Below are 112,581 nucleotides of genomic sequence, written 5' to 3' on the forward strand. Positions count from 1 at the left end.
GTCAGTTCTTCCGCAAGCTCGATCATTCGGCGATGGAAAAGCAGGCACGCGCCAAGCTCTCCGAACTCGGCCTGATGACCATCCAGAACATCAATCAGGCGGTGGAAACGCTCTCCGGCGGTCAGCGCCAGGGTGTCGCCGTGGCACGCGCCGCCGCCTTCGGCTCCAAAGTAATCATCCTCGATGAGCCGACGGCAGCCCTCGGCGTCAAGGAAAGCCGCCGCGTTCTGGAGCTCATTCTGGATGTCCGCTCGCGCGGCATCCCGATCGTGCTCATCTCGCACAACATGCCGCATGTCTTTGAAGTGGCCGACCGCATCCACATCCACCGCCTCGGACGCCGCCTGACGGTGATCAATCCGAAGGAATACACGATGTCGGATGCCGTTGCCTTCATGACCGGTGCAAAGGCCGCTCCGCAGGAGACGGTCGCCGCATGAATGTCAGGATAGATGAAATCACCGGCGCGGTTCTCGACCGCGCCGGAAGTGCGAAGCGCTTCCTCGTGGGTATCGCCGGCCCGCCCGGTGCCGGCAAATCGACCATGGCTGACAACCTCGCCAACGGCCTGAAGGCGCGCGGCGAAACCGCCGCTGTCCTGCCGATGGATGGCTTCCACATGGACAATGCCGTGCTTATCGAGCGCGGCCTGCTCGCCCGCAAGGGGATCCCCGAGACCTTCGACGTCCGCGGCTTCCTCGATATCGTCCGCGCCGTGCGTCCGGCCGATCAGGAAGTTCTGGTTCCGGTCTTCGACCGCTCCCGCGAACTGTCGATCGCCTCGGCCCGGCCGATCTCGCCACACGACCGCTTCATCATCATCGAAGGTAACTACCTGCTGTTCACGCAGGGCAAGTGGGCTGCTCTCGACGGCATCTTCGATTACACGATCATGCTGGCACCGCCGATGGAAGTGCTCGAGGAGCGCCTCTGGGAGCGCTGGCGCGGCTACAAGCTCACCGAAGAAGAGGCCGGCGCCAAGGTCTATGGCAACGATCTCCCCAACGGCCGCCTCATCCTGGAGAACCGCCGCCCCTCCGACATGACATTGGAGATCGCGCTTTAGGGCCGCATCGGCGCTCTTGCTGATCGGCAAGAATCGCGACATCCATTAAACCTCTGGCTTCTCTAGCCGGAGGTTTTTCATTTTAAGCTGCAGGCATTTGTTTTTAGGCCTCACGCGCGTTTTCAAGTCTGCCTTTGCCACATGCTCCGATCCTATATTGCCTTCACACGCCGGAACCCCCGGCTCCTCAGTTCCGCGATCATCCTGATGATCCTGTCGAGCGCGGGACAGACCTTCTTCATCTCGCTGTTCTCGGATGCGTTCCGCACCCACTACGCGATCGGTGACGGAAGTCTGGGAGCAGTGTTTGCCATTGCGACTTTCGCGTCGGCGCTCGCGCTGCCTTATCTCGGTCAGAAGATCGATGCGGTAAGCCTTCGCAAATTCACGCTGGGCGCCGGGCTTTTGCTCGGCCTTGCCTGCGCAATGATCGCTCTGTCGCCTGCATCGGTCATCTTCTTCGGCATCTGCCTCTTTCTGCTTCGGCTGGCCGGTCAGGGATTGATGGTCCACACAGCAATGACGGCGATGATCCGGTTCTTCCCGGCGGATAGCGGAAAAGCGATGGCTGTCGTCAGCCTCGTTTATTCGGCGACCCTGGTTTTCATACCGGTCGCTGCGGTTGCCGTCTTAGGTTTGGCCGGATGGCGGGGGACGTGGCTGTTCACAGGCGCAACCATCGTTTTCGGTGTCTGCGCAGCATGCCACTTGCTGCCGCGCGACGATGTAGCCAGCAGCGCGGCGAAGGTCAGTAACCCCTTGTCTCAGCCGGGAGTAGCCCGGCCAAAGCTCGGATTGATGCTGCTTCTGTGCCCCACCATGCTGGCTGTCGCCTTCATTTTGACGGCCATGATCTTCCATCAGGGCGTCCTCGCCACGGAAAAAGGCTGGCCGCTTGAATGGTTGGCGGGCTGCTTCTCCGCCTTCGCGATTTCGCAGGCTGTGACATCGGTACTCGTGGCGCCTCTCATCGACAGAATCCGCGTCATCCGCATTCTGCCTGTCTTTCTTCTGCCGCTGGCAATAGGGCTGGGTATCATCGCACTCTTTGACGGCCTTTGGGCCGCGCCCCTCTACATGGGTCTTCTCGGAATATCCGCAGCGATCGATCTGAAGCTCGGGACTATCCTGTGGGCCGATCTGTTCGGCGCCGTGCAGTTCGGCTATGTCCGCTCGCGCTTCGAAGCGATCCGGATCATCGTCACCGGCAGCGCTCCCCTGATCGCCGGTAAGCTGCTGGATGCCGGCATTCCGCTCACGAACCAGGCCGCCGCCTATGCATGCTACGCAGTTGGTGCCTCCGCTTTGGCAGTTGTCGCCGGCCGGTTTGCGCGCAAGGCTCACAAGTGATTTCGGCGCTGTCTAAACGGTTGTTTCCATCGGCCTGTTGATGCTATCGAAGCGCCACCCGCAGCGTTCCGGAGGCTCCCATGCAATCGATCACCATCCGCCGTCCAGATGACTGGCACCTGCATCTGCGCGATGGCGCCATGCTGGAGGGGGTGATCGGTGACACCAGCCGCGATTTCGCACGCGCCATCATCATGCCGAACCTTGTGCCGCCGGTGGTGACGACGGCGGATGCGCGCGCCTACCGCGAGCGGATCATGAAGGCGCTGCCGCAGGGCGATCGCTTCGAGCCGCTGATGACACTTTATCTCACGGAGCATACGAGTGCCGACGATGTGGAAGAGGGCAAGAAGAGCGGCCTGATCACCGCGGTGAAGCTTTACCCGGCCGGTGCGACCACCAATTCCCACGGCGGCGTGCGAGATATGGACAAGGCGATGCCTGTTCTAGAGCGCATGGCGAAGATCGGCCTGCCGCTCTGCGTCCATGGCGAAGTGACAACGCCGGAGATCGATATCTTCGACCGTGAAGCCGTCTTCATCGAAACCGTGCTTGAGCCGCTGCGCAAGCGTCTGCCGGAACTGAAGGTGACGATGGAACATGTGACGACTGCCGATGGCATCGACTACATCAAGTCGTCGAAGGCCAATCTGGCGGGCTCGATCACAACGCATCACCTGATCATCAACCGCAACGCCATCCTCGTCGGCGGTATCCGTCCGCATTATTACTGCCTGCCGGTCGCCAAGCGCGAGAACCATCGCCTGGCGCTGCGGGCGGCGGCCGTCAGCGGCGATCCGCGCTTCTTCCTCGGCACGGATTCGGCTCCCCATGTCGATCCGCTGAAGGAATGCGCCTGCGGCTGCGCCGGTATCTATACCTCGATCAATACGATGAGCTGCCTGGCGCATGTCTTCGAACAGGAGAATGCGCTCGACAAGCTCGAGGCTTTCACCTCGCTGAATGGCCCGGCCTGGTATGGCCTGCAGCCGAATGACGAGAAGGTCACGCTGGTCAGGCGGGATGAAGCGATCACGTTTCCGTCAAAGATCGAGACGGGCGCAGGCCCTGTGACAGTCTTCGATCCGATGTTCCCGCTGCATTGGGATGTAAAACGCTAAAGAAAACCGGCTTTACCGTCAATTTCGGCGGGTATCAGTGTTGCTGATACTATGGCAGTCTCGCGGTTCGAATATTCGCGTTCGCGGTCCATGATTTTTTAACAGAATGCATAAGACATTCGTCACCAGTGACAGGCTAGTTTCTGGACGAATTGTAGGGCGCGGCAGAAGCCGCGGAGTTTTGAAAGCATGATGCTGGATTATAATTCCCTTTTGCTGGCGCTCGGCGTTTCAGCAACGTGTCTGGCTGTGACCCTGATGGGCAGCTGGTTTGCACGGCGTGCCGAAACCTTTCTGTTGACCTGCACCTGCGGCCTCGTTCTCGTCGTCAGCGGCATTTTCGTTTACAGTGTCTATGTTTCGTCGCCCGGTCTGATCTCTGGCACCGCCAGCTTTGTCCTCTTTCAAGCGGGCTTCGCTGCCATATGGGGTGCCGGCTATCAATTCCGCACTAGCCGTCTGCCGCTCGCGGGCATTCTCTCATATGCGCTGCTTGCGATGCTGGTGCCGGTCGGCAGCATGATTGCTGGCTACGATGGACTTGGTTTCATTGCTGATAACACGTCGATCACCCTGCTGCTGCTCGCCACCGCCTATCAATACTGGCGGGCGCGGGCCGAGGCGCCGGCACCCATCATGGGTATCACCGTCCTTTACACGCTGACGGGCATATCCTTTGCGCTCTGCGCTGCGGTGTTGATCTATGATGGCAAGATGGTGCTTGGCGCTGCGCCCAACAACTGGGCCGAGGACCTGAGCCTTGCCGTCTGCATCGCCAGCATGACCGGTATCGGCGCCCTGTCGCTGGCGCTGCATCAATGGCGTCTGGCTGCCCGCCACAGGCAGGATGCGATTACCGATCCGCTGACCGGCCTGATGAACCGCCGCGCGCTGTTCGATCGTCACGGCGAGCGTCTGATGGGCGCCTCCACGGCCGTCATCATCTTCGATCTCGACCATTTCAAGTCGATCAACGATCGCTATGGCCACGCTGTCGGCGACCGCGTGCTGCGGGTCTTCGCCGGCGAGCTCGGCGCTCATTGCCGCGATGGGGATACAGTCGCTCGTCTCGGCGGCGAGGAGTTTGCCCTCGTCCTCAAGGAGATCATGCCGGGCCGGGCTGAGATGATTGCCGAACGCATCCGCCGCACCTTTGAGGAGCGCGAGATCTATGTCGAAGACGAGACGTTGCGCTGCACCGTCAGCATCGGCGTGGCGCCGGGCCGCGCGACACCGATGGATTTCGACACCATGCTGAGTGAAGCCGACAAGGCGCTCTACGCCGCCAAGCGCGCCGGCCGCAACCGCGTTGAACTTGCCAGCCATCTGCTGGCTGTTCCCGACGCGCCCTCCGTTCGTAGCGCCTCTTGATCATCCAACATTAATCGCTAATGTCGGCGCTGGCCGGATGCAGCCAGCCGTCCCGCGGCGCGGAAGCGCTAAGGTGAATGCATCCAGATGAAATCCTTCACATCCTTGCCAATGGCGAACGATGGCGAACGGGTCAGCAGACGCGGGCACTGATCTTCCTGTTCGCTGCCGATGGAAGGATGAACGATGCGCGATTTTCGCGATGCCAAGACCATGGCAAAAGCACTGCGGCAGGCGCTGGCCAGCCGCGACATTTCCCTGACGCACAGCGAGACGCTGGAGATCGTTGCCAGGCAATTCGGCTTCGATCAATGGAACATCCTCGCCTCCAAGCTCGATGAAACCAAAGGCGGCGAGCCATCGATCGCGATCGAGCCACCGATCCCGATCTTCCGCATTTTCGACGTGGCGAAAGCCATGGAATTCTATTGCGGCTTCCTGGGCTTCACCCTCGATTGGGAGCACCGCTTCGGCGAAAACTTTCCGCTCTATTGCCAGGTGTCGCGCAGCGGCATGATCATGCATCTGAGCGAGCATTCCGGCGATGCCAGCCCCGGGGCCAAGGCTTTCGTCTGGATGAAGGGGGTGTGCGCCTTTCAGGCCGAGCTTGCCGGCAAGGACTATCGCTATATGAAACCCGGTGTCGAGGACGCGCCTTGGGGCTCCGAGATGACTGTAATCGATCCGTTCAGCAACAAGATTGCCTTCTGCGAGCGGACGTAAAGTGATCTACGAGGCGGGAGCTTTATCTCCTGCTTCGCTTTCAGAGCAGCACCAGCGCACGCACGAAGGCAATCGCCGAAGCCAGCGATGCTACGGTGCGGACATGATTCCACCAGGTCCAATCCCTCAGATAGACATTCCACAGATCGGCCGCTGCGCTGCCATTGCCGCTGACTTTCGCCAGCGCATCGTTCATCGGTACGTTGAAGACGATCGTCGAGACGAATGATGCGATTATATAGCAGGCGGCACCGAAAATCATCCAGAGGCTTGCGCTGCCGCGCCAGTCCGTGAAGGCGATGACTGCAATCCCCACGCAGATGATGGCGACCGGGATGAACAGCAGCATGAAGGGCGATCGGACGATGGTGACGTTGATCGAGTTCATTGCCGCGATGCCTTGTTCCGGCGGAATTTTCGAAAAGGCGCTCATGATGAAGGTCGAGAATGCGAAGAATATGCCTGCAATGAGACCGCTACCGATCGCGGCGGCGACGAGAAGAATGGGAAGAGTGGCGGCCATGCGAATTCCTCCGGTTAAAACAAGAGAAAATCTCTCATTTGCAAAATGAGATAAACTCTCTTATTTTTCTTGTCAACTTTCGAGAGGCGCACCATGGATGAGAAAATGCCGTCCCGGCGCAAGCGCGCGGCTGACAATACCGGCCAGCCACGCCGCATTCCAAGCCAGCAGCGCGGCCGCGAGCGCTTCGAAAGGATCCTGGCGGTGGCCGCCGAACTCATTGAGTCGAAGGGTAGCGACGCCCTGAAAATGAGCGAGATCGTCGAAAAGGCAGATCTGTCTTTCGGCGCGCTTTATCAATATTTTCCCGACAAGAGTTCGATCATCCGAACCCTGGCCGAACGTTTCAACGAGCAGGGCAGGCGTTGCGTGGAGGATGAGCTGTCGCGTGTTTCGGATGCCGCATCGCTGCATCGGGCGCTCGCCAATATTACCGACGAATATTACCAGTTTTTCCGCCGCGAACCGGTCATGCGCGATATCTGGCACGCGACACAAGCCGACAGGCTGTTGCGCGCGGTCGATGCCGAAGACATGGAGTTTCACGCGCAGGCCCTGTTTGCAGTCCTCGCAAGGCTCTGGCCTGCGCGGCCGACGGGCGAGCTTCTGCCGCCAGCGCGGTTGCTGATGCAGCTTCTCGCCGCCGCTGTCCGCTATGCGATCTCGCTGGATGAGGACGAGGGGGATAGGGCGATCACGCTCTACAAGAGGATGCTGCCCGCCGATATCGAAGGGCTGATCTCAAGTGCTTCCTGACCAGGAAACACTCAGCTTGCAACGCTTTCTCCGGTAATCGATTTCGCCACCGCCCAGTGAACCGTATTGCGGCCGCTGTTCTTCGCCGAGTAGAGTTTCCGGTCGGCCGCCGTCAGCATGACCTTCAAGCTTTCGTTCGCCGGGTCGCCGCGATAGACGCCGAAGCTTGCCGTCACGCGCCCAGCCGGCAGGACGCCGATCGCTCTCGATGCCAGTTCCTTGCGAAGCCGCTCTGCAATGGCGATGGCCGCGGCCGTCCCGGTCTTCGGCAGGACCAGGCAGAATTCCTCGCCGCCGATGCGGGCAGCGATATCGTAGGGCCGGAGATTGTGCTGGATGGTCGCACCCGTCGCCATCAGCACCTGGTCGCCGACATCGTGACCGAACTCGTCGTTGATCGACTTGAAGTGATCGAGGTCGAAGACGACGACCGATACCGGCGTGCGCTCGCGCATTGCCCGGGTGATTTCCATGGATCCGATCTCTTTCAGCCAGCGGCGATTGCCGAGACCGGTGAGAACGTCGGTTGTTGCCTGACGGCGAAGCTGGGAGAGTGTTGCATCGAGCTCGGTGATCAGCATCGAAATTCCGTTCGTGACGACGCCCACCTCGTCGGTCCGTTTGCTGCGGATCGGTTTGACTGCGCCTGTCGAACGGTACGCTTCGACGGCGACCGAGATTTCATGCAGAGGCTTGATCAGCATCCAGACGGAGGCGAGGCAAAAGCCCGTTCCGATCAGCGTCGCGGCAAGCACCGTACCGAGAACGGGCATCGCTTCGCTGCGGAAGCCGGTAACCAGATAAACGACCAGTGCCAAGAGCGGGATGTGGGTGGATGCAAAGCAGATGGAGAAAATCTTGAACGTCAGGGAAGCGCTGACCTTCTGAGTAATCTCGGATACCGTCAGACTCATTCTGGACTCCTTGCCCGGTTCTCATAACCGCGGCGAAGGTGACCCGTCAGGTCTCATCCAAATGTTAAATGGATCGTTAAAATTCGAGTAATTTCAGGGATCTGGCGTGGCGAAATGGCTGAACGCTCTGGAATGCAATGAATATCATAAATTACTGAAATATTCTCGGCATTGTGGAAAAATCGCGGGCTGTATCAGTTTAGGCGCGCTATGGTTTTGTGGTAAGCGCGCCGTCTCGCGCCCGCGTCGAAAGGTCAAAAAGTTCCGGCACTGGAAAGATTTTTTGGTTGCTGCTATTGCCGCGTAACACCGTGAGCCAAGGAGAGAGCAATGACCCACACGACATTTCCCGATCGCGCCACTATGGCAGAACTCCTTGCGAAGATGCTCTGGGAAATCAAGGCGGTTCATTTCAACGCCGAGCAGCCCTACAAGCTGGCCTCCGGCATGGCGAGCCCGGTCTATATCGATTGCCGCAAGCTGCTCTCCTATCCGCGCGTCCGCTCGGCCGTGATGGATTTTGCGGCCAGCGTCATCACCCGCGACGCCGGCTTCGAGCGCTTCGATTGCATTGCCGGTGGCGAGACCGCGGGCATCCCTTTCGCGGCACTCCTGGCGGATCGTCTCAGCCTGCCGATGATCTACGTGCGCAAGAAGCCGAAGGGTCATGGCCGCAACGCGCAGATCGAGGGGCATATGCCGGAAGGTTCGCGCGTTCTCGTTATCGAGGATCTGACGACGGCCGGTGGCAGCATGTTCACCTTCATCGATGCGATCCGCGCAGCCGGCGGCATCGTCGATCACGGCATGGCGCTGTTCTACTACGGGATCTTCAACGAAGGCGCCTTGCGCTTTGCTGACGGCAAGGTGAAGCTCCATCATATCGCGACTTGGCGCAACGTTTTGGCTGTAGCCAAGGAACAGAAGCTTTTCGACGAAAAGACGCTGAGCGAAGTGGAAGCCTTCCTGGACGCGCCGCTCGCCTGGTCGGGCCGGAACGGTGGCGTCAGTGAGCTTTCGCTCTAGCCTTTTGACAAAAGCTCACTTAATGGATTGAGGCAACACGGCCTTTTTGGGAGGAAATCCGATGATTTTGTGCTGCGGCGAAGCGCTGATCGATATGCTGCCGCGTGAGACGACCCAGGGCGAAAAGGGTTTTGCACCCTATGCCGGTGGCGCGATCTTCAACACCGCGATCGCGCTCGGCCGCCTCGGCGTGCCGACCGCCTTCTTCACCGGCATTGCCGATGACATGATGGGCGAAATCCTGCTCGGCACTCTGAAGGCCAGCAATGTCGACTACAGCCCTTGCGCCATCGCGCCACGGCCCTCGACCATTGCTTTCGTCAAGCTGGTCAACGGCCAGGCCACCTATGCCTTCTACGACGAAGGAACAGCAGGACGCATGATCACCACTGACGACCTTCCTGTTCTTGGTGACGATTGCGAAGCGCTGCACTTTGGCGCCATCAGCCTTATCCCAAGCCCCTGCGGCGAAACCTATGAGGCGCTGCTTGACCGCGAGGCCGGAAAGCGCGTCATCTCGCTCGATCCCAACATCCGTCCGGGCTTCATCAAGAACAAGGAAGCCCACATGGCGCGCATCAAGCGCATGGCGGCCAAGTCGGACATCCTGAAATTCTCCGATGAGGATCTGGAGTGGTTCGGTCTCGAAGGCAGCCATGACGATCTGGCAGCCTACTGGCTGAAGCACGGCGCCAAGCTCGTCGTTATCACCAAGGGCGCCGAGGGCGCATCGGGCTACACGAACGAGCGCAAGGTCACGGTGCCGAGCGAGCGCGTGACCGTGGTCGATACCGTCGGTGCCGGTGACACGTTCGATGCCGGCGTTCTCGCGTCGCTGAAGATGGACAACCTGCTGACCAAGGCGCAGGTCGCCTCGCTCGACGAAAAGGCGCTCGGCAACGCCCTGGCGCTCGGCGCCAAGGCTGCGGCTGTCACCGTCTCCCGTGCCGGCGCAAACCCGCCATGGGCGCGCGAAATCGGCCTCTGAGATCAGGTCCTGCGCTTGAGAAAGCCCAGGACCTCTTCATTGAAGAGCGCGGGCCGCTGCAGCGGCGCAAAATGGCTGACGCCGGGGATGAGAATGAACTCGGCGTCAGGAATGGTCTTGGCAAGATAATCCATGTGCTCGCGCCGGATGAATTCGTCGCTCTCGCCGATCGCAACCGCGACCGGCACCTTGATCGCTTGTAGCCCGGCCGCGGTATAGTTCGGCTCGCTCTGCATCATCTTCCCGACATCGGCAACGAAAGCTTCGAAGCCGTCGGGTGTTGCGGAGAGCGCCTGATAATCCTTCCGATGGCGGCTGAAGCAGCGGTCGATGACCGGCGTCGGCCGGAATTCGAGCGTGCCCGTTGCATCCATGTTGCAGGCAAAGAAGAAGACGCCCGATACGCGCTCTGGATGCCGGTCGGCAAGGATCAGCGCTGTACAGGCGCCATCGCTCCAGCCGATCACCGCGGCTTTCCCGATCTCCAGATGATCCATGACGGCAAGCACGTCATCGGACATCAGGACATAGCTGAACGGCCGATCGTCGCGCGTGCTGCGTCCATGGCCGCGGCTATCGATGGCGATGACACGATATCCTGCATCGACCAGCGCCGGCACCTGGTAGCCCCAGTTCCCGGCATTCCCGAGCCCGCCATGCAGCAGGATTACTGCCGGACCGGCGCCATAGCTGGCATACCAGATTTGCGCACCATCATTTGAAACCCGGCCTTCCGCACCGGAGGCGGGCAGCGGCTCAGCGCTGCTCTCATCGAATTTGAAAAGCTCGTCGTCGGTGAATTCCATAGGCAATCTCCTCGTGCATTTCCCATAGGACGAATAGATGTTCCGTCATTCGACAGCATCAAACAAAAAAGCCCACCCGCGCTGGCGGATGGGCTTGATAGTTGATTGAGGGGTCGCCTTACTTGGCAAGCTTCGCCAGCGCAGCGACGAGACCCTGCGTCGAGGAGTCGTGGCTCGCGGCGCTTTCCTTGCCTTCGACGACAGGCAGCAGGCCGGTCGCCAGTTCCTTGCCGAGCTCGACGCCCCACTGGTCGAAGGAGTTGATGCGGAACAGCACGCCTTCGACGAAGACGCGATGCTCATAGAGCGCGATCAAGCGGCCGAGCGCATAGGGCGTCAGCTTGTCATAGACGAAGGTGATCGACGGGCGGTTGCCGGTGAAGACACGGTGCGGCGCGATGAAATCGGCCTTCTTGCCATCCATGCCCTTGTCGGTGAGCTGTTTCTTGGCTTCCTCGAAGGTGCGGCCCTTCATCAGCGCTTCCGACTGGGCGAGAACGTTTGCCATCAGCAGCTGGTGCTGGTGGCGCAGCTCGGGCTCGAAGGCGTTGGCGGCAATCATGAATTCCGCCGGAATGATGCTCGTGCCCTGGTGGATCAGCTGGTAGAAGGCGTGCTGGCCGTTTGTGCCGGGCTCGCCCCAGACAACAGGACCGGAATTGCCCTCGACCGACGTGCCGTCGATCGTCACGCCCTTGCCATTCGATTCCATGTCGAGCTGCTGCAGATAGGCAGGGAACCGCGACAGGCGCTGGTCGTAAGGCAGTACGGCTCGGGTGGCATAACCGAGAACGTTGCGGTGATAGAAGCCGATCAGGCCGAGAAGCATCGGCAGGTTTTCTGCAACAGGCGCCTTGCGGAAATGGTTGTCCACGGCATGGGCGCCATCGAGGAACTTGCCGAAATTGTCCGGGCCGATGGCGATCATGATCGGCAGGCCGATGGCAGACCACAGCGAGTAGCGGCCGCCGACCCAATCCCAGAAGCCAAAGACGCGCGCGCTGTCGATACCGAATGCGGCAACCTTGTCGAGCGCGGTGGAAACGGCCGCGAAGTGGTGCTGAACGGCGGCATCGCCGAGAGCCTTGGCGATGAACTGGCGCGCCGTCTGCGCGTTGGTCATCGTCTCGACAGTGGTGAAGGTCTTCGATGCGATGATGAAGAGCGTCGTTTCCGGCTGAACCAGCTTCAGCGTATCGGCAATATGCGCGCCATCGATGTTGGACACGAAATGCGCCCGCGGGCCGTCATGAAATGGCACCAGCGCCAGTGTTGCCATGACCGGGCCAAGGTCTGAGCCGCCGATGCCGATATTGACGACGTCGGTGATCTTCTTGCCGGTGGCACCCTTCAGCGCGCCCGAGCGGATACCGTCGGCAAACTTGCCCATCGCCGCAAGCACGCCGTTGACGTCAGGCATGACATCCTTGCCATCAACGAGAACAGGTGTGTTGGACCGGTTGCGCAGCGCGGTGTGCAGCACGGCACGGTCTTCCGTGAAGTTGATTGCCACGCCGGAGAACATTTCGTCACGCTTCTTGGCAACGCCGCCTTCTTCGGCGAGCTTGACGAGAAGCGCCAGGATCTCATCGTTTACGGCGGTCTTCGAGTAATCCATCAAGAGATCGTCGAGAGAGGCGGTGAAGCGCGAGAAGCGCTTGGGATCGGCGGCGAAGGCAGCGCGGATATCCGTTGCTTTGGTGGTGGCCGCAGTGCTCTTCAGCTTTTCGACGATGGCATTCATGGGAGGCTCCTTTGGAGGCGGAGAGGGTTGCGGAAACTATTCGCTTTGTAGGGCGCAAATCAAGTTCAGCCACAGGCTGCCTGCAAAAAATGACACGAGTTGTGCCGCGCTTGATGAAAAGGGAGAGTGCAGGTATATTTATGGAGTGGCAGACGGAGTTGGTGCTCCGCCTGCCGTGGCTTATTTTGTAAGAATGGTGACCCGGACGGACACTGACCAGCTCGTCCGGGTTTTCCTTACCATAAGCGTAACGCTTAGCGGTTTATACCACATCGCATTACCTCCGTTTCACAAAGCAAGGCTCTTGCCTGAGCCGGCGCGGCCCATCCTCACCGGTGGGCCGGCTGGTCTCGACCCATGCTGCTTTTGCCCGGAAACAGTGCGATCAAATCACATCTTATGGTTGTTTTCAATTATACGTGAGTTTACCCGCGCAGATCCTTGCGAAGGATTTTCCCGACCGGGCTCTTCGGCAGTTCGGTGCGGAATTCGATGATCCGCGGCCGTTTGTAATTGGTGAGGTTTTCAGCGCAGTGCGCCTTCACCTCGGCTTCGCTCAGGTTGGGATCCTTGCGAACGACGAACAGCTTCACCGTCTCGCCTGAGTGGCCATCCGGAACGCCGATCGCGGCGGCCTCGAGAATGCCGGGGTGCATTGCGGCAACTTCCTCGATCTCGTTTGGATAGACGTTGAAACCCGAAACGAGGATCATGTCCTTCTTGCGATCGACGATCTTCGTATAACCGCGCTCGTCCATAAAGCCCATGTCGCCAGTGCGGAAATAACCGTCCGGGGTCATCACCCGGGCCGTTTCCTCCGGCTTGTTCCAGTAGCCGGCCATGACCTGCGGCCCACGGATGCAGATCTCGCCGATCTCGCCGAGCGGCAGCGAATTGCCGTCTTCGTCCCGGATATCGAGTTCCGTCGAGGGGATCGGCAGACCGATCGAGCCGGTGAATTCAGGAGAGTCGAAGCGGTTGGCAGTCGCGACCGGCGAGGTCTCGGAGAGGCCATAACCTTCAGTGATATGCGAGCCGGTCATCTTCAGCCAGCGCTCGGCGACCGGCCGCTGCACGGCCATGCCGCCACCGAGCGACATGACGAGCGACGAGAAGTCGAGCTTGGCGAACTCGGCATTGTTCATCAGCGCGTTGAAGAGCGTGTTGAGCCCGGGGAAGATATGGACATTGGCCTTGCTGAATTCCTTCACAAAGCCCCGAATATCGCGCGGGTTGGCGATCAGGATGTTATGGGCGCCAAGCGACATGCCCATCAGAGAATTCACCGTCAGCGCGAAGATATGGTAGAGCGGCAGGGCGCAGAGGAAGTTCAGCACCTCCGGCTGCTTCTTCTTGTCGAAGGCCGATTTCAGCCACAGCTGCAGCTGCAGCTTGTTGGCAAGCAGATTGCGGTGGGTCAGCATTGCACCCTTGGCAACGCCGGTCGTGCCACCGGTATATTGCAGGAAGGCGATGTCATCGCCGCTGAGCGCCGGACGCTGCAGCGACCGGCCTGCGCCTTCCGACAAGACCTGCTTGAAGGTCTTGTGCTGCGGGATGGACCATGAGGGCACAAGTTTCTTGACCTTGCGCACCACCAGATTGACGATCAGGCCCTTGGCGCCGAGCATCTCGCCAAGCGAGGTAACGACGACGTGGCGCACGTCGGTCTTGACGAGAACCTGCTCCACCGTGCGGGCAAAATTCTCCAGCACAAAGATCGCCTTCGCACCGGCATCGCGCAACTGATGCTCGAGTTCGCGCGGCGTATAGAGCGGATTGACGTTCACGACCGTCAGCCCGGCGCGCAGAATGCCGTAGACCGCGACAGGGTTCTGCAGCACGTTCGGCATCATGACGGCGACGCGATCACCCTTCTGCAGGCCAAGGCTCTGCAGCCAGGAGGCGACCTTGCGGGTCTGCACTTCCAGCTCGCGATAGGTCAGGGATTTGCCCATGCTGGAGAAGGCGACACGATTGGCATAGCGCTCGCAGGACTTTTCCAGCAGTTCGGCCAGCGAATCATATTCCAGCGGCGGCAGTTCGGGGGGCACGATATCCGGATAGGTGGCAAGCCAGGGCCTTTCCCGCTTGTCGCCGCCAGGATGGACGGAAATGCTGTTCATCGTGTCTCTCTCCCTATCCGGCCACGAATGCCGGTTTGCGGCTGCCGGCGGACAATCCTCCATCATCCTTGCGGGCAGCTTATGCCAATGGCCGAATGGTTCAAGCCGCATTCAGCGTTACACTAACTTTGACGTAAACGTCAATAATATGCAATCGCGCATTTGCGATAAGGCGGGGAACAATGACTCCAGCGTGGCGTTCTCCCATCATCAAAAACAGCAAAGGAGCAGACAATGCTTAATCAGGATACAGACGCCAGCCGCCGTGATCCCAACGTCAAGGACACGCATTCGCTGATTGCCAGCGACCGCGTGGAAGGCACCCGCGTTTATGGTGCAGATGGCAAGCATATCGGCTCGATCGAGCGCTTGATTATCGGCAAGCGCGATGGGCGTGTTGCCTATGCCGTGCTGAGCTTCGGCGGCTTCCTCGGTATCGGTCACGATCATTACCCGCTGCCGTGGGAAAAGCTGAATTACGATACCCAGCTGGACGGCTACCGCATCGATCTGACCAAGGAGCAGATCGAGGGAGCGCCGAGCTACGCAGATGATGACGACACCTGGTACAACGAAAACGGCCGCCGTGTTTACGATTACTATGGCGTGCCGCCCTACTGGATGTAATTCGTTCTTGGGACGAGCCGGAAGAGGCCCCGCTGCTTGCGGGGCCTTTTGGCGTTTTAGGGCAGGAGGTCGTTGGCGCAGCGAAGAACGACGCCCGGAGTGATATCCCGAGCCTTGAATGTCTTCCTAGTCTTGATCGCGAACGTATGGCTTTCGCCCGGCAACAGCGTGATCAGCATGCTATCGACAACAGCAGCCGGGTCCAGCCGATCCGCCATCAGGCAGAGATCCTTGAGAAAAGTACCCGCCGTGACGATGACATCGAAACCATCGGCGGTCGCATTCATCGAAACCGTCATCTCCGGCTTCGGCAATTTCAGATCGATATCCTCGACGAAATAGTGGAACGCCCGCTTGTCGAGCATTTGTACCATCACGACTTCGTTCGCTGCGTTGTCCGGCGTCGCGATGTCATCCGCAAGTTCGAATTCCTTCGCCTCGAACCGGTCGCAGAGCAGCCGCCAGAATTCGAATTCCGCCAGCACGGTGCCGTCTAGGCGCATGCGCTTGCCCGCAATTTTCGATCGCCAGAAGAGCGTCCGCTCATTGACGGCGACCGCTGCCAGCTTGCGGCCGCGCGGCTGGATGGTCAGCAGGCGCGGATCGAAGGCCTGCTGCATCGCATACCAGAGTGGCTTACGGCGGCCGGCGGAATCGAGCGCTGCCCAGGAGGTTACCGGCCAGCAATCGTTGAACTGCCAGACGATGGCGCCCTTACAGATCGCGCGGTGCGAGCGCATGTGCTCGATCGCGAAGCGGATCGCCCGCGCCTGATTGAGCTGTGTCGCGAAATGCCAGTCGTCCATGGTTTGAGGCACTGGCAAGTGGCCCGAGAGGCCGCGGATCAGCTTTTCGTTGCCCTGCGTTGCCTTCTGGTGGTGGAAGACGCCGTACGACTGCGGCGTCAGCGGCGCATCATGCACGCTCTCTTCCAGAGTTGCCCAGTTCGGCGGCGCCTGCCAACCGAATTCGGAGCAGAAGCGCGGAATGTAGTTTCGGTAGACCTCCCAGCCAACATCGTTCCAGACGTCCCAGATATGCTTGCAGCCGTGCCCGTCGTCGTTCGGCTCGATATCCATGCTGCCGGAATAGGGACTGCCGGGATAATAGGGCCTATCAGGATCAAGTGCGGCGCAGAGCCTCGGCAGAACATCGAGATAATAGCCAAGCCCCCAGCTGACGCCGTCCTTGATGATCGGCCGCCAGCCCCACTCGTCGAAGCCCCAGATGTTCTCGTTATTGCCGTTCCAGACCATCAGCGAGGCATGTGGCATCAGCCTGACGACGTTGTCGCGAACCTCGGCTTCAACCTCGCCAAGCAACGGCTCCTCTTCGGGATAGGAGGCGCAGGCAAAGAGGAAATCCTGCCAGACCATCATGCCGGCGCGGTCGCAGGCTTCGTAGAATTCGTCGCGTTCGAAGATGCCGCCGCCCCAGACGCGCAGCATGTTGATATTCGCCGCCTTCGCCTCATCGATCCGCGCGGCGTAGCGTTCGGCAGTCACACGCGACGGAAAACAATCGTCGGGAATCCAATTGGCACCGCAGGCAAAGAGCGGCACGTCATTGACGATGAAGGTGAAGGCCGAGCCATGCTCGTCCGGCGCGGTGTCGAGGCGGATGGATCGGAAGCCGATCTCCTTCGCATAGCTGTCCAGAACATGGCCGCCGGCATCGCGCAATTCGATGGAGAGCGGATAAAGCGGTTGGCCGCCCAGATGATGCGGCCACCAGATCTGCGGTGAGGGCACGGTCACCTGAAAGCTTGCCTCGCCGGAAGCACTGACCTCGATAGCATGCGAAACGCCGCCGATCAGTGCCACGATCGAGCAGCCCTGACAGTCCTGTTGGGCCGTCATCCTGGCGTTGATCGTTACCACGCCATCACCACCGGCAAGCGTCGCTGAAACACGCGTCTCCGCCAGCCGCGCCCGGTCCCAGCTTTCCAGCCGCACCGGTTTCCAGATGCCTGCCGTCACCAGCGTTGGACCCCAGTCCCAGCCGAAGTTGCAGGCCATCTTGCGCATCAGGTTGCCGGGGCCTGGATAGTTGTTCGGCCGGTAGCCGTATTGCTTCTCCATCTCCGCGCCATAGGCATAAGCGGAGTGGAAGGTGACAGAGAGCTCGTTCGAGCCGGCCTTCAGGCGGCCAGAAACATCGAAGCGATAGGTCCTGTGCTGGTTGAACGTCCGGCCGATCTCTTCGCCGTTCAACCGGATCGTCGCGATCGTATCCAGTCCATCGAAGACCAGTTCCTGGACCTTGGCTTCATCGGGCACAGCGTCGAAACTCAGCCGGTAAACCCATTCGCAACGGCCGATCCAGTCATTGGTGATCTCGTTGACGTCGAGATAAGGATCGGGGATGAGCCGTGCCGCAAGCAGGTCGGTATGGACGCAGCCGGGCACGGTGGCCGGAATGCTCTCGGGCAGTCCTGGCCGACCTGTATCGTTGCAGGAAAGGGTCCAGCCTGTATGCAGTTCTGTCTTCTCGATCATTGAATGCTCTTACTGAAAACGGCCGTGGCGCTGCAGGACTTCGATCTTGTAGCCGTCAGGATCGGTGATGAAGAAGAACAAGGCGAAAAGCTTGCCGTCGCGATTGAGCTCGACCAGCTTGCCGGGATTGAGCCCGGCCTTCTCCAGCCGCGCATGCTCGACGGCGACTTCATCCACTGAGATGGCGAGATGCCCGTAGCCATCGCCGAGATTGTAGGGCGCGGTGCGGCCCTTGTTGACTGTCAGCTCCAGCTCGAAGCCGGTCTCCGGATTGCTCATGTAAACAAGCGTGAAGGTCTCGAAATCGACGCGATCGGCAACCGTGAGGCCGAACACCTTGCCGTAGAACTCGACGGACCGCGCCTCTTCGACAACGCGGATCATGGAGTGAATCATCTTTGCCAAGGCAGCCTCCTCATGCCGTATCACGGCAGCCTTGGTAGCCGCCGGATCAGGCGGGGCGCAAGCCAATTCTGCGGGTGATCGCGCTTTCGACGAGACCCATCGCATCATAGATCAGCACCGCCATCAGGCCGACGATCAGGCCGCCCTGCAGGATGAAGGCGGTATTGTCGGAGATCAGGCCGGCGATAATGACCTCGCCGAGCCCCTTGGCCGCCACCGTGGAACCGATCGTCGCCGTGCCGATATTGATGACGGTCGCGACCTTCAAACCCTCGAGGATCAAGGGCAAGGCGAGCGGCAGTTCCACCTTGAACAGCCGCTGCGTCGCGTTCATCCCCATGCCATCTGCGGCATCGAGAATGGCGGGATTGACCTGCCGGATGCCAGAGACGGTGTTTTCGAAGATCGGCAGCAGGCCATAGAGGAAGAGCGCAATCAGCGTCGGCGCAGCCCCGAAGCCGGTGGCTGGGACCGCAAGTGCCAGAACCGCGACAGGCGGAAAGGTCTGCCCGGCATTGGCGATTGCGCGCGACAGCGGCAGAAAATCCTCCCCACTTTTGCGGGTCACGAACACGCCGGCAAGGATCGCCAGAATGGCGGTGAAGACGATCGAGCCGATCACCAGCTCCAGATGCGCCAACGCCAGGGAGGGCAGGCTGTTCTGCGTGTAAACGGGCGGCGCGTTGTTATTGGTCAGCGGCACGAGCATGAAGGAAAGCCACTCCGTCCTGAACAGCAGGATCAGGAGCAGCGCGAATGCCGCCACACGGAAGATATTGGCGACGATGAACTTCATGCCTTGCGGCCCAGCTCGAGCAGCTTGGTCATCGATATCGATCCGACCGGTGTCTTTGCGCCGTCCGTGACCGCCGCTTCCTCGGAGCCCTGCCAGATCATCTCGGCCAGCGCATCGCGCAGGCTGAGCGATTGTGGCAGCGAAAAGCCGAGGCCGCTCTTGGCAGGCGCCATGCTTTCCTTCAGCGGCGAGAGTGACATCAGCTTAAGCGCACGATCCGATGTGCCTGTCAGTTGCTGCACGAAGGGATCGGCAGGTTCGGTCAGGATCTTTTCCGGCGTCGAGCACTGCAGCAGCTTGCCGCCGCTCATTACGGCGATCTGGTTTCCGAGATGAAAAGCCTCGTCCATGTCGTGGGTGACGAGGATGACGGTGGTGCCGAATTGCTTCTGGATCGCCAGCAGGTCGTCCTGCGCCTTGCCGCGGATCACGGGGTCGAGCGCGCCGAAGGGCTCGTCCATCAGCAGCACTTCGGGTTCTGCCGCCAAGGCGCGTGCAACGCCGACGCGCTGCTGCTGGCCACCGGAAAGCTGGTGCGGATATTTCTCGGCAAAGGTCGCCGGATCGAGATTGAAGAGGCCGAGCAGTTCTTCGACGCGCTTGGCGATGCGGGTGCCATCCCAGCCGAGAAGCTGAGGCACTGTTGCTATATTCTGCGCCACGGTGCGGTGGGGGAAGAGGCCGTGGCCCTGGATCGCATAGCCGATCTTGCGGCGAAGTTCTGTCACCGGCACGTCCATGACGTTTTGCCCGGCGACGAAAATCTCTCCCTCGGTGATCGGCACCAGCCGGTTGATCATCCGCATCAGCGTCGATTTGCCGGAGCCCGAGGTGCCGACGATCACGGTGACCGATCCCTTCTCGACGCGCATCGAGACATTGTCGACGACGGTGGCGGCGCCATAGCGCTTGGTGACGTTCCTGATCTCGATCATGGTCATGCGGCGGATCCCCGTATGCTGTCGATGACCGCATCCAGGATGACGGCCGATGAGAAGGCGAAGAAGACGGTTGGCACGGCGCCAAGCATGACGAGGTCCATCGCCGTCTGGCCGATGCCCTGGAAGATGAAGATGCCGAAGCCGCCGCCGCCGATGAGTGCCGCGATGGTGACGAGGCCGATTGCCTGCACGAGCACGATGCGGATGCCTGTGACGATGACGGGCAGTGCCAAAGGCAGATCGATCCCGGTCAGGATCTGGCGGCGCGTCAGCCCCATGCCCGCTGCCGCATCGCGTACCGAGGGATCGACGCCTTCGAGGCCGACCACGGTATTGGCGACGATCGGTAGCAGTGAATAGAGCACCAGTGCGATCAGCGCCGGCGCTGTGCCGATACCGCGGATGCCGAGCTCGGCAGCCAGCGGCACATGCGTTGCGATATAGCCGAGCGGCAGCATCAGGATGCCGAACAGCGCCAGGCTCGGGATGGTCTGGATGAGGCTCAGTCCCTGCAGAACCGCAGCGCGCAGCTTCGGCACCCAGAAGCAGAAGATACCGAGCGGCAACCCGATGACGATGGCAATCGCCAGCGACCCGAAGGCCAGCAGCAGATGCGACCAAGCCTCGGACCAGAACTGCGCCGAACGTGTCGAGAATTCCTTCATGATCGACAGGCTGTCGAGCAGACCGGACGTGAGGCAGACCGCCAGCAACGCGCTGTAGGCGGCAAGTGCTGCCACCCGCATCCAGGGTGTCAGCCGGATTTTCACCAGCGCATCCGAGACGATCAGGCCGACGACGCCGAGCAGGATCCAGAAGCTGCCGCCGGGCGTCATGCGCGCCGCATTGCTGTTGGCGGGGGTGAAGGTTGTCGCGGCAAAGCCGATTGCGGCGATCAGTGCCGCCAGCGCCAGCGTGCTGATGGCAAGCCGCAGCACGGCATTTTGCAGGAAGAGCGCGGCAAAGGCGGTGGCGATGAGCAGGAGGGTGAGAATGATGGTGGCGGGCTGGTCGAGAAGCTGCGTGAGAAGCATCGGCTTGCCGGAGGCAATGCGGTTCGCCTTCACATAGATGAAGGGCAGAAGGGCAGCGGCAACAACGCCCGCAATCACCAACACCACGCCGAGCCGGTCCAGTTTGCGGACCGCTAAGGTTTCTTCCATCGATCCATCCCTGTCCGCAAAGAAGGTAGCTCCGCCCCGAAGGGCGGAGCCATGTGAATTACTTCAGGAAGCCTTTTTCCTTCAGATAGCCTTCGGCGACAGACTTTGCCGGCTCGCCGTCGACCTGGATCTTTGCGTTGAGCTTGCGCAGTTCGTCAGCGGTCAGGCTCTTGAAGATCGGAGCGAGCACTTCCTCGATCTTCGGATTGGCCTTCAGCACCTCTTCGCGGATGATCGGGGTCGGGGCGTAGACCTGCTGCACGCTCTTGTCGTCTTCGAGAACGACGAGCTCGGCAGCCTGGATCGCGCCGTCGGTGCCGTAGACCATGGCAGTGTTGACGCCGTTGGTCTGGTCGGCAGCGGCCTTGATGGTCGCAGCCGTGTCACCGCCAGACAGCACCACTTCCTGATCGGCCGTCAGCTTGAAGCCGTAGGTCGTCTGGAAGGCGGGCAGGGCGCCAGCCGAGTTGACGAATTCAGCAGAAGCCGCGAGTTTCGCAGCGCCGCCGCCGGCAACCCATTTGCCGAAGTCCGACATGGTCTTGAGGTTGTTCGGACCGGCGACATCGCTGCGAACGGCGAGCGCCCAGGTGTTGTTGGCAGGCGAGGGTGTCAGCCAGACGATCTTGTTGGCGTCATAGTCGAGCTTCTTGGCCAGCGCATAACCCTGGTCGATATTCTTCCAGGCGGCGTCATCGGCCTTGTTGAAGAAGAAGCCGGCATTGCCGGTGTATTCGGGATAGATGTCGATTTCGCCGGCGGTGATCGCCTTGCGCACGACAGGCGTTGCGCCAAGCGCGATGCGGTCCTTGGTCTTGATGCCGTTGGCTTCCAGAGCGAGCGCGATGACGTTGCCGAGCAGCGTGCCTTCGGTATCGATCTTCGACGAAACGATGACGTCTGCAGCATGGGCCGCACCCGCCGCAAAGGCGGAAATAGAAACGGCAAGTGCGAGTTTCTTCAGCATGGAGTGTCCCCTTGGTTTGCACCGTTTACAAGCGCTAGAGCCCTGGCGGAGCCCTTCACGTGTTAAGTCCCCCGGCTCGGGCGAAAGCCGCCGTCATGCCGGACCTGCGAGCATCATGGAAATAGTGTGCGTTCTCGAAAAATCGATGCAACCCCTCTCCAGTATTTGCGATCGCGGCGCGATTATCGCCGTGAAAGCAGTCCCGCGCGCGCAATTGCATTCCTTTATGCAATGCTGGCGGGATTTGTTTTTGTTCCCTTGCGTGTTTCCACGATCATCGAGTGCTCAACGGCTTCATCAGCCATCGCCCCGCTTTTCTTGTCCGGTGACGATAGCCTGCGAATTCCGAAATGGGATATCTTTTTTCGTGAACACACAATAGTGTCCGATTTTCAGTGACTTCCGGAGACCCGCGCATTGCATCTGGGTGCCCTTTTCATCGCCAGCCATGTCCTGTCATCGGGGTCCGTCAGAGAGACCGCGCGGCGCTTCACGCTGGCCGCATCGACGGTGTCGGCGGCTGTCTCCAATCTCGAAAGCGAATTGGCGCTGAAACTGACGGAACGCAGTTCCGGCGAGCTGGTGACGCTGATCGCCAGCAGCAAGGTGGGCGAGGGATTGGTGCCCGTTCTGGAGGCGATCGACCAACTTGCCGATTTCTCGGGTGAGGCACCGGAAGACTTCGAAGGCTGGGCTGCCCGCATCCCGGTGAAGGTCGCGACCATAGAGCGTTTTCTCGAGGTCGCCGATCAGGGCAGCATCAACCGTGCTGCCCGCCGTCTCGGCCTCGGTCAGCCGCAGCTTTCGCTGCAGATCGCCAATCTCGAGAAATTCACCGGCCACAAGCTGTTCGAACGGCAGGCGCAGGGCTCGGCCCTGACCGAGGAGGGCAGGCGCGCCTACGCGATCTTCTCGGCGATCAGCCAGGCATGGAACGACCTGAAATCGGCCGCCGACGAGCGCTATCAGCGCACAGCCCGGTCGCTGAGGATCGGCTCGATCATCCCGACCGGCGCAGAAAGCTGGGTGGCCCGCTGCCTCGGCGCGCTGGTGGCCGATTGGAACACTGGCCGCAACAAGAATGCCATCTCGCTGATCTCGATGACCGCCGATGACCTGCGCGAGGCGCTAAAATCCGGCCGTATCGATGTCGCCATTCTCGATTCCGTCTTCGGTCTCGAGAGCTTCCAGAACCGCGAACTGCTGCGCACCGATCTTGTCGCCATCGCCCCGCCGGAGAGCACGGAGACAGATGTCGCCGCACTGGTCGCCGCCCATCCGATCTGCACCCCAAGCGAGCGCACGGGTCTCGGCGATGCTGCGACGGCGCTCAGCCGCGCCGGCATGGTGAACCGCCGCTTCCGCAATCAGGATATCCGTGCGGCGGATTCGCTGCCCGTGATCGTCGATCTCGTCGCCAATCACGGCTATGTCTCGTTCCTCGGCCGCGTCAGCGCGCTGCCGATTGCCGATCGGGTGCGGATCGTCGATCTGGCCGAGCAGATCCCGATTTCCTATCATGTGGCCTTCAATCACCGGAAAGCTTCCGCCGATGCCTGCACGATGATCGTCGGCGCCGTGCGCAAAATCGTCGGCCAACCCATCGCAAAATCGCCGGTCATGGCGTAGAGCGTTCGGCGCGTCAATTCGGGAGATGAGAAATGCCGGTTTTGCTTGAAGTATGCGTCGATAGCGCCAAGGGGCTTGCTGCCGCGATCGAAGGCGGCGCCAACCGCATCGAACTCTGCTCCGCTCTCGAACTCGGCGGGTTGACGCCTGTTGCAGGCATGATGAAAGCCGCGGCGGCAGCGCCGATCCCTGTTTACGCGATGATCCGCCCGCATGCCGGCCCGTTCATCTTCGATGCGGCCGACGAGGCATCGATGATGGCGGATATCGACGCCGTCAGAGCTTTCGGCCTCGCCGGTGTCGTCATCGGCGCCAACCGGCCGGATGGCACGCTTGACATGCCGCTCATCCACCGCCTCAAGGCCCATTCCGCAGGTCTTGGCTCCACGCTGCACCGCGCCTTCGATCTGGTTCCGGATGCTGATGAGGCGCTTGAACAGGCCGTCGAACTCGGTTGCGAGCGCATCCTGACATCAGGCTGTGTGCCCAAGGCGATGGACGGTCTCGAAACCCTCAAGCGGCTTTCGGCCAAGGCTGCCGGCCGTATTTCGATCATGCCGGGCAGCGGCGTGCGCCCGTCCAATGCTGCCGAGATCCTGCGTGCTACCGGCGCCCGGGAAATTCACGGCTCCTGCAGCTCGGCGGTGGCCAGCATGGACCCGCGCGCGGTTGCCTTCGGTTTCGAAGCGCCCAGCTCGAACCAGACGGATACAGGCATCGTCCGCCAGATGCGTCAGGTCATCGACGCGGTCTGATCAACCGGCGACCTTGATCACGGCCTTGATCAGGCCGCTCTTCTCATGCGCCCAGCGGGCGAGATCGCGCGGCGCGTCCGCGAGTGTCGTGCGGTGGGTGATCAGCTTGTCGACTGGCACGAGGCCTTTGGCGATCGAATCCGCCACATGTTCGAAATCGATCTGCGTCGCGTTACGGCTGCCGATCACCATCATTTCGCGCTTGTGGAACTCAGGATCGGAGAAGCGGATATCGTCCTTGACGACGCTGACCAGCACCAGCGCACCGCCATGGGCAACAAAGGAGAAGGCCTTTTCCATCGACGGACCGTAGCCGGTGGCATCGAAGACCACATCGAAACCATCGCCATCTGTCGCCGCCTTCACTGCATCAGCGGTTGCCTCGTTCGCGACGATGCCCGACTGGAAGCCGAAACGATCAGCGGCCATCTGCAGCCGCTCGGCGCTGGTATCGAGCAGGGTCACCTGATGACCGGCGATGCGCGAGAAGATGGCCGCTCCGAGCCCGATCGGCCCGGCACCGATGACGAGCGAGCGCGAACCGGCGGCTGCCATCGACCGGCGAACCGCATGCGCGCCGATTGCAAGAAACTCGACGGTCGCCGCGGCTTCGAGGCTGAGGCCCTTGGCGGCATAGAGATTGCCCGCGGGTACCGTGATCTCTTCGCAGAAGGCGCCATCGGTATGGACGCCGAGAACCTTGATGTTGGTGCAGCAGTTCGGCTTGTCCTTCCGGCAGGCAACGCAGGTGCCGCAGGAAAGGTAGGGATTGACGATCACAGGCGTTCCAACTGCCATCGCCACACCGTCGCCGGTCTCGACGACGGTGGCCGATATCTCATGCCCCATCACGCGCGGATATTCGAGGAAAGGATGCTTGCCTTCGAAGATGTGGTAGTCCGTGCCGCAGATGCCGACATGGCTGACCGCCAGCCGCACCCAGCCGGGAGCGGGCGTGCCGGGGGAAGGGCGCTCGACGATTTTGAGCACACCGGGCTTCTGGCAAAGCACTGCTTTCATCTTGTTTCTCGCATTCAGAAGTGAAGAAGCCGGTCGATGACCGGCTTCGCTTTTCGTCTCAGACGCTCCGGCGGCGGCGCAACTGGTCGAAGTAGACGATCACGATGATCAGAAGACCGGTGATGATGCGCTGCCAGAAGGAGTTGACGTTGAGCAGGTTCGCGCCGTTGTTGATGGTCGCCAGAATGAACGCGCCGATCAGCGGGCCGTGGACGGAGCCGACCGCACCGAAGAGCGACGTGCCGCCGATGACCGAGGAAGCAATCGCCTGCAGCTCCCAGCCGTCCGCCTGTGTCGCGTTGCCGATGGCGATGCGCGAGGCCAGCAGCACGCCGACGAAGGCGGCAAAGGTGGCAGACAGAATATAGGCGAGGAAGATCATCCGGTTGACGTTGACGCCGGAAAGGCGCGCGGCTTCGGCATTCGAGCCGACCGCGAAGAGATAGCGGCCCCAGCGGCTGAGATGCAGGAACACGAAACTCGGCACCGCGACCAGGATCACCATCCAGAACAGGCTCGGAATACCGAGGAAGTCGGCGCGGGCGAAGTTCGAGAAGTCCTCGTTGACGATATTGATCGACGAGCCGTTGGTGATCAAAAGGCCGATACCACGCAGCGATGTCAGCGTTGCCAGTGTGATGATGAAGGGCGGCAGGCCCATCTTGACGATGCCGAAGCCGTGAAAGGTGCCGATCAGCACGCCGAACAGCAGGGTGAGCAGGATAGCCGCCCAGACCGGGACGCCTGCCTGCAAAAGCCAGGCGATGATGACACCGGCAAAGCCGACGATGGCGCCCACCGAGAGGTCGATACCCGCCGTGATGATCACGAAGGTCTGCCCGAGAGCCAGGATTGCCGTCATCGATCCCTGCCGCAGCAGGTTGCTGATATTCAGGGGCGTCCAGAAGCTGGCGGTGAAAATTCCGAGCATCAGCCAGAGGAAGAGCAGCAGACCGATCAGCGTCAGGCCGAACAGAATGTTGACCTTGCGGCGTGGCGGCGGAGGCGCAATTTCGGTGGGGGTTGCAGTCACTGTTCTCTCTCCCTCTTATTCTTCTTGCTCAGACGCCGATCGCTTCGCCAAGCACTTCTTCATGCGACGCTGCGTGGAAATCATGGCTGGCAACAAGCTTGCCGCCGCGGAACACATGCAGCCGGTCGGCAAGCTCATAGACTTCAGGCAGGTAGGAGGAGATCAGGATGATGCCCGCGCCTTCCTTCAATAGCTTGGCAAAGAGCCGGTAGATTTCCGCCTTGGTACCGACATCGACGCCGACCGTCGGCTCGTCGAAGATGAACAGCCGCGCGCCGTGGCTCAGCCACTTGCCGATGACGATCTTCTGCTGGTTGCCGCCGGACATGCTGGATGCATTCACGCGGCGGCTTGGCGTCTTGATGCTGAGATCGCGGATCTGCTTGTCGGCGTTCGCTGTCTCGACGGTATGATTGATGACGGGGCCGCTGCTCAGCCGCTTGAAGACAGGCAGGTTGATATTGAGGCCGATCGGCAGGTTGAGGCAGAGCCCCTGGTCGCGGCGGCTTTCCGGCGCCAGTGCGATGCCGAGATCCATGGCTGCGCGCTCGTTCTTGATGTCGACCTTCTTGCCCATCCAGTGAATTTCACCCGATGTGGTCTTTTCCCGGCCGTAGAGCCCGAGTGCGAATTCGCTGCGGCCGGCGCCGATGAGGCCATAGAGGCCTACGATCTGTCCCGCCTTGACGCTGAGCGATATGTCCTCGAAACCCGGGCCTGATAGGCCGCGGACTTCGACGATCGTCTCGCCGATCGCGATTTCTTCCTTGTGATAGATCTGCTCGATCGAGCGGTTGATCATCAGCGCGATCAACTCGTTCTCGTTGGTCTCGCCGATCAGGCGTGTGCCAACATGGGTTCCGTCGCGCAGCACCGAAACGCGGTCTGCGAGCTCGAACACTTCTTCCATGCGGTGGCTGATATAGACGATCGTCACGCCTTCAGCCTGCAGCCTTCGGATCAGCTTGAAGAGCTGCGCCGATTCCTGGCGTGTCAGATAGGCCGTCGGTTCGTCGAAGATCAGGAACTGCGTGCCGCGCATCGCGGCCCGCGCGGTCGCCACAAGCTGCTGCTGGCCGATGGTCAGATCGCTGAGAAGGGCATTGGCGGGCAGTCCGAAGCCGAGATCGTCGAGCACGGTCTGGGCCATGTTGACCATCTGCTTCTTGCGCATCAGGCCGAATTGGTTGACCTCGTCGCCGAGGAAGAGGTTGGCGGCAACAGTCAGGTGCGGGCAGAGCACCACTTCCTGGTGAACGGCGTTGATGCCGCGGGCAATCGCCTCGTTCGGCGACGACAGGCCGACCGGGTGGCCACACCAGAGAATTTCACCTGCCGTGCGGGTGATGACCCCAGTCAGAAGCTTGATGAGGGTGGATTTTCCGGCGCCGTTTTCGCCGACGATCGCGTGAATTTCACCGGCCAGGAATGTCACCGTCGCTGGTTTCAGCGCCTGGACGTAGCCGTAATTCTTCTGCAATCCCTTGAGTTCCAGGATGGGCGAACCTGCCGGAATACGGCTTGCCTCTTTCAGCGTGGCACTGTCATCGTGGCGATGACTGACCTCTTCCAGTCCGTCCATGGACCTCTCCTCCCATACGAATTCCTGTTTCTCCACCCAGGTTCCGCGCTCCCACGCGGACGATAACACAGGTGAAGAAAAGGCCGCGCGGAATTTCTTACGCGCGGCCCCGGCTGAAGATTACTTGATCTTCGGGTTCAGAAGAGCGTCGATCTTCGGCTCTGCCATGTTGGCCTTGGTGACCAGGTTGGCGCCGGTGTCGACGTTCTGTTCGACCTTCTCACCCTTGGAGACGGCGAGTGCGGTCTTGATGCCGTCGTAACCCATGCGATAGGGGTCCTGCACCACGAGACCGGCCAGTGCGCCGTCCTTCAGGAAGCCGACGGTCTTGTCGTCGCTGTCGAAGCCGATGACCTTGACCTTGTCGCCGAGCTTGTTTTCAGCAATCGCCTGGCCGACGCCCTGTGCCATGATCAGGTTGGACGCGAAAACGCCAACGATGTTCGGGTTGGCAGTGATGAGGTCGGTCATCATGTTGAGGCCGGTGGTTGCCTGTCCGTCAGCATACTTGTCGGCGATCACCTTCAGGCCCGGATACTTGGTCTTGACCTGATCGAGGAAGCCTTCGCGGCGCTGTTCGAGCGAACCTGCACCTGCAATGCTGGTGATGATGGCGATTTCGCCTTCTTCCTTGCCGGTGGCGCCCTTGATGGCAGCGGCAAGACCGTCAGCAGCGATGCGGCCGCCCTGGGTGTTGTCGGTGGTCAGGAACGACTTGAAGGCCTTGGAGTCAGCGCCGGAGTCGATACCGATGATCGGAACGGACTTGGCAGCTTCGTCGATCGGCTTGCCGAGCGCCTTGAATTCGGTCGGCGAGATGACGACAGCGGCCGGCTTGCCGGCAACAGCGTTTTCGAGAATGCTGATCTGGCCGTTGACGTCGGATTCAGACTGCGCGCCGAGTTCCGGCACCTTGACGCCGAGATCGGTACCGGCCTTGCGGGCGCCGGCCAGAACGATCTGCCAGTAGAAGGACGTGGTGTCCTTGACGATGATCGGGATCGTCACTTCGGCAGCGAAGGACGGCATCGGCATTGCCGTTGCGATAAAGGCTGCACCTGCGAGAGCGCTAAACGCCCGGCGGGAAAGGATGGACTTCATGCTCATTGTGGGTTCTCCTCCCAAGTTGCGTTCTCCTCCAGAAAACCAGACCGCTGAACGCCGGCGGACGATTTTTATCGATAAAAAACATTTGCCGGATGAAGCTAGCTGAGGCTTTTTGAAATTGCAAGTGGGGCAATTTCGCCTTTTTCGCTTCCTTCAATCCTCCTTAAGCTTATGTTTTTCCATCAATTCAAAGATACTCTAAAATTGCCGTCAGCCGCGATAGACCTCTTCGGGAAGGACGACGCCCTTCTTCAGGATCAGATTGCCATAGAGCCGGAATTCGGTTGTCGCGACAATATAGGCGGCCTTGCGCGACCGTTCGTAGAAGGCGAAGCGCTCCAGCGTGGCGATGCGGAAGCTGTCACCCGCCTTGCGATCGACGATCGCCTGGAACTCGGCGCAGACCTCGGGCACCGCTGCCGCGTCACCGACGACTTCCATGCGCCATGCGCTTTCCGGCACGAAAGTGTCGAGCGGGAAATGAGTCAGGATCGCCTCGGCCATATCGGTGGCGCTCACGCCGTCGGCGCGGATCATCTCCGGGCCCATGCTGGCGGACGGGAAGTTGGCGTCGGCAATGACGATCTCGTCGCCATGTCCCATTCTGGCGATCGCCAGAAGCAGGTCGGGGCTGAGGACGGGGTGGATACCCTTAAGCATGCGTGGCTCCTACATACGAACGGCATCGCTGCCCAATGGCTTGGCAACGAGTGTCTGGCTTTCGAATTCCGGGAAGATGCTGTCGGGCAGGCGCGGCTCGAAGAGCTGCATGTTACGCTTGAGGCTGGATGCCCTGGCCGTGCCGATCAGCACCGATGAGACGAATGAATCGCGAAGCGGAAATTGCAGCGCGGGCGCGGCAAGCGGAACACCATGGCGCTTGGCGATATCTTCCATCGCGGTCACCTTGGCAACAACATCAGGCGTCGGCGCCATATAGTCGAAATGCGCGCCAGGGACTGGCCCGGTCGCAAGGATCCCCGAATTGAAGACGCCGCCGACCACAAGGCTCGTGCCCTTCTGCTGGCAGAGCGGAATGAGCTCGGCCACAGCGGAACGGTCGAGCAGCGTATAGCGCCCGGCCATCAGGATCACATCGATATCGGCATTGCGCATCACGTCGAGGCAAACCGGCACTTCGTTGACACCAAGGCCGAAAGCTTTGATGGCGCCGCTCGATTTCAGCCGCTCCAGCGCCTTGATGCCGCTGTCGAGGAACTGCTTCAGGTGGACGGCATTCTTCGCGGCGCCATGCGTATAGCCGCCGATATCGTGCACATAGAGAATGTCGATGCGATTGAGACCAAGCCGCGCATAGCTGAAATCGACCGAGCGCATGATGCCGTCATAGGAATAGTCATAGTCCGCATCGAAGGAGAGCGGATCGACATAACTGTAATCGGGCACGGTGCCGGTCGGCACTGGCCGCAGCAGGCGGCCGACCTTGGTCGACAGCACGTACTCGGCTTCCGGCTTCGCCCGCAGGAAATCGCCGACAGTGCGCTCGGCGAGCCCGAGACCATACCAGGGCGCCACGTCGAAATAGCGGATACCGGCACTCCAGGCCGCATCCAGCGTGTCCATTGCCTGCTCGCGCGGGCAGGCGCGGTAGAGGCCGCCGAGAGCTGCAGCACCGAAGCTGATTTCGGTCACCTGCAGATCCGTCTTGCCGATCCTCCTCGTCTTCATCATTCCTCCTCTGAAGACTTGTCTGTCTGTATATTAGAGCGTTGCTCCAAGATGCCACGGCACGAATTCGTTATCGCCGTAGCCGAACTCTTCGCTCTTGGTCTTCTTGCCCGATGCGGTGTTAATGATGAGCTCGAAGATCTCGCGGCCCTTGCCCGAGATCGTCGCGTCACCTGATGCGATCGTGCCGCAGTCGATGTCCATGTCCTCTTCCATCGCCGCATAGAGCGCCGAATTGCTCGACAGCTTCAGCGATGGAGCGGGACGACAGCCGAAGCAGCTGCCGCGTCCCGTCGTGAAGGCGATCATGTTGGCGCCGCCGGCGACTTGGCCGGTTGCCGAAACCGGGTCGTAGCCGGGCGTATCCATGAAGACGAGACCTGGCGCCGTGACGCGCTCGGCGTAGCCGTAGACAGCTGTCAACGGTGAGCGCCCGCCCTTGGCGACGGCGCCGAGCGACTTTTCGAGAATGGTTGTCAGGCCGCCGCGCTTGTTGCCGGGCGAGGGATTGTTGTCGAGCGATGCGCCATGCAGGCCGACATATTTCTCCCACCAGACGATTTTCTCGTCGAGCTTCCTTGCTACTTCGTCGCTGACGGCACGGCTTCGTAGCAGATGTTCGGCACCGTAGATTTCCGAGGTTTCCGAAAGAATGGGCGTGCCGCCGGCTGCCGCCAGCAGATCAGCCGCGACGCCGAGCGCCGGATTGGCGGTGATCCCGGAGAAGCCGTCCGAGCCGCCACACTGCAGGCCGATGATGATGTCGCTGATCGGCAGTGCCACGCGGCGTTCCCTACCGACATCGGCGGCGATCTCGCGCAGCATGCCCATGGCGCGCTCGACGGCGCGGCGCGAGCCACCGGCATCCTGAATATTGAAGTGTCGCTTGGTGTCACCGGCACCGCTCTGGCCGTAAAGCGTCAGCTGGTTGACCTCGCAGCCGAGGCCGATCATCAGTACGCCGCCGAAATTGACGTGGCGCGTATAGCCGGCAAGCGTGCGGTGCAAAACGGCCATGCCGTCGCCGGTCGAACTCATGCCGCAGCCCTGGTCGTGAACGATCGGCACGAAGCCGTCGATGCCTTCGTAATGCGGCAGGATCGTCCGGTTTGCCTCGTCTGCAATGGCGCGGCAGACGGTGGTGGAACAGTTCACGCTGGCAATAATGCCGATGTAATTGCGGGTCGCGGAGCGGCCATCGGCACGCTTGTAACCCATGAAGGTGCGGGCCTTGTCTTCCGCTGTCGCCGCTTCCGGCGCGGAATTGGCGGTCGCTGCCAGACGGTCGTTTTCGAAATGCAGATTGTGGCTATGGACGTGGTCGCCCGCCTTTACCTCCGCGGTCGTGCGTCCGATCGCCTGGCCATACTTGACAACGGGCGTGCCAAGCGGGATGTCGGCGATCGCAACCTTGTGGCCCGGGTCGATTTTCTGCCGTGCGGCAACGCCGGCAACAATGGCTCCGGGCTCGATGGCCGACGTGGCGACGGCGACATTATCTCCGGCCGAAAGGATGAGCCAAGGAAGTTTGTCCAATTGTCTTCTCCCTGAGGAAAACGCTCGCTGCATTGGCGAAATGCGCATTGATTTTGTTTTTTATCTACAATAAACATTTTGAAGTCAACGGGAATATTGTTCCTGTGGACGAGGGAGGCAAACAGCCGCAAGCAATCCAGAATAATATAAGGATTGCAATGGATAAGCCCCCGGCGCACTGGCCGCACGATCGCGTGCAGGGTCTCGGCGCACGGGAAGGAGCGGGGTGGCATGGCAAGACAGAATACCGTCTTCAAGGAAGCGTACAACAGGTATGCGGCCGCACTGCGTCCGGATGCCGCGCTGCCGTCGGAGCCCGAAATTGCCGCCCAGCTGGGCATCAGCCGCAGCACCGCGCGGGCGATCCTGACCCGCCTGAGCGACGAGGGGATCATCCGCTGGAACAAGCGCCAGAAGATCGTGCTCAGGGCGCCGACCGCCAAGGATCTTTTCCCGTCCGAGGAAACGGACTCGCTGCATGACATCATCGAGCGCAGCTTCATGCAGCGCATCCTCTCGGATGACGCCGCACCCGGCATGCAGATCAACGAGCTGGAGCTCGCCCGCGAGATCGGTACCGGGACGACAAGCGTTCGGGAATTCCTGATCCGCTTCTCCCGTTTCGGGCTGATCGAGAAGCGTCCGAACAGCCATTGGATATTGAAGGGCTTCACCCGCGAATTCGCGCTGGAGCTCGCCGATGTGCGCGAGATGTTCGAGCTGCACTCGGCTGCCGATTTCGGCCGTCTTCCGAAGGACCATGCCGCTTGGCAGCATCTGGCCGTCATCAAGCAGGACCATCTCGATGTGCTTGCCGACATGGATCGCCGCTATAAGGAGTTCTCGGCACTCGACGAGCGCTTCCACCTGCTGATCCACCGCGCTTCGAAGAACCGCTTCATCGCCGATTTCTACGATGCCATCGCCATCGTCTTCCACTATCACTACCAGTGGAACAAGGCGGCGGCCCGCCAGCGCAACGAGCGCGCCATTCACGAACATCTCGATTACATCGCCGCGCTGGAATCCGGCGATCAGGCGCAGATCGATTTCTCGGCCCGCCTGCACCTGCGCTCTGCCCGTCAGACCCTGCTGCAATCACTGCCGCAGAATCCGGCCGAAGTCTGACCTTTTACTTTTAGTGCGATGCCGCTTCGCTGGCGGAAACACTCGTCGTCTTGCGGCGATGATCGCCGACCGGGATGAGCCAGGTCGAAACCAGCGTCATCACCGCCACCACGACGATACCCCAGAAGCTCCAGTGCAGAGACGCATCGAAGATGCCGCGCACAACGGGATCGCCTGCGAGTTCGGTTAGACCGGTCGGCTGGTTCAGGACGTTGTGCAGGTTTTCGGCGGTGTCGCCGCTGGCATAGTGATTGATACCGGCATTGAGGATCGCCCCGAGCACGGTGGCGCCCAGCGTGTTGCCGAGGCTGCGGGCGAAGATGATCGAGGCCGTGGCGCTGCCGCGCATCGACCATTCGACGCTGTCCTGAACCAGCGCAATGCTGGTGAGGTTGATGAGGCCCATGCCGAAGCCCATGAAGAACGAGCCGGCACCGGCAACGATCGGTGAGCTGTCCGGCGTCAGGAACAGCAGGAAAAGCGCACCGAACGGAAACAGTAGGCTGCCGAAGCGCAGTGTGTTGCGAATGCCGAAGGCCTTGAAAAGCTTGCTCGACATCATCACCGACAGCGGCCACCCGACAACCAGCATGGTCAGCGTGAAACCGGCCACGATCGGCGAGCGGCCAAGCACGCCCTGAATATAGACAGGGAGAATGGTGGAAAGCCCGATCAGCGCCATCCCGGCCAGCAGCATGCAGATATTGCTCGTCGCGACGAGACGCCGGCTCCACAGCGCGATCGAGATGATCGGCTCGGGCGTCCGCTTCTCCTGCCAGAAGAACAGGGCGCCTGAAATGACGAAGACGGCGGCGAGCGAGAGCAGGATCCAGGCGCTGGCATCCGTCTCGGTCAGGATCACCAGCACGGCGATGATGGCGATCGAAAACAGGATCGCGCCGAGATAGTCGATGCTGGCCTCCTTGTGCGCCACGGTTTCCTTCAGGAACAGCGAGAAAGCGATGATCGAGAAGATGCCGATCGGCAGATTGATCCAGAAGATCCAGGCCCAGGATATATTGTCGACGATGACGCCGCCGGCGAGAGGCCCGACCACCGCCGAGGTTGCCCACACCGTTGCCATGATGCCCTGGACACGCCCGCGTTCCTCGAGCTTGAAGAGGTCGCCGATGATCGTCATCGTCACCGGCTGGATGGCGCCTGCGCCGAGGCCTTGCAGCAGGCGGAAGACGATCAGCGAGGTCATCGACCAGGCAAAGCCGCAAAGCAGCGAGCCGATCAGGAACACCACGATGCCGCCGATCAGTACCGGCTTGCGGCCGAAGATGTCGGAGAGCTTGCCGTAGATGACGGTGGTCGTCGATTGCGCCAGCAGGAAGGCCGAAAATACCCAGCTGTAATAGCTGAAACCGCCGAGCTGGCCGACGATGCGCGGCATGGCGGTCGCCACGATCGTGGCTTCGATCGCCACCATGAAGGTGGCAAACATGATGGTCGCGACAACGAGAACGCGGTTCGAGCGCTGGGCCGTATCAGACATGACTTACCTTTCAGGATGCTTCGCTATGCCGTCATCGAAGGCGGCTCGGCAGAAAGGGGCAAGCGCCGGCGCGAAGTGCTGCTTTGGTTTTTAGGCCCTTGCTGCGGGCTCTGTAAAGCCAATTATCCTTCCGGTTACACAACGCAAAACCGCCGCAGCGATGCTTTCGCTGCGGCGGTCATGGTCATCCCGTTTCTGCCTAGAACGACGCTCCGCGCCATATTGGGCCGTTGCTCTCTTCGTCCTTCAGGCTGGTCGAGCCGAAGTGATAGCGCATGCCGACAAGGAAGTTGTTGGAGATGTCGCTGTCGCTTCCGAAGTCGTCGACAGTGAGCTTGGCATGCTCGAAGCGGTAGCCCGCATAGAAGGAGACCGGCGTGCCATCCGGCCGGTAGTTGCCGATCGCGGAGATCTTCCAGATATCGGCCGTCTCGACGTCATCCTGGTAGCGGTCGAATGCAGCTTCGAAATCGGCGCGGATATTGTCTGTGAAGAAGTAGCGCATCCCGACACGGCCGGCATAGTGATCATAGTCGAAGCCGCCGATATCGGTCGTGCCGAGACCGGCCTGACCATAGATGGTCATGTCGGTGCCGAGCCATGCGGCTTCCAGGCCGCCGAGATAGTCGCGTGCGGTCGTATCCGGCAGGAAGCGCGATTCAAATCGCCCGGTCTGGCCGAAGACGCCGAACGCATAGTTGCCGTCGGGCCGGTAATAGACATGCAGCGTGCCGCCGATATTGTCGTTCCAGCCGTAGTCCTGGAGATAGGAATGCGCGTAATCGGCATCGGCCTGCAGGTTGAGCCCGGTGTCGGAGCTCGCATTCATCGATCCGCGCAACCGCCACGAGCGGCTGTCGAGCTCGGTGTCGCGCGATGTGCCGGTCTCGAAGCCCCCTTCGATATATCCGGTAAACCGGCTCGCCGTTGCCGGTACTTTTTCCGGTTCATCGAGCAGAAACTTCGGGATCATCAGATCGTTAGGCGCCAGATCGGCAGCCATCGCCCCGTGAACACCAACGACCGAAAACGCCGACGCCAAAACCGCGGCAGCCAAACCTTTCATGGAAACTATCCCCCAAATCACAACTGGAGGAAACGATATCAATCAAGGGTTAACCATGTATTTCAATCATTGCGCAACTATGAAAAAGCTTAACAAAGCCATAGGCTGTGTTTTTAGCGGTATCGAAACGGTTGGGAAAAGCAAATGGTGCCGCTTGCAGGACTCGAACCTGCGACCCCATCATTACGAATGATGTGCTCTACCACCTGAGCTAAAGCGGCAATCCGTGCGGCCGAACCAGGCGGCCCGCGATTTGCATGGCGCTGATACAGCCATTGTTTGAAGATTTCAAGCGCCGTCTGGCGGCTTTGGCAAAAAAGACCGGCGCTGTGGAAATCGTCCTAGAGGCTGAGGCGGGCGCGGGCGGCACGGTATTCGCTGTCGAGGCGATCGACGAGCTTGGCAACCGGCTCGACAGCCTTGATGGCGCCGATGCCCTGGCCGCTGCCCCAGATATCCTTCCAGGCCTTGGCGCCGCCGACTGCCTGTTCGAAATCCATCTTCGAGGGATCGGCGACGGGCAGGTTGTCGGGGTCGAGGCCTGCGGATTTTACCGATGGCTTCAGATAATTGCCGTGCACGCCGGTAAAATAGTTCGAATAGACGATGTCGTTGGCCGCCCCTTCGACGATTGCCTGCTTGTAGGCCTCGGTCGCCCGGGCCTCCTCGGTGGCGATGAAGGGGGTGCCGATATAAGCCATGTCGGCGCCCATCGCCTGGGCCGCCAGGATCGCCCCGCCATTGGCGATGGCACCGGCCAGCAGCAGCGGCCCGTCGAACCACTCACGGATTTCCTGGATGAGGGCGAAGGGCGAAAGCGTGCCCGCATGGCCGCCGGCGCCGGCAGCGACCGCAATCAGCCCGTCGGCGCCCTTGCGGATCGCCGAGTTGGCGTGGCGGTTGTTGATCACGTCATGCAGCACGATGCCGCCATAGGAATGCACGGCGGCATTCACCTCCGGCACGGCGCCGAGCGAGGAAATGACGACGGGTACCTTGTATTTCACGCAGAGCATCAGGTCGTGCTCCAGCCGCTTGTTCGACATATGGACGATCTGGTTGACCGCAAACGGCGCGGCAGGCCTGTCCGGATTGGCGGCATTGTGGGCGGCAAGATCCTCGGTGATCATCGCCAGCCATTCGTCGAGCTGGCTTTCCGGCCTGGCGTTGAGCGCCGGAAACGCGCCGATGACGCCTGCCTTGCATTGCGCCAGTGTCAGCGCCGGATGCGAGATGATGAACAGCGGCGAGGCCACGACCGGGAGTCGCAGGTTCTTCGTCAGGATTTCGGGCAGGGCCATGAGGTCACCATCAATTGACGTTTACGGAAGCGTCAATTTGATAACAGAGTTCCATTGCGCCGAAAAGGCCACCCAACTGGGCAGGCTACCGATTTTGCGATTTTCGGATATTCTGAAAGGCGGCGTTTTCCCCTGCCGATCGGCCGGGTGGCGCGCCGGAGGCTTGCGGTTTGGCGCTGTTGCCGCTACCGGATTTTGTTAGGCATTTGTAAAGATTTGAGCGGAATGCCGGTTTCAAGAGTGAAGGATCGCACGTGAGCGGATTAGAAACGGCCATCAGAACGGCGCTTGGCAATTCCGATCGCGACAATCCAGAGATCCGCGCCAGAATCTATCAGTCCGCGCGCCAGGCGCTGGAGGCAGGGCTGCGCAAGCAGGACGTCACCGACCGCGATGCTGTCGCGCACCACCGTCACCGGCTTGAGACGACGATCCACATGATCGAGGCCGAAGAGCGCGAGCGTATGCATCCGCGCCAAGGGCCGCCGGAAGTGCCGGTGCCGCCTGTTGTCGAAGTGCCCGAACCCTATCATCATGAAGCTCCGTCGCCTGAGGCGGCCGCGCCGGAACTGGCAGGCGAGACCCGCCATGCCGAAGAGCCACGCAGCGCCTATGACGATGCGAGCCTCGACGGCGTGCATGCCGGTGCTTCCGATCACCTGGGTGCTGCACCCGCTGCTGAGGAAGGCTTTGCCGCCGAACCACGTCCGGCGGCCAAGGCTGCGGCTCCCGGCAATATGGATTTCCGCCCGGAAGGGGCGGCCAAGCGCCGAAAGCCGCGCAAGTTTTTCTCCAGGCTTCTGGTCTGGTGCGTGCTGATCGCCTTTATCGGCATGGGGGCCTGGTGGGCGCATAAGTCAGGCCTGCTGCTGACGGCCGCGGAGCGCGATACCAGCGTTGCCAATCCGCCCGCCAGCACCCAGCCTGAGGATTTCGACGGCAGCCAGAACGAGACGGCAGATAATTCAGGTAGCCACACCGACGAGCCTGTAACCATCGACCCGCAGAACAGCTTCTCGGCCGAATGGATCGAGGTCTTCAAGCCATCCGATGCCAGCAAGATCGCCAATGGTGCGCAGGCGCATACGGAAAACGTCATGGAGAACGATGCGGCTGCCGTCCGGCTGATTTCGCAGAGCAACGGCGCCGACGGCAATATCGGCATCACCGTGCCCGCCGCCGTGCTGCAGCAGCTCGCCGGAAAGTCGTCGACCATCGCCATCACTCTGCAATCGACCACCGACGAGCCGACGCAGATCACCGTCGAATGCGATTTCCAGACGCTTGGGAACTGCGCCCGTCACCGTTTCAGCGTCACGCGGGAAAAGTCGGATGCGCTGCTGCAGGTCAGGTTCGACCGCTCTCTTGCGCCGAGCTCTGATGGCAAGCTGCTGATCAACAGCGATGTCGATGGCAGGGCCCGCGGGATCAATCTCTACGCGGTGCGTATCTTGCCCGGGCAATAAGCGGGCTCGATCAGCTGCCGGCGGGTGCCTGGCTGAGCAGGATCGAGAGGTCCTGCGGCGTATCCTCGACGATACCGTCGAAGCCGCAGCTTTCACGAACGATCTGCGCCGGTGCCCCGCCGGAAAGCCGCAGGCCGACGATCACGTTGGTATAGCCGTCCCAGATCTGCGGCGCCGGTTTGTATTTCCGCTCCCAGCGCGCCTCGATGATATGAGGCTCGACGCTCTTGCCGGTGAGCACCTGCTCGATCTCAAGACGGAAGAGCGCGTCCTTCTGCTCCGGACGGCTCTGGTAGCCGACAACTTTCGCCCTGACGATCGTATCTGAGCGATAGAGCACGCTGTAATCAACATCCTGCAGCAGCACGCAGGCATGTGCCTGTGCGGCGAGCCCAAATACCGTCAAAAATCCGCCGATCGCCGCTGCAGGCCGCATTAACCCATCCTATTTCAGAAAGCCGGGACCCGAGCCGATGATCTTCTCGTCGAGTTCGCCGAGCGCGCTCTTGTCCTTGCCGTCGTAGTCCATCGTCTTCAGCATGTGGCGAAGCAGGTTGATCCGTGCTCTCCGCTTGTCGTTGGCGCGGATGACGGTCCAGGGCGCGAATTCGGTATGCGTCGCTTTCAGCATCCGGTCGCGCTTGTCGCTGTAGTCGGCCCATTTCGTCAGTGCCGCGATATCCATGGACGATAGCTTCCAAACCTTGAGCGGGTCGTGTCTGCGGTCGTGAAAGCGCTTCAGCTGCATTTCGCGGCCGATATCCAGATAGAACTTGAAGAAGTGAATGCCCTCGTGGGCAATCACCTTCTCAAGTTGCGGCGCCTGTTCCAGGAAATCCTCGTACTGCTTCGGCGTGCAGAAACCCATGACCGGTTCGACACCGGCGCGGTTATACCAGGAGCGGTCGAAGAGCACGAATTCGCCGGCCGTGGGAAACTGGCTGATATAGCGCTGGAAATACCATTGTCCGGCTTCGCGTTCCGTCGGTTTCGCCAGCGCGACGACGCGGGCGAGGCGTGGGTTCATGCGGGCAGACGAAGCGGAAATCGCGCCGCCCTTGCCGGCGGCATCGCGGCCCTCGAAGAGCGCCATCACCCGCTTGCCGGTCGCCTGCAGCCAAAACTGCACCTTGACCAGTTCGATCTGCAGCTTCTCAAGGTCTTCGAGGTAGTCCTCTTCCTTGAGCTTCTTCTTGTAGGGAAAGTCGCCGGATTCGAGCGCGTTGTCGCTGATCCAATCGGGCAGGACCGGATCATCGACGTCGAAGACACGCTTCTTGCCCCTGATCTCCAGTTCGACTGCGCGGCTTTCGACATCCTCGCCCATGATTTCCTCCAGCAAAGTCGGCTTTTGAGCAGGCGATCATATTTCGTGTGAAAAATCAAATCTCTCGCTGAACTTGGAAAAAAGCTGTGTGTTTCCACGGCGGCTTTCGCGGCTGGTGGCCGCAGCCGAAAACTTCTGTCATGAATCAGCGCTATCAGGCAGAGTTTGAAGCGATAAACAGGACCCGATGCGGGCGAGGGGCACGTGGAAGAGGAAACGCCGTGGACATCGGGGCTGATGGCCCGCATTAGGCAGGAGCGGCCGGTGCTTCTGGCTGCGCTCGTCATCGGAATGGTAGCGCTGGCGGCAGGCATGAACAAATGGGGCGTGCTGGCCCTTGTTGCCCTTATGCTGCTTGTTGTCGTCATGAATGCCGAGCCTGCCGTGCAGGCGAAGCTCGCCGAGCTGCCCGTTCCTGAACCGGAAGCGCCGAAAAGCCGTCTGCCGGAGGTCTCGGCAACGCTTGCCGGACTGGATATTCCCGTCATGGTCCTCTCGGGTGATGCCTCGGTGCTGTTCCAGAACCGGGCGGCCGAGAAGGCCTTCGGCGAGATGATCATCGGCGCCCATATTTCCGCTCGTCTCCGTTCGCCCGGCATTCTCGACATGGTGCGCGAAACCATCGTCACCAACGCGCCGAACCAGATCGAGCATTCCGAACGGCTTCCCTCCGAGCGGGTCTATATCGTACGCAGCGCGCCGATCGATCTCGGCGGTGGCGAAAATGCCGAGCATTTCTTCATCCTGTCCTTCCGCGATATTTCCGAGGTGCGTCGCATCGACCGCATGCGCTCGGATTTCGTGGCCAATGCCAGCCATGAACTGCGCACGCCGCTCGCCTCCCTGCGCGGTTTCATCGAGACCATTCAGGGGCCGGCAAAGAATGACGCGAAGGCGCAGGAGCGCTTCCTCGGCATCATGTTCGACCAGACGACGCGCATGAGCCGGCTGGTTGATGATCTATTGTCTCTGTCGCGTCTCGAGCTGAAGTCGCATATCGCGCCGGATGAAAAGGTCGATCTTGTCCCCTTGCTCGGCCATGTCCGGGATTCGCTCGCCCCGCTGGCCAAGGATGTCGGCGTCGAGATCAACCTTCATCTGCCGGAAGGCCAGGCGGAGGTGCTCGGAGATCGCGACGAACTGGTGCAGGTCTTCGAGAACCTGATCGAAAACGCCTGCAAATATGGCCAGGAAGGCAAGGCCGTCGATGTGACGGTCAAGAACGGGTCCGGACAGCCGGTTGAAGTTACCGTCGCTGACAAGGGGCCGGGCATTCCGGCAGAGCATGTTCCGCGCCTGACCGAGCGCTTTTACCGCGTCAGCATCGAGGACAGCCGGTCGAAAAAGGGCACCGGCCTGGGGCTTGCGATCGTAAAGCACATCCTCACGCGCCATCGTGCACGGCTGATCGTCAAGTCCGAGGTTGGCAAGGGAACGGCCTTTACGGTGCGGTTTTGACATAAAGCCTCAACACATCCATAATATCGAAAATTTTATTATTACATTTCAATAATTTAACCTGTCACAAATGTTTCACCAAAGTGACATAAAAGCTCTGTGCATCAGGGGCTAAAGAGTGGCTGCCGATGAAAAAAGGCAATGCGAGGGCCCTGGGGGGCCTGCCCACACAAAGCCCAATGCCGGGAGATTTTTTGATGAACACGCTTAAACTTACCGTTGCCGCTCTCGCCGCAACCGTTGCTTTTGCAGGCGCTGCAGCCGCTCGCGACCAGATCCAGGTTGCCGGCTCGTCCACCGTTCTGCCTTACGCAAAGATCGTCGCTGAATCCTTCGGCGAAACCTTCACCAACTTCAAGACGCCGGTCGTTGAATCCGGCGGCACGGGCGCTGGCCTCAAGGAATTCTGCAAGGGCGTCGGCGAAGACACCATCGACGTTGCAAACGCTTCGCGTCCGATCAACAAGAACGAACTGGAAGCCTGCAAGACCGCCGGCGTCACTGACATCCAGGAAGTGAAGATCGGTTATGACGGTATCGTCTTCGCAACCGACTCGTCCAACCCTGACGTCGCTTACGTTCCGGAAGATCTCTACAAGGCTCTGGCCGCTCAGGTCGTCGTTGACGGCAAGCTCGTTGCCAACCCTTACAAGAAGTGGTCGGAAGTCAATCCGAAGCTCCCGGCTGTTGATATCGCTGCCTACATCCCGGGCGAAAAGCACGGCACCCGCGAAGTCTTCGAACTGAACGTTCTGGCCGCCGGCTGCAAGGCTTCGGGCGCACTCGACGTCATCGCCAAGGAAATCACCGACAAGGCCGCTCAGCAGAAGGCTTGCGTCGCAGTCCGTAAGGACGGCGCTGCAGTCGATATCGACGGCGACTATCCGGAAACGCTGGCACGCATCGCTGCCAACAAGACCGGCGTTGGCGTCTTCGGCCTCTCCTTCTACGAAAACAACGCTGACAAGCTCAAGGTTGCTTCGATGAGCGGCATCGTTCCGTCGACAGAAACCATCGCTGACGGCACCTACCCGGTTTCCCGCCCGCTGTTCTTCTACGTCAAGAAGGCACATCTCGGCGCCGTTCCGGGCCTGAAGGAATACGTCAACTTCTTCGTATCCGACCAGATGATCGGCCCTGACAGCCCGCTCGTTGAATACGGCCTCGTTGCTGCTCCGGACGCCGAGCGCGAAGAGATCCGCAAGGCCGTAGAAGCTGAAAAGACGATGTAATCAATGAGCCGGCGCGGTGCCTTGGGGGGTGCCGCGCCGGTCTTTCGACTGAGGTACCCTTGCCCGGTCAGGCGCAAGGTTTCGAGTTTCTCCATGATTGGGAAGCCGGCGGCGATGTCGCAGCCTGTGCTTTTGGGGCCGAGCGCCTGGGGACGTAAAGAATGAGCACATCCATTATACTCTTGTGTCTCGTGGTGCTTGGCGCGCTGGCCTATGTGGCCGCCCGCAGCCGGGCCACGGCACTTGCCGGGGGCAAGTCTTCCGTGCTGCATTCGCGGCCGGGTTATTACGGCGCTTATGCCGCCATCTGGGCCATCCTTCCGGCCCTGATCGTTCTCTGTGTCTGGCTTGCCGCCAGCCCAGGCATCATCGAATCCACCGTCCGCAAATCTTTTCCCGACGATGTGAAGGCGAAGACCACTGCCGAGCAGGATCTGAGCTACAGCATGGTCGCGACCGTCGGCCGCGGCCTGAACCTGCTCACATCCGAAGAAGTCACGGCAGTCGGTTCCGACACCAAGGCGGTTCAGGCAAAGCTCAACGAGAAGGGCGTCCCGCTCGCCGGTGAGCCGCAGCCCTACATGCTCGATGCCGCCAAGCTGCTGAATGCCGAAAGCGCCTCCAGCCGTCTGATCATGAGCGCGATCGTCCTCGTACTTGCTGTCGGCGGCGCGCTTTACGCCCTGCGCGGCGTCAAGCCACGCTTCAGGGCCCGCAACCGCGTCGAGCGCGTCATGCTCTGGGGCCTGTTGCTGTCTTCGTCGATCGCCATTCTGACGACCATCGGCATCGTTCTGTCGATGCTGTCGGAAGCCATTCGCTTCTTCGCCAGCGTCCCCGCCGCGGACTTCTTCTTCGGCACCGTCTGGGATCCGCGCTTCGCGGGTGCCGGCAGCTCGTCCTTCGGTCAGTTCGGCCTGATCCCGCTGTTGCTCGGCACGCTCTATATTGGCGCCGTCGCCATGCTGGTCGCCGTACCGGTCGGCCTCTTCGCAGCCATCTACATGGCCGAATACGCTTCGCCGAAAATTCGTTCGCTTGCCAAGCCGCTGCTCGAAGTTCTGGCCGGTATCCCGACCATCGTCTACGGCTTCTTCGCGCTCGTCACCGTTGGCCCGTTCCTGCGCGATCTGTCGTCGCAGGTCAGCGGTCTTCTGACAGGCGACTACACGAACTTCATACAGGCACAGAGCGTTCTGACCGCCGGTATCGTCATGGGCATCATGCTGATCCCTTACGTGTCCTCGCTGTCCGACGATATCATCACCGCCGTACCGCGTGCGCTGCGTGACGGTTCGCTCGGCCTCGGCGCAACGCGCTCCGAAACCATCAAGAAGGTCGTGCTACCGGCCGCTCTTCCGGGTATCGTCGGTGCGCTGCTGATGACCGCATCGCGCGCCATCGGCGAAACGATGATCGTTGTGCTTGCGGCCGGTGTTGCCGCCCGCATCCAGATCAATCCGTTCGAGCCGATGACGACGGTCACGGTCAAGATCGTCAATCAGCTGACGGGTGACCTCGAGTTCACCTCGCCGCAGACGCTGGTTGCCTTCGCGCTCGGCATTACGCTCTTCTTCATCACGCTTTGCCTCAATATCTACGCGCTCTACATCGTGCGCAAATACCGGGAGCAGTACGAATGACGAATATTGTTTCTCCCGTTGCAGGCATCACTGTCTCCAAGGCTCCGGCACGCCGCGACATCGGCATCAAGCGCCGCTATGCCGCAGAACGCCGCTTCCAGGCCTATGGCATCGCTGCCATATCTTTTGGCCTGATCTTCCTGGCGATCCTGCTCTCGACGGTCATCCGCCAGGGCTATACCGCCTTCCAGCAGACGGCGATCACGCTTCCGGTGGAATTCACCGAAAAGACCATTGACCCGAGCAACAAGCGTGCGACCGATCCGTCGGTCCTCGTCTCTGCCAACTACGGCGCGTTGCTGCGTGACGCCATCGTCAAGCAGCTGAATGTCAACGCCTCGAGCCGTCCTGACGTCCGCGATGCTTCGGCCATGCTCTCCAAGGGCGCTCCGATCCAGCTGCGCGACATGGTTGTTTCCGACCCGTCGATCATCGGCAAGACGGTCAATGTCACGGTGCTTGCCGACGCCAATATCGATAGCGCCAGCAAAGGCCAGATCGATCTCTCTGTCGATGAGAAGAACCGCAAGGTGAACGACAAGCAGGTCGGCTGGATGAACGAGCTTAAGGCGAGCGGTGCTCTCTTCAAGCAGTTCAACACAGGCCTGTTCGTCAATGGCAATTCCAGCCGTCCGGAAGCAGCAGGTCTGGGCGTTGCGCTCATCGGCTCGCTCTACCTGATGCTGATCGTTCTGGTTCTTGCTTTGCCGATCGGTGTCGCCGCCTCGATCTATCTCGAGGAGTTTGCGCCGAAGAACAAGCTGACCGATCTCATCGAGGTCAATATCAACAACCTCGCTGCTGTTCCGTCGATCGTCTATGGTCTGCTCGGCCTCTCCGTCTTCATCAACTTCATGGGCCTGCCGCGTTCTGCTTCGCTGGTCGGTGGCCTGGTGTTGACGTTGATGACCCTGCCGACCATCATCATCGCTACCCGCGCTGCGTTGCGTGCCGTACCGCCGTCGATCCGCTCGGCCGCTCTCGGTCTCGGCGCATCGAAGATGCAGATGGTGTTCCACCACGTGCTGCCGCTTGCCATGCCGGGCATCCTGACCGGCACCATCATCGGCCTGGCGCATGCTCTCGGCGAAACCGCGCCTCTGCTGCTGATCGGCATGGTCGCCTTCGTCGCCAATGCGCCGACCACGCCGCTCGATCCGTCCACGGCACTTCCGGTCCAGGTTTACATGTGGGCCAACGAAGCCGAACGCGCCTTCGTGGAGCGTACCTCGGGTGCCATCATCGTCCTGCTCCTGTTCCTGATCGTCATGAACATCGGAGCCATCCTCTTGCGCCGTCGCTTTGAGCGCCGCTGGTAAACGGAGTAGAAACCCATGAACATGTTGACAGAAGCAGCAGTTGAGAAGGCTCTGGACCAGAAGATGAACAGCATCCCTTACAAGATGATCGGCCAGGACGTTTCGGTCTATTATGGCGAGAAACGTGCTCTTTTCGACGTCAAGCTGAACATCCGCGAAAACACTGTGACTGCGCTCATCGGTCCGTCCGGCTGCGGCAAGTCCACCTTCCTGCGCAGCCTGAACCGTATGAACGACACGATCGATAATTGCCGCGTCACCGGCAAGATCACGCTCGATGGCGATGATATCTACGATCCGGATATCGACGTCGTCGAACTTCGCGCCCGCGTCGGCATGGTGTTCCAGAAGCCGAACCCGTTCCCGAAGACGATCTATGAAAACGTCGCCTACGGCCCGCGCATCCACGGTCTCGCCAAGTCGAAAGCCGACATGGACCAGATCGTCGAGACCAGCCTGCAGCGTGCCGGCCTCTGGAACGAGGTCAAGGACCGTGTGCATGAATCCGGCACCGGCCTCTCCGGCGGTCAGCAGCAGCGTCTCTGCATCGCCCGTGCCGTCGCGGTCTCGCCTGAGGTCATCCTCATGGACGAACCCTGCTCTGCGCTCGACCCGATCGCTACAGCAAAGGTCGAGGAGTTGATCCACGAGCTGCGCGAAAGCTACACGATCGTCATCGTGACGCACTCCATGCAGCAGGCGGCCCGCGTCTCTCAGCGCACCGCCATGTTCCACCTCGGCAACCTCGTCGAGGAGAACGATACCGACAAGATGTTCACCAATCCGGACGATCCGCGCACCCAGGACTACATCATGGGCCGCTTCGGCTGATCTTTGGCGTCACGACTTCCGATAGAGACACTCAAGGACATTTCCCATGGCATCGACACATATCTTTTCTGCATATGACGAAGATCTGAAGTTCCTGACCCGCCGCATCTCCGAAATGGGCGGTCTGGCGGAACAGATGGTCTCCGACGCTGTGCGCGCGCTGGTCAACGGCGATGGCGCCCTGGCGCAGAAGGTCATCTCCGACGACGTGATCCTTGATCACGCCGAGCGCGAGATCAACGACAAGGCGATCGTCACCATCGCCCGCCGCCAGCCGATGGCGTCGGACCTGCGCGAGATCATGGGGTCGATCCGCATCGCCGCCGACCTCGAGCGCGTCGGCGATCTTGGCAAGAACACCGCCAAGCGCGTTATCGCCGTGCAGAGCACCGGCGTTCCGCGCAAGCTCGGCCGCGGCCTGGAGCATCTCTCCGAACTGGCGCTCGTCCAGCTCAAGGAAGTGCTCGACGTCTACACGACGCGCGCTGCCGACAAGGCGAAGTCGATCCGTGAGCGCGACGAGGAAATCGACGCGATGTACACCTCGCTGTTCCGCGAGCTCCTGACCTACATGATGGAAGATCCGCGCAACATCACCAGCTGCACGCATCTCTTGTTCTGTGCCAAGAACATCGAACGCATCGGCGACCACGCCACCAACATCGCAGAAACCATCTACTACATGGCGACCGGCGCCCAGCCGGAGGGCGAGCGTCCGAAGGACGACACCGCCAACACCGTCGGCGCGGTCACGGAATAATATCCGGACCGGGCCTCAGGAGACAGAACAGAATGATCCCGAGAGTTGCAGTCGTTGAAGACGAAGAAGCACTGAGCGTGCTTCTTCGTTACAATCTCGAAGCCGAAGGTTTCGAGGTCGACACCATCCTGCGCGGCGATGAGGCGGAAATCCGCCTTCAGGAGCGGACGCCGGACCTTCTTATCCTTGATTGGATGCTGCCTGGCGTATCAGGCATCGAGCTTTGCCGTCGGCTGCGCATGCGCCCGGAGACCGAGCGCCTGCCGATCATCATGCTGACGGCGCGCGGCGAGGAAAGCGAACGCGTTCGTGGCCTCTCGACCGGTGCCGACGACTATGTCGTCAAGCCGTTCTCGACGCCCGAGCTCGTCGCTCGCGTCAAGGCGATGCTGCGCCGCGCAAAGCCTGAAGTTCTCTCGACCGTGCTGAAATGCGGCGATATCGAACTCGACCGAGAGACGCACCGCGTTCATCGCAAGACCCGCGAAGTCCGTCTCGGACCGACCGAGTTTCGCCTGCTGGAATTCCTGATGGCCTCTCCCGGCCGCGTCTTCTCGCGCTCGCAGCTTCTGGATGGCGTCTGGGGTCACGACATCTATGTCGACGAGCGCACTGTCGACGTCCATGTCGGCCGTCTGCGCAAGGCGCTGAACTTCTCCAATATGCAGGATGTCATCCGCACCGTTCGCGGCGCTGGATATTCGATGGAAGCTTGAAGCTTTCGGAATTGAGACACAAAAAAACGGGCCGTAAGGCCCGTTTTTCGTTTGTGCTTACCCGGCTCAGTTTGCCCGGGCTGCTGCCCTACGGCGCTCGTTGACCGGTTGGTAGGCCAGGCGCTGGTGGTAGGTGCAGTAAGGCGAAGAATCCGGGCTTTCGCAGCCGCAGAAGTGAAAATCGTCCTTCAAGGGATCGCCGACCGGCCACTTGCAGGTGCGCTCGGTGAGTTCCGTCAGGCCGAGGCGGCGGGAGATCGGGACGATCACATTCTTGGCGGGACGGTATTCCATCTCCTCCATGACGTCGATTTCGATCTCTTCCTTCAGCATCGTCGCGCCCTGCTGGCGGGTGACCGTACGGGTCGTCGCCAGACGCGATGCGTAGGTTGGGGCGCGGGGTGCTGCCGCCGTACGCTTGGGAGCGCGGGCAGCCGTGGCGTTGCCGCCGGCCTTCGCACGGCCCGGCAGCGCCAGACGGTGAACCTTGCCGATAACGGCGTTACGGCTGACGCCGCCAAGCTGGGCAGCGATCTGGCTCGCGCTCAGCCCTTCGGACCACAGTTTCTTGAGTTTCTCGACCCGCTCGTCTGTCCAGTTCATGCCCTGTGTCTCCGCCGTTTAAGCGTTGCGAAGGCAGAATCCCTCACTGTTTGCCCCGAACGAATCCGGCACAAGAAACGCTTGACTAATTTTGGTGACTAGTTCCGCCGCATGCAGTCTAGTAATTGAGTTTTAACCTAGTGTGAGGCTGACTCCGTGACAAGAGTCGCAGGAATCCGGATGAATCGAATTCGGGGTTTTCCCCAACTTGCTTCCCCTGAGAGTCATTTCTGCAACATTAGCTGTTGATAAAACGCGACATTGCTTGAGCGTCTCTCAGAAGCCACGAAAGCCGCAGTTTTGTTGACATTGCAGTGCGAAAAGTAAATAGTGCCAGTCGCCGCCGAAAGGCGGCATTTTTAATTTTTCGGACCTGGTTTTTTAGCCGGAGTCCGGTTGCCCGTAACGCTGACAGGAGACCGCGCCATGGCTGAAGCCGCGCCGCTATATGATACCTATTCTCGTGCCCCATTGCGGTTCGAGCGAGGTGAGGGCGTGTGGCTGATTACCGAAACTGGCGAGCGATATCTGGATTTCGGTGCCGGCGTCGCGGTGACCTCGGTCGGCCACAGCAATCCGCATGTCGTGGATACCCTGAAGGCACAGGCCGACAAGGTCTGGCACCTGTCCAACATCTATGAAATCCCCGGGCAGGAAAAGCTCGCCAGGCGGCTGACGGAGGCGACTTTCGCCGACAAGGTGTTCTTCACCAATTCCGGCGCGGAAGCCCTGGAATGCGCGATCAAGACCGCACGCCGCTACCAGTATTCGAAGGGCCATCCCGAGCGCTTCCATATCATCACGTTCGAAGGCGCCTTCCACGGCCGGACGCTGGCAACGATCGCTGCCGGCGGGCAGGAGAAGTATCTGGAAGGCTTCGGCCCCAAGGCGCCGGGTTTCGACCAGGTGCCCTTCGGTGATATCGACGCCGTCCGCGCCGCAATCACTGATGCGACCGCAGGCATTCTTATCGAGCCGGTTCAGGGCGAGGGTGGCATTCGCCCGGTGACCACCGAGTTCATGAAGGCGCTGCGCGCGCTCTGCGACGAGAAGGGCCTGCTGCTCATTCTCGACGAGGTCCAGACCGGCGTCGGCCGTACCGGTAAGTTCTTTGCCTGTGAGTGGTCCGGCGTGACCCCTGATATCATGGCTGTCGCCAAGGGCATCGGTGGCGGCTTCCCGCTCGGCGCCTGCCTGGCAACGGCGGAAGCTGCGTCCGGCATGAAGGCCGGTACCCACGGCTCGACCTATGGCGGCAACCCGCTCGCCATGGCTGTCGGCGGCGCCGTGCTCGACATCGTCCTTGCTGAAGGCTTCCTGCAGCACGTTCGCGACGTCGCTCTGATCTTCCGCCAAGGCCTGGCATCGCTCAAGGACCGCTATCCCGACGTGATCGAGGATATCCGCGGCGAGGGTCTGCTGCTTGGTATCAAGGCCGCCGTTCCCTCGACCGAACTTCTGGCTGCCATCCGCGGTGCGCACCTGCTTGGCGTGCCCGCCGGCGACAACGTTGTGCGCCTGCTGCCGCCTTTGGTCGTCACTGCCGAGGAGGCCCGCGAGGGTCTTGCCCGCATTGAGCAGGCTGCCGAAAGCATTCGCGCATCGAAGGCCAAGAAGACGGCTTGAACGGATAGATGCCTTCCGGGGCAAACAGGTAAGGACGACATGGCTTCCCCCAAACACTTCCTCGATCTTTCGGCGATGAGCTCTGCCGATCTGCGCGTCATCATGGACGACGCGATGCTGCGCAAGCAGGCGTTCAAATCAGGCAAGGGCGACAAGCCGCTGGCCGGCAAAATGCTGGCGATGATCTTCGAAAAGCCCTCCACCCGGACGCGCGTCTCCTTCGATGTCGGCATGCGCCAGCTGGGCGGCGAGACGCTGTTCCTCTCGGGCACCGAAATGCAGCTCGGCCGCGCCGAGACGATCGGCGACACGGCCAAGGTTCTGTCGCGCTATGTCGACGCGATCATGATCCGCACCACCGAGCATCACCGCATGCTGGAGCTTGCCGAACACGCAACGGTACCGGTGATCAATGCGCTGACGGATGATACGCATCCCTGCCAGATCATGGCCGACATCATGACCTTCGAAGAGCATCGCGGCCCGGTCAAGGGCAAGACGATCGCTTGGACCGGCGACGGCAACAACGTGCTGCATTCGCTGGTCGAAGGAGCTGCCCGTTTCGGCTACCGCATGAACATGGCTGTCCCCCTTGGTTCCGAGCCGAAGGATCACTATCTGAACTGGGCCCGCAATGAGGGCGCCGAAATCATGCTCAGCCATGATGCCGACCGTGCGGTCGAAGGCGCCGATTGCGTGGTAACCGATACCTGGGTCTCCATGAATCAGGAACATCGGGCTCGCGGTCACAACGTCTTCCAGCCTTATCAGGTCAATCAGGCTTTGATGGCGAAAGCAGGCAAGGATGCATTGTTCATGCATTGCCTGCCCGCCCATCGTGGTGAGGAAGTGACGGACGATGTGATCGATGGCCCGCAATCCGTGGTCTTCGATGAAGCGGAAAACCGTCTTCATGCGCAGAAGTCGATTCTTGCATGGTGCCTGGGCGCGATCTGAACCATATTGGACGCCACATCCGGCCTGATGGCCTGGTGGCCGCGCGAGCGGGAAGACAGCTTGGTCTGCCGCTCTGACGACTAGGAGTAAGACCATGGCAGACACAGCCGCCGCTCTCAACGAGCTTCATTTCGCCGGCGATGATCACGTCGTCCCCTTTCAGGTCGAAGGCCTGGATGTGCGTGGCCGCGCCGTCCAGCTCGGCCCGATGCTCGACGCCATCCTTGAGCGCCACCACTATCCCGCACCCGTCGCCCGGCTTCTGGCCGAAGTCGTGGTCCTGACGGTTCTGCTCGGCACGTCGCTGAAATTCGAAGGCAAGTTCACGGTACAGACCAAGGGCGATGGCCCTGTCGACCTGCTTGTCGCCGATTTTGCGACACCGGAGAACGTGCGCGCCTATGCGCGTTTCGATCAGGCGCTGCTCGATCAGGCGATCGCCGCCGGGCAGACCGAACCCGAGCAGCTGCTCGGCAAGGGCGTGCTGGCCTTCACCATCGATCAAGGCAAGTTCAGCCAGCCCTATCAGGGCATCGTCGAACTCGACGGTACCTCGCTCGAGGATATCGCCGGTGTCTATTTCCGGCAGTCGGAGCAGATCCCGACGCGCGTCCGTCTGGCGGCTGCCGAACTTCTCGACCGCGACAGCAGCGGCAAGCCGCGGCATCGCTGGCGGGCAGGGGGGCTTGTCGCCCAGTTCCTGCCGGAAGCGCCCGAGCGCATGCGCCAGCCGGACCTGCATGGCGGGGACGGCGACGAACTCGCAATGGGTCTCAAGGAAGACGATGCCTGGGCAGAAGCCCGCGCCATGGTCGAGACCATCGATGCCGATGAGCTGACGGATCCGCTGGTCGGAACCGAGCGGCTGCTCTATCGCCTGTTCCATGAGCGTGGCGTCCGGGTTTTCGAGGCCAAGCAGGTCTACGATCGCTGCAGCTGTTCGCGTGAAAAGATCGGCGGCGTTCTGAAGGGCTTTTCGGCGGAGGAGATCGAGGCCAGCCAGGAGAACGGCGAGATCGCCGTCACCTGTGAATTCTGCTCGACCACCTATCGTTTCGAGCCGGCAGAGCTGCAGCCGGCCGAATGACGGTCAGTTCAGCACTCTGAGAAGGCCGGGTGAATCCAGGGAGAAGGCGGGTATCTCGACATCGAAGAGCTCGCCTTCGTCCGTTTCCATCTGGTAATGGCCGAACATCAGCCCCGATGGCGTATCGAGCGGGCAGCCGGACGAATATTCATAGGTATCGCCGGGCTCCAGCCGTGGCTGCTCGCCGACGACTCCAGGTCCCGTCACCTCGTCGACCACGCCGTTCTGGTCCGTTATGTTCCAGTAACGGTTGACGAGTTTGACCGACAGGCCGGAATTGTTGCTGATGACGATGCGGTATCCCCAGACATAGCGATCGTCGTCCGGATCGGATTGCTCCTCCAGATAAAACGGCTCGACAACAACTTCTATATCGCGTGTGAGGGCCCGGTACATGCCTTACACCTTAGTCGGGATATCTTACTCGTATCTTATACGGCATTGGCTCCGTCAAGAAATGCCACCGTATCATCAGCCAAATACAGGCGATTGCACGCCGTTTTGATTGTTAATCCTAACATTCAAAGTTAATGACTCTAATAAAGCAGAGCTGACTGAAGCTTTAGGTGGGGCGGGCCGCCGGACCGGCAAGTCCGGCGGCTTGCTGCTTAAGCCGGGATCTTCGACAGAGCCTGGGCGAAATCTTCCAGCAGATCGTCGGTATCTTCGATGCCTGCCGAAAGACGCACGGTGCCGGCCGAAATGCCGAGTTCGGCACGCGCCTCATCCGAGAGGTTCTTGTGCGTTGTCGTCGCCGGATGCGTGATCAGGCTGCGCGTATCGCCGAGATTGTTCGAGATCGTTACCACGTCGAGCGCGTTCTGCAGCTTGAAGGCCGCTTCCTTGCCGCCCTTCAGCTCGAAGCAGACCAGCGTCGAGCCGCCGGTCATCTGCTTGGCGATGATATCGGCCTGCGGATGGTCCTTGCGGCCAGGATAAATGACGCGGGCAACCTGCTTCTGCTCGGCCAGGAAATCGGCAATCTTTGCGGCATTCCTGGTCTGCTGAGCCACGCGCAGCGGCAGCGTCTCGATGCCCTTCAGGAGCGTCCATGCATTGAACGGCGACATGGCCGGGCCGGTGTGGCGGAAGTAGTCGTGCAGGTGCTCGTCGATCCACGCCTTGTCGGACAGCACGACGCCGCCGAGGCAGCGGCCCTGGCCGTCGATATGCTTGGTCGCCGAATAGATGACGATGTGAGCGCCGAGCTCCAGAGGCTTCTGGAAGAGCGGCGTCGCAAAGACGTTGTCGACCACGACCTTGGCGCCGACCTGGTTGGCGAGCTTGGCAACGCCGGCGATATCCACGATTTCGAGCGTCGGGTTGGTCGGGCTTTCCAGAAAGAACACCTTGGTCTTCGGCGTGATCGCCTTTTCCCAATTCTCCAGATGGCGCCCATCAACGAGCGTGCATTCGATGCCGTATTTCGGCGCCAGCGTCTCGACCACCCAGCGGCAGGAGCCGAAGAGGGCGCGGGCCGCAACGATATGATCGCCAGCCTTCAGCTGGCAGAGGATTGCAGCTGTGACGGCGGCCATGCCGGAGGCCGTGGCGCGTGCATCTTCCGCACCCTCGAGTGCGCACATGCGCTTCTCGAACATGTCGTTGGTGGGACTGCCGTAGCGGGCGTAGATGAAGCCTTCGGTCTCGCCCTTGAAACGGGCCTCGGCCGCCTCCGACGTGTCGTAGACGAAACCTTGCGTCAGGTAGATTGCCTCCGACATCTCGCCATATTGCGAGCGCAGAGTGCCTCCGTGAACGAGTTGGGTTGCAGGGCGCCAGGACTTGCTCATGCCATCACCTCAAAAACAAAAAAACCGGCCGCAAAAGCAGACCGGTTTCATACCCGGTCTTTTTAGCCACTTATTTAACGTGGCTGCAAGCCGACCGGCCAAATCACCACGGGATAAAGCTGCAATACTGCCGTTAGCTGCTTGCGTCAATTCCCCGTATTTGGTTTTGTCGGCCACGAACTATGGATGGAGCATGATGGCTCGCGAAACTGGAATTCTGGCCGACCGTGCCATTGCTGCGTTGTTTGAGACCGGCCGCCTGATCTCCGAACGGGAACTTGACCGTGACCAGATCCAGCCGGCAAGCCTCGACTTGCGCCTCGGCGCCAAGGCGTTCCGGGTGCGCGCCAGCTTCATGCCTGGCCCTTCGCATCTGGTGTCGGACAAGCTCGATCGCCTGAGCCTGCATGTCATCGACCTCTCCGAAGGGGCTGTTCTCGAAACCGGCTGCGTCTATATCGTTCCCTTGATGGAGCGTGTGGATCTGCCGGCGGGCATGTCGGCCTCCGCCAATCCGAAGAGCTCCACCGGCCGCCTCGATATCTTCACCCGCGTCATCACCGACTACGCGCAGGAATTCGACAAGATTCCGGCCGGTTATTCCGGCCCGCTCTATCTCGAAATCTCGCCGCGCACCTTCCCGATCGTCGTGCGCCGCGGCTCGCGCCTGTCGCAGATCCGCTTCCGCGTCGGCCATTCCATTCTCGGCGAACCGGACCTTCAGGCGCTGCATGACAGCGAGACGCTGGTCGCGAGCGCCAAGCCGAACGTCTCAGGCGGCGGCATCGCGCTGTCGATCGATCTCGCCGGCGACAAGGAAGGCCTGATCGGCTACCGCGGCAAGCACCACACTGCCGTCGTCGACGTCGACAAGAAAGCCCAGCACGACATCTTCGATTTCTGGGAGCCGCTCTATAGCCGCGGCCGCAACGAGCTGATCCTCGACCCGGACGAGTTCTATATCCTCGTCTCGCGCGAAGCCGTGCATGTCCCGCCGCATTACGCCGCCGAGATGACGCCCTTCGATCCCCTGGTCGGCGAATTCCGAGTCCACTATGCCGGCTTCTTCGACCCGGGCTTCGGCCACGCACCGGCGGGCGGTCGCGGCAGCCGCGCCGTTCTCGAAGTCCGCAGCCACGAGGTCCCCTTCATCCTCGAAGACGGCCAGATCGTCGGTCGCCTGATCTACGAGCACATGCTGGAAAAACCCGAAAGCCTCTACGGCTCCGGCCTCGGCTCCAACTACCAGGCCCAAGGCCTCAAGCTCTCGAAACACTTCCGCATCTGACAGCCTTGACACCGCCTCCCATCTGTTGGAAGGCTTCGGGCATGCGGGTGTAGCTCAATGGTAGAGCAGCAGCTTCCCAAGCTGAATACGAGGGTTCGATTCCCTTCACCCGCTCCAGTTTTCCCTGCACTTAAAATGAAATGAGCGGCCGGAGCCGCTCATTTGGCGCTTCGATGTCCGGTCGCTCAGAACTCCGTCCAGTCGGCTTCTTTGCTTTCCGCCGCAGGGCTGCTTTTGCCGAAGGCGCTGGCGAGTTTCTGGCCGAGTGCGCGCGCCGGTGATGCGGCGGGCCTTGCGGTTCCTTCGTTGGCAACGCGGATCGAGGCCGGACGCGGGGTGGCTGTGCGGGCCTGCGCCGGGCGAGGTGCTGCGGCAGGGCGCGGAGCGGAATTGGAGGCGGGTGCCGCGGCGGCAAAGCCACCAGTTCCGGTCAGCCTGAACTCTGAAAGAAGGTTGTTCAGCGATGCCGCTTCGGTTGCCAGGCTGTGGCTGGCGGCGGTGCTTTCCTCGACCATCGCGGCATTCTGCTGCGTGCCCTGGTCCATGGTGTTCACGGCCGTGTTGATCTCCTGCAAGCCGGTCGATTGCTCGCGCGCGGCCTCAGCGATGGCGTGAACGTGCTGGTTGATCTCCTGCACTTCGTGGACGATCGCATCCAGCGCCTTCCCGGTTTCGCCAACAAGCGCCACGCCGGTCTGCACATGCGTGCCGGAATTGGTTATCAGCGCCTTGATTTCCTTGGCGGCATTGGCCGAACGCTGGGCGAGTTCACGGACTTCCTGGGCAACGACCGCAAAGCCCTTGCCAGCTTCCCCGGCACGCGCCGCCTCGACACCTGCATTGAGGGCCAGCAGGTTGGTCTGGAAGGCGATGTCGTCGATGACGCCGATGATGTTGCCGATCTCCACCGACGACTGCTCGATCTGCTGCATCGCGCCGACCGCCTTCTGCACGATGGCGCCGGATTTTTCGGCGCCGCTGCGCATGCGTGTCACCAGCTCACTGGCTTCCTGGGCACGGCGGGCGGCATCCCGTACCGTTGTGGTGATCTGCTCGAGTGCTGCGGCCGTCTGTTCGACGGAAGCCGCTTGCTGTTCGGTGCGGCGCGACAGCTCGTCGGCCGAGGAGCGGATTTCGTTGGCACCTGCGCCGATTGCGCGGGCATTGGCGCCGACGGCATTCATCGTGCCGTTGAGCTTGCTGACCGAGCTGTTGAAATCGGCGCGCAGGCCTTCGAGGTGCTCCGGGAAAGGAGTCTCGATATGGGCGACGAGATCGCCTGATGACAGGCGCTTCAGGCCATTTGCCAATTCGTCCACGGTGCGGGCGAGTTCGTTGGCTTCGCGGATCTTTTCGGCTTCGCGCTGGCGGCGCTCGTTATCGCTGAGATTGCGCTCGCTCTCGGCGCGCGCCTCGATCTGCTTGCGCTCGAGGGCGTTGTCGCGGAAGACCGCAAGTGCCGTTGCCATCTGGCCGACTTCGTCGCCGCGGTCGAGGCCGGGCACGTCGCGTTCGGTCTCTCCTTCGGCAAGCATCGTCATGCGCTCGCGCAGCTGCACCATCGGCCCGGCAATACCTGCCTGGGCGATGTAGAAGCCCAACGCCATCGCACCGGCGATCGATGCAGCAATGACGGCGAGGCAGATGTTGATCCGCGTGCGAACGGCAACGGAGAGCGCATCGCCGCCGTCGTTGAGCATCGACATCATCGCGTCGTTGTTGGCGGTCATTTTCGGTGTCAGGGCGTTCAGCTTTGTCGTCATCATGACAGCTGCCAATTGGGCGCTGGTCATGTCGCCGGATTTTCCAGCTTCGACGACTTTCGCCGACAGGGCTTCGATTTCGTCGATACCCTTCAGGAGCTCATCGATCGCGCTCTTGCGCGCAGGAACCAGATCGGATGCTTGCTGCAGACGGTCGCGGGCCTGCGGGATCTTGCTGGGCACCGACAGAGCCGTCTTGAAGGCCGGCGTATCGGGCTTCATGTTCGAGAGCGTAGTTGTCTGAAGCACAGAGGAAATCAGCGAGGCGCTTGCGCGCGAGCCCTGCATGGCCGCCAGTGCCTCATGATCGATGAAGGCACTGTAATTGGCGTCGGCGCGGAGGAATTCAGAGATGATATATCCCACACCGGCGACGGTGATCACGCCGAGAAGCGCGATGACGGAAAGGATCTTGGTCCTGATTTTCAGATGTTTGAGCATGGAAAAAGCCCGTTGCGTTCGGCGCGGCCTGTTGCTTGCGGCAGCGCGTTTGAAATCAATGTGTGAAACTCAGCGAAAATCTGCTGCGGTTCTTGCGGCATTCCGAAATACCTCGGAGAGGCTCGACAGCGCGCATCATGCAAGCGGCGGGAGGGGGCCGGTGTCGTCGCCGGCGATAAGAATCCAGATTGCTTAATGCTGCCCTAACGCCGCGGGGCAAACCACAGAAAAGATGGCAAGCAATGCGCGGCGGGCAAATGGCCCGGGCGGTCTATGCAGGTTTCCGGCAGGGCACGTGCGGAGTTTTGTCCCAGAAAAACGGATTGCTGCGAAGCTGCCAGACGGCACGCCACGCAGCCGCCGAGAGCATCAGCCAATAAAGCGGCAATGCCAGCCAGCGCATCCTGAGCGCCCGGCGCTCCCAGCGCGTCATCGCCTTGCGCCCAAGCAGGACGAAAAGCACGTAGCTGGCGATGACATTGCAGCTATCGACGGCAAGAAGGATCCAGTGGACCAGATCTTTCGCACTGTTTCGTTCGGCGAGGTCGAGCAAAGCCGCGCTTATGAAGAACAGCATCCACGGATGCGCGAGCGCAGACAAAAGCATTCCGGCGATCAGCAACTGAAACACCGCAAAGCCCGCGGGGCCCATCTCCCGCATAAGCAGCGCGGGATCGCGCATCAACACCAGCCACGTCTGCAGCCAGCCCTTGAACCAGCGGGTACGCTGGTGAAGCCAGGTCGCGGCAGTCACAGGCGCGTCTTCCAGCGTCTGAGAGCTCAGCACGCCGCAGCGATATCCCCTGCGGTAAAGCCGCATGCCTAGGTCGGCATCCTCGGTGACATTGTGCGGATCCCAGCCACCTGTTCCTTTGAGGATGCTGGTCTTGAAGTGGTTTGAGGTGCCACCGAGCGGCATCGGTAGGCGCATCAGGGCCAGCATCGGCAGCAGCATGCGGAAGAGCGCCGAATATTCGAGCGCAAACGCAGCCGATATCCAGGAGTCGCGGGCATTGGCGATGATTAGCGGCGCCTGCAGGCAGACGACGTCATCAGGGGACGCCCGGAAGGTCGCATAGGCCTCGCGCAGCTGGTCCGGATGCGGCCGGTCTTCGGCATCGTAAACGGCGAGCAGCTCGCCGCGTGCAGAAGCGAGCGCATAGTTCAGCGCCTTTGGCTTCGTTCGCGGCCGGGCAGGCGGAACCTCTATGATTTCGAATTGCGTGCCGAGTGCCTGCGCCTTCAGCGCTGCGATCGTCTCGCGATCGTCAGCCTCGCAGACAAGCTTGATATCGAGTTTCGAGACCGGCCAATTCAGCCGCTTCAGGCAGATGATCAGCTGCTCGGCGACCGCCGCCTCACGGTAGAGACCGACCATAACCGTATAGACAGGCAGCGGATCACCATCCGCTGTGCGGAGATTGAAACGCGGCACCGGCTTCTTGAGTGCCATGAAACGGATCAGCATCGATGCTAGATAGAACAGCGAAACGAAGATATGCGCTACGAGCAAGACATTGGCATTCGCCAGAATTCCGGCAGCAAGGGCCGTCACCGCCACACCGGCAATGAAGCCCTGCTTTCCAAGCAGCACAATACGCGCGCTCACATCCGGGTCGCGCTCGAAAAGCGTATTGACGCTCTGCTTCACCCGTCGCTGGGCGCCACGTTCCCAGATCGCCCTGCGCATCTCTGCCGGGGTCGTAATCAGCAGCTGCTCACGCAAATCCGGGCGAGCGGCGAGCCGCGCCTGCAGGGCTGGAATCTGCCGGGCTTGCGGCACGATCGCATGGGCATGCTGCGGCAGGTATTGGAGCTTGAGAACCTTGGTCTCGATAAGCTGCGTATCGAGGACGTCGCTGTCGTGAATGAGTTCCGGATTTAGCCGGTCGATAAACTCCAGCCGGAGCAACCGCGCCAATCCGGCATAATAGTTCTCGGCGAGAATCCAGCCGCTGGACAGCAGTTCTTGCTCGATCGTCGTCCCGTTTTGCCGCGCCAGTCCGGCAGCCTCGGAGATAATCGGTTTCCCGATGCCAAGTTCCTGCAGAACGCGAGCCTCTGTGCGGAAAAGCTCATCGTCCTCAATCTCAAGGACGACCCGGTCATTCTGGCTGTGATTTGTTCGCAGGCGGTCGATGGCGCCGCCCGGCGCATATTCCCCGATACGCATGACTCTGATACACCGTCACCGAAGCGGCGACACCCTGCCCCTGATCCGAGGCTGGATAGTAATGACACAATCCTCAATTGCATCCCTAGCTTTTAAGGGATTGTTAACTTTTTGGTTGTCGCTGGTTGTGTTTTTTCCTGTGGCCGCCGGGGCGCAGCAGGCCTCGCCCTCTCTGCCGCTACTTTTCGATTCCCGCGAACGCCTTGCCAAGCCGGACCTCTCATCGCTGGTGCGGCTGCGGTTCCTGACATCCGTGGATTTTCCACCGTTCAACTTTACCGATCAAAACGGAAAGCTGTCGGGTTTTAATGTCGATCTGGCACGCGACATCTGCAATGAACTCGAGATTGCGGATAAATGCGAAATCCAGGCCTTGCCCTTCGCCGATCTTGCGGAGGCGCTTGCAGCGTCGCAGGGCGACGCGGTTATCGCAGGCCTAGCGGTGACGCCGGATCTGCGCGGCAAGTTCACATTTTCGCGGCCCTATCTGATGCTTCCGGCCCGCTTTGCCCGAAACGGCAAGGCTGAGATCAAGGGCGATACGGCAGCGGCACTGGCAGGCAAGCCGGTCGGCGTCGTCAAGTCGACTGTCCATGAAGCGATGCTCGCCGCCTATTTCCCGGCCATCAAGGCGGTGCCGTTCGACAACAAGGAAGCGCTGCTGACGGCTCTGAAGGACGGCAAGGTAGATGCTGCCTTCGCCGACGCGCTGCAGCTCTCCTTCTGGGTGTCGTCACAGGCATCGGCGAAATGCTGTTCGCTGTTCGACGGCCCTTATCCGTCCGAGCAGTTCCTGGGCGAGGGGATGACGATCATGCTGCGCCGGAACGATGCGATCCTGACCGCTGCACTCGATCATGCCTTGGCGGCCCTGTCTCGAAGCGGCCGCCTGCAGGAAATCTACCTGCGTTATTTCCCGAATGGTCTCTATTAGCCCTTGCGGAAGCGGGCGATCGCGCTGCGCTCGATGGCGGCGCAGGTGAGTTTGTCGAGACCCAGCCGGTCGCGCAGCATGCTCAGCAGGCGCAATTCCTCGGCCTTGACCGAAAGATCAGCCGAGGCCACTTCGACGGCCAGCGCATAGGCGGTGTCGTAGAGCTTTGCCGGCAGCGTATCCTTGACCGTCTCCAGCACCACATCGAGGCCCTCGGGGCCGGAAAGCAGCGAAGCACAATCGCGGGCGATCGGGATCAGCTTGTCGTCGTCGAAATCCCGGAAGACCGGCAGAAAGCCGATCAGCTGACCGATACGCTCCATCTCCCGGTCGTTCATCGTGCTGTCGACGGCGGAGGCCATCACCATCACGTAGATAAGGGCGTCATGGGCGGAAAGCGGCTTGTTCATTCGGTCATTCCCTCTGTTCTCCCGAAGTTTAGGAATTGGTCTGTGTCATTACAAGGGATCGTCAGGTGGGATCGAGGGGATTGTCGTCAGGCGGCGGATCGGCTGGCGGTGCGATCGGCGCACCCTTGCGAGGGTCTTCGCCGAAGATGCCTTTCTTGTCCGTCCTGGCCGTCTCGGAGACTGCCGCAAAGGCGGAGCCCGGCGCTGCTTCCGCCCAGCCGTTTTCGGCAAGCCATTCCGAAAGATCCTGCGTGCCGATCTTGCAGCTGGCCGTCGCCGTGCCCTTCCAGTTGGTGTCGTCGAGATCGCAGGTCACCGAGCGCAGGCGCAGGAACAGCCGGAAGTTCGTCTTCGCCAGCATGCCGCAGGGCCAATCGCTGCCATCGCCATCCTTGCAGCTCTTGTTATCAGGCGTCGGCACGATACCGGCAAGCGCAAGCTTCCGGTCCCCGAAAGCAAGCACTCCGGCGCTTTCGGCAACCGGCCGCGGTAGCACGGCACCCTTTTTCGGTTCGGGTTTCGGCTTTCCCGGCTCGGGCGCCGCAACGCGTTCCAAGGGCTTTCCGTCGACCTCTGCCGGATAGAACTGGCTGCCGTTGTCAACAGGTCTGGCATTCATGCTGATTTCGGGGGTAGGCGGCTTCAGATCAGGCGGCGGTGCAGCACTTGCGGCCTCTGAGACGGCAGGAGCGCGCGCTTCGCTTTCTATTGCCGCGGCATCACCCCCGGAAAACCGCTCCCGCCCGGCTGCCAGCATGCCCGCAACAATGGCGATCCCCGCAACAGCTGTCAGAAGTGCCGCAGGCCGCATGGAAGATTTTCCTATTGGCTGGCCCAGATGATGCGGGCAATCCAATCCACATCGGAGAGCTCGAATATCCGGTTCGGGTGTTCGGGATTGAGCGACATCAGTTCGATGGATCGTGGGCTCTGGCGCAAGAGCACCTTTGCCATCACCTCGCCCTCGCGCGTCTTGACGACAACGCGATCGTTGCGGCGCACCTGCGCGCCGGGTTCGACGATCAGCACATCGCCATCCCGGTAGAGCGGCATCATGCTGTCGCCCTGGACTTCGAGCGCGTAGACGCCGGCCTTTTGCGAGGGAGCGGCCGGGAATTCCACTACGTCCCAGCCCTGGCCGGCCGGAAAGCCGCCATCGTCGAAAAAGCCGCCTGCACCCGCCTGCGCGAAGCCGAGAAGCGGTATCGAACTGCCCTGAGCCGGGAAAGCGCCCTCCGGAATGCCGGAAAAGCCGGTGGCCGGGCGCATGAAGGTCAGGAACTGCTCCATAGTCGCGCCGGTCGCATCCAGCACCTTGGCGATGGATTCGGTCGAAGGCCAGCGCATCCTGCCGTCAGTGGAAAGCCTTTTGGACTTGTTGAAGGAGGTGGGGTCAAGCCCCGCACGGCGGGCAAGACCCGAGGGCGTCAGGTCGTGCCGTTCGGCAAGCCTGTCGATCGCTCCCCAAATCTGCTCGTGTGACAGCATCGTGCATGATCCTGAGCGCTGAGCGCTACTCTCCAGTCGGCGCAAAGATTAACGCCAAGCTCTCGCATAGTAAAGAGGATAGAGGAATAAAATCCTGTTTTGGATCAGGCGACCATCGCCATGTTGATCTTGCCGAGCTGGATGACAGCTTGGGTGCGGCTATCGACATTGAGCTTCAGCAGGATAGCCGAGACATGCGCCTTGATCGTCGCTTCGGAGACGCCGAGTTCATAGGCGATCTGCTTGTTGAGCAGGCCTTCGCCCAGCATGGTCAGAACACGGCTCTGCTGCGGCGTCAGCGTATGCAGGCGGTGGATCAAATCAGCGACATCAGGGTCCTGTTCCTGCCCGTCGCGATAATTCTCCGGCGTGGCGATATCGCCGGCCAGCACCGTCTGGATGCCGCGGCGGATATCCTCGATGCCGGATGATTTCGAGATGAAGCCCGAAGCGCCGAGTTCCAGCGCCCGGCGGATCGTCGTCGCGTCGTCGGTGGCGGATATGATGACGATCGGCAGGCTGGCGAATTCCGAGCGCAGCGACATCAGGCCGGAAAACCCGCTAACCCCTGGCATGGCCAGATCGAGCAGCATCAAGTCGGCATCGGGATGATCGCTGGCGGCAGCACGCGCCGCGCTGAAATCCCCGGCCTCGATAATCGATTGCTGTCCGTCCATGCCGGATACGGCCTGACGCAGCGCATCCCGGAAAAGCGGGTGATCGTCCGCAATGATGATCGTCTGTTCCTGCATCGATCACTCCCTCCCAAGAGCCGATCCCGTCCTCCCACATGCGGCAGCGCGCGCCACACATGTCTCCATTCTTATATGACTATATCAAATCAGGTCTTTTGCGGAAGGGGCGCCGTCTTCTCATCCTCCTGGAATTGCTTCACCACGCCCATGAAGCTCTTCATCATCTTTTCCATGATGCTGATCGAGCGGTCGATCTCGGCATCCGAGGGCAGGGCCTTGTTGACGATGCTTTTGTTCTCAAGCGCGCCGACGCGCTCCGAGAGCCGGTCGAGCTCATCCTCGTAGGCGGCCCGCTCATCGGCGGCCATGCGGCAGACCAGCGATCCCTCCTTCTCCTCGCAAAGCGACATCGCGCCGGTCTGCTTGTCGAGACGGATGAAATGGTCACCGCTGCGCTCCAGCTGGAAACGCGCTGCGTCAGGCTCGGCGGCGAAAAGCGTCGCGGGCATAAGCAAGGCTGCAAGTCCGATTGCGATCGTCTTCATCAGATCATCCTCCGGATTTTGGGTGCGGCTGTCGTTTTTCGCCTGCGGGCCGTGGACATCGCCGTCTCTTTGCGGCAAAGCGCTGGCAACCAGGATCAGCCATTCGTGAGGCCATCATGACCGTGACACCGGCCGTTTACAAGATCGTGACGGAAATGCTCTGGCAGCAGGCGCGGGAAGCAGGCGTCTTCCGCGGCGCCGGCATCGATCTCAACGATGGTTTCATTCACCTTTCGACCGCCGCCCAGGCACGCCAGACCGCAGCGCTCTATTTCGCAGGGCAGGCGGGTCTGATGCTCATCGCGATCGACAGTGCAAGGCTCGGCGACAATCTGATCTTCGAGGCCTCGCGAGGCGACGATCTCTTCCCGCATCTCTATGGCGAGCTGCCGCTTTCGGCGGTGATCTGGGAAAAGCCGCTGCTGCTCGACGAGGCAGGCAATCATATCTTTCCGGAGCTTATCTGATGCTGGACCTTTTCAAGCAGGCCACCCGCAAGGGCCTCTTCCTCTTCGATCCGGAAACGGCGCATGGCATGTCGATCGCCGGACTTAAATCCGGTCTCGTACCGGCTTGCCGCATTCCCGCCGATCCGCGGCTTGCACAAACGGTCGCCGGCCTGACATTCGCCAATCCGCTCGGCATGGCAGCCGGTTACGACAAGAACGCAGAAGTGCCGGAAGCCCTGCTGCGGCTCGGCTTCGGCTTTACGGAAATCGGCACGGTGACGCCCAAACCGCAATCAGGCAATCCACGCCCGCGCATCTTCCGCCTGGTCGAAGACAATGGCGTCATCAATCGCCTGGGCTTCAACAACGAAGGCCACGAGGCGGCCTTCCAGCGCCTCTCGGCGATCCGAGGCGATGGCATCATCGGCGTCAACATCGGCGCCAACAAGGATAGCGAAGACCGGATCGGCGATTACGTCACCGGCATCCGCCGCTTCTACTCCGTCGCCCGCTATTTCACGGCCAATATCTCCTCGCCCAACACGCCGGGCCTGCGCGATCTGCAGGCGCGCGAAAGCCTTGCGGCCCTTCTGTCCGCCGTGCTCGCCGCCCGCGACGAGGAAGCGAAGAAGGCTGGCCGCCGTGTGCCGGTTTTCCTGAAGATCGCGCCTGATCTGACCGAAGAGGGTATGGACGATATCGCCGCTGAGGCCCTGGCGCATGCGCTGGATGGCCTGATCGTTTCCAACACCACGCTCGCCCGCTATGGCCTGAAGGATCAGCGGCAGGCGAAGGAGGCTGGTGGCCTTTCCGGCGCGCCGCTCTTTGCCAAGTCGACAGCGGTTCTCGCGCGGATGCGCAAGCGCGTCGGTCTGTCCCTGCCGATCATCGGTGTCGGCGGTGTGTCCTCGGCTGAAACCGCGCTTGAGAAGATCAAGGCGGGCGCGGACCTCGTGCAGCTCTATTCCTGCATGGTCTATGAAGGCCCGGGTCTGGCTGGCGACATCATCCGCGGCCTGTCGAAGCTTGTTGATCGCGAGAAGGTCTCATCGATCCGCGAGCTGCGCGACAGCAGGCTCGATCACTGGGCTGCCGCGAAGGTCTGATCGGCGCGCGGCTTGACCAGCATCGCCAGGAAGATGCCGCGAAACAGCAGGAAGGCGTTCATCGCCAGCCAGAGGCCGTGATTGCCGAACAGCGGTACGAAGACCGCCAGCGCTGCCAGATATCCGGCAAAAGACATCAGCATGCGGTTGCGCATGTCTGAAGACCACGTCGCTCCGATGAAGACCCCATCCATCAGGAAGGCGAGTGCTCCGGTTAGCCCGGTGATCGCCGCCCACGGCATGTAGGTGTTGGCGGCTTCGCGGACGTCAGGGGAGGTAGTCAGCACAGAGATCAGCCACGGCCCGGCGGCAAAGAAGAAAGCCGAGACAGCCGCCGCAAGTCCGAAAGACCAGATCGTCGTCAGCTTCAGGCCGCGATCGAAAGCCGGACGGTGCGCCGCACCGATTGCCCGGCCGGTGATCTGCTCGGCAGCGTTGGCAAGGCCATCGAGATAATAACCTGACAGCAGAAAGAAGTTCATCAGCACCGCATTGGCCGCTAGCGTCACGGCGCCGAAGCTGGTGCCGATCCGGGTCATGATGGCGAAGGAGCCGATCAGCACGAAGGTACGGATCAGGATATCGCGGTTGAGCGCGAAGAGTTCTGCCAGCCGGTGTCTGGAGAAGATCTCGCCGCGTTGCGGGCGCTCGCGTCCCTTGAAGCTGCGAAGCACGATCACCAGACCGGCGAACGCGCCAATCGTCTCACCCACCATCGTGCCCCAGGCAACGCCTGCGACACCCCATTCAAGCTCCAGACCGAGATAGATGGCGAGCACGATATTGATGCCGTTGATGAGGATTTGCAGCGAAAGGCCGATCGTGCCCTGGCCGCGTCCAAGGACGAAGCCGAGAATGGCATAGTTTGCGAGTGCAGCAGGCGCTGCCAGGATACGGATCGAGAAATAGGTGCTGGTCGCCTGCGCCACGGCCGCTTCCGGCCCCATCAGCTTCAGCCCCGCCGCCAGAAGCAGCGGGGACAGACAGAGTAACAAGACGCCGCAGCCGATCGCCGAAATCATCGCCCGCCAGAACACGCCCTGCTGCTCCCGCAGATCACGCCGGCCAAGCGCCTGCGCCGTCAGGCCGGTCGTCGAGGCGCGGAGAAAGTTGAAGCTGCCGAGGAGGAGATCGAAGAGCATGGCGCCGATCGCAAGGCCGGCGAGCGCGTCCGGTCGGCCCATATGGCCGACGACGCCGGTATCGACAAGGCCGAGCACCGGCGTCGTCATGAAGCCGAGGGTCATCGGGATGGCAATCGACAGCACCAGCCGGTGCGTCACGTCGAATGCCAATGGGGTGCGGTCTTCAATCCTGCTCATGCCTGCCTCGAAACGGGAGGCAGAATCGCCTCAGTTCGAGAGCACCATGGCCCAATAGGGCCAGTTGTTGGAAGATGCATTATGCGCGACCGCAACGCCGACGCCACTATAGCGGCCGAGCATGTTTTCCAGATGATGCGGCGAGTTGATCCACGCCTGAACGATGCCATCGACCGACTTCTGGCCGACGCCGATATTCTCGGCCGCCGGAAGCTGCACGCCGCTCGCCTTGACGCGGGCGCCGAAGCTGTCGGACATGCCCATGAGATGCGCCATCTTGCCGGCTCTCGCCATGCGCTTCGCCTGGAAGATTGCCGCCGCACTTGCCGCCGGGTCGATGCTCAGCGGCGGCAGGCCGTTCTTGGCACGCAGCTGGTTGACGAGCGGGAGAGCGGCCGCCGTCTCGTCCTGACCGTCAGAGGGTGTCGATGACATCTTCGGCGTGGTCGTGCAGCTTGCAACGCCTGCGACAAGTGCAAGGCCTGAAAGGCGCAGCAACCCGCGCCGGGAAACGATTGTGAAGGTCATGATCAGCGGCGATAGTTGAAGAGACGGATGATGACGAAGATCGGAATGACGATCGTGGCGCCGAGCAGCAGATAATCGCCGACGCGGCCGAGGGCCGAGAAGCCGCGATACCAGATTTCCCGGATGAAATCGCGAATGCCGTAGACGATCTCATAGGGCGTCCAGCCGAAGATCGTCATGACGAAGCCGACGATCAGCGAAACCACCAAGAGCTTCACCAAAGTTCGGCCGAGCGAGTCGCCGAGAAACTTGTTCACCTGATCGGACATTCACATCTCCTGTTTACCCTGAGATACGGTTGCGAATCATTGCTCGCAAGCCTTTTCCAGAGCTGTCCGCCCCGCCTCTGAAATAGGACTTGAGTTTTTTTGTGGCCACCGCCAAATGCGCGGGCACTCACAAGGTCCCATCATGCAGCAGAGCCAGCTCTCTTCAGGCGACGTCATTGCCGACCGCCGCGCCGATTATGCCAAGATGCTCGATGAGGGCGGCGAGCCGGAGGCGGCGGCGGAACTCATGGAACAGGCCCTGGAACTGACGCCATCCTGGGCGGCCGGCTGGTACCGGCTGGCGACCTACCGGGAAAAGGCCGGCAACACGGCTGGCGCTGCCGATGGCTATAGGCAGACCGTCGCGCTCGACCCCGAGGATATCTTCGGTGCAGGTCTCAAGCTCGCGCTGCTCGGCGAAGCGGCCACACCGGACCAGCCACCGAGCCGCTATGTCGAGCGTCTCTTCGACGACTATGCCGGGCGTTTCGAGACATCGCTTGTCGAAAAGCTCGACTATTCAGTCCCGCAGAAGCTGGCAGCGCTCGTGGCATCCACCGGCCGCCGCTATATGCTGGCCGTCGATCTCGGCTGCGGCACGGGCCTCCTCGGCCCGGAAATCCGTGAAGCCGTCGATGCTCTCGAGGGCTATGACATCTCGCAGAACATGCTGGCCAAGGCAGAAGAGAAGGGGATCTACGATCATCTCGCCCAGGCCGATCTCTCGCTCTCTCCCAAAAGCTCCGGCATCTTTTCAGGTAGACGCGAAACCCGCGCTGACCTGATCACGGCTGCCGACGTGCTGATGTATCTCGGCAATCTCGAAAGCGTTTTCCTGATCGCGGAACGGCTTGCGGTGCCGGGCGGCGACTTCGCTTTCTCCGTCGAGGATGCAGGCGAGGGCGACGGCTTTCATCTGGCGCCTTCGCTGCGCTATGCCCACACGGAAACCTATGTCCGCAGCCTTTGCGCGCGCCATGGCTTCGATGTGCTGAAAATCGAGAAAACCACCATTCGCAAAGATGGCGGAAAACCAGTTTCCGGTATTCTGTTCCTTACGCGCCGGGGCAAATGAGCGCATAAATCTTGCGAATTTGAAATAGGTCAGCATTGCTTACATATTTCGCTTGCTCGCAAGTGCGAAAAGCCCAATAATTCCGCCATCAGCCGACCGGCGCCGCCATCTAAAAGCAGGAACGCCCCGGCTCTCTCATCATAGAAAATCCATCGCGCAGGAGTGTCTCCGGCGCTCTTGAACTCGTCTGCCGTTTGGAGATTAGCGACATGACCCAGCTCATCAGTGCCCTCGGTTTCTGGAACACCAGCGCCACGCGCCACACGGCCGTCGAAGATGTGCAGGGCATATTCACCGGCAGCCTCGTCTCCGCGCTCGGCCTTTATGTTCTCGCCAGCGCCGGCCTCCTGACCGGTAGCACCGCGGGCATCGCCTTCCTGCTTCATTATGCGTTCGGCATCAATTTCGGCCTGGCCTTCTTCTTCCTGAACGTGCCGTTCTTCTATCTTTCCTGGAAGCGTCTCGGCATCGCCTTCACGTTGAAGACCTTCATCGCCATCGCTCTCACCTCGGCGCTGACGAGCCTGCAGCCGAAGGTCATGGCGATCGCTACGATCCAGCCGGCATGGGCGGCCCTTCTCGGCGGCCTGCTGCTCGGCTTCGGCCTTCTGGCGCTGTACCGCCATCGCGCCAGCCTCGGCGGCGTCGGCATTCTCGGCATCTATATGCAGGAGCGTTTCGGCATCCGCGCCGGTCTCGTTCAGCTCGCCATCGATATGTGCGTTCTGGCGGCAGCCTTTTTCGTCACCACGCCGCCGGTTGTCTTCTATTCAGTGCTGGGCGCGGTGGTGCTCAATCTGTTTCTGACGATCAACCACCGCGCCGATCGCTACATCGCGCTGTGAGCGCGCGTGAACAAATCGTAACTTGCCTCATCCATGCTGCAGCGCGAAAATGACCTCGCGCCGGAAATGATGAGGTGACGATATGTCAGAACTGGAAAAGCTTGTCAGACGCCGCATGAAGGAAGAATACGCGAAGGGTGCCTCAGCTGAGGAAATCTCCCAGACCCTCCGCCAGGTCTTCAACAGCGTCGATCCCTCCGCCGAACGGCCGGTCCAGACCGCACCCAAGACGAATTGATGAATGAACCCCTCTCCCCGTTTGGAGAGAGGGGCTCGTAGACTCAGGCAGCCTTTGCCGGCTGGTCGATCGGGTGCTGTGCCCGGAAGCCGACGGCGAGGCGGTTCCAGACATTGATCGCGCCGATCGCCACGGTAATCTTGGTGATTTCTTCTTCGCCGAAATGCGCCTTCAGCGCTTCGTAATCGGCATCCGGAGCGCCGGTCGAAGCGATGTTCGTGACAGCATCGACCCAGCCGAGCAGCGCACGTTCCCTGGCATCATAGACCGGCGATTCACGCCAGACGCACATCAGGTTGATCCACTGTTCGGAGAGACCGTCGTGACGCGCTTCCTTCACATGCATGTCGACACAATAGGCGCAGCCGTTGATCTGCGAGGCGCGCAGCTTGATCAGGTGGATGAAGCGGCGCTCGAGACCTGAGGTCTGGACATACTGCTCCAATGCAGCGACAGCCTTGTAGGCATCAGGGGCAGCCTTGGCGAAATTGAAACGGGGTTGCATCGTCATTCTCCTTTGGGGGTAAGGCTCATCGAGCCGCTTTGCGTTCGTTCAAGTCCATGAAGGCGCAGCCGCGGGCGGCGATGCCTCCGTCATCATCGGCGGCAAGGTCCGCCAGAATGTCTGCGATCTTTGTCTTGGCGAGTTCGACGCGATAGGCGCGCTCGGCCTTCAGCATCGCCGCCGTGACCTGGCACGGCTTGGTGAAATAGCGCTGCGGCAGCGGGTTTGGCCCGCGCTGGCGTATTTCGCTGCAGCGGAAGGCGGGCGCCGGACCCTCGACGGCAAGCACGATATCAAGCAGCGAAATAGCATCGGGCTTTTTCGCCAGCCGGTATCCACCCTTCGGCCCCGGCACAGTCTTGACCAGACCAGCCCCGGAAAGCGCCTGCAGGTGCTTCAGGAGATAGCTCGTCGAAACACCGTGAAATTCGGCAAGTGCGGCGGCCGAGAGCACGCCTTCGGCAGAAAGACCGGCAAGCACCGCTACGCAATGAATGGCCTGCTCGACACCGTCGCTGAGTTTCATCGAAGTCACCTCCTCAATTCATGGATAAAAAATATCCATGATTATTGCGGGGGTCAAGCGGGTTGTTAAACGGGAGCAAATTTCAGCCGCGAGGCGGGATTTGCTTGTCGAGCCAGGTGGCGAAATAGTCCGGCCATGCCGCCGTATCGGTGCCCTGTACGCCCATGCCGAAGCCATGGCCGCCAGTCGCCAGCCGATGCAGCTCGACCGGCACGCCTGCCTTCTCGCAGGCAGCTTGCATGATCAGGGTATTCTGCGGATCGGAAATCGGATCGTCTTGCGCCTGCACGAGGAAAACCGGCGGGCAATGTGCCTTCACGTGATCTTCCACCGACCACTCCGAAGTAAGGGCCGCACCCGGATGGCTGCCGATCAGCACCTTTCTCGTCGAGGTACGGTCGAACGGCGGTTTCAGGGTGATGACGGGATAGATCAATGCCGCAAGATCCGGCCGCGCCGAAAGCCCGTCGGCCGCATCGATCGGCTCGTAGGAAGCGAAAGCCGATCGCGTCGCTGCCAGGCCGAAAAGGTGGCCGCCAGCGGAAAAACCGAGGACACCAAGGCGATCAGGATTGATCTGGAAGGTTACGGCATTCGCCCGGATCAGCCGCAGCGCCCGCTGCGCGTCCTGCAGCGGCGCCAGTGGCCCGGCCTTCCAGCCTTCGGCCGGAAGCCGGTAGGAAAGCACGAAGGCGGTGATCCCGCGATCGTTCAGCCACTGCGCGGCCGGAAGCGCTTCGTTCTGCATCTCGATGCGCTTGTAGCCGCCGCCCGCTGCGATCAGGAAGGCCGTCCCATTGGGAGCTTTCGGCGCAAAGACATCGATCTTCGGCACCGCGATGTTGCTGACCGCCCCCTTGGAATTCTGCCGCACATCGCCCGACGGACCACCACCGCCCGGAGGAGAGCTCGGCCACAGCGGCAGGCTGGCGGGTGCCGCGGCTGCCGCTCTAGATATCCCGGGAAGAAGGGCGAGTGCGCCGATGGCGGCAAGGATCGAGCGGCGTGTCGGCATCTTCTGTCTCTCTTCGGTGTCAGCCGTCAGGCCGCTCCAGCAATGCGGCGAAAATGCAGATCGCTGACTGGGACATCTTGCCAAGTGGCTCCGTCAGGATAGAAAGAGCCAAACCGGGAGGGGGAAAATAATGGCATTCACAGGCGTCTTGAACTCTTCGGCAGACCGCCACTCGCTCCTCGACGACGCGCAGGGGCTGGTTGCCGGAAGCATGCTTGCGGTGCTCGGCGTCTCGCTGCTCTCAGGCGCCGGCCTTCTGACAGGCGGCACGGCCGGCATGGCCTTCCTGTTGCATTACGCCACCGGCTGGAGCTTCGGCCTCTGCTTCTTCGCCGTAAACCTGCCCTTCTATTATCTCGCCTTTCGCCGCCTCGGGCCTGCCTTCACGGTCAAGACCTTTATTGCGATCGCCATGACCTCGGCACTGTCCGAGGTTGCGCCTCGCTTCATCAGTCTTTCGCATGTCGATCCGATCGCCGGTGCCCTCTTCGGCGGTCTGGTCATCGGCGCGGGCATGCTGGCGCTCTTCCGCCATCGCGCCAGCCTGGGCGGCGTCGGTATTCTGGCGCTCTATATCCAGGATCGTTTCGGCTGGCGGGCAGGCCTCGTCCAGCTCGGCTTCGACGGCATCATTCTGGCGCTGTCCTTCTTTGTCGCCAGCCCGTTCATCATCGCCTGCTCGGTGCTTGGCGCAGTGGTCCTGAACCTCACGCTCGCCATCAATCACCGCAAGGACCGCTATATCGCGATGTGAGATCGCGCTCTTCTCTTTCGCCCTGATTTCACTACCTTTATGGCGTGGACCAAGTCGATACCGATACCAGCCTTGCCCTGCCTGCCCCTTTTCTCCGCTGGTTTGCGGAAAAGGGTTGGCGGCCGCGCACGCATCAGCTGGAATTGCTGGCGCGCGCCGAAGTCGGCGAGAGCACGCTGCTGATCGCGCCGACGGGCGCCGGCAAGACGCTGGCCGGATTTCTGCCGGCGCTGACCGATCTGACCCGCCGCGGCAAGATCCCACCGGGATCCGCCTTCACCGGCATCCACACGCTCTACGTCTCGCCGTTGAAGGCGCTTGCCGTCGATATCGAGCGCAACCTGACCAAGCCGGTCGAAGAGATGGGCCTGCCTGTCAGCATCGAAAACCGCACCGGCGACACGCCGAATGCCAAGCGCCAGCGCCAGAAGCTCAACCCGCCCGATATCCTGCTGACGACGCCGGAGCAGGTGGCGCTGCTGCTGGCCAACAAGGAAGCCGAACGCTTCTTCAAGGACCTGAAATATATCGTGCTGGACGAGCTGCATTCGCTCGTCACGTCCAAGCGCGGCCACATGCTCTCTCTCGGCATTGCCAGGCTCCGCAGGCTTGCCCCCAACCTGCAGACCATCGGTCTTTCCGCCACCGTCGCCGAGCCGATGGATCTGCAGAAATGGCTGGTGGCGCAGGAGGAGGGCGAGGAGAGACATGCTGGTCTCGTCACCGTCGAAGGCGGCGCGAAGCCCGATATCTCGATCCTGAAGACCGAGGAACGCATTCCCTGGTCGGGTCACTCCGCGAAATATGCCATTCCGGATGTCTATAAACAGCTTCTCGATCATCAGACGACGCTGCTCTTCGTCAACACCCGCTCGCAGGCCGAAATGCTCTTCCAGGAACTCTGGACGATCAACGAGGACAACCTGCCGATCGCCCTGCATCACGGTTCGCTCGATGTCAGCCAGCGGCGCAAGGTGGAAGCCGCCATGGCCGCCAACAAGCTGCGCGCCGTCGTCGCCACCTCGACGCTCGATCTCGGTATCGACTGGGGCGACGTCGACCTCGTCATCCATGTCGGCGCGCCCAAGGGCGCCTCGCGTCTCGCCCAGCGCATCGGCCGTGCAAACCACCGAATGGACGAACCGTCAAAGGCGATCCTCGTGCCTGCCAACCGCTTCGAGGTGATGGAGTGTCAGGCGGCGCTCGATGCGAATTACATCGGTGCGCAGGATACGCCGCCGGTTGGCCGCGGCGCGCTGGATGTGCTGGCGCAGCACGTGCTTGGCATGGCCTGCGCGGAGCCGTTCGACATGCTGCAGCTCTATGACGAGATCCGGACCGCGTCCCCCTATGCCGACCTCGCCTGGGAAACCTTCGAGCAGATCGTCGATTTCGTCGCCACCGGCGGCTATGCGCTGCGCACCTACGAGCGCTACGCCCGTATCCGCAAAACCAGCGACGGTCTCTGGCGAGTCTCCAATCCACAGGTGGCACAGCAATACCGGCTCAATCTCGGCACCATCGTCGAGAGCCCGATGCTGAACCTGAAGATGGTCAAGCGTGGCGAAGGCGGCCGCATCGGCCGCGGCGGGGCGGTGCTCGGCAAGATGGAGGAGTATTTCTTCGAGCAGCTGTCGCCGGGCGATACCTTCATCTTCTCCGGCAAGGTGCTGCGCTTCGAAGGCATCCGCGAAAACGAGGCGCTCGCCTCGCAGGCCTTCTCCCTCGATCCCAAGATCCCATCCTATGCCGGCGGCAAGTTTCCGCTCTCGACCTATCTCGCCGATCAGGTCCGCTCGATGATCGCCGATCCTGACCGTTGGCACCATTTGCCGGATCAGGTGCGTGACTGGCTGTCGCTGCAGAAAGACAAGTCGATGCTGCCGAAGCGCGACGAGCTGCTGATCGAGACCTTCCCGCGCGGCAGCCGCTGCTACATGGTCGCCTACCCCTTCGAGGGGCGCTTGGCCCACCAGACGCTCGGCATGCTGCTCACACGGCGGCTGGAGCGCGCAGGCGCGAAACCGCTCGGCTTCGTCTGTACCGATTACTCGCTCGGCATCTGGGGCTTGGAGGATATGGGCCAGATGATCTCAAGCGGCCGCCTCAGCCTCGCCGACCTTTTCGATGAGGATATGCTCGGCGACGATCTGGAAGAATGGCTCGACGAATCCTTTCTTTTGAAGCGCACCTTCCGCAATTGCGCCGTGATTGCAGGCTTGATCGAGCGCCGTCACCCGGGCAAGGAAAAGAGCGGCCGGCAGGTCACCGTTTCCGCGGATCTGATCTATGACGTACTGCGAAGCCACGAGCCTGATCACATCCTGCTGCAGGCGACGCGGCAGGATGCCGGCACCGGGCTTTTGGATATTTCCCGGCTTGGCGATATGCTGAGACGAATCAAGGGTCACATCACGCATCGCGCGCTGGACCACATCTCGCCGCTCGCCGTGCCCGTCATGCTCGAGATCGGCAAGGAGGCGGTGCCGGGCGAAGCCCATGATGCGCTGCTGGCCGAAGCGGCAGACGACCTCATCGCCGAGGCGATGAGCTGAAGATTTAGGATAGAAGACCGCAATGAACCGCCTGGCGCTGGCGCGCGAACTCAACGGATTGGTCCCGATGCCCGGCGTGGAAACGTCGGTCGCTGGTGTTGCCGCCGTCTGCGATCCACTCGGCGCGCTCTATCTGCCGGAAACAGGTATGCTCGTCGTCTCCGACCTGCATCTGGAGAAGGGGGCAGCCTTCGCCCGCCGCGGCATGATGCTGCCGCCTTACGATACGCTGGCGACGCTCACCGTTCTCTCGGCCGTCATTGCCCGCTACGATCCGAAGATCGTCGTCTCGCTCGGCGACAATTTTCATGACCGCGTCGGCTCGCAGCACCTGCCGGAACCCTTCCGCATGCTGATTGCGGACATGGCCCGCGGCCGTGAATGGATATGGATCAACGGCAACCATGACCCTGACGGCACCGTCGATCTGCCCGGCATCTGCGCCGACGAGATCCACTATGGGGGCCTCACCTTCCGGCATGAGCCGAAGGGTGGATTGCAGCAGGGCGAAATCGCCGGTCACCTGCATCCGGCCGCCACCGTCCGCCGCCGCGAAAAATCGATCCGCCGTCCCTGCTTTGCCACCGATGGTTCTCGCCTGTTGATGCCCGCCTTCGGCGTGATGAGCGGCGGCCTCGATCTCGGTCACAAGGCGATGAAGGGCCTGTTCGACCACGCATCGCTGGTCGCCCATCTCCTGGGCCGCGACCGCATCTATTCCGTCAGGTTCGGAAACCTGCGCGGCTAAGTTCGCGCCTCAATCGCACCCATTCAGCTGCTGCTGGTAGGTCGCGGCCATGTTCGCAAACTTCTGCGCCGTCTTCTGCAGCTGGCCGTTCGAGCGCCAGTCGCCGCGCTTGTAGCCGGTTGGGCCGGAATAATAGGCGAGGTAGAGATTGTAGGCATCATTGCGTTGGATGCCGGTCGCTTGGCTGTTGCTGTAGTGGTACCAGGCAATGAAATCGATCGCGTCGGCGAAGTTGGTGCGGCGGCCGGTCCAGTTTCCTGTCTCGGACTGGTAGTGGCTCCAGGTGCCGTCGAGCGCCTGTGAATATCCATAGGCGGTCGATTGCCGCGTCCAGGGAATGAAGCCGAAAAGTTTGGTGCGCGGCGGACGGGCGTTCGGCTGGAAGCCGGATTCCACATACATCGTCGCCATCAGGATCGGCACGGGAATGCCGTATTTCTTCTCTGCGCGCTCGGCCTCGCGCTGCCAGTTGGTAAACAGGCCGTCGCGCTGGTCGAAGACCGCGCAGATATTTCGTGTCTGACGGGGCGCCGTCGCACAGCCGGCAACAAGTGCCAGCAGCACCAGGGCGAGAAGTGTACGGATACGCAAAACTGAACCTCTCGTTTCGAGAGATTACTAACTCGTAAATCTTAAAGACCGGTTTTTATTCAAAGGCGAAGTTGTGTCCCTCAGAAGGCGGGATGTGGGCGCGCTGGCGCGGCCAGGGATTGATGCCATCTCTCAGCCACAGAGCCGTGTCCAGCCAGGATCCTGCTGCAGGGCGGGAATGAAACAGGCTGACATAAGTGTCGGCTGTTCGGCCGTTTGGTGAGACCCGCCTTCTCGGCTACAACAACATCAACGAAACCTAAACCGCTTTCGGCACCGCGTAGCGCAAAATAACGCCGCCGTTCTTGGTCGCCGTGCTCTCGATAAGCGTCATGGCGCGCTGTTCGCTGGCGGGCTTGAAATGGGGATTGCCGCTGCCGAGAATGACTGGCACGAGGCAGATGCGGATCTCATCGACCAGCCCGGCCTTCAGCATCCCGTCGGCGAGTTCGGCGCTGCCGAAGATGAAGATCGTCTTGCCATCCTGCTGTTTCAGCTTGGTGAGTTCGGCGACGGGATCGCTGACGACGCGCGTGTTGTTCCAGGTCGCCTCTGTCAGGGTGCGGGAAACGGCGATCTTGGCGATGCTGTTCATATAGGGCTTGATATTGTCTTCGTCTTCGGTCGTCGTCCAATAGGCGGCCATGCCCTCGTAGGTCTTGCGCCCGAAGACCAACAGGTCCCCTTCCTTGCCGAACTGCTCTGAATAGGCTTCCAGCTCCGGTCCCCAGACCAGCGTATGGAAGCCGATATCCCAGGGCTTCGTGCCCTCGAAATAGCCATCAAGCGTCATCAGATTCCAGACAACGAGCTTGCGCATTTGCATTTCCTCCCTTTGAACGTCTAAATCTATCATACTCAAAACTGATTGCGAAAAGCAACCGGTTGAGTACGGGGTAAACCACCGGCAAAATGCAATCGGTTTTGGGAGCTGGGAATGAATGAGTTGCACCGCTCGGGTTGCCCGATCAATTTGACGCTCGAGGTCCTCGGCGACAGATGGAGCCTGATCGTCATCCGCGACATCATGTTCGGCAATCGCCGCCATTTTCGCGAGCTGCTGCAGAATTCGGTGGAGGGGATCGCCTCGAACATCCTGGCAGACCGCCTTCGCCGTCTCGTCGACAAAGGGTTGCTTACTAAAGAAGACGATCCGAGCCATAAGCAAAAGTCGGTCTATAGCCTCACCGAGATGTCGATCGATCTCGTGCCCTTGTTGGCGCAGATGGGCGCCTGGGGGCGAAAGCACATGCCTGTTTCAGAGGAGCTGGCGATCCGCGCCGAACTGCTGGAAAATGGTGGAGCGCAGCTGTGGAACGATTTCATGGATGAGCTGCGCGCCAAGCATCTCGGCATGGAGCTTCCACCGGGAACACCTTCGGTCCTTGGGCGGCTGACAGAAGCCTATCTCGAGGTCATAGCGCGGAAGAAAAGCGCCTGATCAGTCCTTGCGGAAGACGATGCTGGCCAGCCAGCCGGTGATCAGCGCCAGAAATACGGAGAAGGCGCCGTAAAGGATCGGCTTCTCGTGCGCTGCATCGGTGATCATCTGCTCGATGCCGGTTTTGATGACGCGCAGCGGCACGGATTTCTGCGTCACTAGCTTTCCGCTCTTGAACAGATAGGCGCGCACCGTATGCACGCCGTTCGGAATATTGGCTGGAAGCCGCAGGCTCGCCTTGAAGAGGTTGGAGCTGACGAAGCGGACCCCCGAGGGATCACGCTCGTAGAGGCCGCCGCTCTGCTGCAGACGGCGGAAGGATTCGCGGAATTCGCCGAGACTGCTGCCATCGCCGACATAGCCGACCGGCGTCAGCGGAATATGGTCGATGCCGATCCCCTCGTCGGTGAGGTCGAGCGGGGTCGTGACGTCATCGATCGCCCGTGAACTCGACATCGAATAGGAATGCGGCACCGCCTCGAAGGTCATCGAGCTGGTGTTGATCCAGATGCCGAAGACGCGTTGCTTCTTGCGCACCGTGGCGTTCTCGCGCGGCCCCTCCAGAACGACGACCACGTCATATTGCCCGACGGCCAGCAGCAGCTGGTCGGTCTCAGTGACGGCGCCGAAGATCGTCAGGTCCGCGCCGCGGAAATCGGAGGTGATGGCGATTTCGCTGGTCGAGGTGCCGATCTCCAGGCCTTCGCGGGAGCTCTCGGAATTCTGCCCGGGCAGCAGCATCTGTGCAGATGCAAGGCCGGGCAGGAGGAGGGCGAGCGACAGGGCGAAGGCAGGAAGGCAGCGCATCAATTGCCTCCCATCACGATCGAGTAGATATCGGCAGGCGTGACGACCAGCGAAATTGCCAGACGAATGCCGACTGCAAGAACCAGCAGACCGAGAAGGGCGCGCAGCTGTTCGCCGCGCAGCTTCTGGCCGACACGCACGCCATACTGCGCACCGATGACACCGGCGACCATCAGGATGAAGGCGAGCACGATATCGACGGAAAAGTTCGTCGCGGCCTGCACGATCGTCGTGTAGGCGGTGACGAAGATGATCTGGAACAGCGAGGTGCCGACGACGACATTCGTCGGAATGCGCAGCAGGTAGATCATCGCCGGAACCATGATGAAGCCGCCGCCGACACCCATGACGGATGTCAGGATGCCGATCCCGAAGCCGAGCGCGATCACCGGGATGACGCTGAGATAGATCTTCGATTTCTTGAAGCGCACCTTGAAGGGCAGGCGATGCACCCAGTGGTGATGCCCGGGCTTGCGCGGCGCCGGCGCCTCGTTCTTTGCCGCGCGGCGCATCGCGTTGACGCTTTCCAGCAGCATCAACCCGCCGACGGTGCCGAGAAACACGACGTAAAGCAGGGAGATGAACAGGTCGAGCTGGCCGAGACGGCGCAAGAGCGAGAAAATCCAGATACCGACGGTGGCGCCGGAAAGGCCGCCGATCAGCAGCACCGATCCCAGTTTGACGTCGAGCGTGCCGCGCCGGAAATGCGTGATCGCGCCGGAGATCGACGATGCCACGACCTGATTGGCACCGGTGGCGACGGCGACGACGGGTGGGATGTTGTAGAAGATCAACAGCGGCGTGATCAGGAAGCCTCCGCCAACGCCAAACATGCCCGACAGGAAGCCGACCGCGGCGCCCATGCCAAGAATGATGAAGATGTTCACCGACAACTCTGCGATGGGCAGATAAATTGCCACAACCGACCCCGATTACTCACTGCCCCCGCCGGGCAGACGCGCTTGTCCCGTTCGAATGGCGCATCATACTTGGAAATCGTTGCCAGAGGCTTTCGAGAAACGACATCCGTTCCGCACATTCCGCGGCGATAACTCCCGAATAATCCGGCTTTTTTCAGGATTTATGACAGGCCTTCGCGAAGTCCTGATGTTTTCTTGCCCGGCACCTGTCTGTGGCGCCGGGCAAAGACCATCTCTTGCCTAGAGACCGGCCCGTGCCAGCCCATGTTCGACAAGCCGGTCGATGACCTCGGGATAGCTGACGCCGCTTGCCGCCATCGCCTTCGAATACATGCTGATATCGGTGAAACCGGGGATCGTGTTCACCTCGTTGATCAGGAAGCGCATGTCTTCGGTCAGAAAGAAATCGACGCGGGCCATGCCGTCGCAGCCAAGCGCGCGGAAGGCGAGTGCCGCGGTCTCGCGGATCTTTGCCTCGATCTCCGGCGGCAGCTCCGCAGGAACCTTCAGTGCCGCGCCGTCCTCGTCAATATATTTGGCATCGTAGCTGTAGAAGCCATGGCTTTCAGCCGGGATGATCTCGCCGGGGCGCGAAACGAAGAGCCCGCCCTTGGTGTCTTCAAGCACACTGCATTCGATCTCGCGTCCGCGAATGAATTCTTCGGCGAGCAGCTTCCGGTCATGCTTGAAGCCTTCGGCGAGCGCGGGGCCGAATTCCTGGCTGCCGGAAACCTTGCGGACACCGACCGACGAACCCTGCCGCGCCGGCTTGATGAACAGTGGCAGGCCAAGTTCGCCTTCGAGGTCGCCGAATGCGGGTGCCTTTCCCTCATGGATCGTCACCGCCCGGGCAACCGGCAGGCCGGCAGCGCGCAGCAACTGCTTGGCGATATCCTTGTCGAGCGCTGTCGCCGAGCCGAGGATGCCGCAGCCCACGAGCGGCACGCGGGCGACCTCGGCCAGCCCCTGCACCGATCCGTCCTCGCCATGGATCCCGTGCAACACTGGAAAGAGGATGTCGATCTTGCCGGCATCGCTCATCTTGTCTGCGTCAATCGCGATCATCCGTCCAAATCCGCCCGGCACAAGCGCTAACTCGGTGCCGCTGAGAGGCTTGGTCAGGTTTCCATTCTCGAAACGGCTGAGCAGCCACTGACCCTCGCGGGTGACGAACACCGGAACCGCTTCGTATTTCGAAGGCTCCAGCGCCCGCATCACGTTCGTTGCGGATAGCACCGAAACGTCATGTTCCGCCGAGCGGCCGCCGAAGAGCACGGCGATGCGCAGCTTGCCGCGGGAAGATGTCATGAAAACCTCCGGAATGATCTGGTGTTGAAATGGTCAGAAGCCGATGGCGATGCCGCGATTGGCGAAGAAGCGGTCGAAAACAGAAAGCGGCAGCGTCACGTCGGCCTGGCTTGCGGCATCGTGACCGGATGGATTGTGGAAGCGGATCGTCTCCGGCGAGGCCGCCGTGACCAGAACCAGGTGTCCGCCCTTCGACGGCGGTACGCGGTTCGGCCAGCGAATGCCGCTATTGACGGAGGCGATGAAGAACGGCCGCTCAGCCAGAAGCGCCGGGATAGCTGATGTCTGGACGCCGGTCATCGTCTCGGCGGCAAGTCCGAAATGCTCGCGCACGTAGGTTACGAAGGGCGCATAGATCAGCCCCTTGATCGAGGCATCCAGCTCGTTGACGACATAGCCGCCATAGGCGGTGCAGACCCGCGCCAATGCCAGCGTCGGGTGGATCTCTCCGCGGGCGGCCAACACCATCTTCAGGCAGGCCATGCCGCAGACGTTGACGGCCCAGCGCGCGTATTCCTCCACAGTCTCCGCGCCCGACCGTTGCCAGAGCGGATCGCGCAATAGCGCCGTAGAGCCCTCGGCAAGTACGGGCAACGTCATGTCAGCCGTTTCCCACTGGCTGAAATAGGGCACGCTGTCCCGCTGAATGCTCACGAATCCCCCGGCTGGCAATCAATCACGGTGGCGAAACTCCAAAAGCAAAACGACCCTTTTGCGGCGAAGGCAAAAGGGCCGTTCCGATTTCACGCTTTTACGCCGGCGTTATGCCTTGGTGGCGTTCTTGGCGTTGCGCTCCAGCAGAGCCTTGACGGTGTCGTCGTTGATCTTGCCGGAGGGATCCTGGCCGATCGACTTCTGGAAGCTCTTGATTGCCGAGACGGTCTTGGCGCCCATCTCGCCGTCCGGCGTACCGGCGTCGAAGCCGTTATTGTTCAGGATCGCCTGAATGTTGCGGATCGCCTTCTTCATGTCGACGCTGGAGGTGCTGGTGCCCTTGCCGGTCCAGGCATCAGGCACGTCGATGCCGTTGGCCTTGTTGTCGAGTTGCTGCGGCTTCCAGGCGTCGGTGGTGGCGCGCGCCTTTTCGAGATCGGCAGGCTTCATCGCCTTGGCCACTTCGTCGCGCTTGGCACCAGCGTCCTTGTCGCCACCCTTGGCGGCGATCGCGAACCACTTGTAGCTCTCGCCGAGATCCTGCGTCACGCCATTGCCGCGGGCGCAGAGGATGGCGAGGTTGAACTGGCTGTCGGTGATGCCGAGATTGGCAGCCTTGGTGAACCAGTTCGCCGCCGTCGCATAATCCTGCTGTCCGAGCGCGCCGGAGGCGTAGAGCACGGCAAGATTGTGCATGGCGCTGGCATTGCCCTGGTTGGCCGCCTGCTCGTAATAGTCCTTGGCCTTGTTGATGTTGCGGGCGACACCGGTACCCTTTTCATAGATGCTGCCGAGGCGGTACTGCGCCGGGGCAAAGCCCTTGTCCGCAGAAAGCTGGTACCACTTGACGGCATCGGCTTCGCTGACCGTCACGCCGTTGCGGCCTTCGCTGTAACGGGCAGCGATTTCGAACAGGGCGAGTGCATCGCCAGCGCGTGCCGCGTCGGCAAGTGCCGCCGGCTGGATCACGTCAGGAATGGTCAGGCCCGGCTGGGCCGGTGCCGCGTTGGTCGAGGCCGGGGCATCCTTCGGCGCGAAGGCCGTGGCGTCCTGCGTCGGGGCGCCCGGCGTCAGGGTCGCAGCGCCTTCGCCGTCGAGCGGTGCCGCATCGGTCAGGTGCTCGGTTGGTGCAGTTGGCGGAACGGCGGCCTGAGGCGCAGCTTCGGGAGCAGCGGGTGCTTCATTCTGGGCGGCTACAGGTGCATCGGCCTGCGGAGCGGCCGACGTGTCGGCCGTTGCTGGAGTCTGCGTGGCATCGCTCAGCACGGCCACTTCGGCTGGCGGTGCGCTTTGGCCGGATGTCAGCGTCCGGGCAAGCGGGAACGCCATGATCGCCAGAAGAACGGCGCCGACGGCGAGAAGCAGCGGACGGCGGAAGCGCGAGAACGAGCTTGCGCCACCGGCAGGCTTCGGAGCCTTGGCTTTCTTCTCACCCTTGACCGGCTGTGCCTTCGGGTCGGATTCGATTGCGGCAGCCTGTGCCGCGCGGCGGGCGGCCGCGATATAGTCGGCGCGATCGTTTTCGGTCGCGGGCTTTGGATTGGCACGCGCTGCACTCTGGCTGGCGCGAACCCGCTCCAGGATCTTCTTGACGTCAGGGGCGCCGGAGCCCGGCTCCAGCAGCTCGTTGGCCTCTTCGGACGGCACGACATCGACAGGATCGATCGACGGGACCGGATCAATGACAGTGCGCTCGCCGGCCTGAGCCTTCGGCGCCTTCTTACCCGGCATCAGCTTCTTGCCGAGCGCCAGAAACAGGCTCTTGCTCTGCTTGGCGTCAGCGGCGGGCTTGGTAGCGGCCTCGATGGCGATTGCGCTGGTGTGGCTGACGGGAGGCTGCATCGGCTGCTGCGCAGCCGGTTCGCTGACGGCGCGGGCAGCGGGTGCGGCAGCTGCAGTCTTCGTTCCAAAGACTGCAGGCCTTTCGGCCTCCGCGCCGGCCGGAATCAGCGAATAGGGATCGACTTCGAAATCGGCATTGGCGGCCGGCATCCGTGCAGCCGGCCTGCTGTTGCGCGTTTCCATGTCGTCAAGCCGGTCGGCAATGTGGACGAGCGTTTCATGTAGGGCCTGGAACGTCTTGTGGGTGCGTTCCTCGCCGCTGCGGCTCAGATCCTCGAGTTGGCGAAGATCGGCGGCAAGGGCGTTCAGGGCCGACATGTCGGCGGCCGGGACGGAACCTGCCTGCAGGTTGCCATTGCGGGAATAGGCATCGACCACCGCTTCGGCGGCCTGGCGTGCGGCTTCGATGATATATTCGTCGCTCGTTGCCATGTAATCTTCGATCGCGCCCATGCGACGGTCGAGATCGATCGACAGTCCCTCGTTGCCGCGCGGTTCGTGCAGCAGTGCCGAAAGATTGGCGATCTGGTCTTCAAGGCTCTTCAGTGCTCGCGAGTCGGTTGCCGGTGCCGCCGTGCTTTCTTCCAGCCGGGCGGCGATGTCGCTAAGGCGGCCCTCGATGCGGCGGAAGGCGCTGTCATCGACAGGCGCCTGGGCCACCGGCGCAGGCTGCATTTCCATCTGGTCGATACGGCGGGCGAGATAATCGAGACGCTCGGCCAGAACATCGTTGACCGCACCGCTTTCGAGCGCATCGATCTTGCGGGAAATATCGGCCAGCGCGCCGTTCAGTTCAGGCTGGGCAGCGGCCTTGTGGGTTCGCTCCAGCATGTAGGACAGCTGTTCCAGCCGTTCGTCCAGGCGCGAGCTTGCCTTGGTGTTTGCCAGTTCCTCGACGCGGCGCGTCAGCATTTCCAGCCGGTCGGCCATGCCATCGGCAGGATTCGAGCGGCTTTCGACACTACGGCCCATCAGGTCGATCTGTTCGGCCAGGGCGTTCAGGCGGCCTTCGAGGCGGTGCATCAGCGCCGGATCGCCGCTGGTGGCATTGCGGCTGCTGGCGGCGATCGCCCGGCTGATTTCGTCGAGGCGCGTATCCATTGCCGCGAACTGCTCGGACATTGCCCGGTCATGCGGCTGGATCATGCTGCCGAACTGTTCCATCGCGCTGGCAATGGAGATCAGCTTGTCTTCGAGTGCCCGCACGGCCGGGCTTTCGCCCATGCCGCCGATGTGGCGCTTGATATCGTCAAGGCGGTAGGCGAGCGTCACCAGCTCTTCCTGCAGGCCCGCCGTGTCGAGCGCGTGCAGCTGGTTTTCGAAACCATCCCAGCGGCTTTCCATGTGACGCACGGAATCTTCGCGGGCGAGGCCGTCCATCAGCGAGCGCAGTTCGTCGAATTCGCTGCGCAGTCCCGCAGCTTCCGGACCGGCAGAGCGGTGCGACAGCTGGTCGATGCTCTCGGCCAGGCGGCCCATGTCTTCGCGGATGTCGTCGGCAAAGCGGCGATCTTGCGCCGATGACTTGAGGTCGCGAAGCTCGCTCCGCAGCGCACTCATTTCGCGGGTTACACCTTCGGAGATGTCGCGCTTGAGATCCTGGCGCAGGTTGACCAGCGCCTGGGCGATCTCGGTCATCGTGTCGCTGGAGGCACCATAGGCGGGAGCCGGTGCTGCGGCCGGCGCCGGAGCGCGGATCGCGGGTGCCGGTTCGCGGTAGGCAGCAGCTGCCGCGCGTTCGGCGGCGGCGCGTTCGCGTCCCTGTTCCAGCATGCGCTGGCGCTGGCGGATTTCGGCGAGCGGATCGGGACGTGCTGCTGCGGGAGCGGCGTAGGCCGGTCGCGGCTGCTCGTAGGATCGCACATAGGCGTCACGCTCCGGCGGCGCGTTGCGCGGCGCAACGTCGCGCGGGCCATTGCCGCCCATCAGTCCTTCGATGCGCGCCTCCAGGCCTTCGATCGTGCGATTAAGCGCGTCGAGAGACGACCTTTCGGGGCTCCGGGGAGAATTTGATCGCGATCCGTTCATCTTCTTGCTCGCTTCGTCTGCCTCAACCCTCGTCAGGGTTCGGCTATTGGCTTGAGAGACCGTACATCCGAGTTTAGTTTTTTAGACTTTCCTCAAGCTGGACGGCGTAGCGGCATTCCGAAGAAACGCGAGACTTGAAAAAGGAATGCGGATTACCACTGCTCACCGCGCACCTTTCACGAAACGTGGTAAACAACCCGTTAATTTGCGTGAGAATTTTTTAACGTTTGGGTCTTTGCTGTGCTTTTCCGGGGCTTAGGAGCGCCGCGCCTTGATCGTGTTCATCACGAAGCTGGTCTCGATCGTATCGACGCATTTCAGCTTGGCGATCTTGTCCTTGATGAAACGTTCGTACTGATCAAGCCCGGCACTCATCACCTTCAGCACATAGTCTTTCGAGCCGGTTACCAGATGGCACTCCAGTACTTCGTCCCAGCCGCGTACTGCATTCTCGAACATCTGGATCTCGTCCTCGTGCTGGCGGCTGAGCCCGATCGAGGCGATCGCCGTCATCGTCCAGCCCTCGACGGCGGGATCGATCAGCGCCGTGTACCCCTTGATCACACCGGTCTCCTCCAGCCGCCGCAAGCGCCTCAGGCAGGCGGAAGCCGATAGCCCGACGCGCTCGGCCAGCTCGTTGTTGGTGATACGTGCATCGGCTGCCAACTCCCGGAGGATACGGCGATCGATCTCGTCGGCAATTTTCTGCGTCATGCTGATGAAACTCCGCAATAAGTTGCTCTGTGGAACATCATGCCGCGTGAAATAGCAAGAAAGTGCCGCCGCATTTGATATAATTTGCGGTGCGAAAACCGTGACATCGATCGAGGAGACATCCGATGACTGCGCCGCACCCTTCGAGAACCCATATCGGCAATCATGCCCTGCATCCGGAAACCCAGATGCTGAACTATGGCTATGATCCCGAACTCTCCGAAGGCGCCGTCAAGCCGCCGGTCTTCCTGACCTCCACCTTCGTCTTCAAGTCCGCCGAAGATGGCCGCGACTTCTTCGACTATGTCTCCGGCCGCAAGGAGCCGCCGGAAGGCAAGGGAGCTGGTCTCGTCTATTCGCGCTTCAACCACCCGAACAGCGAGATCGTCGAGGATCGTCTTGCCGTCTATGAGCGGACGGAAAGCTGCGTGCTGTTTTCATCGGGCATGTCGGCGATCGCCACGACGCTGCTGGCCTTCGTTCGCCCCGGCGATACAGTGCTCCACTCCCAGCCGCTCTACGGCGGCACGGAAACGCTGCTCGCGCGGACCTTCCTCAATCTCGGCGTCTCGGCCGTTGGTTTTGCCGATGGTGTCAGCGAAACCTCAGTAGAGGCAGCAGCCGAAGAGGCCATGGCCAAAGGCCGCGTTTCGGTCATTCTGATCGAAACGCCGGCCAATCCGACCAACAGCCTGGTCGATGTCGCGATGATCCGCCGCGTCGCCGATGCGATCGGCAGGAAGCAGGGTCACACCCCGATCGTCGCCTGCGACAACACGCTGCTCGGCCCGGTCTTCCAGCGGCCGATCGAGCATGGCGCCGACATCTCGCTCTATTCGTTGACCAAATATGTCGGCGGGCACTCGGACCTGATCGCTGGTGCCGCCCTTGGCCGCAAGGCTGTGATGAAGCAGGTGAAGGCGTTGCGCGGTGCCATCGGCACGCAGCTCGATCCGCATTCCTGCTGGATGCTCGGGCGGTCGCTGGAAACGCTGCAGATCCGCATGGAGCGGGCAAACAGCAATGCCGAGGCGGTTGCCGGTTTCCTGCGCGATCACCCGAAGGTCGAGCGGATTCACTATCTGCCCTACAATGACGCGCAGTCGCCGGTTGGGCAGACATTCGCCACGCAATGCAGCGGCGCGGGTTCGACCTTTTCTTTCGACATCAAGGGTGGCCAGCCGGCCTCGTTCAAATTCCTGAACGCCTTGAAGATCTTCAAGCTCGCCGTCAGCCTCGGCGGAACGGAATCCCTGGCCTCTCACCCGGCAACGATGACGCATTCGGGCGTTCCGGCAGATGTGCGTCAGCGCATCGGCGTACTGGAATCGACGATCCGGCTGTCGATCGGCATCGAGCATCCCGACGACCTGATCGCCGATCTGGCATTGGCGCTCGACGAAGCGTGAGGGCGGGCGGCCTCAGGCCGCCGCTACCTCCCTGACGTCATCGAGGAGAAAATGCACGACGACATATTTCGTCGTGTAGTGCCTGCCGCTATCCGACGTCAGGTCGGCGCTGCCGCCGTCGGCCGGATGCCAGGCATGATAATGGGGGTTGGTGGTGATCAGGGTAATCGCCTTGCCGGCAAATCGGCCGTCGAGGCGATAACGGGCCTCGGCCAGAGGCCAGATCCGCTCGTAGTCTTCCTGTGGAATACGAACCTTCAGCGCGTTGCGACGGGTGGCGGCGCCATGCGTCCCATCCTCGTGGGTCACCGCTGGAAGGTCCAGCACCACTTCCTCCGCATCCTTGAGAACGAAATTGAATTCCTCAGGCCACATGCGTCTCATGAAATCGCTCCTCCCAAGCTCATTCTTCGGTTAGCCAGCGAAATGTAACGCGTCTGTCGGCGGAAGCAACAGCCGGTTATGAAAGCCAGTCCGGAAAGTCCTCGCCGGCGGGGACCCGGTCCCATGCCTGGGCGGCAATCTTCCAGCCGTCACTGCCCTTCACCAGCAGCATCATCTCGACATTGTTGCTGCGATCGCGTCCATTCTCGATCGCCTCGCAACTGGCAACGGCGACGGCGATATTGCCGAAAACCAGGATCTTGCTTGCAGGACAGTGCTCGGCAAAGGCCCGAAGGGAGGTCTGCGACAGGCCTTCCATGCGCTCGAGAAACTTGGCCGCCGTCTGCGCTCTTGCCGGGCGCGCCGATGCGAATAGCTGGGCATCCGGATGGAAGTCCTCCATGAAGCCATCGGCATCCGGCCCAGCACCGTAAGTCCAGCTCAGATGGGCAAACTGGCGTGCGATGAGATCTGCAATGGCGCGATGGTCGTCCATGCGCTCCTCCGGTTGCAAGTGCCGGTCAAGCTTACCAGCTTTCCGGGCCAATGTCCGCTGCCGGAGATTGCTGCCAGCAAGGCATTGTTAATATTCGTGGAACTTCAGCTCTTGCGTTCGCGAATCATGGCATCATGTTTAAGCAGTTCGTGACTGACGACGGAGGTTTGGAATGGGACAGGTTGTCCGGCTCCCCGCCAATGAAGCTGAAAGATTGCTCGCTGTTCGCGCCTTGAATGCCGCGAGCCGCAGTCCGACGCCGGAACTTGCCGCCCTGGCCGAGCTCGCCCGCGGCGTCTTCGGCACGCCCTTTGCGGCCATCAACATCATCGACGAGGATTGGCAGCGGATCGCCGGCCAGGCCGGAATGCAGCTCGCCGAGTGCTCGCGCGATCTCTCCATCTGCACCCGCGTCGTCTACGCCAACGATCTCGTCATCGTCCCCGACCTGCAGCGCCATCCGGAATTGTCGCGCATGCCCTATGTCGAGGGTCATCCGCATTTTCGCTTCTACGCCGGCGCGCCGATCGAAACCGATGACAGCCTCGCTGTCGGCGCCTTCTGCATTCTCGACACCAGGCCGCGGGATCTCTCGGAAGTCGAAATCGACAGCCTCCGCCGCTTCGCGCTGGTCGCAAGCGCCTTGCTCCGCCTGCAGAAGGCCAACATGATCATGGGCCTTGCCGAAACCAGTCTAAGGGCCGCGGCGATGACCGATCCGCTCACCGGCTTCTACAATCGCTCGGCTCTCGCGGCGCTGGTCGATGGCGAACTCGACAGGTCGCTTGCAGCAGGCCAGACCTTCGGCGCTCTCTATCTCGACATGGATGGCTTCAAGGGCATCAACGACCGTCTCGGCCACCATGCTGGCGACGAAGTGCTGCGCGAAGCCGCAAACCGCATCCGCGCTGTCGTCCGGGCAGGTGATATCGCGGTGCGCATGGGCGGCGACGAGTTTGCGCTCTTCGTTCCCAATCCGCCGAATGCAGCAGCTTTATCCTCGGTCGCCGACCGGCTGGTTGCGGCCTTCCGCCAGCCTTTCGAGGTCGAGGGCCAGACAGTTTCCGCCCGCCTCAGCATCGGTGGGGCCTTGGCGCCGCAGGCCGGGACGAACCGTATCGATCTTCTCAAGGTCGTCGATACCGCGCTCTACCAAGCGAAGGCTGCGGGCCGTGACCGCTACCTGATCGCCGGCATCTGACGGGCCGCTTTCAGCGCTCTTTCCAGCGAGCGGTAGATGCGCGGATCATCGCATTGCGCCGCATTGAAGCGCAAATAACTGTTCGATGTCTGCGACAGGCTGAACGCATTGCCGGGAGCGAGCACGACATTATCGGCAAGGCAGGCCTGCGCGATGTCTCCGGCATTGATGCCATCAGGCAGGCGGCACCACAGGAAGATTCCGGATCGTGGCCGGATCCATGGCTCGATGCCGAGCCCGGCCAGCCGGCCGATCGTGTCGTCCATGGCCTTGGAAAGCCGGACCTTCAGCGTATCGAGATGCTTGCGGTAGCTGCCGTCGGTCAGAAGCAGCAGTATGAGTTCGGCATTGAGCCTGCCGCCGCCAATGCTCGTCACCAGCTTGAGATCAATCAGCGGTTCGACCCATTCCGGCTTCGCTGCGATGAACCCGCAACGCACCGAAGTCGAAATCGTCTTCGAGAAGCTGCCGACATGCACGACCCGCTCCAAACCATCGAAAGCAGCCAGCCGTGGCGAAGGTTCATGCTCCAGATCGGCGAAGATATCGTCCTCGATGATTGTCATGTTGGCCCGCTCCGCCAGCTTTAGCAGCTTGTGCGCGACAACGGCGGAGCAGGTGGCTCCGGTTGGGTTGTGGATGGCCGAGTTGGTGATGTAGAGCCGCGGCCGGTGCTGTTCGATCGCTTGCTCGAAGGCTTCGATATCGGGGCCATGCGGCGTCATCGGTACTGCGACGGCCCTGGCGCGATTGGCGCGCAGCAGCGCATGAAAGTTGAAGTAGCAGGGATCATCGACGATGACGGTATCGCCCGGCTCAATCAGGAACCGGCAGACCAGATCGATCGCCTGGGTGCCGGATTCCGTCAGGATGATATGATCGGGGGAGGCCGGGATTCCGCGTTCGTTCATCCGCCGGGACAGCAATTGCCGCAGTGGAAGCTGGCCGAGCGGCGTTCCGTAATTGGCAAGAACGGCATCCTCTCCGCGGGCAATGGTCCGCAGCGCCTTGCGCATTGCATCGACGGGCATCCAGCTTTCCGGCAGCCACCCGCATCCGGGCTTCAGCAGGGCAGGGCTGTCTTCCAGCGATTGCCGGTAGACCCAGAGCGGATCGATCGCCCGGTCGAGTTTCGGCCCGATATCGGACAGCGTCAGCGGTGCTGGTGGGCTGGACGCGTAAAAGCCTGACCCCGGGCGTGAGCGAATAAGGCCTTCTGCCGCCAACCGCTCGTAAGCCTCGACCACAGTCGAGGCGGAGACATGCATGGTCTTGGCGAAGGCCCGCACCGAAGGCAACCGTGAACCTGCCACCAGTTCCCGCCCGGATATCCGCCTGCGTATCTCCGTCATCACGGCGCCGATGCGCTTGCCGCTCTCCGGATTCTTGATCGCCTGATCCATCTGTACTGTATCCGTGTCCATAACAGTTTGTGGAAACTGTACCGCATTGTCGCTGGCAATGCCATGCCCTCGGGTTCATAGCAGGCGAGAACAGGAGCATGCAGATGGACAGAACGGCAGCCGGTTGGCTCAGTGGCTTTGTGGGGATTCTCATTTTCAGCGGCTCGCTGCCTGCGACACGTGTTGCCGTGGCGAGTTTCGACCCAGTGTTCCTCACTGTGGCGCGCGGCGCGATCGCCGGCATCCTGGCCGGCGGGCTTCTGCTTCTGTTTCGCGAGAAGCGCCCGCAGCGTGGTGATCTGCTGCCGCTCGTCGTCGTTGCCCTCGGCGTTGTCGTTGGCTTTCCGCTGTTGACGGCGCTGGCGCTGAAACACATCACCTCGGCGCATTCGACCGTCTTCATCGGCCTGTTGCCGCTCTCGACGGCGATCTTCGGCGTGCTGCGCGGTGGCGAGCGGCCGCAACCGGTCTTCTGGCTGTTCTCCTGCCTGGGCAGCGCCATCGTTGCCGGTTTCGCCCTGATCCAGAGCGACGGCACCATATCGCCGAGCGATCTCTTGATGCTTGCCGCGATCATCGTCTGCGGTCTCGGTTACGCCGAGGGCGCGCGGCTTTCCCGCAAGCTCGGTGGCTGGCAGGTGATTTCCTGGGCGCTGGTCCTCTCTCTGCCACTCATGCTGGTGCTCTCGGTCGTGGCCATGCCTGAAACGCTACCCTCCATAAGCAACCCGTCCTGGCTTGGTCTTGCCTATGTCTCGCTGTTCAGCATGCTGATCGGCTTCATCTTCTGGTATCACGGCCTGGCGCTCGGCGGCATTGCCGGGGTCGGCCAGCTGCAGCTGCTGCAGCCGTTTTTCAGTCTGGTGCTCGCTGCAACCCTGCTCGGGGAAAGTGTCAGCTGGGGCATGCTGGCGGCCACGCTCGCCGTCGTTGCCTGCGTTGCCGGCGCGAAGAAATTTGCAAAGGCTGCACCGCCGCTGGCACAGCCGGCACTCAGCGCCTGAAGGCTCGCCTCGAGCGGGCAGATCACACATTTCGCTGCCGCTTCGACTGCGTCAGAATAGCGCTCAAAAACTCCTGTCCAGCAGGAACTCCTGCCCTGCCTTCCGCGTTGATATGACGCCTTGAAGGAGGGCATTCCCATGAGCTCGCATATCGACCCCAAGATCACCTCGCTGCTCGATGCCAGAAAAGTGTGGAGCGTCAGCGATTTCGCCCGCAAACAGGGGTTGGACAAGAAGCAGGAGCGCGAGCTCGTTCAGCTCTTCGGGCACTTCGCGACGAAGCAGGAGCTGATGGCAAATTGCCTGCGCCCGCGGCTCACACGATAGCGTTACAAAAGCCGGATATGGTGAGCCAGCTCACGGGGACCATTTCTTGTTCACAGACCTGATGTCCGAAATCCGGCATGCGCAGAAAAACATCGTCAACATGCATCGCTGGCAGCGCCGCTCGCTGATCCGCAAGATCGTCGATGAGCTTCATACGCTCCGCGACGACGATCTCTGCGACGGCGTCTTCGACCGCAACGACAATCTCGACAAGTTGATCTTCAACGCCTGCACCTCCGTCAGCGCCCTGGCGGAGACTGACGACGCCTATTTCGGTCTGGTGCTCGAGGAGTTTTCCACTCTTCTGAAAGCCATGAGCGACGTGATTCGCAGGCAGTCCGCCCTCTCGGCTGAGCTTCACTGACGCATCGGCGCTTTCAGGTTGAAGCCGGACTGCATCGGGCTTTTCACAAATTCACGCGAATGCAGAATTTGACGTTTACGCAAACGTCAATATTTTGTAAGACACTCCCATGTGCCGGTCTCGGTCCGGTCTGCGAATTGGAGGAATTCGAACGATGCCAGTCTACAAGGCCCCGGTTAACGACACGCTCTTCGTGCTGAACGACGTGCTGGGTCTGGAGCGTTACAACAATCTCCCGGGCTTTGCGGATGCCACGCCTGACATGATCGAGGCCATTCTCGGTGAGGCGGCAAAGGTCGCCGAGGAAGTGCTTTTCCCACTGAACTATTCGGGCGATCAGGAAGGCTGCAAGCGCGCTGACGACGGCTCGGTCACCGTTCCCAAGGGTTTCAAGGAAGCTTACGGCGCCTATTGCCAGGGCGGCTGGACTGGCCTTGCCGTGCCGGAAGAATTCGGCGGGCAGGGGCTTCCCTACACGCTGCATGCCGCCGTCGGCGAATATACCTCCGCCGCCAATATGTCGCTGATGATGTATCCGGGCCTGACCCAGGGCGCGATTGCCGCGATCCTCGTTCATGGCTCCGACGAGCAGAAGCAGACCTATCTGCCGAAAATGGTTTCCGGCGAATGGTCCGGCACCATGAACCTCACCGAACCGCATTGCGGCACCGATCTCGGCCTGCTGCGCACCAAGGCCGTGCCGCAGGGCGATGGCAGCTACAAGATTTCGGGCCAGAAGATTTTCATCTCCGCCGGCGAACACGGCATGACCGGCAATATCGTTCATCTCGTGCTCGCCCGCATCGAGGGCGCGCCAGAAGGCACCAAGGGCATCTCGCTCTTCATCGTCCCGAAGTTCATCGTCAAGGAAGACGGTACGCCGGGTGACCGCAACGCGGTTTCCTGCGGCGCCATCGAACACAAGATGGGCATCCACGGCAACGCCACCTGCGTCATGAATTATGACGAGGCGACCGGCTATCTGATCGGCGCGGAGAACCGCGGCCTCAATGCCATGTTTGTGATGATGAACGAGGCCCGCCTCGGCGTCGGCCTGCAGGGCCTGTCGATCTCCGAAATCGCCTATCAGAACGCCGTCAACTATGCCCGGGAGCGCATCCAGGGCCGTTCGCTCTCCGGCCCCAAGGCGCCGGAAAAGAAGGCCGATCCGATCATCGTCCACCCGGATATCCGCCGCTCGCTGATGACGATCCGCGCCTTCAATGAGGCCGGCCGCGCCTTCCTGCTCTGGACCGCGCTGAAATCCGATATCGCCCACCGCTCGACTGACGACAAGGAACGGCAGACGGCCGACGATATCCTCGGTCTGGTCACTCCGATCCTCAAGGGTGTGTTGACCGACAAGGGCTTCGACCACGCCGTGATGGCCCAGCAGGTCTTTGGCGGTCACGGCTATATCGAAGAACACGGCATGAGCCAGTATGTCCGCGATGCCCGCATCGCCATGATCTACGAAGGCGCCAACGGCATCCAGGCGCTCGACCTCGTCGGCCGCAAGCTCGGCCTCAACGGCGGCCGCGCGGTCATGGCGCTGTTCAAGGAGATCGGTGATTTCTGCGAGGAAAACCGCAGCGACGAGAAGCTCGCCTTCTTCACCAAGCATCTGAAGAAGGGCTTGAACGACGTCCAGGCGGCAACCATGTGGTTCATGCAGAATGCCATGGCCAAGCCCGACAATGCCGGTGCCGGCTCGACTGACTACATGCACCTCTTCGGCCTCGTAGTCCTGGGCTACATGTGGGCGAAGATGGCCAAGGCCGCCGAAGACGCGCTTGCGAATGGCGATAGCGCCCGTGCCGACTACCTGAACAACAAGCTCGTCACCGGCAAGTTCTACATGGAGCGCATCATGCCCGAGACGGCGCTGCGCAAGGCCCGCATCGAAACCGGCGCCGACACGATGATGGAACTGGCCGCCGAGGCATTCTGAGTTGAACGGCGCCAGGCGCCGCGAGGGAGATGAGACGATGACCGAGGTATTCATTTACGACCACGTGCGCACGCCGCGCGGCCGCGGCAAGAAGGATGGCTCGCTGCATGAAGTGCCGTCCGTGCGCCTTGCCGCCAAGACGCTGGAAGCGATCCGCGACCGCAACGGCCTCGACACCGGCACCGTGGATGACATCATCATGGGCTGCGTCGATCCGGTCATGGATGCCGGCGCAGTCATCCCGAAGGCCGCTGCTTTCGAAGCCGGTTATTCCACCCGTGCGCCCGGCATGCAGATCTCGCGCTTCTGCGCGTCGGGCCTCGATGCTGTGAACTTCGCGGCCGGCAAGATCGCCCAGGGCGCCGATGACATCGTCATCGCCGGTGGCGTCGAAAGCATGTCGCGCGTCGGTCTCGGCATGTCCGGCGGCGCCTGGTTCATGGACCCGTCTGTCAACTTCCCCGCCTATTTCATGCCGCAGGGCGTCTCCGCCGATCTGATCGCCACCAAATATGGCTTCTCCCGCGATGACGTCGACGCCTATGCCGTCGAGAGCCAGAAGCGGGCGGCCAATGCCTGGGAGAAGGGCTACTTCAAGAACTCCGTCATCCCGGTTAAGGACCAGAATGGGCTGACGATCCTGGCTCATGACGAGCACATGCGCCCCGGCACCGACATGCAGGCGCTGGCCTCGCTGAACCCCTCCTTCCAGATGCCGGGCGAAATGGGCGGCTTTGAAGCCGTCGGCATCCAGGCCCATCCCGAGGTCGAGCGGATCAACTACGTCCACCACGCCGGCAATTCCTCCGGCATCGTCGATGGCGCAGCCGCCGTCCTGCTCGGCTCCAAGGCCGGTGGCGAGAGCCTCGGCAAGAAGCCGCGCGGCCGCATCAAGGCCTTCGCCAATATCGGCTCCGACCCGGCGCTGATGCTGACCGGCCCCGTCGACGTCACCGAGAAGCTTTTGAAGCGCACCGGCATGTCGCTTGCCGATATCGACCTCTTCGAACTCAACGAAGCCTTCGCCGCCGTCGTGCTGCGCTACATGCAGGCCTTCGACATTGCCCACGACAAGATCAACGTCAATGGCGGTGCCATCGCTATGGGCCATCCGCTCGGCGCCACCGGCGCGATGATCCTCGGCACCGTGCTGGACGAGCTGGAGCGCCGCGATCTGAAAACGGCGCTGGTCACGCTCTGCATCGGCGCCGGCATGGGCACGGCCACCGTCATTGAACGCGTCTGAGGGAGGAAAGACCATGACCTACAAGAATTTCACCCTCGCGACCGATGCCGATGGCATCGCCCTCGTCACCTGGGACATGCCCGGCAAGTCGATGAACGTCTTCACCACCGAGGTGATGGAAGAGCTGAACGCCATCGTCGACGCCACCGTCGCAGACAGCGCTGTGAAGGGCGTGGTCATCACCTCGGGCAAGTCGTCCTTCTCGGGCGGCGCCGATCTGTCGATGATCAAGGCGATGTTCACCTTCTACAACGACGAGAAGGCCGCCAATCCCGATACTGCAGCGCAAAAACTGTTTGATCTCGTCGGCCGCATGACCGGTCTGTTCCGCAAGCTCGAAACATGTGGCAAGCCGTGGGTCTCGGCGATCAACGGCACTTGCATGGGTGGCGCACTCGAAATGTCGCTCGCCTGCCATGGCCGGGTGGCCTCCAATGCCAAATCGGTGAAGATCGCGCTTCCCGAGGTCAAGGTCGGCATCTTCCCGGGCGCTGGCGGCACGCAGCGTGTCGCGCGCCTTGCCGATGCGCAGTCCGCCCTGCAGATGATGACGACAGGCCAGTCGCTGACCGCCTCGCGCGCCAAGGCGATGAACCTCGTGCATCAGGTGGTCGAGGCGGACCAGCTGATCCCGGCCGCCAAGCAGATGATCAAGGACGGTCTGAAGCCGGTTGCCCCCTGGGATGAGAAGGGCTTCAAGGTTCCGGGCGGCGGCATCTGGACGCCGGCGTCCGCGCAGCTCTGGCCGGCCGCTCCGGCGATCCTGCGTCGCGAGACGGCGGGCAATTATCCTGGCGCGCTTGCCATCCTGAAATGCGTCTATGAAGGTCTGCAGGTACCCTTCGATACGGCGCTGAAGATCGAGCAGCGCTATTTCACCCAGGTGCTGCAGACCACCGAAGCCTTCTCGATGATCCGCTCGCTGTTCATCTCCATGCAGGAACTCGGCAAGGGGGCCCGCCGTCCTTCCGGTCAGCCGAAGACCGAACTGAAGAAGATCGGCGTCGTCGGCGCCGGCTTCATGGGCGCCTCGATCGCTTACGTCTCGGCTGCTGCTGGTCTCGAGGTAACGCTTATCGACCGCGATATGGACGCTGCGAACAAGGGTAAGGCGACAGGCGAGGGCCTCGCGAAGGATTCCGTCGGTAAGGGCCGGCTGACGCAGGATGAGGCCGCCGCCATCCTCGCCCGCATCACGCCCTCCGCCGATTACGCCGATCTCAAGGATGCCAGCCTCGTCATCGAAGCCGTCTTCGAAGACCGCGACGTCAAGAAAGCGGTGATCGAGGCCGTCGAGGAAGTGCTGCCCGAAGGCGCCATCTTCGCCTCCAATACCTCTACGCTGCCGATCTCCGGTCTCGCCAAGAACTCCAAGCGCTCCGCCGATTTCATCGGCATCCACTTCTTCTCCCCGGTCGAGAAGATGATGCTGACCGAAGTGATCCTCGGCAAGGAAACCGGCGACAAGGCGCTCGCTGTGGCGCTTGACTACGTTGCCGCGATCAAGAAGACGCCGATCGTCGTCAACGATACCCGCGGCTTCTTCGTCAACCGCTGCGTCCTGCGCTACATGTCGGAAAGCTATGACATGCTGATCGAGGGCGTGCCGCCGGCGATGATCGAGAATGCCGCCAAGATGGCCGGCATGCCTGTTGGACCGCTGGCGCTGAACGACGAAGTGGCGATCGACCTGTCGCTGAAGATCCTCAAGGCCACCGTCGCCGATCTCGGTGACAAGGCAATCGACCCGCGCCACATGGAGCTCGTCTCCCACATGGTCGAGAAGGAAAGCCGCTTCGGCCGCAAGAATTCGAAGGGCTTCTACGACTACCCGCCGAAGCCCGCCAAGAAGTCGCTCTGGCCGGAATTGAAGAGCTTCTATACGCAGAAGAAAGCCGATGATCTCGATATCGAGGTGCTGAAGCAGCGCTTCCTCGTTACGATCGCGCTGGAGGCCGCGCGTACCGTCGAGGAAGGCATCGTCACCGATCCGCGCGAGGCCGATGTCGGCTCCATCCTCGGCTTCGGCTTCGCGCCCTATACCGGTGGTGCACTGAGCTATATCGACGGCATGGGCGCCAAGGCCTTCGTCGAACTGGCGGAAAAGCTCGCGGCCTCCTACGGCCCGCACTTCAAGCCGACCCCGCTGCTGAAGGACATGGCCGCTAAGGGCGAGACCTTCTACGGCCGCTTCGATCCCTATCGCGGAGAGAAGGAGGCGGCGTAAGCCGCCTCATCGGCAGAGAGGCGACAGGCACCGCCCAAAACGTCGTCATGCTCGGGCTTGTCCCGAGCATCTGCAAAGGGTGACACAGGGTACAACGGCTGACGTAGGGCCTCTTTAGATCCTCGGCACAAGGCCGAGGATGACGACCTTCGTGGCCGTCCTCAAGCGATCGCCGTAATCTCCAGCTCCTGATCGCCCACCATCGCGAGATCACCAACAGCCTTGCCCATCAACCCTCGCGCCACAGGCGAGACAAACGAAATCGACCCAGCCTTGGGATCGGCCTCGTCCTCGCCGACGATGCGATACGTCTGCACCCGGCCGTCATCGCGGCTAAAGGTCACCTTGCTGCCGAAGGCGACGATGTCAGTGGAGGCGGGAGCGGGCATCACCTGCGCGGTGCGCACGCGCTCGGCAAAATAGCGGAAATCGCGCAGCGGAATGGCCGTCTGCCGTCGCTTCTCGTTGACGTCCTCGATCCCCGCGGCGGCTTCCACGCCCTCGCGTGCCACCTGCAGCTGCTCTTCCAGCGCCTTCAGGCCGGCTTCGGTGACGAGGTTCGGGTGCGGCGAGATCGGGCGGTCGGGCAGATGCGTTTCTGCAGCCGTTTCCGCGCTCTCTTCCTTGACGAAAGCGGTACTCAATTCTCAAACTCCATTCAGGCTGGCGCCGTCATCGGGCGCAGGCGGGCGCTTGCTCCGCGCCCATCCCCTCAACCTGCCTGATCGGACCCGAAGCGGTCAACATCGAACTCGGCTTCGTCGGTTTCCTCTTCGTCGTCCATGACCTCGTAGGTCATGCTGTGATCGGCAAGGATCGCCCGGCGGATGATCCGCGGCGCGCTCATGCCGAGCTCGCGTCCGTTGCCATGCAGCGCCCAGCCGATCAGCGCTTCGTCGGAGATGGCGGAGACGCCGCCATTGAGCTCGGGTGACTTCGCCATCGGTAATGCCGCCATCAGCTCGGCCCGGGCGCCGGGCATCGAGCTCGGCTTCAGCGAGGCAAGCGCGCTGGCGCCGAAGGAGGGCACGGAGGGACGGATCTCGGGCCGGATGGCAACGGGATCGATCGACGCGGTCTGGACCGGATCGACCGGTGCTGCGGCTTTCTCGCTGCCCGGCCGGAATGCCGGCAGCGGCACGCTCAGCGAAGCGAGATTGGTGAAGGTTTCAGGAGCAGGCTTTTCCGGCACTGGCGCTGCTGCCAGCATCGGGATCTCGCGCCGGACGCTGCGCGGCGTCGGCACCAGCGCCGTCGCCAGCTTGCTCGGAAGCGTAGCGCTGCTGCCCGTATCCTCGTCGTCCTCGGCCGAGGCGATCTCGACGGTCTTCACGCTCCCGCGCTTCTTGTATTCGGCGACTGCCAGATTATACCCCGGCAACGGCCGTCCATCGGCCGGCACATGCATGGTCTTGCCGCTCGGGAAGATGCGCGCCAGCTCTTGGCGCGACATGCGCGGCCAGGCACGCACCCGGCCGACATCGAGATGCACGAAGGGCGAGCCGGATTTCGGATAATAGCCGACGCCGCCTCCCTGCATCTGCATGGCGATGCCGCGCAGCTTGGAAAGCTGCACGCCCGGAATATAGAAATCCATCGCCTTGCCCAGCATGTGCTGGCTGTTCTTGGCAACACCGGTTAGCCGCGAGCGGGTGCGCAGCATGTTGTTGGTGGCGGGCGAACGGTAGGCAGAAACGATATGGATGTAATCGCGCCCGCCGGCCTTCTGATAGACCTCCCAGACGAGATCGAGCAGCCGCGGATCCATCCGCGCCGGCTCGTTGCGGCGCCAGTCGCGCAGGAAACGGTTGATCTGCGTCAGCCCTCGCTGATCGAACTTGCCGTTGCGCTTGAAGGTGATCGTCGCCTTCTCGCCGGTATGGGTGAAATAGAGTTTCAGCGCTCGGTCTTCGGCCGCCGCGCCAACCTCGGAGCCGAGAAAGGCCGGCACCGCCAGAAACGCAGCCACAAGGGCCCGGGCCGCACGCCGCGCCAGCGTCGAAAGGAAGCCAAGCCCCTCGCGCTCCCCAACCGCCCGCGTTTCCGCCGCATATTCCATCATGACCATCTCCGTCTTACGCGGGAACAAAGGCAGCAGAGGTCCGGTGAACGCCTACAATACCGCGCCTTAAGCGGCGATTATGGTCAATAAAGGTTTAACAAGGGGTTGATGGGTGCCTCGGCTCTCCCGCATCTCAAAATGACGGTGCTATGGACGATTCAATTTTTGATCATAGTTCCGCGTGCGCGGACGAAAGATTGCCAAAATCTACCAAGAAATTGATCGCCTGCGTTGCAAGGAAATGGAACCAAATGACACCGGCTGGACGTCATCTCTCGACCAATATTCGAAGCGCCTGCATGGCGGCTGTCATAAGTCTCAGCTCGCTCTTTGTGGTAAATTCCGCGACTGCCTGCATGAGCGTCGCACGCCTTGCGCTTAGCGATGTGAAATATGCCGATGTCGTCGTAATCGGCCGCGTAGCCAATTATCGGCTTATTCTCGACCCGGAAGCGAGAGAGCGTAACCGGCAGATGGTCGCTAAGATGAAGCCCTCGAAGCTTCGCGACTCTCTGTCAAACATTTCCGGCTTCATAACCGATTACGCCCGCTTCGAAATTCAGGTTGAAGAAGTGCTCCAGGGTCAGGCACCGGAGATCATCGAAGCCACATGGGATAACTCGACTTTTGGCGAGCCGGAAAAGATGCCGTCCGGACCTTTTGTGATCGCGCTAAGGCGATCTGGTTCAGATCGTCCACCGCTTCGTGGCCCGAGTGCAACCATTGTCCCAAACCTGGAGCCGCAGTTGCTGACGGTATTGCAGGCACCGTGTTCAATGCCGTTCATTTTTGAGTTGGGAGGCGAGCAAGCGCAAGCGCTGCTTGAGACACTGAAGGCCAAATAGGGCCAAGTCGTTCAGCTACAATCACGCCTCACGCCATCACCTCCATCTCCCGATGAAACTCCAGCGACCGCCTGATCCCCTCCTCGAGGCTCACCTTCGGCACCAGCCCGAGCGCTCGCTGCAGCGCCGTATCGCCGCAACGGTAGAACACGCCTTCCGGGCGGCTCGCGGTGCCGCTCACCTTGGGTGACCAGCCGAGTTGGCGGCTGATGCGTTCGGCGAGTTCGATGAAGGAGGTGGCGTCTCCGGTCGAGAGGTTGAGGCTGGTGCCCGAGGTCATGGCGTCCATCGTCTCGATCACGAAGCCGACGCAGTCGGAGATGTGGATGAAGTCGCGGCATTGGTGGCCGCTGCCCCAGACGGAGACTTCGGGGGCGCCGCGTTCGCGGATCAGCCGGCGGCAGATGGCCGGGAAGGGGTAGGCGAGGTCCTGATCTTCACCATAGCCGCTGAACGGGCGGTAGGCGACGGCGCGGCCGCCGTAGCGCTCGACATAGAGCTTCATCAGGAATTCGCCGGTCAGTTTGGTCCAGCCGTAGCTGAGGTCGGGCACACCGATCGGCCGGTCGAAGGAGATCATGTCTTCGCAGAGGATGGTCTGCGCCTCGAAGGTCTGCAGCGAGACGGGATAGGCGGCACTCGAGCTGAAATAGACGACATTGCCCGGCCGGTTTTCGCCCGCCCAGCGCCAGAGCGCGGCATCGACGGCCAGATCTTCGGCAACCAGCAGCGTCTGGTTCTCCAGCGTCATCCGCCCGCCGACAAGGGCCGCGAGATGGAAGACATAGTCGAAGCGCTCGGTGCTGCGCTCGAAAAAGCTGCGGCAATCCTCCTGCAGGAAAGTGTAGTGGCGGTTGGCGAGCTGCCTCTGCGATGGCGGCAGCGCGCCGGTGCCCGGTTTCATCAGGTCGACGGCAACGACATCAAATCCTTCGGCGAGCAGCCGTTCGCAAAGATGCCGGCCGACAAAGCCGCATCCCCCAGTCACCAATGCACGCGCCATGATCCCTCCTAGGCCGCAAGAAAGGCATTTTCCCCCGTGTAGATCGCGATCATCTTCCGATCCCATTCCTGGCGGGAGGGCGCGATCTTCTTTCCGAAGGCGCGGGCGCCCTCGGTTAGTTTTTCGACAAGACTGTCGTTCTTCACCTTGCCGAGCGCGTCGGCGAGCGAGGCCGCATCGCCGCTCTTGAACACCAGCCCGGCGCCATTCGCCGCGATCTCTTCGGAGATCAGCGCATTGCTGCTGACGATCAGCGGTATCCCGCTCATGATCGCCTCGGCGGCAACCAGGCCATAGGGTTCCGGCATGCGCGACGGCATGATGAAGACGCGCGCCTCGCCGGCGAGCCTGGCGACGGTGGCATCGTCCAGCCAGCCCGGCACCCAGCAATGCGGCAGCGTCTTCTGCATCTCTTCGAGCAGCGGCCCGCGTCCGATCAATGTCGCGGCCTGGCCGGTCATCCGCAGCGCATCACCGAGCGTTCGCACGCCCTTTTCCCAGGTCATGCGGCCGAGAAACATGATGCGCTCGCGCAGCCACGGTTCGGTCGGCTGGCGGGTCAGCGGTTCGGTCGGCGTGCGCAGCGTCTGGAAATGCTTGAGCGGCCCGGGCGTCAGATAGGCTTCCATGTTCTCATGCGCCAGGATCACCTCGATCCGCTCCCAGAAGGCCTCGCCGACACCGGCCTGCGCCAGCGTTCGGCGGAAGCGCCAGAGCTTGTGCAGATAGTTGCGCTTGTCGCAATTGGTGGTCAGGCAGCCGAGAGACATCGGCGTCACGCCGCAGATTTCGCCGCTCTTGTAGTTCAACAGGCCGCCATTCGGGCAGTTGAGAAAGAAGTCATGGGCGGTGATGATGACGCGCGCATTGCTCTGCGACAGCGCGTGGAAGATCGAGGGCGAGAGGATCTGGTTCCAGCCGTGAACATGAACCACCGTCTCGTCGATGGATTCCTTGAGCAGCCCCGAGAGCGCCTCATAGGCCCGCTTGTTGAAATGCCGGTCGAAGATATTGGCGATCGCGGGCCCGTCGCGCAGCGGCTTCTCGCCGAGCGCGATGGTGCGCACATCAAGCCCGTATTCCTTCAGCCCCGCCCCGTCGTCACCAACGAAAAAGGTGCAGTTGACTCCGGCATCGACACAGGCTTCCAGGCATTGGATGGCAACCTTGGTGGCGCCACCCCGGACAACGGAAACGTCATTGACGACAATCAGGCGCATGTGTGAGACCAAAGCTATGCCAGGGCCCAGGGCGGACCCGTGTCGATGAGGTGGAGAAGATTGCCCGGCTCAATGAGGCGATGGATCGCACGCTATTGCAATTCAGCCTTTTGCATTAGCCTACCATTGCGGACACCGGCGGCGATCTTTTGTACAACCGTCGCGCTTGCGTTTTCGCGTATGACGAAGGTGGTCCGGCTGACAGGTTCTCTTTGGAGACTTTACTCCGCGGCCGCCCGCTTCTGGCCGGAAATCTGCGTGATGAAGGCGCGAAGTGCGGCCGGGCGCACCGGCTTGTGCTGCACGGCAATCCCGTGGCGTTCGGCTTCAGCCCGGATTTCGAGCGTCCGGTCGGCTGTCAGAAGCAGTGCCGGAAGGTCGGCGCCGAAGCGCTGGCGCAGATCGAGGATCGCGGCAATGCCGGTCCCGTCGTCGAGGTGATAGTCGGCGATCACCAGATCCGGCGCCGGCGCATGGAAGTCCGCCACTTCGGCGAGTGAAGCCAGCGATTGCACCTCGCAGCCCCAGCCGGAAATCAGAAGTCGCATGCCCTCGATAATATTCGGTTCGTTGTCGATGCAGAGGATCTTCAGGCCCCGGAGCGTCTGACGCTCAGTGCTGACAGCCGCAACCGGCGCTGCCCCGAGCTTCGTCGTGTCGAGCGGCATGGCGATGCGGAAATCGGTTCCCTTGCCATGCGTCGAGTGCAGTTCCACCGGATGGTTCAGAACGCGGGCGATGCGATCGACGATGGAAAGCCCGAGCCCGAGCCCGGTCGCGGTCCTGGCGCCTTCGTCGAGGCGGGCGAATTCCTTGAAGACGGTGCGGAATTTCGAGGGCGGAATGCCGATGCCAGAATCCATCACCTGGATCACCACCTTGTCGCCGCGCCGGCGCGCACCGACCAGCACCTTGCCGGTCAGCGTGTACTTGATGGCGTTGGAGACGAGGTTCTGCACCAGGCGTCGCAACAGGTTGGGATCGGAGCGCACTTTGAGCGTGGTCGGCATCACCACCAGCTTCAGCTTCTTCTCGCGGGCGATCGGCGCGAAATCGGTCTCGATCCGCTGGAGAAGATCCGACAACGGCACCGTCGTCAGCCGCGGCCGCATCGCGCCGGTATCCAGCCGCGAGATATCGAGCACGGCACCGAGAATGGTCTCGACCGATTCAAGCGCCGAGTCGATGTTGCGCACGATCGGCCCGTTGTCGGATTGCGCCATGCGTTCGACCAGCGCCGATGAATAGAGCCGCGCGGCATTCAGCGGCTGCAGAATGTCGTGGCCGGCCGCCGCAAAGAACCGCGTCTTGCCGATATTGGCCTCATCGGCCGATGCACGCGCTTCGCCGAGCTCGTGGTTGACCCGCGTCAGCTCGGCGGTGCGTTCGGCAACGCGCTGCTCCAGCGTTTCGTTCGCCTGTTTCAGCGCCCTGTCGGCCTCGACACGCTGGGTAATGTCGGTGAAGGTAGCGACGATGCCCTTGTCCGGCATGGCGTTGGAGCGCACTTCGATAATGCTGTCGCCGCCGCCGAGCACCAGCGAAAATGGCTTGTCGAGCGTCTGGAAGTGGCGAACGGTCTGCGCCAGATCGGCGGCCGGGATGTCGCCGCGCTGGCCGAGAATGGCAACGATCTCCGACAGCGGAAATCCGACCCGGCCGACATCTTCGGGCAGGTCGAGTAGCTGGCGGAAACGCCGGTTCCAGATCGTCAGCCGATTGGAACTGTCGAAGACGGCGATCCCCTGATCCATCTGCGACAAGGCCGTCTGCAGCATGTCCTGATTATATTGCAGCGCCTCGCTCGCCTGGTCGAGCAGCCAGGCGGTATCCGACGACGCATCCTCGATCTTCTGCAGGATCAGCGACAGCACCAGCCTTGCCGAAGAGGAGCCGATGGCGCTGCCGAGCAGCTGTTCGCTGAAGTGGATCAGCGCCATGTCGGCCGGCTGGTCATCTTCCAGCTTGCGGCCGGAGCTTTGCTCGTAAGTCGCCAGCGAACGCTGCATCCGTTCTTCGCCGAGATAGCGGGCGATGGCGGCCTTCAGATCGCCGACGCTGATCCGCGTCTTCCAGCCGCGCGTCGCAAATTGCGAGCGCGACTGCCGCTTGACGAAGATGCCGGCCTGGATGCGCTCCAGCGGCCGGGCATTGCGTGTCATCGAGCCAACGATGAAGAAAGCCGTGTTGATGAGCAGGCTCATCGTGGTTGCGTTGACGAGAGGGTCGGCATCCGGCGCGGTGAACACGGTGGTGCCGGGAAACAGGAAGCCCAGGAAGCCGCTGGCGATATAGGAATAGTCGGGCCCGCCAAGCGACGGCAGGAACAGCAGATAGAACCAGATGACGAAGCCGGAAGTCAGCCCGAGGATCGCTCCCCGCGCATTCGCCCGCCGCCACACGAGGCCGCCGAACAGCGCCGGCGCGATCTGTCCGATCGCCGCAAAGGAGAGCAGGCCGATCGAGGCGAGGCCCGCCGTACTGTCGGTCGAGCGGTAATAGGCATAGCCGAGCAGCAGGACGGCGAAAATGGCGCTGCGGCGGATGTTGAGCAGCGTCTTGGCAAAGTCGTCGCGCTGGCTGGCGCGCCCGGCGAGCTTCCGCCGCAGGAAGATCGGCATGATGATGTCGTTCGACACCATGATCGACAGCGCCACGGAATCGACGATCACCATCGCTGTTGCCGCCGAGAAACCACCGATGAAGGTGATCAGCGACACCACGGGCATCTGCCCGGCAAGCGGCAGCGAGAGCACGTAGAGGTCGGCATTGCCGGCGCCGCCGAAGGTCAGCAGCCCGCCGATCGCCACCGGCAGGACGAAGAGATTGATAGCGACGAGATAGAGGGGGAACAGATAGCCCGCGAGCCTCAGCTGCTTGGCCGTCCTGTTCTCGACGACGGTCACATGGAACTGCCGCGGCAGCATGATGATCGCAAAGGCTGAGAGCAGCGTCAGCACGATCCAGCGGCTGATCGGCGTCTGGTAATCCAGCGCCGCGGTCACCAGCGGGTTGGCCGCACTTTTCTCCCAGAGGTCCATCGGCCCATCGAACAGGAACCAGATGACGCAGATGCCGGCCGTTAAGAAGGCGACGAGCTTGACGACGGATTCCATCGAGACGGCGAGGATCAGCCCGTCTTGATGCTCGGTCGCATCCGTGTGACGGGTGCCGAACATCACCGCGAAACAGGCAAGCATGAGGGTGACGATCAGCGGCAAATCGAGGAAATAGAGATTGCCGCTGCCGATGCCGTAATCCTGCGGGTTCACGACAACAGAAACGGTGCTGGAAATCGCCTTGAGTTGCAACGCGATATAGGGAATGACGCCGACCAGCGATATCAGTGCCACGATCGTCGCCACGGTTGAATTTTTCCCGTAGCGCGCGGCGATGAAGTCGGCGACTGAGGTCAGCTTCTCGGCTTTGGCAAGCTCGATGATCCGCCGCAGCAGCGGCATGCCGAGTGTGAAGACGAGGATCGGTCCGATATAGATGCCGGCAAATTCGAGGCCGTGCTGGGAGGCAAGGCCGACACCGCCGAAATAGGTCCAGGACGTGCAATAGATCGCCAGGCTGAGCGCATAGACAACCGGCCAGCCGCCTTCCTGCGTGCCGAGCCGGCGGCTTTTGCGGTCGCCATAGCTCGCGACGGCAAACAGCAGCAGCATGTAGCCGAAGGCAGACGCGATTATGACCCAGCCAGGAAGCATCGATCCTCCACCGGCGAATTGTTCGCCGGCCCCCTTGAGTTTCAAAGATTAGGGGAAATGCCGCCCTTTGGAAATCGGGGCGGTCTAGACCTTAAGTCCAAGACGCCCGAAGAAGTGGTTATTCAAAATTAACAATTGAATAATTATGGCGGACATGTAGCTAATAAAGCACGGACTGTCAGTGAGTGCGCATCAGAGGGAGACAGATCGGATGCTCAACGAATTCAAAGCGTTTATTGCCCGCGGTAACGTCATGGACCTGGCGGTCGGTGTGATTATCGGCGGCGCTTTCGGCGGTATCGTCAAGTCGCTCGTCGACGACATCATCATGCCGATCGTGGGTGCCATCTTCGGCGGCTTCGACTTCTCGAACTATTTCATTGGCCTCTCATCGGCCGTCAACGCTCCGACGCTGGCTGCCGCCCGCGCGCAGGGCGCCGTCTTTGCCTATGGCAACTTCATCACCGTCCTCATCAACTTCCTCATCCTCGCATGGATCATCTTCCTGATGGTCAAGGCCGTAAACATGCTGCGCAAGCAGATCGAGCGTAACGAGGAGAAGGCCGCGGAAGACGCGCCGCCGCCGGCAGACGTGGCGCTGCTGACGGAGATCCGCGATCTTCTGGCCAAGCGTCCGGCCTGATTTCAGCGCCTTTGAGCCCTGCTATCAGGCAGGGCTCAATCCATCACGAAAATCGATGTGACATCACGCATTCTCATTGGGATTTGCGCCAGGTTTTGTTCTATGAAGTCCAAAACCGGAGACCTGCATGTCGATCGTCAATAGCCTCAGCCCGCGCGCCGTCACAGCGCCTGAAAGCGGGATCGTCGAAGTCGTCAACTATGCCCGCGGCCGCGAAGGCCTGCTGCCCCTTTGGGTCGGTGAGGGCGATCTTCCGACCCCTGATTTTATCAGCAAGGCGGCGATGGATGCACTGGCGGCCGGTGAGACCTTCTACACCTGGCAGCGAGGCATTCCCGAACTGCGCCAGGCGCTCTCCGACTACTACGCCCGCCATTTCGGCGTGACGCTCTCTCCCGAGCATTTCTACGTCACCGGCTCCGGCATGCAGGCGATCCAGATCGCCGTGCAGGCGATGACCTCGCCGGGCGACGAGATTGCCTATCTGACGCCCGCCTGGCCGAATATCGCAGCCGCACTCGAAATCGCCGGCGCCCGTTCGGTGGGCGTCGAGCTTCAGTTCGAAGGCGGCAAATGGGCGGTCGATCTCGACCGCATCGAAGCCGCGATCACGCCGAAGACCAAGGGCCTCTTCGTCAACACGCCTTCGAACCCGACGGGCTGGACAGCGACGAAGCAGGATCTGGCACAGATTCTCGAGATCGCCCGCAAGCACGGCCTGTGGATCATGGCCGACGAAATCTATGCGCGCTACTTCTATGCTGGCGGCCGCGCGCCTTCGTTCTTCGACGTCATGGAACCGGGCGACAAGATCTTCTTCGTCAATTCCTTCTCGAAGAACTGGTCGATGACCGGCTGGCGCGTCGGCTGGATCGTTGGTCCGCCGGAAACCGGACAGGTGCTGGAAAACCTGATCCAGTATTCGACCTCGGGCGTTGCGCAGTTTATGCAGAAGGGCGCGGTCGCAGCGCTCAACCACGGTGATGATTTCGTCGCCGCCAACATTCGCAAGGCCACCGAAGCCCGCGATATCCTCTGCGACGCCCTGATTGCCACCAATCGCGTCGAGACGCTGAAGCCCGATGGCGCTCTCTATGCGTTCCTGAAGATTGACGGCGTTACCGACAGCCGCAAGGCTGCGATCGATATCGTCGACAAGACCGGTGTCGGCCTGGCGCCGGGTGCGGCTTTCGGCGCGGGCGGCGAACTCTTCCTGCGCGCCTGTTTCCTGCGCGATCCGGCCCAGGTTCGCACCGCCGCCGAGCGCCTTTGCGACTACATCATGAGTCGCTGAGATCGGAATGCCCGGCGCCGTCAGCCGGGCATCTGCCCCGTATTTGGCCGGTTCGATAAAATTGTAGCGAAAGCCGAAATCGGCCTCTAACCACAGCCGCAAACTTACCCGCCGGAACGGCCCAAAACGGGCCTTTGATAAGAAAATCCGAAAGGGAAAACCCGTCTGATGCCCCTGTGCGACAAAACAGGGAATGCGGGACATGGCAATCTTGGTGACGGGCGGCGCTGGCTATATCGGCAGCCACATGGTCTGGACACTGCTTGAGGCGGGTGAAGAGGTGGTCGTGCTCGATCGCCTATCGACCGGCTTCCGCTGGGCGGTTGCGCCTGCGGCCCGCTTCTATCTCGGCGATGTTGCCGATCCCGATATTCTGCGGACGATCTTCATCGAAAACGACATCGAGGCGATCATCCATTTCGCCGGTTCCGCCGTCGTACCGGTGTCGGTTTCAGATCCGCTCTCCTATTACGACAACAATTCCGGCAAGACGCGCGCGTTGCTCAGCGCGTCTATCGAAGCCGGCGTGCGCCATTTCGTCTTCTCATCGACCGCTGCGGTTTATGGACCGCAGCCGGGTTCCGATCCGGTCAAGGAGACCGCCAGCCTCAATCCGGAAAATCCCTACGGCCAGTCAAAGCTGATGACCGAGTTCATGCTGCGCGATGCGGCTGCGGCCTATGACTTCGACTACGTGGCCCTTCGCTATTTCAACGTTGCGGGTGCCGATCCCGAGGGTCGGGCCGGCCAGTCCACCAATGGCGCCACGCATCTGATCAAAGTCGCCTGCGAAGCGGCTCTCGGCAAGCGCGACAGCGTCGCCGTCTATGGCATCGACTATCCAACGCATGATGGCACCGGTGTGCGCGACTACATCCACGTCACCGATCTCGCCGAGGCGCACCTGAAGGCGCTACAGCACCTGCGCAAGGGCAAGGGTTCGCTGGTCGCCAATTGCGGTTACGGCTCGGGCTATTCCGTTCTCGATGTGCTGAACATGGTCACCCGCGTCCACGGCCACTCGTTCAAGATCCACATGGCGCCACGCCGCCCGGGCGATTCCGCCAGCGTCGTTGCCGATGCAACGCTGGCGCGACGCCTGCTCGATTGGGCTCCGAAGCATGACTCGCTGGAAACCATCGTTCGCAGCGCGCTCGATTGGGAATTGGAACTGACCCAGCGCCGCGTCGGCGATCTTCAGGGCATCTACCGCGAACTCGCCGCCGCATCGTTCTGATCGCGCTAACATGGTGTTTACCATCTGTCTGAGGATAGAGGGCTAGCGCTGGCGTAAATAAGAAAAAATCAAGCTTTCTCTGGCTGTTTTATGGTCAAGGGAAAAGGGACAATGAAAAGCTTCATCGCTTCGCTACGGCTGCAAAAAGACAACCCGAAGTTCTTGATGGCACAGTTTCAGGCTCTGTCGACACAGATCCCGATTCTCTATGTCCTGCTGATCATCAATTCGCTGGCTGTCGCGATCACCCACATCAAGACCGCGCCGCTCTGGCTGTCGCTCTATATCCCGACCGGCCTCAGTGTCGCCTGCCTGTTCCGCCTCTGCTGGTGGGAGATCAACGGCAAGGAAAACGTCACGCCTGAACGCGCCTACAAGGTGATGCGCGTGACGATCGCCGGCTCCTGCATCCTCACCATCGCCTTCGGCGCCTGGGCCGTCGCGCTCTACAGCTACGGCGATGCCTATCAGCAGGGCCAGATCGCTTACTTCCTCGTCGTGACAGGCATCTCCTGCGTCTTCTGTCTCATGCACCTGCCGGTCGCGGCGATGATCACCACGGTCATCACCTTCACGGCCATGGTGCTGACCTTCCTGTCGTCAGGAAATCCTGTCTTCATCGCCACCGCCGTCAGCGGTCTGTTCCTGATCCTTCCGTTCCTGCGGGTGATCAACAGCTACTTCCAGAATTTCGCCGGTCTCGTGCAGATGACCGAGGAGCTGGAGAAGAAGCAGGCCGAAGCCCATGAGCTGAACCTCGTCAACAGCCGCAACGCGCTTCAGGATCAATTGACCGGCCTTGCCAATCGCCGCAGCTTCTTCCTGTCGCTGGAGCGCATTCTGCAAGAGCAGCCAAAGGAGCCGCCGGTTATCGGCATCATCGACCTCGACGGCTTCAAGCCCGTCAACGATATCTTTGGCCATTCGGCGGGCGATCTCGTGCTCAAGGAAACCGCGCGCCGCTTCACCGCGCTTGCCGGCAGCGAGGCTGTGGTTTCCCGTCTCGGCGGCGATGAGTTCGGTATCATCTTCCCGCAAGGCATCAGCCGCAGGGCCACCGCCGATCTCGGCCAGGCTCTCTGCGCCTCCGTTCACGAAGCCTTCGAAATTCCCGACGGTTCGGTGCGCGTCTCCGGATCCTGTGGCATTGTCTATCCCGAGGGTGGCGATCTCTCCGCCGAAGATCTCTACGAGAAGGCCGACTTCGCGCTCTATCAGGTGAAGAGCAAGCGCCGCGGCGGCGTCGAATTCTTCTCGGCTGAACACGAGAAGATACTGACCCAGCGCTACCTGATCGAGCTCGAACTGCAGGCCAACGATTTCGCCAGCGAGCTGTCGCTTGAATACCAGCCGATCATCGAGCTCAAGAGCGGCCGCGTCGTCGGCTACGAGGCCTTGGCGCGCTGGGACAGTGCCCGCTTCGGCCGCATCAGCCCGGATGCCTTCATTCCAGCCGCCGAGCGCACGGCTGTCATCGGCCGGATGACCCGCGTGCTGTTCGGTCAGGCGCTCGACGCGCTGAAGCAGATCCCCGAGCATCTGCGTCTGTCGTTCAACCTTTCGGCCCGCGATATCTGCGACCACGAGACGTCGATGGCTCTCCTGGCGATGATCCATCGCTCCGGCGTCGATCCCAAGCGTATCGAGTTCGAGATCACCGAGACCGCGCTGCTTTCCGATTTCGACACGGCCGACCAGGTGATCGGCGTCCTGCGCGCCGCCGGCATCTCGATCGCGCTCGACGATTTCGGCACCGGCTTCTCCAGCCTCAGCCACATCCATCGTCTCGCCTTCGACAAGCTGAAAATCGACAAGGCCTTCGTGATGAATTTCGATCGCGATATCCGCTCGATGAACATCACCCGCTCAGTCGCCAATCTCTGCCAGAACCTCGGCATTGCATCGGTTGCCGAAGGCGTGGAGAGCGAAGAGGTTGCCGACGGTCTTCGGGCGATGGGCGTGCGGCTGGCGCAGGGCTACCATTTCTCGCGGCCGCTGAAGCTCGATGCGGCTATCGACTATGCGCTGCAGCGCGACGGCCTGATGATCGGCCAAGAGCCCTTGCACGCGATGCTACCTTACTGATCCCACTGGAACGAAGTGCCGCGCCTGTCTATTGATATCTGATCAACAAAGGCGTGGCGACCATGCACAAAACATCCGACCGGGAAGTCTTCATCGAACGGCGCGGCAGCGCGGGTATCGTCCGCCTCAACCGTCCCAAGGCGCTGAACAGCCTGACGCTGATCATGGTGCGCATGCTGGACGCGGCGCTCGACGAGTTCGAAGCTGATCCTGCCGTTGCAAGTATCGTCGTCACAGGAGAAGGCGAGCGCGGCTTCTGCGCCGGCGGCGATATCCGCGCCCTCCACCAGAGCGGCCTTGCAGGCTCGGAGGAGGCCGAGATCTTCTGGCGTGAGGAATTCGCGCTCAACCACCGCATCGCCAATTTCACCAAGCCCTATATCGCCGTCATGGACGGCATCACCATGGGCGGCG

General features: G+C 61.5%; 104 protein-coding genes, 2 tRNA genes and 1 riboswitch (2 of these 107 cut by a window edge). Of the genes, 50 read left to right on the forward strand and 56 right to left on the reverse strand.

Annotated elements, in window-relative coordinates:
• The 6 genes from AB4Z25_RS07835 to AB4Z25_RS07860 all read left to right on the forward strand — a co-directional run.
• A protein-coding gene (locus AB4Z25_RS07835; protein ID WP_112385310.1) for an ATP-binding cassette domain-containing protein crosses the window boundary here: on the forward strand, positions 1–440 show its 3' portion. 343 nt of this gene lie to the left of the window's left edge; only the last 440 of its 783 coding nucleotides appear in the window; its start codon lies beyond the left edge, outside the window; its stop codon occupies positions 438–440.
• Positions 437–1,066 carry a nucleoside triphosphate hydrolase gene (locus tag AB4Z25_RS07840; RefSeq protein ID WP_112538466.1) on the forward strand — a complete coding sequence of 210 codons (630 nt, stop codon included), beginning with the start codon at positions 437–439 and terminating at the stop codon, positions 1,064–1,066. The genes AB4Z25_RS07835 and AB4Z25_RS07840 overlap by 4 nt, the downstream gene beginning before the upstream one ends.
• A 207-nt stretch (positions 1,067–1,273) precedes the next feature.
• A complete protein-coding gene (locus tag AB4Z25_RS07845) occupies positions 1,274–2,416 on the forward strand; it encodes an MFS transporter (RefSeq protein ID WP_162698719.1) in 1,143 nt (380 codons plus the stop codon).
• An 80-nt stretch (positions 2,417–2,496) separates the two neighbouring features.
• A complete protein-coding gene (gene pyrC / locus AB4Z25_RS07850) occupies positions 2,497–3,537 on the forward strand; it encodes a dihydroorotase (RefSeq protein WP_112538468.1) in 1,041 nt (346 codons plus the stop codon).
• A 189-nt stretch (positions 3,538–3,726) separates the two neighbouring features.
• Positions 3,727–4,908: a GGDEF domain-containing protein gene (locus AB4Z25_RS07855; protein WP_112538469.1), complete on the forward strand. Its 1,182-nt coding sequence runs from the start codon at positions 3,727–3,729 to the stop codon at positions 4,906–4,908.
• 186 nt (positions 4,909–5,094) lie between these two features.
• Entirely contained in the window at positions 5,095–5,631 is a 537-nt protein-coding gene (locus AB4Z25_RS07860) for a glyoxalase superfamily protein (protein WP_112538470.1), read from the forward strand.
• 40 nt (positions 5,632–5,671) lie between these two features.
• On the opposite strand, the gene AB4Z25_RS07865 is transcribed toward AB4Z25_RS07860, so the two are convergent.
• On the reverse strand, positions 5,672–6,154 hold the full coding sequence (locus AB4Z25_RS07865) for an anthrone oxygenase family protein (protein WP_112538471.1): 483 nt from the start codon (positions 6,152–6,154) through the stop codon (positions 5,672–5,674).
• 93 nt (positions 6,155–6,247) lie between these two features.
• Here AB4Z25_RS07865 and AB4Z25_RS07870 point away from each other — a divergent pair, with 93 nt between their 5' ends.
• The gene (locus AB4Z25_RS07870) at positions 6,248–6,910 is read left to right on the forward strand and encodes a TetR family transcriptional regulator (protein WP_112538472.1); all 663 of its coding nucleotides are present in this window, start codon (positions 6,248–6,250) and stop codon (positions 6,908–6,910) included.
• A gap of 11 nt (positions 6,911–6,921) precedes the next feature.
• On the opposite strand, the gene AB4Z25_RS07875 is transcribed toward AB4Z25_RS07870, so the two are convergent.
• Positions 6,922–7,824, reverse strand: coding sequence for a GGDEF domain-containing protein (locus AB4Z25_RS07875; protein WP_112514052.1), 903 nt, complete (start codon positions 7,822–7,824; stop codon positions 6,922–6,924).
• A 330-nt stretch (positions 7,825–8,154) separates the two neighbouring features.
• On the opposite strand from AB4Z25_RS07875, the gene AB4Z25_RS07880 reads away from it, so the two are divergent.
• Positions 8,155–8,850 (forward strand): orotate phosphoribosyltransferase, encoded by a 696-nt coding sequence (locus AB4Z25_RS07880; protein ID WP_112385318.1) that lies wholly within the window; start codon positions 8,155–8,157, stop codon positions 8,848–8,850.
• Between the two features lie 61 nt (positions 8,851–8,911).
• Positions 8,912–9,838, forward strand: coding sequence for a carbohydrate kinase family protein (locus AB4Z25_RS07885; RefSeq protein ID WP_442207925.1), 927 nt, complete (start codon positions 8,912–8,914; stop codon positions 9,836–9,838).
• Between the two features lie 2 nt (positions 9,839–9,840).
• Here AB4Z25_RS07885 and AB4Z25_RS07890 read toward each other — a convergent pair whose 3' ends face one another.
• The 3 genes from AB4Z25_RS07890 to AB4Z25_RS07900 all read right to left on the reverse strand — a co-directional run bounded on the left by AB4Z25_RS07890 (position 9,841) and on the right by AB4Z25_RS07900 (position 14,514).
• Complete coding sequence (locus tag AB4Z25_RS07890) at positions 9,841–10,644, reverse strand: alpha/beta fold hydrolase (protein WP_112538474.1); 804 nt, start codon at positions 10,642–10,644, stop codon at positions 9,841–9,843.
• Positions 10,645–10,762: 118 nt separating this feature from the next.
• Complete coding sequence (gene pgi / locus AB4Z25_RS07895; protein WP_112538475.1) at positions 10,763–12,388, reverse strand: glucose-6-phosphate isomerase; 1,626 nt, start codon at positions 12,386–12,388, stop codon at positions 10,763–10,765.
• A gap of 425 nt (positions 12,389–12,813) precedes the next feature.
• Complete coding sequence (locus tag AB4Z25_RS07900) at positions 12,814–14,514, reverse strand: long-chain fatty acid--CoA ligase (RefSeq protein WP_112538476.1); 1,701 nt, start codon at positions 14,512–14,514, stop codon at positions 12,814–12,816.
• 234 nt (positions 14,515–14,748) lie between these two features.
• On the opposite strand from AB4Z25_RS07900, the gene AB4Z25_RS07905 reads away from it, so the two are divergent.
• Entirely contained in the window at positions 14,749–15,141 is a 393-nt protein-coding gene (locus AB4Z25_RS07905; RefSeq protein ID WP_112538477.1) for a PRC-barrel domain-containing protein, read from the forward strand.
• A gap of 56 nt (positions 15,142–15,197) precedes the next feature.
• Here AB4Z25_RS07905 and AB4Z25_RS07910 read toward each other — a convergent pair whose 3' ends face one another.
• From AB4Z25_RS07910 to osmF, 6 genes are read right to left on the reverse strand one after another with little or no spacing between them, the layout of a single operon-like run.
• Positions 15,198–17,639 carry a glycoside hydrolase family 2 protein gene (locus tag AB4Z25_RS07910; RefSeq protein WP_442207926.1) on the reverse strand — a complete coding sequence of 814 codons (2,442 nt, stop codon included), beginning with the start codon at positions 17,637–17,639 and terminating at the stop codon, positions 15,198–15,200.
• Positions 17,640–17,648: 9 nt separating this feature from the next.
• Positions 17,649–18,044, reverse strand: a complete 396-nt coding sequence (locus tag AB4Z25_RS07915; protein ID WP_112538479.1) for a VOC family protein — start codon at positions 18,042–18,044, stop codon at positions 17,649–17,651.
• Between the two features lie 46 nt (positions 18,045–18,090).
• Positions 18,091–18,840, reverse strand: coding sequence for an ABC transporter permease (locus AB4Z25_RS07920; protein ID WP_112538480.1), 750 nt, complete (start codon positions 18,838–18,840; stop codon positions 18,091–18,093).
• Positions 18,837–19,781 carry an ABC transporter ATP-binding protein gene (locus AB4Z25_RS07925; RefSeq protein ID WP_112538481.1) on the reverse strand — a complete coding sequence of 315 codons (945 nt, stop codon included), beginning with the start codon at positions 19,779–19,781 and terminating at the stop codon, positions 18,837–18,839. Before AB4Z25_RS07925 ends, AB4Z25_RS07920 begins: the two co-directional genes overlap by 4 nt.
• A complete protein-coding gene (locus AB4Z25_RS07930) occupies positions 19,778–20,944 on the reverse strand; it encodes an ABC transporter permease (protein WP_112538482.1) in 1,167 nt (388 codons plus the stop codon). The genes AB4Z25_RS07925 and AB4Z25_RS07930 overlap by 4 nt, the downstream gene beginning before the upstream one ends.
• 58 nt (positions 20,945–21,002) lie before the next feature.
• The gene (gene osmF, locus AB4Z25_RS07935) at positions 21,003–21,911 is read right to left on the reverse strand and encodes a glycine betaine ABC transporter substrate-binding protein OsmF (RefSeq protein WP_112538483.1); all 909 of its coding nucleotides are present in this window, start codon (positions 21,909–21,911) and stop codon (positions 21,003–21,005) included.
• A gap of 417 nt (positions 21,912–22,328) precedes the next feature.
• Between osmF and AB4Z25_RS07940 the strand changes: the two genes are divergently transcribed.
• A complete protein-coding gene (locus AB4Z25_RS07940; protein WP_112538484.1) occupies positions 22,329–23,540 on the forward strand; it encodes a LysR family transcriptional regulator in 1,212 nt (403 codons plus the stop codon).
• 32 nt (positions 23,541–23,572) lie between these two features.
• Complete coding sequence (locus tag AB4Z25_RS07945) at positions 23,573–24,295, forward strand: copper homeostasis protein CutC (protein ID WP_112538485.1); 723 nt, start codon at positions 23,573–23,575, stop codon at positions 24,293–24,295.
• On the opposite strand, the gene AB4Z25_RS07950 is transcribed toward AB4Z25_RS07945, so the two are convergent.
• The 7 genes from AB4Z25_RS07950 to AB4Z25_RS07980 all read right to left on the reverse strand — a co-directional run bounded on the left by AB4Z25_RS07950 (position 24,296) and on the right by AB4Z25_RS07980 (position 32,262).
• Complete coding sequence (locus tag AB4Z25_RS07950) at positions 24,296–25,315, reverse strand: zinc-binding alcohol dehydrogenase family protein (protein WP_112538486.1); 1,020 nt, start codon at positions 25,313–25,315, stop codon at positions 24,296–24,298.
• A 58-nt stretch (positions 25,316–25,373) separates the two neighbouring features.
• A complete protein-coding gene (locus AB4Z25_RS07955) occupies positions 25,374–26,348 on the reverse strand; it encodes an ABC transporter permease (RefSeq protein ID WP_112385333.1) in 975 nt (324 codons plus the stop codon).
• A gap of 28 nt (positions 26,349–26,376) precedes the next feature.
• Entirely contained in the window at positions 26,377–27,930 is a 1,554-nt protein-coding gene (locus AB4Z25_RS07960) for a sugar ABC transporter ATP-binding protein (RefSeq protein WP_112385334.1), read from the reverse strand.
• Between the two features lie 120 nt (positions 27,931–28,050).
• Positions 28,051–29,037 (reverse strand): ABC transporter substrate-binding protein, encoded by a 987-nt coding sequence (locus tag AB4Z25_RS07965; protein WP_112385335.1) that lies wholly within the window; start codon positions 29,035–29,037, stop codon positions 28,051–28,053.
• Between the two features lie 210 nt (positions 29,038–29,247).
• Positions 29,248–29,697 carry an RbsD/FucU domain-containing protein gene (locus AB4Z25_RS07970; RefSeq protein ID WP_112538487.1) on the reverse strand — a complete coding sequence of 150 codons (450 nt, stop codon included), beginning with the start codon at positions 29,695–29,697 and terminating at the stop codon, positions 29,248–29,250.
• Positions 29,698–29,706: 9 nt separating this feature from the next.
• Entirely contained in the window at positions 29,707–30,726 is a 1,020-nt protein-coding gene (locus AB4Z25_RS07975) for an aldo/keto reductase (RefSeq protein WP_112538488.1), read from the reverse strand.
• 33 nt (positions 30,727–30,759) lie between these two features.
• Positions 30,760–32,262 (reverse strand): altronate dehydratase family protein, encoded by a 1,503-nt coding sequence (locus AB4Z25_RS07980; RefSeq protein WP_112538489.1) that lies wholly within the window; start codon positions 32,260–32,262, stop codon positions 30,760–30,762.
• Between the two features lie 231 nt (positions 32,263–32,493).
• On the opposite strand from AB4Z25_RS07980, the gene AB4Z25_RS07985 reads away from it, so the two are divergent.
• Complete coding sequence (locus AB4Z25_RS07985) at positions 32,494–33,390, forward strand: GntR family transcriptional regulator (protein WP_112514036.1); 897 nt, start codon at positions 32,494–32,496, stop codon at positions 33,388–33,390.
• A 10-nt stretch (positions 33,391–33,400) separates the two neighbouring features.
• Here the strand turns inward: AB4Z25_RS07985 and AB4Z25_RS07990 are convergent, their stop codons facing one another.
• The 4 genes from AB4Z25_RS07990 to AB4Z25_RS08005 form a co-directional block, all read right to left on the reverse strand.
• On the reverse strand, positions 33,401–34,891 hold the full coding sequence (locus tag AB4Z25_RS07990; protein WP_112538490.1) for an MDR family MFS transporter: 1,491 nt from the start codon (positions 34,889–34,891) through the stop codon (positions 33,401–33,403).
• Positions 34,892–35,090: 199 nt separating this feature from the next.
• Entirely contained in the window at positions 35,091–35,957 is an 867-nt protein-coding gene (locus AB4Z25_RS07995; protein ID WP_112538491.1) for a hypothetical protein, read from the reverse strand.
• Between the two features lie 145 nt (positions 35,958–36,102).
• Positions 36,103–36,178, reverse strand: a tRNA-Thr gene (locus tag AB4Z25_RS08000).
• Positions 36,179–36,298: 120 nt separating this feature from the next.
• A complete protein-coding gene (locus AB4Z25_RS08005; protein ID WP_112538492.1) occupies positions 36,299–37,258 on the reverse strand; it encodes an NAD(P)H-dependent flavin oxidoreductase in 960 nt (319 codons plus the stop codon).
• A 254-nt stretch (positions 37,259–37,512) separates the two neighbouring features.
• On the opposite strand from AB4Z25_RS08005, the gene AB4Z25_RS08010 reads away from it, so the two are divergent.
• Positions 37,513–38,724: a regulator gene (locus AB4Z25_RS08010; RefSeq protein ID WP_442207927.1), complete on the forward strand. Its 1,212-nt coding sequence runs from the start codon at positions 37,513–37,515 to the stop codon at positions 38,722–38,724.
• Positions 38,725–38,734: 10 nt separating this feature from the next.
• On the opposite strand, the gene AB4Z25_RS08015 is transcribed toward AB4Z25_RS08010, so the two are convergent.
• Positions 38,735–39,160: a hypothetical protein gene (locus AB4Z25_RS08015; protein WP_112538494.1), complete on the reverse strand. Its 426-nt coding sequence runs from the start codon at positions 39,158–39,160 to the stop codon at positions 38,735–38,737.
• Between the two features lie 9 nt (positions 39,161–39,169).
• Positions 39,170–40,051 carry a polyphosphate kinase 2 gene (ppk2, locus tag AB4Z25_RS08020; protein ID WP_112538495.1) on the reverse strand — a complete coding sequence of 294 codons (882 nt, stop codon included), beginning with the start codon at positions 40,049–40,051 and terminating at the stop codon, positions 39,170–39,172.
• Positions 40,052–40,288: 237 nt separating this feature from the next.
• Between ppk2 and phoR the strand changes: the two genes are divergently transcribed.
• The 7 genes from phoR (at position 40,289) to phoB (ending at position 48,010) form a co-directional block, all read left to right on the forward strand.
• Positions 40,289–41,509 (forward strand): phosphate regulon sensor histidine kinase PhoR, encoded by a 1,221-nt coding sequence (gene phoR, locus AB4Z25_RS08025; RefSeq protein WP_112538496.1) that lies wholly within the window; start codon positions 40,289–40,291, stop codon positions 41,507–41,509.
• A gap of 197 nt (positions 41,510–41,706) precedes the next feature.
• Positions 41,707–42,741 carry a substrate-binding domain-containing protein gene (locus tag AB4Z25_RS08030; RefSeq protein WP_112385348.1) on the forward strand — a complete coding sequence of 345 codons (1,035 nt, stop codon included), beginning with the start codon at positions 41,707–41,709 and terminating at the stop codon, positions 42,739–42,741.
• A gap of 161 nt (positions 42,742–42,902) precedes the next feature.
• Complete coding sequence (pstC, locus tag AB4Z25_RS08035) at positions 42,903–44,384, forward strand: phosphate ABC transporter permease subunit PstC (RefSeq protein ID WP_112385349.1); 1,482 nt, start codon at positions 42,903–42,905, stop codon at positions 44,382–44,384.
• Positions 44,381–45,703 (forward strand): phosphate ABC transporter permease PstA, encoded by a 1,323-nt coding sequence (gene pstA, locus AB4Z25_RS08040; protein WP_112385350.1) that lies wholly within the window; start codon positions 44,381–44,383, stop codon positions 45,701–45,703. Before pstC ends, pstA begins: the two co-directional genes overlap by 4 nt.
• 15 nt (positions 45,704–45,718) lie before the next feature.
• Positions 45,719–46,534 (forward strand): phosphate ABC transporter ATP-binding protein PstB, encoded by an 816-nt coding sequence (gene pstB, locus AB4Z25_RS08045; RefSeq protein ID WP_112385351.1) that lies wholly within the window; start codon positions 45,719–45,721, stop codon positions 46,532–46,534.
• Positions 46,535–46,580: 46 nt separating this feature from the next.
• Positions 46,581–47,294 (forward strand): phosphate signaling complex protein PhoU, encoded by a 714-nt coding sequence (gene phoU / locus AB4Z25_RS08050; RefSeq protein WP_112385352.1) that lies wholly within the window; start codon positions 46,581–46,583, stop codon positions 47,292–47,294.
• Positions 47,295–47,326: 32 nt separating this feature from the next.
• Positions 47,327–48,010 carry a phosphate regulon transcriptional regulator PhoB gene (phoB, locus tag AB4Z25_RS08055; protein WP_112385353.1) on the forward strand — a complete coding sequence of 228 codons (684 nt, stop codon included), beginning with the start codon at positions 47,327–47,329 and terminating at the stop codon, positions 48,008–48,010.
• Positions 48,011–48,076: 66 nt separating this feature from the next.
• Here phoB and AB4Z25_RS08060 read toward each other — a convergent pair whose 3' ends face one another.
• A complete protein-coding gene (locus tag AB4Z25_RS08060; RefSeq protein ID WP_112385354.1) occupies positions 48,077–48,613 on the reverse strand; it encodes a GcrA family cell cycle regulator in 537 nt (178 codons plus the stop codon).
• A gap of 426 nt (positions 48,614–49,039) precedes the next feature.
• Between AB4Z25_RS08060 and AB4Z25_RS08065 the strand changes: the two genes are divergently transcribed.
• The 3 genes from AB4Z25_RS08065 (at position 49,040) to AB4Z25_RS08075 (ending at position 52,283) form a co-directional block, all read left to right on the forward strand.
• Positions 49,040–50,239 (forward strand): aspartate aminotransferase family protein, encoded by a 1,200-nt coding sequence (locus AB4Z25_RS08065; RefSeq protein WP_112538497.1) that lies wholly within the window; start codon positions 49,040–49,042, stop codon positions 50,237–50,239.
• Positions 50,240–50,278: 39 nt separating this feature from the next.
• Positions 50,279–51,196, forward strand: coding sequence for an ornithine carbamoyltransferase (gene argF / locus AB4Z25_RS08070; protein WP_112538498.1), 918 nt, complete (start codon positions 50,279–50,281; stop codon positions 51,194–51,196).
• 94 nt (positions 51,197–51,290) lie between these two features.
• On the forward strand, positions 51,291–52,283 hold the full coding sequence (locus AB4Z25_RS08075; protein ID WP_112538499.1) for an Hsp33 family molecular chaperone: 993 nt from the start codon (positions 51,291–51,293) through the stop codon (positions 52,281–52,283).
• Between the two features lie 3 nt (positions 52,284–52,286).
• On the opposite strand, the gene apaG is transcribed toward AB4Z25_RS08075, so the two are convergent.
• Together apaG and AB4Z25_RS08085 are read right to left on the reverse strand one after the other, a co-directional pair.
• The gene (gene apaG / locus AB4Z25_RS08080) at positions 52,287–52,679 is read right to left on the reverse strand and encodes a Co2+/Mg2+ efflux protein ApaG (protein ID WP_112385358.1); all 393 of its coding nucleotides are present in this window, start codon (positions 52,677–52,679) and stop codon (positions 52,287–52,289) included.
• A 212-nt stretch (positions 52,680–52,891) separates the two neighbouring features.
• Entirely contained in the window at positions 52,892–54,076 is a 1,185-nt protein-coding gene (locus tag AB4Z25_RS08085) for an O-succinylhomoserine sulfhydrylase (RefSeq protein ID WP_112538500.1), read from the reverse strand.
• Positions 54,077–54,117: 41 nt separating this feature from the next.
• A riboswitch (SAM riboswitch) is annotated at positions 54,118–54,196 on the reverse strand.
• 73 nt (positions 54,197–54,269) lie between these two features.
• Here AB4Z25_RS08085 and AB4Z25_RS08090 point away from each other — a divergent pair.
• Positions 54,270–55,364 carry a 2'-deoxycytidine 5'-triphosphate deaminase gene (locus AB4Z25_RS08090; RefSeq protein WP_162698720.1) on the forward strand — a complete coding sequence of 365 codons (1,095 nt, stop codon included), beginning with the start codon at positions 54,270–54,272 and terminating at the stop codon, positions 55,362–55,364.
• Between the two features lie 43 nt (positions 55,365–55,407).
• A tRNA-Gly gene (locus AB4Z25_RS08095) sits at positions 55,408–55,481 on the forward strand.
• Between the two features lie 68 nt (positions 55,482–55,549).
• On the opposite strand, the gene AB4Z25_RS08100 is transcribed toward AB4Z25_RS08095, so the two are convergent.
• Positions 55,550–57,568 (reverse strand): methyl-accepting chemotaxis protein, encoded by a 2,019-nt coding sequence (locus AB4Z25_RS08100; protein WP_112538561.1) that lies wholly within the window; start codon positions 57,566–57,568, stop codon positions 55,550–55,552.
• A gap of 271 nt (positions 57,569–57,839) precedes the next feature.
• The gene (locus tag AB4Z25_RS08105) at positions 57,840–59,741 is read right to left on the reverse strand and encodes a glycosyltransferase family 2 protein (RefSeq protein WP_112538562.1); all 1,902 of its coding nucleotides are present in this window, start codon (positions 59,739–59,741) and stop codon (positions 57,840–57,842) included.
• Between the two features lie 61 nt (positions 59,742–59,802).
• On the opposite strand from AB4Z25_RS08105, the gene AB4Z25_RS08110 reads away from it, so the two are divergent.
• Complete coding sequence (locus tag AB4Z25_RS08110; protein ID WP_442207997.1) at positions 59,803–60,675, forward strand: transporter substrate-binding domain-containing protein; 873 nt, start codon at positions 59,803–59,805, stop codon at positions 60,673–60,675.
• Here AB4Z25_RS08110 and AB4Z25_RS08115 read toward each other — a convergent pair.
• The 5 genes from AB4Z25_RS08115 to AB4Z25_RS08135 all read right to left on the reverse strand — a co-directional run bounded on the left by AB4Z25_RS08115 (position 60,672) and on the right by AB4Z25_RS08135 (position 63,813).
• The gene (locus AB4Z25_RS08115) at positions 60,672–61,085 is read right to left on the reverse strand and encodes a tellurite resistance TerB family protein (protein ID WP_112387497.1); all 414 of its coding nucleotides are present in this window, start codon (positions 61,083–61,085) and stop codon (positions 60,672–60,674) included. The genes AB4Z25_RS08110 and AB4Z25_RS08115 overlap by 4 nt on opposite strands.
• A 61-nt stretch (positions 61,086–61,146) precedes the next feature.
• On the reverse strand, positions 61,147–61,896 hold the full coding sequence (locus AB4Z25_RS08120; RefSeq protein ID WP_112538564.1) for a thermonuclease family protein: 750 nt from the start codon (positions 61,894–61,896) through the stop codon (positions 61,147–61,149).
• Between the two features lie 11 nt (positions 61,897–61,907).
• Positions 61,908–62,573, reverse strand: a complete 666-nt coding sequence (locus tag AB4Z25_RS08125; RefSeq protein ID WP_112387499.1) for a S24 family peptidase — start codon at positions 62,571–62,573, stop codon at positions 61,908–61,910.
• A 104-nt stretch (positions 62,574–62,677) separates the two neighbouring features.
• Positions 62,678–63,325 carry a response regulator transcription factor gene (locus AB4Z25_RS08130; RefSeq protein WP_112538565.1) on the reverse strand — a complete coding sequence of 216 codons (648 nt, stop codon included), beginning with the start codon at positions 63,323–63,325 and terminating at the stop codon, positions 62,678–62,680.
• Positions 63,326–63,414: 89 nt separating this feature from the next.
• On the reverse strand, positions 63,415–63,813 hold the full coding sequence (locus tag AB4Z25_RS08135) for a hypothetical protein (protein WP_112538566.1): 399 nt from the start codon (positions 63,811–63,813) through the stop codon (positions 63,415–63,417).
• Between the two features lie 116 nt (positions 63,814–63,929).
• Here AB4Z25_RS08135 and AB4Z25_RS08140 point away from each other — a divergent pair, with 116 nt between their 5' ends.
• Both AB4Z25_RS08140 and AB4Z25_RS08145 read left to right on the forward strand, forming a co-directional pair.
• Positions 63,930–64,280, forward strand: coding sequence for a DUF952 domain-containing protein (locus AB4Z25_RS08140; protein ID WP_112538567.1), 351 nt, complete (start codon positions 63,930–63,932; stop codon positions 64,278–64,280).
• A complete protein-coding gene (locus AB4Z25_RS08145) occupies positions 64,280–65,368 on the forward strand; it encodes a quinone-dependent dihydroorotate dehydrogenase (protein ID WP_112538568.1) in 1,089 nt (362 codons plus the stop codon). The genes AB4Z25_RS08140 and AB4Z25_RS08145 overlap by 1 nt, the downstream gene beginning before the upstream one ends.
• Here the strand turns inward: AB4Z25_RS08145 and AB4Z25_RS08150 are convergent.
• Genes AB4Z25_RS08150 through AB4Z25_RS08160 form a run of 3 tightly spaced genes read right to left on the reverse strand, consistent with a single transcriptional unit; the run spans position 65,344 to position 67,487 of the window.
• Positions 65,344–66,690, reverse strand: a complete 1,347-nt coding sequence (locus AB4Z25_RS08150) for an MATE family efflux transporter (RefSeq protein ID WP_442207928.1) — start codon at positions 66,688–66,690, stop codon at positions 65,344–65,346. The two genes, AB4Z25_RS08145 and AB4Z25_RS08150, sit on opposite strands and share 25 nt — an antisense overlap.
• A gap of 30 nt (positions 66,691–66,720) precedes the next feature.
• Positions 66,721–67,218 carry a CAP domain-containing protein gene (locus AB4Z25_RS08155; RefSeq protein WP_112538570.1) on the reverse strand — a complete coding sequence of 166 codons (498 nt, stop codon included), beginning with the start codon at positions 67,216–67,218 and terminating at the stop codon, positions 66,721–66,723.
• Between the two features lie 2 nt (positions 67,219–67,220).
• A complete protein-coding gene (locus tag AB4Z25_RS08160) occupies positions 67,221–67,487 on the reverse strand; it encodes a DUF6460 domain-containing protein (RefSeq protein WP_025555281.1) in 267 nt (88 codons plus the stop codon).
• A gap of 142 nt (positions 67,488–67,629) precedes the next feature.
• Between AB4Z25_RS08160 and AB4Z25_RS08165 the strand changes: the two genes are divergently transcribed.
• The 3 genes from AB4Z25_RS08165 (at position 67,630) to AB4Z25_RS08175 (ending at position 69,645) form a co-directional block, all read left to right on the forward strand.
• The gene (locus AB4Z25_RS08165) at positions 67,630–68,562 is read left to right on the forward strand and encodes a methyltransferase (RefSeq protein ID WP_112538571.1); all 933 of its coding nucleotides are present in this window, start codon (positions 67,630–67,632) and stop codon (positions 68,560–68,562) included.
• Positions 68,563–68,771: 209 nt separating this feature from the next.
• Positions 68,772–69,407 (forward strand): YitT family protein, encoded by a 636-nt coding sequence (locus AB4Z25_RS08170; RefSeq protein ID WP_112538572.1) that lies wholly within the window; start codon positions 68,772–68,774, stop codon positions 69,405–69,407.
• Positions 69,408–69,489: 82 nt separating this feature from the next.
• Complete coding sequence (locus tag AB4Z25_RS08175) at positions 69,490–69,645, forward strand: hypothetical protein (protein WP_310293121.1); 156 nt, start codon at positions 69,490–69,492, stop codon at positions 69,643–69,645.
• Between the two features lie 43 nt (positions 69,646–69,688).
• Here AB4Z25_RS08175 and AB4Z25_RS08180 read toward each other — a convergent pair whose 3' ends face one another.
• The 3 genes from AB4Z25_RS08180 to AB4Z25_RS08190 form a co-directional block, all read right to left on the reverse strand.
• Positions 69,689–70,150 carry a carboxymuconolactone decarboxylase family protein gene (locus AB4Z25_RS08180; protein WP_112538573.1) on the reverse strand — a complete coding sequence of 154 codons (462 nt, stop codon included), beginning with the start codon at positions 70,148–70,150 and terminating at the stop codon, positions 69,689–69,691.
• Between the two features lie 25 nt (positions 70,151–70,175).
• On the reverse strand, positions 70,176–70,676 hold the full coding sequence (locus tag AB4Z25_RS08185) for an RrF2 family transcriptional regulator (RefSeq protein ID WP_112538574.1): 501 nt from the start codon (positions 70,674–70,676) through the stop codon (positions 70,176–70,178).
• An 82-nt stretch (positions 70,677–70,758) separates the two neighbouring features.
• On the reverse strand, positions 70,759–71,691 hold the full coding sequence (locus AB4Z25_RS08190; protein ID WP_442207929.1) for an alpha/beta hydrolase: 933 nt from the start codon (positions 71,689–71,691) through the stop codon (positions 70,759–70,761).
• 130 nt (positions 71,692–71,821) lie between these two features.
• Here AB4Z25_RS08190 and AB4Z25_RS08195 point away from each other — a divergent pair, with 130 nt between their 5' ends.
• The 3 genes from AB4Z25_RS08195 to pdeM are packed head-to-tail and all read left to right on the forward strand — an operon-like array spanning position 71,822 to position 75,748.
• Positions 71,822–72,445 (forward strand): YitT family protein, encoded by a 624-nt coding sequence (locus AB4Z25_RS08195; protein WP_112538576.1) that lies wholly within the window; start codon positions 71,822–71,824, stop codon positions 72,443–72,445.
• Positions 72,446–72,489: 44 nt separating this feature from the next.
• Positions 72,490–75,000 carry a ligase-associated DNA damage response DEXH box helicase gene (locus AB4Z25_RS08200; RefSeq protein WP_112538577.1) on the forward strand — a complete coding sequence of 837 codons (2,511 nt, stop codon included), beginning with the start codon at positions 72,490–72,492 and terminating at the stop codon, positions 74,998–75,000.
• 22 nt (positions 75,001–75,022) lie between these two features.
• Positions 75,023–75,748 carry a ligase-associated DNA damage response endonuclease PdeM gene (gene pdeM, locus AB4Z25_RS08205; protein WP_112538578.1) on the forward strand — a complete coding sequence of 242 codons (726 nt, stop codon included), beginning with the start codon at positions 75,023–75,025 and terminating at the stop codon, positions 75,746–75,748.
• Between the two features lie 9 nt (positions 75,749–75,757).
• Here the strand turns inward: pdeM and AB4Z25_RS08210 are convergent, their stop codons facing one another.
• Both AB4Z25_RS08210 and AB4Z25_RS08215 read right to left on the reverse strand, forming a co-directional pair.
• Positions 75,758–76,339, reverse strand: a complete 582-nt coding sequence (locus AB4Z25_RS08210) for a transglycosylase SLT domain-containing protein (RefSeq protein ID WP_112387514.1) — start codon at positions 76,337–76,339, stop codon at positions 75,758–75,760.
• Between the two features lie 259 nt (positions 76,340–76,598).
• Complete coding sequence (locus AB4Z25_RS08215) at positions 76,599–77,159, reverse strand: dihydrofolate reductase family protein (protein WP_112538579.1); 561 nt, start codon at positions 77,157–77,159, stop codon at positions 76,599–76,601.
• A gap of 117 nt (positions 77,160–77,276) precedes the next feature.
• Here AB4Z25_RS08215 and AB4Z25_RS08220 point away from each other — a divergent pair, with 117 nt between their 5' ends.
• Entirely contained in the window at positions 77,277–77,780 is a 504-nt protein-coding gene (locus AB4Z25_RS08220) for a winged helix-turn-helix transcriptional regulator (RefSeq protein ID WP_112538580.1), read from the forward strand.
• Here AB4Z25_RS08220 and AB4Z25_RS08225 read toward each other — a convergent pair whose 3' ends face one another.
• From AB4Z25_RS08225 to AB4Z25_RS08250, 6 genes are all read right to left on the reverse strand, one after another.
• Positions 77,781–78,587, reverse strand: a complete 807-nt coding sequence (locus tag AB4Z25_RS08225; RefSeq protein WP_112538581.1) for a TIGR02186 family protein — start codon at positions 78,585–78,587, stop codon at positions 77,781–77,783. It lies immediately after the preceding gene.
• Positions 78,587–79,507 (reverse strand): sulfite exporter TauE/SafE family protein, encoded by a 921-nt coding sequence (locus tag AB4Z25_RS08230; protein ID WP_112387518.1) that lies wholly within the window; start codon positions 79,505–79,507, stop codon positions 78,587–78,589. Before AB4Z25_RS08230 ends, AB4Z25_RS08225 begins: the two co-directional genes overlap by 1 nt.
• A gap of 240 nt (positions 79,508–79,747) precedes the next feature.
• Positions 79,748–80,815 (reverse strand): D-alanine--D-alanine ligase family protein, encoded by a 1,068-nt coding sequence (locus AB4Z25_RS08235; RefSeq protein WP_112538582.1) that lies wholly within the window; start codon positions 80,813–80,815, stop codon positions 79,748–79,750.
• Between the two features lie 33 nt (positions 80,816–80,848).
• A complete protein-coding gene (locus AB4Z25_RS08240) occupies positions 80,849–81,463 on the reverse strand; it encodes a C39 family peptidase (RefSeq protein WP_112538640.1) in 615 nt (204 codons plus the stop codon).
• Positions 81,464–81,577: 114 nt separating this feature from the next.
• Positions 81,578–85,339, reverse strand: a complete 3,762-nt coding sequence (locus tag AB4Z25_RS08245) for a peptidoglycan-binding protein (protein ID WP_112538583.1) — start codon at positions 85,337–85,339, stop codon at positions 81,578–81,580.
• 255 nt (positions 85,340–85,594) lie between these two features.
• A complete protein-coding gene (locus AB4Z25_RS08250) occupies positions 85,595–86,053 on the reverse strand; it encodes an Lrp/AsnC family transcriptional regulator (RefSeq protein ID WP_112538584.1) in 459 nt (152 codons plus the stop codon).
• Positions 86,054–86,178: 125 nt separating this feature from the next.
• Between AB4Z25_RS08250 and AB4Z25_RS08255 the strand changes: the two genes are divergently transcribed.
• A complete protein-coding gene (locus AB4Z25_RS08255; RefSeq protein WP_112387522.1) occupies positions 86,179–87,462 on the forward strand; it encodes a cystathionine gamma-synthase family protein in 1,284 nt (427 codons plus the stop codon).
• A 12-nt stretch (positions 87,463–87,474) separates the two neighbouring features.
• Here AB4Z25_RS08255 and AB4Z25_RS08260 read toward each other — a convergent pair whose 3' ends face one another.
• Together AB4Z25_RS08260 and AB4Z25_RS08265 are read right to left on the reverse strand one after the other, a co-directional pair.
• Positions 87,475–87,846, reverse strand: a complete 372-nt coding sequence (locus AB4Z25_RS08260; RefSeq protein WP_112387523.1) for a hypothetical protein — start codon at positions 87,844–87,846, stop codon at positions 87,475–87,477.
• A 76-nt stretch (positions 87,847–87,922) separates the two neighbouring features.
• Positions 87,923–88,342, reverse strand: a complete 420-nt coding sequence (locus AB4Z25_RS08265) for a hypothetical protein (RefSeq protein WP_112538585.1) — start codon at positions 88,340–88,342, stop codon at positions 87,923–87,925.
• Between the two features lie 172 nt (positions 88,343–88,514).
• Between AB4Z25_RS08265 and AB4Z25_RS08270 the strand changes: the two genes are divergently transcribed.
• On the forward strand, positions 88,515–89,543 hold the full coding sequence (locus AB4Z25_RS08270) for a sensor domain-containing diguanylate cyclase (RefSeq protein WP_112538586.1): 1,029 nt from the start codon (positions 88,515–88,517) through the stop codon (positions 89,541–89,543).
• On the opposite strand, the gene AB4Z25_RS08275 is transcribed toward AB4Z25_RS08270, so the two are convergent.
• Positions 89,522–90,967: an aminotransferase-like domain-containing protein gene (locus tag AB4Z25_RS08275; RefSeq protein ID WP_442207930.1), complete on the reverse strand. Its 1,446-nt coding sequence runs from the start codon at positions 90,965–90,967 to the stop codon at positions 89,522–89,524. The genes AB4Z25_RS08270 and AB4Z25_RS08275 overlap by 22 nt on opposite strands.
• Before the next feature lie 83 nt (positions 90,968–91,050).
• On the opposite strand from AB4Z25_RS08275, the gene AB4Z25_RS08280 reads away from it, so the two are divergent.
• From AB4Z25_RS08280 to AB4Z25_RS08305, 6 genes are all read left to right on the forward strand, one after another.
• A complete protein-coding gene (locus AB4Z25_RS08280; protein ID WP_112538587.1) occupies positions 91,051–91,950 on the forward strand; it encodes a DMT family transporter in 900 nt (299 codons plus the stop codon).
• A 138-nt stretch (positions 91,951–92,088) separates the two neighbouring features.
• Positions 92,089–92,277 carry a hypothetical protein gene (locus AB4Z25_RS08285; RefSeq protein ID WP_112387526.1) on the forward strand — a complete coding sequence of 63 codons (189 nt, stop codon included), beginning with the start codon at positions 92,089–92,091 and terminating at the stop codon, positions 92,275–92,277.
• A gap of 46 nt (positions 92,278–92,323) precedes the next feature.
• Positions 92,324–92,641: a hypothetical protein gene (locus AB4Z25_RS08290; protein ID WP_148194269.1), complete on the forward strand. Its 318-nt coding sequence runs from the start codon at positions 92,324–92,326 to the stop codon at positions 92,639–92,641.
• A 154-nt stretch (positions 92,642–92,795) separates the two neighbouring features.
• Positions 92,796–94,592, forward strand: a complete 1,797-nt coding sequence (locus AB4Z25_RS08295) for an acyl-CoA dehydrogenase C-terminal domain-containing protein (RefSeq protein WP_112538588.1) — start codon at positions 92,796–92,798, stop codon at positions 94,590–94,592.
• A gap of 37 nt (positions 94,593–94,629) precedes the next feature.
• The gene (locus AB4Z25_RS08300; protein ID WP_112538589.1) at positions 94,630–95,838 is read left to right on the forward strand and encodes an acetyl-CoA C-acetyltransferase; all 1,209 of its coding nucleotides are present in this window, start codon (positions 94,630–94,632) and stop codon (positions 95,836–95,838) included.
• Between the two features lie 13 nt (positions 95,839–95,851).
• Positions 95,852–98,065 carry a 3-hydroxyacyl-CoA dehydrogenase NAD-binding domain-containing protein gene (locus AB4Z25_RS08305; protein ID WP_112538590.1) on the forward strand — a complete coding sequence of 738 codons (2,214 nt, stop codon included), beginning with the start codon at positions 95,852–95,854 and terminating at the stop codon, positions 98,063–98,065.
• A 161-nt stretch (positions 98,066–98,226) separates the two neighbouring features.
• On the opposite strand, the gene greA is transcribed toward AB4Z25_RS08305, so the two are convergent.
• Together greA and AB4Z25_RS08315 are read right to left on the reverse strand one after the other, a co-directional pair.
• Positions 98,227–98,709, reverse strand: a complete 483-nt coding sequence (gene greA / locus AB4Z25_RS08310; RefSeq protein WP_112538591.1) for a transcription elongation factor GreA — start codon at positions 98,707–98,709, stop codon at positions 98,227–98,229.
• A 68-nt stretch (positions 98,710–98,777) separates the two neighbouring features.
• Complete coding sequence (locus AB4Z25_RS08315) at positions 98,778–100,133, reverse strand: DUF882 domain-containing protein (protein ID WP_442207931.1); 1,356 nt, start codon at positions 100,131–100,133, stop codon at positions 98,778–98,780.
• Between the two features lie 143 nt (positions 100,134–100,276).
• On the opposite strand from AB4Z25_RS08315, the gene AB4Z25_RS08320 reads away from it, so the two are divergent.
• Entirely contained in the window at positions 100,277–100,972 is a 696-nt protein-coding gene (locus AB4Z25_RS08320; protein WP_442207932.1) for a hypothetical protein, read from the forward strand.
• 28 nt (positions 100,973–101,000) lie between these two features.
• Here the strand turns inward: AB4Z25_RS08320 and AB4Z25_RS08325 are convergent, their stop codons facing one another.
• The 3 genes from AB4Z25_RS08325 to AB4Z25_RS08335 form a co-directional block, all read right to left on the reverse strand.
• Positions 101,001–101,975 (reverse strand): NAD-dependent epimerase/dehydratase family protein, encoded by a 975-nt coding sequence (locus AB4Z25_RS08325; RefSeq protein ID WP_112538593.1) that lies wholly within the window; start codon positions 101,973–101,975, stop codon positions 101,001–101,003.
• An 8-nt stretch (positions 101,976–101,983) separates the two neighbouring features.
• Positions 101,984–103,195 carry a glycosyltransferase family 4 protein gene (locus AB4Z25_RS08330; protein ID WP_112538594.1) on the reverse strand — a complete coding sequence of 404 codons (1,212 nt, stop codon included), beginning with the start codon at positions 103,193–103,195 and terminating at the stop codon, positions 101,984–101,986.
• 221 nt (positions 103,196–103,416) lie between these two features.
• Positions 103,417–106,908: a PAS domain-containing hybrid sensor histidine kinase/response regulator gene (locus AB4Z25_RS08335; protein WP_112538595.1), complete on the reverse strand. Its 3,492-nt coding sequence runs from the start codon at positions 106,906–106,908 to the stop codon at positions 103,417–103,419.
• A 211-nt stretch (positions 106,909–107,119) separates the two neighbouring features.
• Between AB4Z25_RS08335 and mscL the strand changes: the two genes are divergently transcribed.
• The 5 genes from mscL to AB4Z25_RS08360 all read left to right on the forward strand — a co-directional run.
• Entirely contained in the window at positions 107,120–107,551 is a 432-nt protein-coding gene (mscL, locus tag AB4Z25_RS08340) for a large conductance mechanosensitive channel protein MscL (RefSeq protein ID WP_112387538.1), read from the forward strand.
• Between the two features lie 127 nt (positions 107,552–107,678).
• Complete coding sequence (locus AB4Z25_RS08345) at positions 107,679–108,845, forward strand: pyridoxal phosphate-dependent aminotransferase (RefSeq protein WP_112538596.1); 1,167 nt, start codon at positions 107,679–107,681, stop codon at positions 108,843–108,845.
• Positions 108,846–109,047: 202 nt separating this feature from the next.
• Positions 109,048–110,082: a UDP-glucose 4-epimerase GalE gene (galE, locus tag AB4Z25_RS08350; protein WP_112538642.1), complete on the forward strand. Its 1,035-nt coding sequence runs from the start codon at positions 109,048–109,050 to the stop codon at positions 110,080–110,082.
• 111 nt (positions 110,083–110,193) lie between these two features.
• Positions 110,194–112,167, forward strand: a complete 1,974-nt coding sequence (locus AB4Z25_RS08355; RefSeq protein ID WP_112538597.1) for an EAL domain-containing protein — start codon at positions 110,194–110,196, stop codon at positions 112,165–112,167.
• 62 nt (positions 112,168–112,229) lie between these two features.
• Positions 112,230–112,581 carry the 5' end (the start) of an enoyl-CoA hydratase/isomerase family protein gene (locus AB4Z25_RS08360; protein ID WP_112538643.1) on the forward strand. Its footprint extends 707 nt past the window's final position, so 352 of the gene's 1,059 nt are visible here — the first part of the coding sequence; it begins with the start codon at positions 112,230–112,232; the stop codon falls past the right edge of the window.

The organism is Rhizobium sp. RAF36 (genome assembly GCF_052114105.1).
Classification (GTDB): Bacteria; Pseudomonadota; Alphaproteobacteria; order Rhizobiales; family Rhizobiaceae; genus Rhizobium.

What these genes read in the sequence shown, in the direction of transcription:
- AB4Z25_RS07840 (WP_112538466.1), top strand. Translation starts at nt 437, where the DNA reads ATGAATGTCAGGATAGATGAAATCACCGGCGCGGTTCTCGACCGCGCC.
- AB4Z25_RS07845 (WP_162698719.1), top strand. Translation starts at nt 1,274, where the DNA reads ATGATCCTGTCGAGCGCGGGACAGACCTTCTTCATCTCGCTGTTCTCG.
- pyrC (WP_112538468.1), top strand. Translation starts at nt 2,497, where the DNA reads ATGCAATCGATCACCATCCGCCGTCCAGATGACTGGCACCTGCATCTG.
- AB4Z25_RS07855 (WP_112538469.1), top strand. Translation starts at nt 3,727, where the DNA reads ATGATGCTGGATTATAATTCCCTTTTGCTGGCGCTCGGCGTTTCAGCA.
- AB4Z25_RS07860 (WP_112538470.1), top strand. Translation starts at nt 5,095, where the DNA reads ATGCGCGATTTTCGCGATGCCAAGACCATGGCAAAAGCACTGCGGCAG.
- AB4Z25_RS07865 (WP_112538471.1), bottom strand. Translation starts at nt 6,154, where the DNA reads ATGGCCGCCACTCTTCCCATTCTTCTCGTCGCCGCCGCGATCGGTAGC.
- AB4Z25_RS07870 (WP_112538472.1), top strand. Translation starts at nt 6,248, where the DNA reads ATGGATGAGAAAATGCCGTCCCGGCGCAAGCGCGCGGCTGACAATACC.
- AB4Z25_RS07875 (WP_112514052.1), bottom strand. Translation starts at nt 7,824, where the DNA reads ATGAGTCTGACGGTATCCGAGATTACTCAGAAGGTCAGCGCTTCCCTG.
- AB4Z25_RS07880 (WP_112385318.1), top strand. Translation starts at nt 8,155, where the DNA reads ATGACCCACACGACATTTCCCGATCGCGCCACTATGGCAGAACTCCTT.
- AB4Z25_RS07885 (WP_442207925.1), top strand. Translation starts at nt 8,912, where the DNA reads ATGATTTTGTGCTGCGGCGAAGCGCTGATCGATATGCTGCCGCGTGAG.
- AB4Z25_RS07890 (WP_112538474.1), bottom strand. Translation starts at nt 10,644, where the DNA reads ATGGAATTCACCGACGACGAGCTTTTCAAATTCGATGAGAGCAGCGCT.
- pgi (WP_112538475.1), bottom strand. Translation starts at nt 12,388, where the DNA reads ATGAATGCCATCGTCGAAAAGCTGAAGAGCACTGCGGCCACCACCAAA.
- AB4Z25_RS07900 (WP_112538476.1), bottom strand. Translation starts at nt 14,514, where the DNA reads ATGAACAGCATTTCCGTCCATCCTGGCGGCGACAAGCGGGAAAGGCCC.
- AB4Z25_RS07905 (WP_112538477.1), top strand. Translation starts at nt 14,749, where the DNA reads ATGCTTAATCAGGATACAGACGCCAGCCGCCGTGATCCCAACGTCAAG.
- AB4Z25_RS07910 (WP_442207926.1), bottom strand. Translation starts at nt 17,639, where the DNA reads ATGATCGAGAAGACAGAACTGCATACAGGCTGGACCCTTTCCTGCAAC.
- AB4Z25_RS07920 (WP_112538480.1), bottom strand. Translation starts at nt 18,840, where the DNA reads ATGAAGTTCATCGTCGCCAATATCTTCCGTGTGGCGGCATTCGCGCTG.
- AB4Z25_RS07925 (WP_112538481.1), bottom strand. Translation starts at nt 19,781, where the DNA reads ATGACCATGATCGAGATCAGGAACGTCACCAAGCGCTATGGCGCCGCC.
- AB4Z25_RS07930 (WP_112538482.1), bottom strand. Translation starts at nt 20,944, where the DNA reads ATGGAAGAAACCTTAGCGGTCCGCAAACTGGACCGGCTCGGCGTGGTG.
- osmF (WP_112538483.1), bottom strand. Translation starts at nt 21,911, where the DNA reads ATGCTGAAGAAACTCGCACTTGCCGTTTCTATTTCCGCCTTTGCGGCG.
- AB4Z25_RS07945 (WP_112538485.1), top strand. Translation starts at nt 23,573, where the DNA reads ATGCCGGTTTTGCTTGAAGTATGCGTCGATAGCGCCAAGGGGCTTGCT.
- AB4Z25_RS07950 (WP_112538486.1), bottom strand. Translation starts at nt 25,315, where the DNA reads ATGAAAGCAGTGCTTTGCCAGAAGCCCGGTGTGCTCAAAATCGTCGAG.
- AB4Z25_RS07960 (WP_112385334.1), bottom strand. Translation starts at nt 27,930, where the DNA reads ATGGACGGACTGGAAGAGGTCAGTCATCGCCACGATGACAGTGCCACG.
- AB4Z25_RS07965 (WP_112385335.1), bottom strand. Translation starts at nt 29,037, where the DNA reads ATGAGCATGAAGTCCATCCTTTCCCGCCGGGCGTTTAGCGCTCTCGCA.
- AB4Z25_RS07970 (WP_112538487.1), bottom strand. Translation starts at nt 29,697, where the DNA reads ATGCTTAAGGGTATCCACCCCGTCCTCAGCCCCGACCTGCTTCTGGCG.
- AB4Z25_RS07975 (WP_112538488.1), bottom strand. Translation starts at nt 30,726, where the DNA reads ATGAAGACGAGGAGGATCGGCAAGACGGATCTGCAGGTGACCGAAATC.
- AB4Z25_RS07985 (WP_112514036.1), top strand. Translation starts at nt 32,494, where the DNA reads ATGGCAAGACAGAATACCGTCTTCAAGGAAGCGTACAACAGGTATGCG.
- AB4Z25_RS07990 (WP_112538490.1), bottom strand. Translation starts at nt 34,891, where the DNA reads ATGTCTGATACGGCCCAGCGCTCGAACCGCGTTCTCGTTGTCGCGACC.
- AB4Z25_RS07995 (WP_112538491.1), bottom strand. Translation starts at nt 35,957, where the DNA reads ATGAAAGGTTTGGCTGCCGCGGTTTTGGCGTCGGCGTTTTCGGTCGTT.
- AB4Z25_RS08005 (WP_112538492.1), bottom strand. Translation starts at nt 37,258, where the DNA reads ATGGCCCTGCCCGAAATCCTGACGAAGAACCTGCGACTCCCGGTCGTG.
- AB4Z25_RS08015 (WP_112538494.1), bottom strand. Translation starts at nt 39,160, where the DNA reads ATGCGGCCTGCAGCGGCGATCGGCGGATTTTTGACGGTATTTGGGCTC.
- ppk2 (WP_112538495.1), bottom strand. Translation starts at nt 40,051, where the DNA reads ATGGGCGAGGATGTCGAAAGCCGCGCAGTCGAACTGGAGATCAGGGGC.
- phoR (WP_112538496.1), top strand. Translation starts at nt 40,289, where the DNA reads ATGGCCCGCATTAGGCAGGAGCGGCCGGTGCTTCTGGCTGCGCTCGTC.
- AB4Z25_RS08030 (WP_112385348.1), top strand. Translation starts at nt 41,707, where the DNA reads ATGAACACGCTTAAACTTACCGTTGCCGCTCTCGCCGCAACCGTTGCT.
- pstC (WP_112385349.1), top strand. Translation starts at nt 42,903, where the DNA reads ATGAGCACATCCATTATACTCTTGTGTCTCGTGGTGCTTGGCGCGCTG.
- pstA (WP_112385350.1), top strand. Translation starts at nt 44,381, where the DNA reads ATGACGAATATTGTTTCTCCCGTTGCAGGCATCACTGTCTCCAAGGCT.
- pstB (WP_112385351.1), top strand. Translation starts at nt 45,719, where the DNA reads ATGAACATGTTGACAGAAGCAGCAGTTGAGAAGGCTCTGGACCAGAAG.
- phoU (WP_112385352.1), top strand. Translation starts at nt 46,581, where the DNA reads ATGGCATCGACACATATCTTTTCTGCATATGACGAAGATCTGAAGTTC.
- phoB (WP_112385353.1), top strand. Translation starts at nt 47,327, where the DNA reads ATGATCCCGAGAGTTGCAGTCGTTGAAGACGAAGAAGCACTGAGCGTG.
- AB4Z25_RS08060 (WP_112385354.1), bottom strand. Translation starts at nt 48,613, where the DNA reads ATGAACTGGACAGACGAGCGGGTCGAGAAACTCAAGAAACTGTGGTCC.
- AB4Z25_RS08065 (WP_112538497.1), top strand. Translation starts at nt 49,040, where the DNA reads ATGGCTGAAGCCGCGCCGCTATATGATACCTATTCTCGTGCCCCATTG.
- argF (WP_112538498.1), top strand. Translation starts at nt 50,279, where the DNA reads ATGGCTTCCCCCAAACACTTCCTCGATCTTTCGGCGATGAGCTCTGCC.
- AB4Z25_RS08075 (WP_112538499.1), top strand. Translation starts at nt 51,291, where the DNA reads ATGGCAGACACAGCCGCCGCTCTCAACGAGCTTCATTTCGCCGGCGAT.
- apaG (WP_112385358.1), bottom strand. Translation starts at nt 52,679, where the DNA reads ATGTACCGGGCCCTCACACGCGATATAGAAGTTGTTGTCGAGCCGTTT.
- AB4Z25_RS08085 (WP_112538500.1), bottom strand. Translation starts at nt 54,076, where the DNA reads ATGAGCAAGTCCTGGCGCCCTGCAACCCAACTCGTTCACGGAGGCACT.
- AB4Z25_RS08090 (WP_162698720.1), top strand. Translation starts at nt 54,270, where the DNA reads ATGATGGCTCGCGAAACTGGAATTCTGGCCGACCGTGCCATTGCTGCG.
- AB4Z25_RS08100 (WP_112538561.1), bottom strand. Translation starts at nt 57,568, where the DNA reads ATGCTCAAACATCTGAAAATCAGGACCAAGATCCTTTCCGTCATCGCG.
- AB4Z25_RS08105 (WP_112538562.1), bottom strand. Translation starts at nt 59,741, where the DNA reads ATGCGTATCGGGGAATATGCGCCGGGCGGCGCCATCGACCGCCTGCGA.
- AB4Z25_RS08110 (WP_442207997.1), top strand. Translation starts at nt 59,803, where the DNA reads ATGACACAATCCTCAATTGCATCCCTAGCTTTTAAGGGATTGTTAACT.
- AB4Z25_RS08115 (WP_112387497.1), bottom strand. Translation starts at nt 61,085, where the DNA reads ATGAACAAGCCGCTTTCCGCCCATGACGCCCTTATCTACGTGATGGTG.
- AB4Z25_RS08120 (WP_112538564.1), bottom strand. Translation starts at nt 61,896, where the DNA reads ATGCGGCCTGCGGCACTTCTGACAGCTGTTGCGGGGATCGCCATTGTT.
- AB4Z25_RS08125 (WP_112387499.1), bottom strand. Translation starts at nt 62,573, where the DNA reads ATGCTGTCACACGAGCAGATTTGGGGAGCGATCGACAGGCTTGCCGAA.
- AB4Z25_RS08130 (WP_112538565.1), bottom strand. Translation starts at nt 63,325, where the DNA reads ATGCAGGAACAGACGATCATCATTGCGGACGATCACCCGCTTTTCCGG.
- AB4Z25_RS08135 (WP_112538566.1), bottom strand. Translation starts at nt 63,813, where the DNA reads ATGAAGACGATCGCAATCGGACTTGCAGCCTTGCTTATGCCCGCGACG.
- AB4Z25_RS08140 (WP_112538567.1), top strand. Translation starts at nt 63,930, where the DNA reads ATGACCGTGACACCGGCCGTTTACAAGATCGTGACGGAAATGCTCTGG.
- AB4Z25_RS08145 (WP_112538568.1), top strand. Translation starts at nt 64,280, where the DNA reads ATGCTGGACCTTTTCAAGCAGGCCACCCGCAAGGGCCTCTTCCTCTTC.
- AB4Z25_RS08150 (WP_442207928.1), bottom strand. Translation starts at nt 66,690, where the DNA reads ATGAGCAGGATTGAAGACCGCACCCCATTGGCATTCGACGTGACGCAC.
- AB4Z25_RS08155 (WP_112538570.1), bottom strand. Translation starts at nt 67,218, where the DNA reads ATGACCTTCACAATCGTTTCCCGGCGCGGGTTGCTGCGCCTTTCAGGC.
- AB4Z25_RS08160 (WP_025555281.1), bottom strand. Translation starts at nt 67,487, where the DNA reads ATGTCCGATCAGGTGAACAAGTTTCTCGGCGACTCGCTCGGCCGAACT.
- AB4Z25_RS08165 (WP_112538571.1), top strand. Translation starts at nt 67,630, where the DNA reads ATGCAGCAGAGCCAGCTCTCTTCAGGCGACGTCATTGCCGACCGCCGC.
- AB4Z25_RS08170 (WP_112538572.1), top strand. Translation starts at nt 68,772, where the DNA reads ATGACCCAGCTCATCAGTGCCCTCGGTTTCTGGAACACCAGCGCCACG.
- AB4Z25_RS08175 (WP_310293121.1), top strand. Translation starts at nt 69,490, where the DNA reads ATGTCAGAACTGGAAAAGCTTGTCAGACGCCGCATGAAGGAAGAATAC.
- AB4Z25_RS08180 (WP_112538573.1), bottom strand. Translation starts at nt 70,150, where the DNA reads ATGCAACCCCGTTTCAATTTCGCCAAGGCTGCCCCTGATGCCTACAAG.
- AB4Z25_RS08185 (WP_112538574.1), bottom strand. Translation starts at nt 70,676, where the DNA reads ATGAAACTCAGCGACGGTGTCGAGCAGGCCATTCATTGCGTAGCGGTG.
- AB4Z25_RS08190 (WP_442207929.1), bottom strand. Translation starts at nt 71,691, where the DNA reads ATGCCGACACGCCGCTCGATCCTTGCCGCCATCGGCGCACTCGCCCTT.
- AB4Z25_RS08195 (WP_112538576.1), top strand. Translation starts at nt 71,822, where the DNA reads ATGGCATTCACAGGCGTCTTGAACTCTTCGGCAGACCGCCACTCGCTC.
- pdeM (WP_112538578.1), top strand. Translation starts at nt 75,023, where the DNA reads ATGAACCGCCTGGCGCTGGCGCGCGAACTCAACGGATTGGTCCCGATG.
- AB4Z25_RS08215 (WP_112538579.1), bottom strand. Translation starts at nt 77,159, where the DNA reads ATGCGCAAGCTCGTTGTCTGGAATCTGATGACGCTTGATGGCTATTTC.
- AB4Z25_RS08220 (WP_112538580.1), top strand. Translation starts at nt 77,277, where the DNA reads ATGAATGAGTTGCACCGCTCGGGTTGCCCGATCAATTTGACGCTCGAG.
- AB4Z25_RS08225 (WP_112538581.1), bottom strand. Translation starts at nt 78,587, where the DNA reads ATGCGCTGCCTTCCTGCCTTCGCCCTGTCGCTCGCCCTCCTCCTGCCC.
- AB4Z25_RS08235 (WP_112538582.1), bottom strand. Translation starts at nt 80,815, where the DNA reads ATGACATCTTCCCGCGGCAAGCTGCGCATCGCCGTGCTCTTCGGCGGC.
- AB4Z25_RS08245 (WP_112538583.1), bottom strand. Translation starts at nt 85,339, where the DNA reads ATGAACGGATCGCGATCAAATTCTCCCCGGAGCCCCGAAAGGTCGTCT.
- AB4Z25_RS08250 (WP_112538584.1), bottom strand. Translation starts at nt 86,053, where the DNA reads ATGACGCAGAAAATTGCCGACGAGATCGATCGCCGTATCCTCCGGGAG.
- AB4Z25_RS08255 (WP_112387522.1), top strand. Translation starts at nt 86,179, where the DNA reads ATGACTGCGCCGCACCCTTCGAGAACCCATATCGGCAATCATGCCCTG.
- AB4Z25_RS08260 (WP_112387523.1), bottom strand. Translation starts at nt 87,846, where the DNA reads ATGAGACGCATGTGGCCTGAGGAATTCAATTTCGTTCTCAAGGATGCG.
- AB4Z25_RS08265 (WP_112538585.1), bottom strand. Translation starts at nt 88,342, where the DNA reads ATGGACGACCATCGCGCCATTGCAGATCTCATCGCACGCCAGTTTGCC.
- AB4Z25_RS08270 (WP_112538586.1), top strand. Translation starts at nt 88,515, where the DNA reads ATGGGACAGGTTGTCCGGCTCCCCGCCAATGAAGCTGAAAGATTGCTC.
- AB4Z25_RS08275 (WP_442207930.1), bottom strand. Translation starts at nt 90,967, where the DNA reads ATGGACACGGATACAGTACAGATGGATCAGGCGATCAAGAATCCGGAG.
- AB4Z25_RS08280 (WP_112538587.1), top strand. Translation starts at nt 91,051, where the DNA reads ATGGACAGAACGGCAGCCGGTTGGCTCAGTGGCTTTGTGGGGATTCTC.
- AB4Z25_RS08285 (WP_112387526.1), top strand. Translation starts at nt 92,089, where the DNA reads ATGAGCTCGCATATCGACCCCAAGATCACCTCGCTGCTCGATGCCAGA.
- AB4Z25_RS08295 (WP_112538588.1), top strand. Translation starts at nt 92,796, where the DNA reads ATGCCAGTCTACAAGGCCCCGGTTAACGACACGCTCTTCGTGCTGAAC.
- AB4Z25_RS08300 (WP_112538589.1), top strand. Translation starts at nt 94,630, where the DNA reads ATGACCGAGGTATTCATTTACGACCACGTGCGCACGCCGCGCGGCCGC.
- AB4Z25_RS08305 (WP_112538590.1), top strand. Translation starts at nt 95,852, where the DNA reads ATGACCTACAAGAATTTCACCCTCGCGACCGATGCCGATGGCATCGCC.
- AB4Z25_RS08315 (WP_442207931.1), bottom strand. Translation starts at nt 100,133, where the DNA reads ATGGTCATGATGGAATATGCGGCGGAAACGCGGGCGGTTGGGGAGCGC.
- AB4Z25_RS08320 (WP_442207932.1), top strand. Translation starts at nt 100,277, where the DNA reads ATGGACGATTCAATTTTTGATCATAGTTCCGCGTGCGCGGACGAAAGA.
- AB4Z25_RS08325 (WP_112538593.1), bottom strand. Translation starts at nt 101,975, where the DNA reads ATGGCGCGTGCATTGGTGACTGGGGGATGCGGCTTTGTCGGCCGGCAT.
- AB4Z25_RS08330 (WP_112538594.1), bottom strand. Translation starts at nt 103,195, where the DNA reads ATGCGCCTGATTGTCGTCAATGACGTTTCCGTTGTCCGGGGTGGCGCC.
- AB4Z25_RS08335 (WP_112538595.1), bottom strand. Translation starts at nt 106,908, where the DNA reads ATGCTTCCTGGCTGGGTCATAATCGCGTCTGCCTTCGGCTACATGCTG.
- mscL (WP_112387538.1), top strand. Translation starts at nt 107,120, where the DNA reads ATGCTCAACGAATTCAAAGCGTTTATTGCCCGCGGTAACGTCATGGAC.
- AB4Z25_RS08345 (WP_112538596.1), top strand. Translation starts at nt 107,679, where the DNA reads ATGTCGATCGTCAATAGCCTCAGCCCGCGCGCCGTCACAGCGCCTGAA.
- galE (WP_112538642.1), top strand. Translation starts at nt 109,048, where the DNA reads ATGGCAATCTTGGTGACGGGCGGCGCTGGCTATATCGGCAGCCACATG.
- AB4Z25_RS08355 (WP_112538597.1), top strand. Translation starts at nt 110,194, where the DNA reads ATGAAAAGCTTCATCGCTTCGCTACGGCTGCAAAAAGACAACCCGAAG.